The organism is Echinicola salinicaeni (assembly GCF_014280965.1).
Classification (GTDB): Bacteria; Bacteroidota; Bacteroidia; order Cytophagales; family Cyclobacteriaceae; genus Echinicola; species Echinicola salinicaeni.
Genome location: NZ_JACODZ010000001.1, coordinates 1 through 115,343 on the forward strand (window position 1 = coordinate 1; position 115,343 = coordinate 115,343).

The 115,343-nt window shown below is 39.2% G+C and carries 83 protein-coding genes and 1 tRNA gene; 42 read left to right on the forward strand and 42 right to left on the reverse strand.

From position 1 onward, the window contains the following. From H7U17_RS00005 to H7U17_RS00015, 3 genes are all read left to right on the forward strand, one after another. Positions 1–3,062, forward strand: a 3,062-nt coding sequence (locus H7U17_RS00005; protein WP_186753455.1) for a DUF7507 domain-containing protein, incomplete at its 5' end; no start/stop codon positions are given. Between the two features lie 14 nt (positions 3,063–3,076). Beyond that, complete coding sequence (locus H7U17_RS00010; protein ID WP_186753457.1) at positions 3,077–4,051, forward strand: PorP/SprF family type IX secretion system membrane protein; 975 nt, start codon at positions 3,077–3,079, stop codon at positions 4,049–4,051. Between the two features lie 2 nt (positions 4,052–4,053). Beyond that, positions 4,054–6,753, forward strand: a complete 2,700-nt coding sequence (locus H7U17_RS00015) for an OmpA family protein (protein ID WP_186753459.1) — start codon at positions 4,054–4,056, stop codon at positions 6,751–6,753. 184 nt (positions 6,754–6,937) lie between these two features. Here the strand turns inward: H7U17_RS00015 and H7U17_RS00020 are convergent, their stop codons facing one another. Continuing rightward, complete coding sequence (locus H7U17_RS00020; protein WP_186753461.1) at positions 6,938–8,224, reverse strand: M23 family metallopeptidase; 1,287 nt, start codon at positions 8,222–8,224, stop codon at positions 6,938–6,940. Positions 8,225–8,515: 291 nt separating this feature from the next. Between H7U17_RS00020 and aspS the strand changes: the two genes are divergently transcribed. Continuing rightward, complete coding sequence (gene aspS / locus H7U17_RS00025) at positions 8,516–10,270, forward strand: aspartate--tRNA ligase (RefSeq protein ID WP_186753463.1); 1,755 nt, start codon at positions 8,516–8,518, stop codon at positions 10,268–10,270. Positions 10,271–10,326: 56 nt separating this feature from the next. Here aspS and H7U17_RS00030 read toward each other — a convergent pair whose 3' ends face one another. Continuing rightward, the gene (locus H7U17_RS00030) at positions 10,327–11,034 is read right to left on the reverse strand and encodes a lysoplasmalogenase (RefSeq protein ID WP_186753465.1); all 708 of its coding nucleotides are present in this window, start codon (positions 11,032–11,034) and stop codon (positions 10,327–10,329) included. A gap of 458 nt (positions 11,035–11,492) precedes the next feature. Here H7U17_RS00030 and H7U17_RS00035 point away from each other — a divergent pair, with 458 nt between their 5' ends. The 3 genes from H7U17_RS00035 (at position 11,493) to H7U17_RS00045 (ending at position 16,030) form a co-directional block, all read left to right on the forward strand. Beyond that, on the forward strand, positions 11,493–14,678 hold the full coding sequence (locus H7U17_RS00035) for a TonB-dependent receptor (protein WP_186753467.1): 3,186 nt from the start codon (positions 11,493–11,495) through the stop codon (positions 14,676–14,678). A 106-nt stretch (positions 14,679–14,784) separates the two neighbouring features. Further along, entirely contained in the window at positions 14,785–15,270 is a 486-nt protein-coding gene (locus H7U17_RS00040) for a GNAT family N-acetyltransferase (RefSeq protein ID WP_186753469.1), read from the forward strand. 250 nt (positions 15,271–15,520) lie between these two features. Continuing rightward, entirely contained in the window at positions 15,521–16,030 is a 510-nt protein-coding gene (locus H7U17_RS00045; RefSeq protein ID WP_186753471.1) for a DUF1579 family protein, read from the forward strand. Between the two features lie 78 nt (positions 16,031–16,108). Here H7U17_RS00045 and galE read toward each other — a convergent pair whose 3' ends face one another. Next, entirely contained in the window at positions 16,109–17,122 is a 1,014-nt protein-coding gene (gene galE, locus H7U17_RS00050) for a UDP-glucose 4-epimerase GalE (protein ID WP_186753472.1), read from the reverse strand. Positions 17,123–17,339: 217 nt separating this feature from the next. On the opposite strand from galE, the gene H7U17_RS00055 reads away from it, so the two are divergent. The 4 genes from H7U17_RS00055 to hpf all read left to right on the forward strand — a co-directional run bounded on the left by H7U17_RS00055 (position 17,340) and on the right by hpf (position 20,054). Next, complete coding sequence (locus H7U17_RS00055; RefSeq protein WP_186754854.1) at positions 17,340–18,479, forward strand: acyl-CoA dehydrogenase family protein; 1,140 nt, start codon at positions 17,340–17,342, stop codon at positions 18,477–18,479. 100 nt (positions 18,480–18,579) lie between these two features. After that, the gene (rpsU, locus tag H7U17_RS00060; protein WP_186753475.1) at positions 18,580–18,774 is read left to right on the forward strand and encodes a 30S ribosomal protein S21; all 195 of its coding nucleotides are present in this window, start codon (positions 18,580–18,582) and stop codon (positions 18,772–18,774) included. Positions 18,775–18,832: 58 nt separating this feature from the next. Next, entirely contained in the window at positions 18,833–19,717 is an 885-nt protein-coding gene (locus tag H7U17_RS00065; RefSeq protein ID WP_186753477.1) for a tyrosine-type recombinase/integrase, read from the forward strand. 31 nt (positions 19,718–19,748) lie between these two features. Beyond that, positions 19,749–20,054: a ribosome hibernation-promoting factor, HPF/YfiA family gene (gene hpf / locus H7U17_RS00070; protein ID WP_186753479.1), complete on the forward strand. Its 306-nt coding sequence runs from the start codon at positions 19,749–19,751 to the stop codon at positions 20,052–20,054. Positions 20,055–20,124: 70 nt separating this feature from the next. Here the strand turns inward: hpf and H7U17_RS00075 are convergent, their stop codons facing one another. Beyond that, positions 20,125–21,798, reverse strand: a complete 1,674-nt coding sequence (locus tag H7U17_RS00075; RefSeq protein WP_186753481.1) for an ArnT family glycosyltransferase — start codon at positions 21,796–21,798, stop codon at positions 20,125–20,127. A 257-nt stretch (positions 21,799–22,055) separates the two neighbouring features. Here H7U17_RS00075 and H7U17_RS00080 point away from each other — a divergent pair, with 257 nt between their 5' ends. Together H7U17_RS00080 and H7U17_RS00085 are read left to right on the forward strand one after the other, a co-directional pair. Continuing rightward, positions 22,056–23,558, forward strand: coding sequence for an ArnT family glycosyltransferase (locus tag H7U17_RS00080; RefSeq protein ID WP_186753483.1), 1,503 nt, complete (start codon positions 22,056–22,058; stop codon positions 23,556–23,558). A 258-nt stretch (positions 23,559–23,816) separates the two neighbouring features. Continuing rightward, positions 23,817–24,509 carry a phosphatase PAP2 family protein gene (locus H7U17_RS00085; protein ID WP_230981215.1) on the forward strand — a complete coding sequence of 231 codons (693 nt, stop codon included), beginning with the start codon at positions 23,817–23,819 and terminating at the stop codon, positions 24,507–24,509. A 19-nt stretch (positions 24,510–24,528) separates the two neighbouring features. On the opposite strand, the gene H7U17_RS00090 is transcribed toward H7U17_RS00085, so the two are convergent. Next, a complete protein-coding gene (locus H7U17_RS00090; protein WP_186753485.1) occupies positions 24,529–26,115 on the reverse strand; it encodes an ArnT family glycosyltransferase in 1,587 nt (528 codons plus the stop codon). Between the two features lie 124 nt (positions 26,116–26,239). Between H7U17_RS00090 and H7U17_RS00095 the strand changes: the two genes are divergently transcribed. Continuing rightward, the gene (locus H7U17_RS00095) at positions 26,240–27,181 is read left to right on the forward strand and encodes a glycosyltransferase family 2 protein (protein WP_186753487.1); all 942 of its coding nucleotides are present in this window, start codon (positions 26,240–26,242) and stop codon (positions 27,179–27,181) included. Beyond that, positions 27,174–28,052 (forward strand): lysylphosphatidylglycerol synthase transmembrane domain-containing protein, encoded by an 879-nt coding sequence (locus H7U17_RS00100; protein ID WP_186753489.1) that lies wholly within the window; start codon positions 27,174–27,176, stop codon positions 28,050–28,052. The genes H7U17_RS00095 and H7U17_RS00100 overlap by 8 nt, the downstream gene beginning before the upstream one ends. Here the strand turns inward: H7U17_RS00100 and chrA are convergent. Both chrA and H7U17_RS00110 read right to left on the reverse strand, forming a co-directional pair. Further along, the gene (gene chrA / locus H7U17_RS00105; RefSeq protein WP_186753491.1) at positions 28,049–29,260 is read right to left on the reverse strand and encodes a chromate efflux transporter; all 1,212 of its coding nucleotides are present in this window, start codon (positions 29,258–29,260) and stop codon (positions 28,049–28,051) included. The two genes, H7U17_RS00100 and chrA, sit on opposite strands and share 4 nt — an antisense overlap. A 5-nt stretch (positions 29,261–29,265) precedes the next feature. After that, the gene (locus tag H7U17_RS00110; protein ID WP_186753493.1) at positions 29,266–30,246 is read right to left on the reverse strand and encodes an isopenicillin N synthase family dioxygenase; all 981 of its coding nucleotides are present in this window, start codon (positions 30,244–30,246) and stop codon (positions 29,266–29,268) included. Between the two features lie 77 nt (positions 30,247–30,323). Here H7U17_RS00110 and H7U17_RS00115 point away from each other — a divergent pair, with 77 nt between their 5' ends. Continuing rightward, positions 30,324–31,091 (forward strand): hypothetical protein, encoded by a 768-nt coding sequence (locus H7U17_RS00115; RefSeq protein ID WP_186753495.1) that lies wholly within the window; start codon positions 30,324–30,326, stop codon positions 31,089–31,091. A gap of 7 nt (positions 31,092–31,098) precedes the next feature. Here the strand turns inward: H7U17_RS00115 and recO are convergent, their stop codons facing one another. Genes recO through H7U17_RS00130 form a run of 3 tightly spaced genes read right to left on the reverse strand, consistent with a single transcriptional unit; the run spans position 31,099 to position 32,774 of the window. Then, positions 31,099–31,785, reverse strand: a complete 687-nt coding sequence (gene recO / locus H7U17_RS00120; protein ID WP_186753496.1) for a DNA repair protein RecO — start codon at positions 31,783–31,785, stop codon at positions 31,099–31,101. Positions 31,786–31,805: 20 nt separating this feature from the next. After that, positions 31,806–32,390 carry a thymidine kinase gene (locus tag H7U17_RS00125; RefSeq protein WP_186753498.1) on the reverse strand — a complete coding sequence of 195 codons (585 nt, stop codon included), beginning with the start codon at positions 32,388–32,390 and terminating at the stop codon, positions 31,806–31,808. A 57-nt stretch (positions 32,391–32,447) separates the two neighbouring features. Continuing rightward, positions 32,448–32,774 carry a 2Fe-2S iron-sulfur cluster-binding protein gene (locus H7U17_RS00130; RefSeq protein WP_186754858.1) on the reverse strand — a complete coding sequence of 109 codons (327 nt, stop codon included), beginning with the start codon at positions 32,772–32,774 and terminating at the stop codon, positions 32,448–32,450. Between the two features lie 34 nt (positions 32,775–32,808). On the opposite strand from H7U17_RS00130, the gene H7U17_RS00135 reads away from it, so the two are divergent. Together H7U17_RS00135 and H7U17_RS00140 are read left to right on the forward strand one after the other, a co-directional pair. Next, positions 32,809–33,894 (forward strand): hypothetical protein, encoded by a 1,086-nt coding sequence (locus H7U17_RS00135; protein WP_186753500.1) that lies wholly within the window; start codon positions 32,809–32,811, stop codon positions 33,892–33,894. Between the two features lie 96 nt (positions 33,895–33,990). After that, complete coding sequence (locus tag H7U17_RS00140) at positions 33,991–35,385, forward strand: sulfatase (RefSeq protein WP_186753502.1); 1,395 nt, start codon at positions 33,991–33,993, stop codon at positions 35,383–35,385. A 151-nt stretch (positions 35,386–35,536) separates the two neighbouring features. Here the strand turns inward: H7U17_RS00140 and rodA are convergent, their stop codons facing one another. The 15 genes from rodA to serS all read right to left on the reverse strand — a co-directional run bounded on the left by rodA (position 35,537) and on the right by serS (position 52,394). Beyond that, positions 35,537–36,811 carry a rod shape-determining protein RodA gene (rodA, locus tag H7U17_RS00145; protein ID WP_186754860.1) on the reverse strand — a complete coding sequence of 425 codons (1,275 nt, stop codon included), beginning with the start codon at positions 36,809–36,811 and terminating at the stop codon, positions 35,537–35,539. A gap of 1 nt (position 36,812) precedes the next feature. Then, positions 36,813–38,615, reverse strand: a complete 1,803-nt coding sequence (gene mrdA / locus H7U17_RS00150; RefSeq protein ID WP_186753504.1) for a penicillin-binding protein 2 — start codon at positions 38,613–38,615, stop codon at positions 36,813–36,815. Beyond that, on the reverse strand, positions 38,616–38,978 hold the full coding sequence (locus tag H7U17_RS00155; RefSeq protein ID WP_317172657.1) for a Rod shape-determining protein MreD: 363 nt from the start codon (positions 38,976–38,978) through the stop codon (positions 38,616–38,618). 148 nt (positions 38,979–39,126) lie between these two features. After that, positions 39,127–39,963, reverse strand: coding sequence for a rod shape-determining protein MreC (gene mreC, locus H7U17_RS00160; protein ID WP_186753508.1), 837 nt, complete (start codon positions 39,961–39,963; stop codon positions 39,127–39,129). 7 nt (positions 39,964–39,970) lie between these two features. After that, positions 39,971–40,999: a rod shape-determining protein gene (locus H7U17_RS00165; protein ID WP_186753510.1), complete on the reverse strand. Its 1,029-nt coding sequence runs from the start codon at positions 40,997–40,999 to the stop codon at positions 39,971–39,973. A gap of 905 nt (positions 41,000–41,904) precedes the next feature. Next, entirely contained in the window at positions 41,905–43,431 is a 1,527-nt protein-coding gene (purH, locus tag H7U17_RS00170; RefSeq protein ID WP_186753512.1) for a bifunctional phosphoribosylaminoimidazolecarboxamide formyltransferase/IMP cyclohydrolase, read from the reverse strand. A gap of 69 nt (positions 43,432–43,500) precedes the next feature. Beyond that, positions 43,501–44,058 carry a phosphoribosylglycinamide formyltransferase gene (gene purN, locus H7U17_RS00175; protein WP_186753514.1) on the reverse strand — a complete coding sequence of 186 codons (558 nt, stop codon included), beginning with the start codon at positions 44,056–44,058 and terminating at the stop codon, positions 43,501–43,503. Positions 44,059–44,337: 279 nt separating this feature from the next. Then, positions 44,338–45,210, reverse strand: coding sequence for a geranylgeranylglycerol-phosphate geranylgeranyltransferase (locus H7U17_RS00180; RefSeq protein WP_186753515.1), 873 nt, complete (start codon positions 45,208–45,210; stop codon positions 44,338–44,340). A 79-nt stretch (positions 45,211–45,289) separates the two neighbouring features. Further along, positions 45,290–46,069, reverse strand: a complete 780-nt coding sequence (locus H7U17_RS00185) for a Rossmann-like and DUF2520 domain-containing protein (protein WP_186753518.1) — start codon at positions 46,067–46,069, stop codon at positions 45,290–45,292. Between the two features lie 190 nt (positions 46,070–46,259). Continuing rightward, positions 46,260–48,788, reverse strand: coding sequence for a cytochrome c biogenesis protein CcsA (gene ccsA / locus H7U17_RS00190; protein ID WP_186753526.1), 2,529 nt, complete (start codon positions 48,786–48,788; stop codon positions 46,260–46,262). 40 nt (positions 48,789–48,828) lie between these two features. Then, the gene (locus tag H7U17_RS00195; RefSeq protein WP_186753528.1) at positions 48,829–49,245 is read right to left on the reverse strand and encodes a cytochrome c maturation protein CcmE domain-containing protein; all 417 of its coding nucleotides are present in this window, start codon (positions 49,243–49,245) and stop codon (positions 48,829–48,831) included. 49 nt (positions 49,246–49,294) lie between these two features. Continuing rightward, positions 49,295–49,537, reverse strand: a complete 243-nt coding sequence (locus tag H7U17_RS00200) for a CcmD family protein (protein ID WP_186753530.1) — start codon at positions 49,535–49,537, stop codon at positions 49,295–49,297. Continuing rightward, positions 49,538–50,242 (reverse strand): cytochrome c biogenesis protein, encoded by a 705-nt coding sequence (locus tag H7U17_RS00205; RefSeq protein WP_262891693.1) that lies wholly within the window; start codon positions 50,240–50,242, stop codon positions 49,538–49,540. It abuts the gene before it with no gap. Between the two features lie 80 nt (positions 50,243–50,322). Then, a complete protein-coding gene (locus tag H7U17_RS00210) occupies positions 50,323–50,988 on the reverse strand; it encodes a heme exporter protein CcmB (protein ID WP_186753534.1) in 666 nt (221 codons plus the stop codon). A gap of 131 nt (positions 50,989–51,119) precedes the next feature. After that, the gene (gene serS, locus H7U17_RS00215; RefSeq protein ID WP_186753536.1) at positions 51,120–52,394 is read right to left on the reverse strand and encodes a serine--tRNA ligase; all 1,275 of its coding nucleotides are present in this window, start codon (positions 52,392–52,394) and stop codon (positions 51,120–51,122) included. 432 nt (positions 52,395–52,826) lie between these two features. Here serS and rho point away from each other — a divergent pair, with 432 nt between their 5' ends. From rho to H7U17_RS00235, 4 genes are all read left to right on the forward strand, one after another. Next, positions 52,827–54,605, forward strand: a complete 1,779-nt coding sequence (rho, locus tag H7U17_RS00220; RefSeq protein ID WP_186753538.1) for a transcription termination factor Rho — start codon at positions 52,827–52,829, stop codon at positions 54,603–54,605. Between the two features lie 537 nt (positions 54,606–55,142). Beyond that, positions 55,143–56,591 (forward strand): hypothetical protein, encoded by a 1,449-nt coding sequence (locus H7U17_RS00225; RefSeq protein ID WP_186753540.1) that lies wholly within the window; start codon positions 55,143–55,145, stop codon positions 56,589–56,591. A 342-nt stretch (positions 56,592–56,933) separates the two neighbouring features. Next, positions 56,934–58,505, forward strand: a complete 1,572-nt coding sequence (locus H7U17_RS00230) for a hypothetical protein (RefSeq protein WP_186753542.1) — start codon at positions 56,934–56,936, stop codon at positions 58,503–58,505. 185 nt (positions 58,506–58,690) lie between these two features. After that, complete coding sequence (locus H7U17_RS00235; protein WP_186753544.1) at positions 58,691–60,226, forward strand: glycine-rich domain-containing protein; 1,536 nt, start codon at positions 58,691–58,693, stop codon at positions 60,224–60,226. Positions 60,227–60,277: 51 nt separating this feature from the next. On the opposite strand, the gene H7U17_RS00240 is transcribed toward H7U17_RS00235, so the two are convergent. The 4 genes from H7U17_RS00240 to era form a co-directional block, all read right to left on the reverse strand. Next, a complete protein-coding gene (locus H7U17_RS00240; RefSeq protein ID WP_186753546.1) occupies positions 60,278–60,925 on the reverse strand; it encodes a SprT-like domain-containing protein in 648 nt (215 codons plus the stop codon). A gap of 70 nt (positions 60,926–60,995) precedes the next feature. After that, positions 60,996–61,217, reverse strand: a complete 222-nt coding sequence (locus H7U17_RS00245) for a hypothetical protein (protein ID WP_186753548.1) — start codon at positions 61,215–61,217, stop codon at positions 60,996–60,998. A 78-nt stretch (positions 61,218–61,295) separates the two neighbouring features. Further along, a complete protein-coding gene (gene der / locus H7U17_RS00250; protein WP_186753550.1) occupies positions 61,296–62,609 on the reverse strand; it encodes a ribosome biogenesis GTPase Der in 1,314 nt (437 codons plus the stop codon). Positions 62,610–62,627: 18 nt separating this feature from the next. Then, complete coding sequence (gene era, locus H7U17_RS00255; protein WP_186753552.1) at positions 62,628–63,518, reverse strand: GTPase Era; 891 nt, start codon at positions 63,516–63,518, stop codon at positions 62,628–62,630. A gap of 137 nt (positions 63,519–63,655) precedes the next feature. Between era and H7U17_RS00260 the strand changes: the two genes are divergently transcribed. The 3 genes from H7U17_RS00260 to H7U17_RS00270 all read left to right on the forward strand — a co-directional run bounded on the left by H7U17_RS00260 (position 63,656) and on the right by H7U17_RS00270 (position 66,730). Continuing rightward, positions 63,656–63,728: transfer RNA gene (locus H7U17_RS00260), tRNA-Met, on the forward strand. An 844-nt stretch (positions 63,729–64,572) separates the two neighbouring features. After that, on the forward strand, positions 64,573–66,084 hold the full coding sequence (locus H7U17_RS00265) for a PAS domain-containing protein (protein ID WP_186753554.1): 1,512 nt from the start codon (positions 64,573–64,575) through the stop codon (positions 66,082–66,084). Between the two features lie 208 nt (positions 66,085–66,292). Beyond that, positions 66,293–66,730 carry a UPF0158 family protein gene (locus tag H7U17_RS00270; protein WP_186753557.1) on the forward strand — a complete coding sequence of 146 codons (438 nt, stop codon included), beginning with the start codon at positions 66,293–66,295 and terminating at the stop codon, positions 66,728–66,730. A gap of 21 nt (positions 66,731–66,751) precedes the next feature. Here the strand turns inward: H7U17_RS00270 and H7U17_RS00275 are convergent, their stop codons facing one another. The 3 genes from H7U17_RS00275 to H7U17_RS00285 are packed head-to-tail and all read right to left on the reverse strand — an operon-like array spanning position 66,752 to position 70,587. After that, positions 66,752–67,618, reverse strand: coding sequence for a universal stress protein (locus tag H7U17_RS00275; RefSeq protein ID WP_186753571.1), 867 nt, complete (start codon positions 67,616–67,618; stop codon positions 66,752–66,754). Continuing rightward, complete coding sequence (locus H7U17_RS00280) at positions 67,615–69,204, reverse strand: BCCT family transporter (RefSeq protein ID WP_186753573.1); 1,590 nt, start codon at positions 69,202–69,204, stop codon at positions 67,615–67,617. Before H7U17_RS00280 ends, H7U17_RS00275 begins: the two co-directional genes overlap by 4 nt. A 12-nt stretch (positions 69,205–69,216) precedes the next feature. Continuing rightward, a complete protein-coding gene (locus tag H7U17_RS00285) occupies positions 69,217–70,587 on the reverse strand; it encodes a porin (RefSeq protein ID WP_186753575.1) in 1,371 nt (456 codons plus the stop codon). Between the two features lie 316 nt (positions 70,588–70,903). Between H7U17_RS00285 and H7U17_RS00290 the strand changes: the two genes are divergently transcribed. Then, on the forward strand, positions 70,904–72,487 hold the full coding sequence (locus H7U17_RS00290) for a M1 family metallopeptidase (RefSeq protein ID WP_186753577.1): 1,584 nt from the start codon (positions 70,904–70,906) through the stop codon (positions 72,485–72,487). 44 nt (positions 72,488–72,531) lie between these two features. Here H7U17_RS00290 and H7U17_RS00295 read toward each other — a convergent pair whose 3' ends face one another. Beyond that, positions 72,532–73,776, reverse strand: a complete 1,245-nt coding sequence (locus tag H7U17_RS00295; RefSeq protein WP_186753579.1) for a dipeptidase — start codon at positions 73,774–73,776, stop codon at positions 72,532–72,534. A 388-nt stretch (positions 73,777–74,164) separates the two neighbouring features. On the opposite strand from H7U17_RS00295, the gene H7U17_RS00300 reads away from it, so the two are divergent. The 5 genes from H7U17_RS00300 to H7U17_RS00320 all read left to right on the forward strand — a co-directional run bounded on the left by H7U17_RS00300 (position 74,165) and on the right by H7U17_RS00320 (position 85,973). Next, complete coding sequence (locus H7U17_RS00300) at positions 74,165–75,052, forward strand: ATP-binding protein (protein WP_186753581.1); 888 nt, start codon at positions 74,165–74,167, stop codon at positions 75,050–75,052. 601 nt (positions 75,053–75,653) lie between these two features. Further along, the gene (locus H7U17_RS00305) at positions 75,654–78,923 is read left to right on the forward strand and encodes a SusC/RagA family TonB-linked outer membrane protein (RefSeq protein WP_186753583.1); all 3,270 of its coding nucleotides are present in this window, start codon (positions 75,654–75,656) and stop codon (positions 78,921–78,923) included. Positions 78,924–78,935: 12 nt separating this feature from the next. Then, on the forward strand, positions 78,936–80,501 hold the full coding sequence (locus tag H7U17_RS00310; RefSeq protein WP_186753585.1) for a SusD/RagB family nutrient-binding outer membrane lipoprotein: 1,566 nt from the start codon (positions 78,936–78,938) through the stop codon (positions 80,499–80,501). A 763-nt stretch (positions 80,502–81,264) separates the two neighbouring features. Continuing rightward, positions 81,265–84,513, forward strand: a complete 3,249-nt coding sequence (locus tag H7U17_RS00315; RefSeq protein WP_186753587.1) for a SusC/RagA family TonB-linked outer membrane protein — start codon at positions 81,265–81,267, stop codon at positions 84,511–84,513. Positions 84,514–84,524: 11 nt separating this feature from the next. Beyond that, positions 84,525–85,973 (forward strand): SusD/RagB family nutrient-binding outer membrane lipoprotein, encoded by a 1,449-nt coding sequence (locus tag H7U17_RS00320; protein WP_186753589.1) that lies wholly within the window; start codon positions 84,525–84,527, stop codon positions 85,971–85,973. 148 nt (positions 85,974–86,121) lie between these two features. On the opposite strand, the gene H7U17_RS00325 is transcribed toward H7U17_RS00320, so the two are convergent. After that, entirely contained in the window at positions 86,122–86,283 is a 162-nt protein-coding gene (locus tag H7U17_RS00325) for a hypothetical protein (protein ID WP_222439100.1), read from the reverse strand. Positions 86,284–86,492: 209 nt separating this feature from the next. On the opposite strand from H7U17_RS00325, the gene H7U17_RS00330 reads away from it, so the two are divergent. Then, positions 86,493–87,494: an acyl-ACP desaturase gene (locus H7U17_RS00330; protein ID WP_186753593.1), complete on the forward strand. Its 1,002-nt coding sequence runs from the start codon at positions 86,493–86,495 to the stop codon at positions 87,492–87,494. 354 nt (positions 87,495–87,848) lie between these two features. Here the strand turns inward: H7U17_RS00330 and recQ are convergent, their stop codons facing one another. From recQ to H7U17_RS00360, 6 genes are all read right to left on the reverse strand, one after another. After that, complete coding sequence (gene recQ / locus H7U17_RS00335; RefSeq protein WP_186753594.1) at positions 87,849–89,972, reverse strand: DNA helicase RecQ; 2,124 nt, start codon at positions 89,970–89,972, stop codon at positions 87,849–87,851. Positions 89,973–90,033: 61 nt separating this feature from the next. Beyond that, positions 90,034–91,563 (reverse strand): T9SS type A sorting domain-containing protein, encoded by a 1,530-nt coding sequence (locus H7U17_RS00340; protein WP_186753595.1) that lies wholly within the window; start codon positions 91,561–91,563, stop codon positions 90,034–90,036. Between the two features lie 201 nt (positions 91,564–91,764). After that, positions 91,765–92,679, reverse strand: a complete 915-nt coding sequence (locus H7U17_RS00345; protein WP_186753596.1) for a rhomboid family protein — start codon at positions 92,677–92,679, stop codon at positions 91,765–91,767. 2 nt (positions 92,680–92,681) lie between these two features. Continuing rightward, positions 92,682–93,473, reverse strand: a complete 792-nt coding sequence (locus H7U17_RS00350) for a rhomboid family intramembrane serine protease (RefSeq protein WP_186753597.1) — start codon at positions 93,471–93,473, stop codon at positions 92,682–92,684. 3 nt (positions 93,474–93,476) lie between these two features. Then, a complete protein-coding gene (gene mutL, locus H7U17_RS00355) occupies positions 93,477–95,351 on the reverse strand; it encodes a DNA mismatch repair endonuclease MutL (RefSeq protein ID WP_186753599.1) in 1,875 nt (624 codons plus the stop codon). Continuing rightward, positions 95,348–95,755, reverse strand: coding sequence for a hypothetical protein (locus tag H7U17_RS00360; RefSeq protein WP_186753601.1), 408 nt, complete (start codon positions 95,753–95,755; stop codon positions 95,348–95,350). The genes mutL and H7U17_RS00360 overlap by 4 nt, the downstream gene beginning before the upstream one ends. Before the next feature lie 181 nt (positions 95,756–95,936). Here H7U17_RS00360 and H7U17_RS00365 point away from each other — a divergent pair, with 181 nt between their 5' ends. The 10 genes from H7U17_RS00365 to H7U17_RS00410 all read left to right on the forward strand — a co-directional run bounded on the left by H7U17_RS00365 (position 95,937) and on the right by H7U17_RS00410 (position 112,809). After that, the gene (locus tag H7U17_RS00365; RefSeq protein ID WP_186753602.1) at positions 95,937–98,921 is read left to right on the forward strand and encodes a glycoside hydrolase family 3 N-terminal domain-containing protein; all 2,985 of its coding nucleotides are present in this window, start codon (positions 95,937–95,939) and stop codon (positions 98,919–98,921) included. A gap of 56 nt (positions 98,922–98,977) precedes the next feature. Then, a complete protein-coding gene (bshA, locus tag H7U17_RS00370) occupies positions 98,978–100,117 on the forward strand; it encodes an N-acetyl-alpha-D-glucosaminyl L-malate synthase BshA (protein ID WP_186753604.1) in 1,140 nt (379 codons plus the stop codon). A gap of 158 nt (positions 100,118–100,275) precedes the next feature. After that, positions 100,276–100,902, forward strand: a complete 627-nt coding sequence (locus H7U17_RS00375) for a sterol desaturase family protein (protein WP_186753611.1) — start codon at positions 100,276–100,278, stop codon at positions 100,900–100,902. A gap of 92 nt (positions 100,903–100,994) precedes the next feature. Next, positions 100,995–101,813: an NAD(P)-binding domain-containing protein gene (locus tag H7U17_RS00380; protein WP_186753613.1), complete on the forward strand. Its 819-nt coding sequence runs from the start codon at positions 100,995–100,997 to the stop codon at positions 101,811–101,813. Between the two features lie 247 nt (positions 101,814–102,060). Further along, the gene (locus H7U17_RS00385; RefSeq protein ID WP_186753615.1) at positions 102,061–104,856 is read left to right on the forward strand and encodes a 2-oxoglutarate dehydrogenase E1 component; all 2,796 of its coding nucleotides are present in this window, start codon (positions 102,061–102,063) and stop codon (positions 104,854–104,856) included. 107 nt (positions 104,857–104,963) lie between these two features. Further along, complete coding sequence (odhB, locus tag H7U17_RS00390) at positions 104,964–106,511, forward strand: 2-oxoglutarate dehydrogenase complex dihydrolipoyllysine-residue succinyltransferase (protein WP_186753617.1); 1,548 nt, start codon at positions 104,964–104,966, stop codon at positions 106,509–106,511. A gap of 166 nt (positions 106,512–106,677) precedes the next feature. Further along, positions 106,678–108,078 carry a dihydrolipoyl dehydrogenase gene (gene lpdA / locus H7U17_RS00395; RefSeq protein WP_186753619.1) on the forward strand — a complete coding sequence of 467 codons (1,401 nt, stop codon included), beginning with the start codon at positions 106,678–106,680 and terminating at the stop codon, positions 108,076–108,078. Positions 108,079–108,415: 337 nt separating this feature from the next. After that, the gene (gene carB / locus H7U17_RS00400; protein ID WP_186753627.1) at positions 108,416–111,235 is read left to right on the forward strand and encodes a carbamoyl-phosphate synthase large subunit; all 2,820 of its coding nucleotides are present in this window, start codon (positions 108,416–108,418) and stop codon (positions 111,233–111,235) included. 23 nt (positions 111,236–111,258) lie between these two features. After that, positions 111,259–111,513, forward strand: coding sequence for a DUF4834 family protein (locus H7U17_RS00405; protein ID WP_186753629.1), 255 nt, complete (start codon positions 111,259–111,261; stop codon positions 111,511–111,513). A gap of 180 nt (positions 111,514–111,693) precedes the next feature. Then, positions 111,694–112,809, forward strand: coding sequence for a transporter (locus tag H7U17_RS00410; RefSeq protein WP_186753631.1), 1,116 nt, complete (start codon positions 111,694–111,696; stop codon positions 112,807–112,809). Positions 112,810–112,847: 38 nt separating this feature from the next. Here H7U17_RS00410 and H7U17_RS00415 read toward each other — a convergent pair whose 3' ends face one another. Both H7U17_RS00415 and H7U17_RS00420 read right to left on the reverse strand, forming a co-directional pair. Continuing rightward, positions 112,848–113,624, reverse strand: a complete 777-nt coding sequence (locus tag H7U17_RS00415; RefSeq protein ID WP_222439101.1) for a zinc metalloprotease — start codon at positions 113,622–113,624, stop codon at positions 112,848–112,850. 73 nt (positions 113,625–113,697) lie between these two features. Further along, positions 113,698–115,341 (reverse strand): carbon starvation CstA family protein, encoded by a 1,644-nt coding sequence (locus H7U17_RS00420; protein WP_186753633.1) that lies wholly within the window; start codon positions 115,339–115,341, stop codon positions 113,698–113,700. Positions 115,342–115,343: the final 2 nt, after the last annotated feature.

Genomic DNA, 115,343 nt, shown 5'->3' on the forward strand with positions numbered 1-115,343 from the left:
TGAGCGGAGATGCAGACGATGATGGTCAGTTGGATTTGACAGAAACTTGGGTTTACAGCGCAAGTTATGCAGCTACTCAGGAAGATATCGATGCAGGTTTAGACTTAGTTAATACTGCAATAGTAAGTAGTAATGAGACAGCAGATGCTCAGGATGATGCGGTAACAACGATTACGCAGGCACCAGGCATTGCGATAGAAAAAACAGTAGATGCAACTGACATCAGTGCACCGACGACCTTGAACTATACGATCACTGTAACGAATACCGGTAATGTAAGCTTGACCGGAGTAAGTGTAGCAGATGCCTTTGCCGGCGGAGCAACACTTGAAAGTGGTGATATAGATACAGACGGAGAGTTGGATTTGACAGAAACTTGGGTATACAGCGCAAGTTATGCAGCTACTCAGGAAGATATCGATGCCGGCTCAGATTTGGTGAATGTGGCTGTTGTGAGCAGCAATGAGACTGCTGATATTCAGGATGATGCTGTTACCATGATTACTCAGTCAGCATCAATCGATTTGATCAAATCTGTAGATAAGGATTCCTACAGTGCTCTTGGCGAAGTGATTACTTATACCTTGACAGTGACCAACACAGGAAACGTGAGTCTTAGTGATGTGATTATTACAGACCCATTAACTGGCTTGGATGAGAATATAGGTAGTTTGATGCCAAATGAAGAAAGGCAGGTAATTACAACTTATGCGATCACGCAAGAAGATTTGGATGCAGGAATGCTGACAAATATCGCTTCTGTGTCTGGTGATTCACCAGGTGGAGAACAAGAAGGTGATAGTGATGAGGTGTCCATTGATGGAGATCAAACACCAGGTATCCATTTGGATAAGGTAGCGATTAGTGAAAGCTTTGATGCTGTGGGTGATGTATTGGATTACGAAATTAATGTAACCAACACGGGTAATGTTACCTTGTCCAATATATTCATTGTGGATCCTCTCACAGGTCTAGTGCATAAGGTAGAAAGTCTTGCCCCAGGTGAAGTAGAATCGGTTCTTACCAGTTATACAGTGACCCAGGAAGATCTAGATAGAGGTTTTGTTAATAACCAAGCTTCAGTAGTCGGTAAAGGTCCAAGGGATAATGATCACGAGTTTGGTGACGAGGAGGACGTTCCTGCTGAATTGAATGCGGGAATTAACCTAGAGAAGGTTGCGGATAAGGAAAGCTTCAGCGTAACCGGCGAAGTAATCACTTATACCTTGACAGTGACCAATACTGGAAATGTAACGCTGAACAATGTTATAGTTAGCGATCCATTGACAGGATTTGAAGAAACTGTGGCAAGCTTATCCCCAGGTCAAACAGCATCCTTCAATACGCCTTATACTGTAACTCAGAGTGATTTGGATAATGGAGGTGTTATCAATGTGGCAAATGCTTCTGCCAATGATCCACAAGGTAATGTGATTGAAGATGATGCAAGCGAAGAGTCTGGAGCTTCCTTCAACAGGATCATCGCTAACGATGATAACTTTGGGGCCTTCAATAGACCTAATTCTAGAACCTTTGGAAATATCCTATTGAACGATAGGCTGAACGGACAGCCTGTGAGTCCTGATGAAGTTGACTTTGAGTTTGTTGATTTGGATGGCATCATAGGATTGGAGATTGCAGCTGATGGAACATTGTCCATACTTCCAGGTGTAGAAGCCAGAGAATATACCTTGAGATATGAGCTGAGAGAAAAACTTAACCCAAGCAATATGGACGATGCATTAGTAACCTTCAGAATTGTTGCCAACGAAGTGTTGCCAATGGACGACGAAGTGACTACTAATCAGAACCAGGAAGTTAATATTGATGTCTTGGACAATGATGCTACTGATTTTGTTGAGCTGGATAACTCAAGTGTGTCAGTGGTCGATGGGCCGGCAAATGGTTCAGTAACCGTGAATTCAGATGGAACAGTTACTTATGTTCCTGATACGAACTTCAGTGGTACAGATACTTTCACTTACCAAGTGTGTGATGTAAGTATCCCTGATCCAATCTGCGGCACAGCAGAGGTAACCGTTGAGGTGAGACCATTGTCAATGAGCATTGAAAAAACAGTGGATGTAACCAGCGCAACAGTAGGTGAAATAGTAACCTATACTATCAGCTTAACTAATAATAGCATGTTTACAGTAGAGGACATCCTGTTGTCAGATCTGCTACCGGCTGAATTAATGATAGTGTCTTCTACAATGGAGCCAGCTGATGGAGAAACGACAGTATGGTCAGTGCCGAGCCTAGGGGTTGGCGAGTCCATCTCCTTTGACATCCAAGTGATGGCACTTACAGAAGGTACCGCTGTCAATGTGGCAACTGCAACTGCAGGAGATTATTCGGTAAGTGATGAAGCGGATCCTGTGGTGATCGAGTTGGCGGACATTGACTTGAGTATTACCAAGTCTTCCATGGATGCAGAGATTTACGAAGGTGACCAATTCGACTATCAGATCATCGTTCGTAATGAGGGAGTGGCTGATGCAAGCGATGTTCTAGTAACAGATCGACTACCATCAAATGTAAGCTTCGTGGATGCGACTTATGTGAGCAGTAGTGATGATATAGTTCCACAAATGGATGTGAACGGACAAAATGTAACTTGGAGCATACCATCCTTCCCAGTGGGAGGCGAGCTTACTATCACACTGACAGTAAGAGCTGAAGCAGCAGGAAATGTGATCAATGAAGTGACTGTAGATGCAGCTGAAAATGAAATTGATCCTGATGATAATACAGCAATAGATCAAAATGTTATCGAACCGTTCTTCATTCCTAATGTAATCACACCAGGAGATGTCGATAATAAAAATGATCAGTTTGTGATCAAAGGTCTGGATAAATTTGAGCAAAACGAGATTGTGATCTTCAACAGATGGGGAGACCACGTTTACGAAGCGAAAGATTACCAGCAAGATTGGACAGCAGAAGGCCTTAATGCAGGTTCCTACTTCTACGTACTGACAGTTACTGACAGACAAGGAGAGCAACATATCTTTAAAGGTTGGATCCAAGTGATTAAGGATGGAAGTGAATTCGATAACTAAAAGCTGATAAAAAGATGAAAAGTATTTTTAAAATTTTCATAATGTCCCTAGTGGTAGCCTTCATGGCTACCCAGGGTACTTTTGGCCAACAGCTTCCGCAGTTCAGCCAATACATATTCAATGGACTGCATGTGAACCCGGGTTATGCCGGTTATAAGGGAGTACCCTATATTCAATCAACCTATAGAAGCCAATGGGTGAATTTCCCAGGCGCTCCAAAAACCTTTACCATTACGGCAGATTTAAGTGCCAATGAAGGAAGAATGGGCTTTGGTGCTTCTATTATGTCTGATAAAATCGGTCCATCACAGACCTCTTCAGGAATGCTGACTTATGCTTACAGGATTCAGACAGGACATGAGTCTTTCCTTGGTCTGGGGGTAAGTGCCGGGGTTTCTGAGTATGTGATTGATGGTACCATGTTGGATCCTAATGATTTTGGAGATAATAATATTCCTGAAGGAAGGGTAAATGTCTTTACCCCGAATATCAATACAGGAATTTTCTTCAATACTGCAAGGTTTTATACTGGTATAAGTGTATATAATTTGGTAGGAAAGAAGGCATTGGAGAAGGAAGATATTGCCTTGGCTTATCATAATTTTCACTATTATTTTACCGCAGGAGCCATGCTTCCGATTTCAGAAGATGTGCAGTTCAAGCCTTCGATTTTAATCAAGGAAGAAAAAGGAAGTCCTACCAATTATGATATTAATGGTATGTTCCTATTCATGCAGACAGTATGGCTAGGTGGGTCTTTTCGTTCCAATATGGGCAATGGCAATGAGGCCTTGCAGGAAGGTTTATCCAAGAGGAATTCCATTGCGGCCATCATTGAGATTTTTGCAACAAATAATTTGAGAATAGGATATGCTTATGATCATAGTACCAATGTTTTGAGTAATTTGAGAAACAATTCACATGAGATTTCTGTGGGTTATTATATTACTCCTAAAAATATTAGAATGAAAAACCCAAGATGGTTCTAGATATGAAAAGGATTTTTATACTTCTGTTTGTGGGTGCATTTATAGGATTTAGCCAAGTACCGGCTTTTGGTCAAAATGCTCTCCTCCGTTATGCTGATAAACAGTATAAGTTGTTTAACTATGAGGAAGCCGCTCAAGTTTATGAAAAGGCTTTCGATAAAAAGGGTAAGTATGTCGCAGCACAGATGGCAGCAAAAAGCTACCAAAAGCTGAATGATTATGATAATGCTTATAAATGGTGGAAGACTACAGTTGGTTTTGAAGAGGCCAGCACCCAGGATTATGTGAGTTTTGCTGCTGCAGCCAACCAGCTTGGAAAGATGGATGAATTGGTTGTTGCAATGGATTCCTTGCCTAAGGATGGGAAGCTGGACAAGATCAACTTGGATTCCATGATGAGTTGGTACAATAAGCCTGTGGCTTTGGAAGCTGTGGGTATCGACTCTATGAATTCATCATCAGCAGATTTTGGAATGGTGATGGATACTAAGGGCAACAAATACTTTGCCTCTGACAGAGGTGCTGAAGGTGGTTCTGGAAAAGCGGCATTGAGATTTGATGTTTCCAATAAAATTGATGAAGACCATTACGCTTGGACAGGTCGAGATTTCTTGACGGTTTATAAAATCAATAAAGATGGACAGGTGGCCAGTTTGAATTCACCGGTTCCTGATAGTTACCATTTTGCGGATCCTTTCTTTTTGGAAGAACAGGCAGTTGCCTTTTATACGGTCACCCGTGAGGTGAAAAGAGTAGATGGTAAGAAGGTGAAAACCAGAAAAATGATCAATCCAGAAATGGATTATGGTCAGGAACAAGATGAGTTTGTCGATTTTCACCCAGAGATCTACTTCAGTAAAATAGGTGAGAATGGAGAGTTTGCTGACTATAGCGCCTTCCCTTTGAATGATGCTTTGAAGTATTCACTTATCAATCCATTCCTGGATGAGTCTAGCAATAAGCTTTATTTTGCTTCTGATATGGAAGGTGGTTATGGTGGATTTGATATCTATGTTGTTGAATATGACAAAGATTTTAATTTTGGTGAACCCCAAAATTTAGGTGAAGCCATCAATACAAGTGGAGATGAGAGAGACCCGTTCCTTTTTGGGAAGCATTTTTACTTTTCTTCCAATGGACATTTTGGGCTAGGAGGGCTGGATATTTTTACTGCAGATTATGAAAATGATAGTTTCTCCAATGTGAAAAATATGGGTATTCCATACAATTCACCACAGGATGATTTTGCCATGACCTTGTCTGAGGAAGGTAGTCAATATCTATCATCTAACCGAACTGGCGGGATGGGCTTTGATGATATTTATCTTATCAAGGATATGTATAGGAGGTTTTTGGCTAAGGTCGAAGACTGTAATGGAGACTTGATTACAGATGGGTTTGTTGCAGAGTTCATTGAAAAGGATTTAGATAAGGCTATTGATCTAGAAAGGGATGTAGAAGGGGAAATCAAAGCCAATATTGCTCCTGAAGCAGATTATGAATTGAAGATCAGTAAAAAAGGTTATTTCCCAGTTCATGATGAAAACATCAGTTCTGTTGGCATGGAAGGTACTTTGCTAGAAAGGGAATATACCATGATTCCAATACCTTATAAGACTACAGTATTTGTTGATTTGGTCTATTATGACCTAGATAAATCAATGATCAGAAATGATGCCCAGCCAGTATTGGATAAGTTAGCTTCTTTGATGAATGAGCACGCTTACCTTGATTTAATGGTAAGGTCACATACAGATGCACGCGCTTCGGACGAGTATAATGAGAAATTGAGTAATAGCAGAGCGGATGCAGTGGCTGCTTATTTGGGAGAAAAAGGTATTGCTTCCTCTAGAGTGCATGAAGAGTGGTTTGGAGAAAAAGAATTGGCCAATGATTGTGGAGATGGAGTGCCTTGTCCTGAGCGTTCTCACCAACTGAACCGAAGAAGTGAATTGGTATTGATGGCTTTTGCGGATGAGCAGAGAGAATATGAATTACCTGCGGACTTATTAGATCTGTGTTCTAAGCCTAATCTAGGTATTCAGATGAATGTGCCTACCGTTTATTTTGATTTTGACAAAGCAAACTTGAGAGCTGAGGGAGTGAAACAGTTGGAGCGTTTATTGCTTTTGATGAAAGAAAGAGAAGGCGTTCTATTGGCGCTGGAAGGACATACAGATGTAAGAGGCTCTGAAGCTTATAATGAAGGGCTTTCTGAAAGAAGAGCTGAGGTGGTAAGGGATTTCCTTACAAACAGGGGAATAGATGAAAGTAGAATTTCCTATAAGTGGTTTGGAAAGTCACGCCCTGTTCATGGCTGTGAAGATGGCAACTGTTCTGAAGCAGAACATCAGCTGAACAGAAGGACGGAAATCAAATTGATGCTAAATGAAAAGAACATCAACGCTTCCAATGAAGCAATTCAGGAAGAAAAGGTGGCTTATCTTAAAAAAAAAGGTTTGATCAGTGAAGTTAGTGGAACAGTAGTGGTGACTGGAGTATTTTCCTCCAGCACCAACGCCACTAATCATTCCTTGAATTCCAGATTGAATGGCTTTGCCGATGCGGGCTTTTTCATTGATGATGCAAGTGGATTATATTATTGCTATGCTATAAAAAGCAATAATGCCAATGAGGTTAGTAAGCAGTTGGCCCAAGTGAGAAAAGCGGGATATGAAGGAGCTTGGATCATGAATTTTTAATGAACAGATAATCAATCAAGATAAAAAAAGCAGGTGATCATAATTGATCACCTGCTTTTTTTATTGTCCAGAAATTAGTTGAATATCAAGGAATTTTAGAAAGATTCATTGATTGATTTCCAGACTGGGCTTCAAGGACTTAATTGATCTTGGATGCTAGATTGTTCCTATTGGCTGGTACTTATTATCTTTCAGTTAATAGTCTTTCTTCTTGACCTTCCTCATATGGGATGGAAGCAAGTAAGTCTAGTTTTTCCTGTTTTACTCTTTCAAAAGCCAATTTATTTTGTTCAGAGATAGGTTCGGATGGTGGAATGTCCTCTTTTAACCAATCCACTTGTTTACCATGTTTCCAAAACCTAAAGCAAAGGTGAGGACCTGTTGCTAAGCCTGTACTTCCTACATAGCCAATTACTTGTCCTTGCTTCACCCTAACACCATTTCTTATCCCACCTGCGATCTTTGACATGTGTAGATATTGGGTGGTATAGGTGCCATTGTGTTTAACCTTGACATAATTTCCATTGCCTCTGGTATAGCTTGCGGCAATGATGGTTCCATCTCCTACTGCTCGGATTTCTGTTCCTCTTGGGGCCGCATAATCCGTTCCCAAGTGGGCTTTGTATCTTTTTTGTACAGGGTGGTATCTTCTTAGGTTGTAACGAGAACTGATTCGGGTGAATTTAACAGGGTCTCTTAAGAATGCCTTTTTAAAGCTATTGCCCTTCTCGTCAAAAAAGGAAACCTGTCCATTTTGTTCAAAAGGGATGGCATGATAAGGCTGTCCCATGTGCTCAAAAAAGGCCGCTTGTATATCATCAACTCCTACTACCTCTCCTTCGACAACTCTTTCATTATAGACTACTTTGTATTTGTCACCCTTTTGCAGGCGTTGGAAATCTACGCTCCAACCATAAAGATCAGCAAATTGGTCAATTAAGTCTGGCGTGATGCCTTGTTGGGTCATGTTCACATAAAGAGAAGAGGTGATTTGTCCTGCCACTTCCCGTTTGCGAATTTCTACCGGTTTGGCCTCTTTATAAATGTCTTTACCATCTAGTTTGTATACCACAAATTCGGCAGCATTGGGCTCGTAGATGAAAAACTCTGCTGTGGAACTACTGTCTTTAGCAGTTAGTACTGTATATTTTTTATTGTAGGCGATTTTCCTCACATCAAAGATGTCCTTGGATTTTTTCGCTATTTGGTCAATAATTTGGTAAGGAACATCAAAAGGGGCCAGGATAGTTGAGAGTGTTTGATTTCTGCCCACTACACCTTCCACAACAGCTAGATCGTCCACGTCAATTCCATAAAGTAAGTTTTTTTCCTTTACGATTGCTGTTTCTACAGGTGTTTGAGTTTCTTCTACCACTACCTCACGTTCCGGCTCAAGGTTAAATTGGTAAAAACCAATTCCTGCTGCCGCCAGCAACATTGCTCCAGTTGCTGCGATCAATTTTTTCTTCATTCCCTAATTTTGATTTTGGCGATTAAATAATACGGTAATTAATTTATATTTAGGTCAAAATCCAAGTGTTTGGGCCTTTTTTTGAGCCACTTACCAGTAGCTTGGTACTCATTACTTAGATTAGTGGATTTTCTCTGATTTTGACCTTGGAATTTGAGTCGCAAAGCTCGTCATTTTTTGAACTTTGCCGAAAAAAAGATCATAAAAATATGTGATACTCTTTGTCATAATAGTAAACTGTGATTCGAATTATTATCTTTGGCGATCAATATTGAATAAAACAATAAAAATATGCTAAGAACACATACTTGTGGAGAGTTACGCTTAGAGGATGTGGGCAAGGAAGTGACACTTTCTGGTTGGGTACAACGGGTCCGAAATAAAGGTGGATTGGTATGGGTAGACTTGAGAGACCGATACGGAGTTACCCAATTGATTTTTGAAGAAGGGTCCAGTGATCAGGAGCTATTGGATAAAGCTGCTTCTTTGGGAAGAGAATTTGTTATTCAGGCCAAAGGAGAAGTGATTGAAAGAACTTCTAAAAACAATAAGATTCCTACCGGAGATATTGAATTGAAGGCCGTGACTTTGGAAGTATTGAATGCGGCCAAGGTGCCTCCTTTCGTCATCGAGGATGAGACTGATGGGGGAGAGGAATTGAGGATGAAATACCGTTACTTGGATTTGAGGAGAAGGGTGGTCCGTGAGAAACTTCAGCTGAGGCATCATATGATGCAGGAGACCAGGAAGTTCATGGATGCGGAAGATTTTATGGAAGTGGAAACTCCAGTTTTGATCAAATCTACGCCTGAGGGTGCAAGGGACTTTTTGGTGCCTAGCAGGATCAACCAAGGGGAGTTTTATGCCCTGCCACAATCACCTCAGACCTTTAAGCAATTGTTGATGGTCAGTGGATTTGACCGTTATTTCCAAATAGTAAAGTGTTTTAGAGATGAAGACCTAAGGGCGGACAGACAGCCTGAGTTTACTCAGATTGACTGCGAAATGTCCTTTGTGGATCAGGAAGATATCTTGCAGACCTTTGAAGGTTTGGTAAAACATTTGTTCTCCACAGTGAAAAAGGTAGAATTACCAGAAGTGGAAAGAATGACGTTTGCCGATGCCATGAAATATTATGGTAATGACAAGCCTGATTTGAGGTTTGATATGAAATTTGTTGAGCTAAATGAATTGGCTCAAAACAAAGGTTTCAATGTTTTTGATGCTGCGGAATTGGTAGTGGGTATTTGTGCTCCAGGTGCTGCCAGTTATACCAGAAAGCAGGTTGATGCATTGACTGAGTGGGTGAAGCGTCCACAGATCGGTGCCAAAGGTTTGGTATATGTGAAATGCAATGAAGATGGGTCTTTTAAGTCTTCCGTAGACAAATTCTACAGCCAAGAAGACCTTAAATCATGGGCCGATAAAATGGGTGCGCATCCTGGCGATTTGATGTTGATCCTATCTGGAGATAAGAATGCTACCAGAAAACAGCTTTCTGAATTGAGGCTGAAGATGGGGGCAGATCTTGGATTAAGGGATAAGAATGTGTTCAAGCCTCTTTGGGTATTGGACTTTCCATTATTGGAATGGGACGAAGAAACTGAAAGGTACCATGCCATGCACCATCCATTCACCTCTCCTAAAAAAGAGGATATTGGCTTATTGGAGTCAGATCCAGGCGCTGTGAGGGCAAATGCCTATGACTTGGTGATCAATGGCGTGGAGATCGGTGGCGGTTCTATCAGGATCCATGACCGTGAAACCCAGAAAACCATGTTTAAGCATTTGGGCTTTACTGATGAGGAAGCCCAAGAACAGTTTGGTTTCCTGATGGAGGCATTTGAATATGGAGCCCCACCGCATGGAGGGATAGCCTTTGGCTTTGATAGGCTTTGTGCCATATTTGGAGGCAGTGACTCCATAAGAGATTATATTGCCTTCCCGAAAAACAATTCTGGAAGGGATGTGATGATAGATTCACCAAGTGCTATCGCTGATGACCAATTAAAAGAATTGAGCATTCAATTGAACCTTAAGAAGTAATATCAAATAATTTTGAATATACATTTTGAGCAGGTGCCTTACAGGTGCCTGCTTTTTTATTGGTCTTTAGTTTTAAAAGGGCTAAAAACAAGGTGGCTTCTGATGCCCATGACAATCAATAGTTGGGCAAGGATATAAGTGCCCATTATTAGTACCCCACTATTTTTTATGGGCTGAAAGAACAGGTCCAGGGCTATTATGCTGTCTGAAATCAAAAAGAGTACAGCACCCAAGAATACCTGGACAAAGCTTTGTGTATTTGTTCTCTTGAATCGCTCTCTTGCTGTACTTACCATCATGACCATAGCCAGGATATATAAAACTACGGGAGTTTTAAGTTGTTGGAGGTTGTCATTGATGAGGAAGTAAACTATTGCTGCGGCAATATAAATGGGAAGGTTGTAAAAGAAGATTTTCAGAAAGTTGATCTGCCTAAGATTTATCTGATGGTTTTGGATAAGCTTGAAAGCAATGATATAGCATATTTGGGCAATAAAGAAGGCGCCCAGGCCGTACAAAAACATTTCCGGAAACAGCAAAAACACATCCCCGATTAAGGATAGAATCAGGGCTGCTCCTACCGATTTTCTTAGCAAACTATTCTTTATCAGAGTGGTAGCACTCAAAAAGTAGGCGGTTAAGGATATCATCAGCAAAGGTTTGGAAATAAACCTCATCTGTTCTTGCTGCTGGGTGATTAATGCTATATCAGCCAATCCTGAAAAGAGATAAAGATATAGCCAGCCAATTCCTTTAGTCTGCATAAATTCCTTTAGTTTTTAAAGCTATGGATAACAAGTGAATTGTTTTTTGATAATCATTCACTTGTTGATGAGAGTGCTTTTTACTTGGTTTGAACGGTGATTTTGAAAGAATTTTGAAGATAATAAAATTTTATTAGAGTGTTGAAAAGATAAAAAGTATCAATAAGTGAATGATAAATGTATTTAAATCATATTTAATGGGATATATTCGTTAGCTTGTTTTTTTATACTAAAGCTTTCGATAAATAGGTTTTGTGTATTGTTTGATTTTGAATTGAAGTATTTTAGTGATTATATTTAGAATATTATTTTAAATGGTGTTTTTTATATATTAAGTAGACTAAGTGTTTAGGTGTGTTTATTTAATGAATAATAAAAATAAAACGTTGAAAAGTGCTATTATTTTGTGCGTAATTAGTTCGGATTTTAAACAGTTTTTATTAATCACAAAGTTTGTTATGAAGCAATTGTTACAAGTAAATCTTTTGGTGGTATTCATGCTTTTTATTGGAGCAGGAACCTTGTATGGGCAAGGCATTACCACTGCTAGCATGAATGGTGTGGTGGAAGATGCTAATGGGGAAACCTTGCCTGGTGCCAATGTCGTAGCTGTGCACACCCCGTCGGGAACAAAGTATGGTGCCTCAACACGAATTGATGGACGTTTTACTATTCAAGGTATGCGTGTGGGGGGTCCGTATAAGGTAGAAGTAAGCTATATTGGTTTTGAAAAAGCAATAATCGAGAATATCAATTTGCAGCTTGGTCAATCATTCGGTTTGGATATTGTCTTACAGGAAGAGGGCCTTGAAATAGAAGGGATAGAGGTATTGGCTACCCGAAGTGCTGTTATCAATGATGAAAGGACTGGCGCGGCGACAAGCATCAGTAATGAGCAAATCAATTCATTGCCATCAATTTCTAGGTCTATTTCTGATTTTACCAGATTAACTCCGCAGGCATCAACTGCCGGGTCAGGAACTTCTTTTGCCGGTCAAAATAACCGATACAACCAATTTGCGATCGATGGTACGGTAAATAACGATGTGTTTGGCCTGTCCGCTTCTGGAACTAATGGAGGGCAGACTGGCGTGCAGCCCATTTCATTGGATGCTATTGAGCAGGTTCAAGTAGTGATAGCCCCTTATGATGTGCGTCAAGGTGGATTTACTGGTGGTGGAATCAATGCGATTACTCGTTCTGGTACCAATAACTATGAAGGGTCCGTTTATTATTACAGCAATAATCAAGATTTTGTAGGGAAGAGCCCGGATGAAGAAAGAACAAAGCTTGATAGCTATACGGATTATCAGACCGGTTTCAGGTTGGGCGGTCCTGTTATAAAGGATAAACTATTTTTCTTTGTAAATGGTGAAGTGACCAGCAGAACTCAACCATTACTTTACCAACCTGGTTCTGGAAGCTCTAATATCTCCATGGATGAAATGGATAGGGTGGCTGCTGTAGCTGAAAGGTTGGGGTATGATCCAGGTCCTTATGGTGCATACAGCAATGCTACCAGTTCAGAAAAAGTATTTGCTCGTTTGGACTGGAATATTAACCAGAATAATAAATTGACCTTGCGTCACTCTTATGTGTATGGAGAGAATATTGATGGCTCTAGGAGTCCAAACTCTGCTAACTTTTATAATAATGGAGAATTTTTCCCTTCCACTACCAACAGTTCTGTTTTGGAATGGACTAGTAATATCGGGGGCAATATTTCCAATGAGTTTAGGCTAGGTTATACTACTGTGAGGGATGACAGGGATTATTTAGGAGCGCCTTTCCCTGCGATAAATGTAAGACTTAGTGGGGGTAGAAGCATTAATCTGGGTTCAGAGCCTTTTTCTACTGCTAACCAATTAGATCAAGATGTATTGACCATCACGGATAATCTGACCATGTACAAGGGTAAGCATACCCTGACTTTTGGTACCCATAATGAATTCTATAGTACTTACAACCTATTTATCCGTCAAAATTTTGGTGCGTATTCCTATTATAGTCTAGAAGATTTTGAGACGGTGGGTACACCTGGTGAAGTGCTGCCAAGAAGTTATGATTATTCTTATTCCAGAACAGATAATCCTCAGCAAGGGGCTGAGTTCAATGCATTCCAGTTGGGATTCTATGCACAGGATGAATATCAGGCTACAAGAGACCTTAAAATCACTGCAGGCCTGAGATTGGATATCCCAACTTTCTCAGAAAAGCCTTCTGTCAACGAAGCATTTAACGAGGCCTTTGCTGAATATGATGTAGCTACAGAGCAAATGCCAGGGGCGCAATTGATGGTTTCTCCACGTGTGGGGCTTAATTGGGATGTAAATGGCAATGGCACCACCCAAGTTCGTGGTGGCGTAGGGCTATTTACAGGTCGTGTTCCTTTTGTCTGGTTATCTAATCAGTACACGAATACTGGGAATGAATTTGGACGAGTTTCTTTATTCAGGAATGAAGGAAGTGAAGGAGACTTTGAGGATGTGGGAGACTTTACCTTTGTGCCGGATCCTTATGGTCAGCCGGATGCGGGAGACTTAAATCAATCGCTTGGTTCGTCAGAAATTAATGTAACGGATAAAGATTTCAAGTTTCCGCAAATTTTCAGGGTAAATGGTGCTGTGGATCATCAGTTTCCAGGAGGTTTGATTGCAACTTTTGAAGCGATCTATACTAAAAACTTAAAAAATATCGATTATAGAAATCTCAATAAAGAAGAAGCAGGGACATTACAAGGAGGGCCTGATAATAGGGTCGTTTTTGAAAGAGCTTATATGAATAGCAATTTTAATGATGTTCTTCTGCTGACCAATACCAATAAAGGTTATGCTTATAATTTAACGGCACAGTTACAGAAGAATTTTGATGGTGGCTTGTCATTGAGTGCTGCTTATACTTATGGTGAATCCAAGGATGTGAACGGGGGCACTTCAAGTCAGGCTTTCTCTAACTGGAGGTATGTGGAAACAGTAAATGGTGGTAATAATACCGAATTGGGTTTTGCTGATAATAATATCCGCTCTAGGGTGGTAGCTGCTTTAAACTATAAGATCAGCTATAAGAATGGTTCTTCTACCAGTATTGGACTTTTCTATAATGGCCAATCTGGCGTACCGCTTTCTTATGTGTATGATGGTGATATCAATAACGACCGTACTTTTGGAAATGATTTGATTTATGTACCCGCTAGTGCAGGAGAGATCAATTTTGTGGGCTCTGCTGCTGAGCAAGCTTCCCAGTGGAGTAGGTTAAATGCCTTCATCGAAGGTAATGATTATCTAAGTTCTAGGCGAGGGCAATATGTGGAGCGAAATGGCGACAAGCTTCCTTGGACCAATCAAGTGGATCTCCGTTTTATGCATGAATTTAAGTTAGCTACTGTTGGTGAAACGAATCATAGACTGCAGCTTTCTTTTGATGTGTTTAATCTGGGGAACCTGATCAGCAAAGAGTGGGGTAGACAATATAGTGTAAGCAATAACTCTTTCTCATTAATTAATTTCGAAGGTTATGAAGATGGTGGTTATGTGCCTACTTATAGTTATGATGGCTCTGGTCTGAGTGATGGAAAGCCTTACTTTGTGAGCGACTTCCTCAGCAGATGGAGAGGCCAGATTGGAATTAGGTATATTTTTGATTGATAATTAATTAAATCCAAGCTAAGAAGTGTCCTGAGCAATTGGGGCACTTTTTTTTTGATTTGCTGGAATATTAGTGGCATTAAAGCATCTTTATATTTTTGCACGTATGAAAATAGAATACAGACTTATTCAAAAGGCGGATAATCAAACTGTAAAGGAATTGATCCAGAACGTTTTTGTTGAATTCGATGCACCTCGCGAAGGGACAGTCTTTGCAGACCCTGATATGGAGGATTTGCATGGACTTTTTGATAGGGTTCCTAAGGCAGAGTTTTGGTTGGCTGAGGCTGATGGGGCGGTTTTGGGCTGCTGTGGGATTTTTCCAACCGAGGGGCTACCTAAAAAGGTGGCCGAATTGGTGAAGTTTTATCTTTCACCCCAGTCAAGAGGTAAAGGGATAGGAAAGGAATTATTGAAAAAATGTACGCTGCGTGCGCTAGAGCTAGGTTATCAATCACTTTATATCGAAAGTATACCGGAATTTGAAAGTGCTATCGGCCTTTACGAAAAGCAAGGTTTTAAACGTTTAGAACAGCCAATCGGTGATTCAGGGCATTATACTTGCAGTATATGGATGCTAAAAGAATTATAGGATTGTAAATGACTGACTTTTGCGATGAATCATTACGATGGGTTTTGTTTGATCAATTTGAATTGGAAAAACTCTAAATGTTCTTCAGATGTGCTTGGTTCATAAGGAGTGAGGTAATATTGGCCTTTGAACCCGAAAAAACCTGAGTATAATTGATCTTTGTTTTATTGGATAGTATTCATTAAGCAATTCCATTTGTTTTATTATTTAAACTGCTTTAAGTTTAATATTCCTACAATTTAGATCAATTATGAGAAAAATATTTGCATTTGCACTGTTCTGGATCATGTCAGGTTTTGCCATGGGGCAGAACAAAGCGGATCAGGCTATGGAGAAATTGGCCTTCCTGGAAGGGGACTGGTCTGGGATAGCAAAAAGCCGACAGGGAGCTGGACAACTTATTGAGTTGAGGCAATATGAAGATGTGAGCTTTAGGCTAGATGGAAATATGCTTTTGATTGAGGGGAAAGGCTATGTGGAGGGAAGCTTGAAATTCAATGCCGTTGCTGTGATCACTTATAATCAGTGGCAGGAGAAATATGAAATGATGGCTTGGAGAGGGAATGGTCAGCGTGTAGATGCTTATTTTAAGGAGCTTGGCAAAGATAATTTTGAATGGGGTTTTGATATTCCACAGGGCGGAAAAATGAAATATGTGCTCAGTATTAATGATTCAGGCCAATGGCATGAGGTAGGTGAGTATTCCCCTAATGGTGAAAAGTGGTATCCAAGTTTTGAAATGACCTTGGATAAAAAATAGAGGGACAATAAAAAGGCCCTAATTAAATGATAACTAGGGCCTGAATGATCTTATTCTTTATGCTGCAATACTTCTGTGTTATTTAGCTAATGTCAATTGCCAGTTCCAGGCATCTTTTAAGGCATCTTCCAAATTGTATTCAGGCGTCCAGCCTAGCACTTTGCTCACTTTGTCCGTATTGGCCCATACTTTTTCAATATCTCCGGCTCTTCTTGCTCCCAGTTCATAATTAAGCGGTTTTCCACTCACTTTCTCAAAGGCCTTGATCACTTCCATTACCGTATTGCCATTTCCAGTACCTACATTGAACAGGTCAAAGAAGTTGTCCTTTTTGTCTGCGAGATATTGAATGGATTTTACGTGGGCATCTGCCAGGTCCATTACGTGGATATAGTCTCTGATACAGGTACCATCAGGTGTATTGTAATCGTCTCCAAAGACAGTGATTTTTTCTCTGATGCCAGCTCCGGTTTGAGTGACAAATGGTATTAAGTTGGCAGGAACACCGATAGGCAATTCACCGATTAGAGAACTAGGGTGAGCGCCGATAGGATTGAAATACCTTAGGGCTACAATTCTAGCTGCTGCACCACTTTTGACATGGTCCATGAGGATATCTTCGCAGATTTTTTTGGTGTTACCATAAGGGCTTTCTGCATCTTTTCTAGGGGTGGTTTCCTTTACAGGTAATTCATCCGGCTGGCCATAAACGGTACATGAAGAAGAGAAAACAATGTCTTTTACTTTGAATTCCTTCATGGTTTCCAATAATACAATCAGGGAATTGATATTATTGCTGTAGTACTTAAGGGGGATCTGAGTGCTCTCACCTACGGCTTTTGACGCGGCAAAATGGATCACACCGGAGATATTATTTTCCTTAAAAATAGTTCTGACCATTTCACTGTCATTACAATCCCCTTCATAACATTTGACAGGTCGATTGAGGATTTTTTCAAGGCCATTTAGTACTGTTTTTTCGGAATTGGAAAAGTTGTCAATGATAATAGGCTCGAATCCGGCATTTACCAAGGCTACGGCGGTATGGGATCCAATATACCCTGCTCCACCAGTGATTAAAATTTGTTGCATGAATTGTTTGTTTTAAATAGGTTTAATGGGGCTTCGTTTGATGTATGGGCAAATATAAAGTAATCCAATATGGCATAAAATTTTTAAGGCTTTTTAATCCTTGAAAACTAATTATTTGCGTGGAAGTTAATATCTTAGAAAGACGCGCTAAGTGACCGGTTTATACCTGTCCAGCAAATCCAAAAAAGAATATTACCCAATAAATAACAATGCCATGATGAATTTTGATCTGAATGAAAACCAAAGCATGATCGCTCAAATGATCAGGGATTTTGGTGCTAAGGAAATAAGCCCTTTCAGAAAGGAATGGGATGATGAACAGCAATTTCCTTTACAACTTTTTAAAAAACTAGGTGAACTGGGCTTGATGGGCGTCTTGATTCCTACTAAGTATGGAGGGAGTGGATTTAGTTATAATGAGTATGTTACTGCTATTTTGGAACTGGCAAAATTGGACCCAGGAATAGGATTGTCCATGGCTGCCCATAATTCACTTTGTTGTGGGCATATTATGCTCTTTGGTACAGATGAACAAAAGGAAAAATATTTGCCTAAGTTAGCTTCCTGCGAATACCTAGGGGCTTGGGGGCTTACAGAGCCTAATACGGGCTCTGATGCAGCCAATATGAAAACTACAGCCGTAAAAGATGGCGATTATTATATTATCAATGGTGCAAAAAACTTTATTACCCATGGGGTATCTGGGGATGTTGCGGTTGTCATCGTCCGCACAGGAAATATTGGCGACTCCCATGGAATGACTGCATTTATCCTTGAAAAAGGAATGGCAGGGTTCAGAGGCGGTCGTAAGGAAGACAAATTAGGGATGCGTACCTCTGAAACTGCAGAATTGATTTTTGAAGATTGTAAGGTGCACAAAAGCCAGATGTTGGGGGAGGAAGGAGAAGGCTTTATTCAGTCGATGAAGGTGTTGGATGGAGGGAGAATATCTATTGCAGCACTTTCGCTTGGGATTGCAGAGGGGGCTTTGGAAGCAGCTATTCAGTATTCAAAAGAGCGACATCAGTTTAACAAACCAATCAGTTCTTACCAGGGCATATCTTTTAAACTGGCAGATATGGCCACAAAATTGGAGGCCGCCAAGCTGTTGACATTTAAGGCTGCAGATTTGAAAAACAGGGGGGAGTATGTGACTTTGGCCAGTGCAAAGGCGAAGTATTACGCGTCAGAAGTAGCCGTGGAGCTAGCCAATGAAGCAGTGCAGATATTTGGCGGTTATGGTTTTACCAAGGATTATCCCGTAGAAAAATATTATAGGGATGCCAAGCTTTGTACGATAGGTGAGGGGACTTCAGAGATCCAGAAACTGGTGATTTCAAGAGAGATATTGAAATAAATTTCCGAATTATTGGATGAGAATTCAGTGGATTTAAAAGAATGTTTTGTTTTACTAAACTATCTTTCTACATTTGCAGTATGAAAGGGGGTGTAAAATTATGATCGTAGTAAACGTAAAAGAGAACGAATCTATCGAAAAAGCGCTTAAGCGTTTCAAAAAGAAGTTCGACAGAACTGGAGCAATCCGTGAGTTGAGATCTCGTCAACATTTCGAAAAACCATCTGTGAAAAGAAGAACAGAGGTAATTAAAGCCGCCTACAAACAAAGAATGCAGGACGAAGAAGGGAAATAATTTATTACTTCCATTCTAGAAAATAAATGAGCATATTAGTGTATTAAATTACGCTGATATGCTTTTTTCGTTTATAAACTATCTTGAACATGAGAAACGGGCCAGTACACATACTGTCCTGGCTTACCAAAAAGATTTAGAACAGTTCAAGGATTTTTTAAAATTGTCTTTCGGTATGGAGCGTTTGGAAGGAGCATCACACGCCGAAATCCGTGCCTGGGTAGTGGATTTGGTAGAGCAAGGATTGTCAGCTACTACCATCAACAGGAAAATAGCCACCCTGAGATCTTACTATAAATTTTTGCTACGCTCAGGAGAGTTGACTAAAGATCCCACCTATAAAATAAAAGTGCTGAAGACACCAAAAAGATTACCTGAATTTGTTCAGGAAAATGCCATGGAAAAGGTGTTGAATGAAATTGATTATGAGCAAGGTTTTGAGGGTCAGCGGGATAAGATGGTGATGGAGTTTCTGTACCTTACAGGAGTGAGGCTGTCCGAATTATTGACCATACAGTGGCAAGACATTGATATTCAAGATCAAACAGTTAAGGTGTTGGGGAAACGAAAGAAACAAAGAATAATACCACTGACAAATGATTTAGTTAAGAATATTATTTCGTATAAGAAAGTATTTAAAGAAACATTTTCAAATGTAAACGAGAGTGATTATTTTATCGTTATAAATACAAGAAAGCAAGCGTACCCAATGAAGATTTACCGAATAGTGAGGAAATATTTAGACCTTTTTGCGCAGACGTCCAAGCGTAGTCCTCACCTTTTGAGACATACATTTGCGACCCATTTGCTGAATAAGGGTGCCGACCTCAATGCGGTTAAAGACCTATTGGGACATGCAAATCTTGCGGCTACGCAAGTATACACTCACAATTCTATGGAAAAACTGAAGGCTGTGTTTGAGCAAGCACATCCTAAAGCTTAAATAAAAGTTTAACTTTTAAACTGTTAAAATTATGAAATTACAAATGCATTCAATCCATTTCGACGCAGATCAGAAATTGATCGACTTTATCCAAAGAAAGGCGGATAAACTAGACACTTTCTATGATAGGATTATAGACGGCGAGGTATTTATGAGGCTCGATAAGAACGAGAAAAACGAAAACAAGATCGTTGAAATTAAATTGAATGTGCCTGGGAAGCAGTTGTTTGCAAAGCATCAGAAGGATTCTTTTGAAGCGGCTGCTGATGAAGCAATCGAAGGCCTGAGAAGACAGATCAAGAAATTCAAAGAAAAGTTAGTTTTAGCACGACAATAAAAATATAACCCACAATTTAAATAATGCATCAACAAACCCGCTCAAGTGAGCGGGTTTTGTTTTATATGGGTTATTGCTTCTCTAACCAGTAATATTTTTTGACTCCCTTTTCCCTCCAAGTATCCTGTGAACCCTCCAATATGGATAAGAGGATGTCAGGGATATATTTTGCGTTCCAATTTGTAGAGGCTACTTCAACTTTATAGTCTTTGGTCTTCAGGTCTTGCTTAGTATTCTCATCACAGATAAGATAGTCGAATGCTGCTAATTGGTCTTGGTAAGCTACTTTTGACAGATTGACCAGTGAATAGCTTGTTCCCAAAGCTATCCTGATTTTGCTTGAGGTGTGGAGGTTTCCAATGAAAGCAATTTTGCTTCCTTCTGGAAGGCCTATACTTTGAATATGTTTAGCTGTTTGCACGCCTTGGTCAGGAAGGGAAATGACCTTGGTGAATAATGACAAGCTGAAAAATAGCAATAAAATGGCGGTAGTCAATACGGTGGCTGGTTGCCAAGATTTCTTGAATGAAATGTACAAGGCAATGAGTATTGCTGTGGAAATCATTACTCCCAAAGCTGTGAGGAAGGTAAAGGTTCCAAGTCCTAAATTGAGATATAATGCAGTAAGGATGACGATTAAGTTGAGGCACAGGAATACACAGGAAGTCCACTTTATTGTTTTGTTCTTCAGGCCTTTTGGGTTTTGAGCTATTAGCCAAGCCAATGCAGCCGCACTTAGCGGTAGGACAGGTAGCAAGTATCTTTCATAAAATACAGAGACCATGCTGGTCATTAATATCATGGAAATGCTCCAGGTGATCACAAAGCCAAAAAAGGCTGTGTTAATATTAGTCACCTTGGATAGTTGCTTTTTAATGGCCTGAATTCCCGGAACTATCCATGGAAAGAACATGGCAAAGTAAAGGACTACAGCTAAACCGAAGTTGGTTCCTATTAGCAACAGTTTACTTCCTACACGGATACCAACTTGGTCTTTTATAAAGGAATTAAGGTAGGTGGGGCCGAATTTGATGTACATAGCCCAAAACCAGAACAAACCAATGATCAGCATGGTAAGGATGGACGGAAGATGTGCCATTTTTTTCCAGGAGATTCTTTGCCAAGGGTTCACCAATAAATAAATAAGGGCAATGCCTCCCAAGGCAGCTGCAGGAAGACCCTTTACTTCAAATGCCAGCCCTATGCCAATATAGAACATCCATAAATATTTCTTGGCGGCTTCATTTCCGTATTTAATCAGGCCAGTTACTCCCAAAGCAGATACCGTCATAAAAAGTGCCAAAAGAATATCAGGAATGGATCTGGTACTGCTAAAAATGATCAAACCGTGACTTGCAGCTATACAAGTGGCGATTTGGCTAATGTTTTTTTGATTAAAGATCAAATGGGCGATACGATGGACCAAGAAGACTATGGCAGCTCCACTGAGCAGAAAGAAAATTCTAGATGAAAAGGCTGAAATCCCAAAAATTTTGAAGCCTGCCAAAGCAGTCCAATAGGTTAAAATGGGTTTCTTAAACCTTAATTCCCCGCTGCCTAAATAGGTCGTGAGGTAATCTCCATTTTGCATCATCTTGATGGCTGCATCCGTATAATACATTTCATCAGGGTAGTGCAAGTGGAATTGTAATGCAAAAGGTGCTACCAGAAGAATGAATAATGTAATTATTGGCCAGGCACGGTTTTGAAGAGTAGAGGAAAAGTTGTTTATCATTAATTTCATTCGTAAGAATAATCGGAACTGTCAAATAGGGATTCAATCCTTATTGATCGCGAAGTTACAATCTTTCAAAAAGAAGTTGTGATATCCGCATCTTAAATTTTACTAAATAAAGGTGGTGAGTTTTATGAAACCGTTTGATTATCAGGTGATAAAATATAAAATAATTGGTATATTAATACGGTAAAAGGTAATACATATTGATAAATATGTGTTTAAGAGTCTAGGGGTATTGTTTAGGACTGTTAAAGAATTTTTAGGTGAAGCCTTATTCATTTCGATTGATCTTGATCATTTTGGTGGTATCTGCTATTAAGATATTATTTACAGCCACCACTACTTTAAGCTTGTTTTCTGAAGAAACACAGCATTGGCTATGGTCTCAGAATTTAGACTGGAATTATTATTCAAAGCCATTGATGGTGGCGGTTTATAATTTTATTTTTACAGGTATTTTTGGTCATACTGATGTGGCGGTCAGGTTGAGTGCAGTCTTATTTTCTGCTGGGACTGCATGGCTTGTTTTTGAGTTGGGAAATAAGATGTTTAGGAATCCTGAAGTGGGTTTTTGGGCGGCGATTATGTTATTGGTAATGCCCTTTTTTAATTTGGCCTCATTCTTTCATACAACGGACTCCTCATTACTGTTCTTCTGGGCACTTAGTTATTATTGGCTTTGGAATGCTACAGAGACTCAGGAGACCAGGTATTGGGTTTATGCTGGGCTGGCAAGTGCTATTGGTATGCTGTCCAAAAATACCATGGTATTAGTGATTCCTCTGATTTTCATTTATTTGTTATTGGTGGATACCGGACAACTAAAGCAAAAGGGCTTTTATATCTTTTGTTTGGTTTTTTCCCTTTCCTTCATTCCGATAATAATATGGAATCTTCAAAATGATTTTGTCACTTTCAAACATGTGGGATCTCTTGGTGGAGTAGTTGGCGAAGGTAAACCTTTTGATCTCCGTGCCTCATTGAAATATATCTCTGAATATGCTGGGGGACAAATGGCTATCATTTCAGCATTTTTTATTCCGTTTTTAATTATGTCCTTCCGGAGGTTAATAAAATTTAGAGAAAGACAATTAGTATTTATAATGTTACCTGCAGTGTTAGTTTGGTGCTTGTTCTTTGGAATTTCCATTTCAAAAAGGGTGGAGGTCAACTGGCCTGTGTTTGCTTATGTCAACCTTAGTATAGCCATGGTTTTTGTGGTTTCACATGCAGCAGTTTATTGGAGAAAGTATTTGGTTTATTCTACCGCCGTTTCGGGTTTGTTTATCATTTTGATCATGAACCCAAGTACCTTGGATGCCTTTGGATATAAAAAGGTGCTAAAGCCGGAGAGGGATCCTCTCGGGAGGTTGGCAGGATATGATGAAATGGGAAAGAGGGTAGATGTTCTGATTGATTCTTTGGGTTTAAAAAGGTATTTCATTTTTAGTGATAGTTACCATTTGGCTTCTGAAATGGCTTTTTATGTTACTGGGAATCCTCAGACCTATACCATTAATCTGGGTAGAAGAAAAAATCAATTTGATCTTTGGCCAGGGGTAGAGCAATTTGAAAATAGGGGGTATGATGGCGTTTATCTACAGCGGGGAACAGCAGATCGTCAGGAATTGATTGAAGGATTTGAAGGTAGAATTTTGAAAGAGCATTTTTTTGTGGTGTATAGGGGAGATACGGTGAGGACATTTAGTATTGAGGTATACAGAAATCTTCACCATATACGGGAAAAAGAGATAGAGCGATATTGATTTTTAGCGAACTGTTCCGTGTCTCTTAATGCCTTGTTTACCTTTTTGTTATGTATAACTGAGCATTGAAAAATCTTTGTTAAATAGCTTCTGAATTTAGATTTGTTTTTTTAACCAATCCATGAATTTCTCTTAACTGCTAGTTGATTTATAGCTTCTATTTTTGGAATAAGCATATGGTAGACCTGTCAAGGGGATGAGCTAAAGTGCCTAGCCTTATTTAGCAGGAAAAGCCGATGTATTGTTGAACTCAGTATAATGAGAACAAGTATAATTTGTCTTATGAAGAGAAAGTCCATACCCTACACCTATATATTTTATTATTTTTTCATTGTTTTTTTGATAGGAGCATTTTTTTTGAGCAGGCCCAAGGGAGCGTTTGAACTCTTGATTAATCAAAACCACTTTTTATGGGCCGATTTATTTTTTTCAACTATTACCCACTTGGGAGATGGCCTGGTGTTTTTGGCTGTTTTCCCTGTATTATTGATGTTTAGGTACGGGCTTGCGATTTTATGTAGTTTTAATGCAGCCATTCATATGACGATGGCTGTTTTGATGAAAAAGTTGGTTTTTCCACATGCTCCCAGGCCTTTGGAATATTTTAAGGGGATTGATTTGGTTCAGATAGCAGGAGTGACCATGCACCATTGGCACTCTTTTCCATCTGGGCATACAGCGACGGTTTTTGCATTGACAAGTATGATTTCCATGGTTTTTCCCAAGAGACATTTCTTCCAATTTTTTATGCTGCTTTTGGCTGTTTTGGTAGGATTCAGTAGGGTGTATCTGATGCAGCATTTTATAGGCGATGTGCTGGTGGGTTCTTTTTTAGGTTTAGGATCGTCATTGCTTTCAAGGTATTTGGTCATCAAATACTTCAATTCCAAAGTGTTTAAAAGAGGATTACTGCCCAAGCGGAGAATTGCTTTGTCTAAGCTGGCTTCTTGAGGAACTAGGAAGTGATTGGTTATTCTTTGGAAGTAGGTATAAGCTTTAGGATGGTACATGTGGGGGATTCAAATAGATATTTTTTTGAATGAATCATCTCGTATTTCAATCCCAATTTATTAACGTCTTGTAAATGCTGATGCCGTGTAATCAAATAACCATTTGCTTGGTTAGGAGCTTTGACTGTGCGAAGATTTACCAGTGGTTTTTGTAAATAAAATGAAAAAGCAGGATTATAATTATTGAAATAATAGAGGTTTTCCTTACTCATCATTTCAATGGGGGCACCTGAAACAGGGCTTTGTCGATCAATTATTGGGAAGGCAAACCAAAAAAAGACCAAAGCAATAATCATAAAACTAGCTGCTACCCCATGGAGGATTGATGGGATATTTGACTTCCAATAGGCTAGGGGAATAATTAGTAGAAAAGGATAAACTATCATAAAAAGCCAAAGTATGTGCTTGGGGACCTTTAAATCTTGTTCCATGGATAGCCCAAAGTAAATGCCAAATGGAAGCATTAGTACCAGTATGCAGAGTAGTATGCAGGGAACCAATAAACTTTTGATTTTACCTTTTTGAATAATATGGTAAAGGTAATTGCCAATTATTATTGACAGAAATGGATAAGACGGGACGGTATAGTTGGGTAGTTTGGTGCCGGCAAGCATAAAGAAAATAATGATGGTTCCACTGCAGACCAAGGCAAAAGTGCTTGCTTTATTGGTTTTGTATTTTAGGGTGTGGACGATGGTTTGGGGTAGAAAAAAGGAAAAGGGTAAAATACCTGCAAGCACAAATATCCAAGTCATCCAAAAGCCTCCGCCATGGCCTTCCATAGGAGCAGAGAAGCGTCCAAGGTTATGTTTGAAGAAAAACTCTTCCAGCCATAGCCCGTTTGTCTGAATGGCTACCAAAATATACCAGGGCAATGCTATTAAGATGAAGAGCCCCAAGCCAAGGGGATGAAATATTCTTTTCAGCCTTTTACCATTTAATTGCTGCATGAGCACTGAATAAGCAAAAAGGGCTATGGAGGGCAAGACCAATCCTACTGGGCCTTTTGTCAGCACGGCTAGCGCAAGACAGGCATATGTTCCCAGCATGTGCCCTTTGGAGCGAAAACCAGATTTTGACCATTCAAAGAATAGCATCATTCCAGCCACCATAAAGAAAACTAAGAATGGATCTGGGACGGCCATGTGGAATTGTATATACCAATGCAGTGAGGAGCTTAGTACCAGTAAGCTGATGCATGCAATTTGATAGCCAAGATTTTTCTTTATAAAACGGTAGGTGATCCAAGTACTAAAAAAACCAAATAAGGCCGGGAAAAAACGGGCAGCAAATTCATTTATTCCAAATAGCTTATACGCTAGTATAAAGAAGTAATAATGCAGTGGGGGCTTGTCAAATCGGTGTTCTCCATTAAAGGTAGGTACGACCCACTCCTGGTTCTGCCACATTTCCAATGCGGCAGTGGCATTTTTTGCTTCGTCAAGGGCATAGATGCTGAGTCCTCCGAGATTGGAAAAATGGATAAATAAAGAAATTGACAATAATAATGTGCCGCTTAGTTTATTGGGCCCAAATACTTTTTCCATATTCCAAAAATAATCTTATTGCTAGATTGAAATAGGTAGAAAGGATTATCAAAAAGTTAGGTTTTGGAGAGGCTTCTTGGTGAGAGGTCAAAAAAGGTTTAATTTTGGCCAAATTTTATATGGTATGTCTAAATTACAGCTCTCTCTAGTCGTTACTGTTTTTAACGAAGAAGAGAATATTAAGCCGCTTTTGGAAGCAATTTATACCTCCCTGGAGGGAATTGAATATGAATTGATATTGGTGGATGATGGCTCTACAGATAAAACGGTGGCCGAATCCAAGCGATATGCGAACGAGCGCACCAGAGTATTGATTTTTAATAAGAACTATGGACAGACTACCGCTTTGGCTGCAGGGATAGATTATGCTGAAGGAGAGTATATTTCTACCATGGATGGGGATTTGCAAAATGATCCTTCGGATATTCCAATGATGTTACAAAAGGCCATTGATGAAGACTGGGATGTGGTAGCCGGAGTGAGGGCCAATCGCCAGGATGGTTTTGTGCTCAGGAAGATCCCAAGTAAAATGGCCAACTGGATGATCAGGAACACTACCGGGGTACATTTGAAAGATTATGGATGCAGTCTCCGTGTATATAAAGCCCATATAGCTCAAGACATGGGCCTCTATGGGGAGCTTCATCGTTTTATTCCTGTTTTGGCCAAGCAGGAAGGTGCGAGAATGACGGAAGTGGACGTTAAGCACCATCCACGGATTCACGGTACTTCAAAATATGGTTTGAACAGGACCTTTAAGGTAATGGCAGATTTGATTTTGATGCTGTTTTTTCAAAAATACCTGCAGCGACCGATTCACCTTTTTGGGACCATAGGTCTTTTGTCCTTTTTTATAGGGGTTTTTATCAATATTTATTTGTTGGCTTTAAAGATTTTGGGTGAAGATATCTGGGGTAGGCCTATTTTGTTAGTGGGATTGATTTTGGTTCTGGGAGGTTTGCAATTAATCACGACAGGGATAGTGGCAGAGATTATCATCAGGACCTATTTCGAATCACAAGGAAAAAGTACCTATAAAGTTAAAGAGGAATTTCGAGGTGAATAAAAAAACGATCAAGCTACTCCTAAAAGTACTCCTTACAGGAGTAGCGATTTACCTTGTCATTCGGAAAATTGATACCCAGGCCACTTGGCAAGTGCTCAAGGATATTAACCTAGGCTTATTGCTGCTGGCTATATTATTTTTTGCCCTTTCAAAAGCTATTTCCTCATTTAGACTTAATTTTTATTTCAGGGATTTGGAAGTGAGATTGTCTGAAAAAGCAAACCTGCAATTATACTGGAAAGGGATGTTTTATAATCTTTTCTTACCAGGAGGTATTGGAGGAGATGGGTATAAAGTTTACTTGCTCAATAAATATTTCAAAGGGCCAGTCAAGAAACTGTTGGCAGCAGTGCTTTTGGATAGGGTCAGTGGATTGGCAGCTTTGGTGTTTTTACTTTTGGGGATCTGGTTTTTCTTGGAGAAATCTGCTATTGACCTTCCTATATGGGAATTGAACCTACTTGCTGGAGTAGCTTTGGTTTTGACTCCGCTTGTTTTTGGAATAGTCTATTGGTGGTGGTTTAAGTCCTTCAGATCATCAATGCTTAAAACCTCGTTTTATTCTTTATTGGTGCAGTCTGCCCAGTTGGTAAGTGCTTATTTTATTCTAATGGCACTGGGGATACATGAGCAGCTATTGGATTATCAGTTTGTATTTTTGTTGTCTTCAATTGTGGCAGTTTTGCCTTTGACCATAGGTGGAGTAGGGGCAAGGGAGTTAGTGTTTATCTTTAGCCATAGTTATATGGGAATTGATAAAAATGCTGCTGTTGCTTTCAGCTTGATCTTTTTCTTAATTACAGCTTTGGTATCTCTTCTGGGGGCTTTTACTAAAGTGGATATTGAAGCTGAAGTTTCAGTGCCGGACTAGGCTAGGAAGTTGTTTGCGACTAGCTGGTAACCTAAGCCAAATATTATACCGCCAATGATGATAAGTGGAGAAGGGATTTTTGTGAATTGCAACAAAAGATAAGTGCCGACAATGGCTGAAATATTGAATGTGTTGGCCGGCATGGGTTCAAAAAGCAAGTAAGCCGCAGCAATCAGCATTCCGCAACTGACAGCGTTGATGCCCTCGAGAGCGGCCCTGACAGGTCTGTATTTTTTTAGTTCATCCCAGAATTTAATCACAAAGAATATCAAAAATGTACCTGGGAGAAAAATACCAGCTGCAGCAATCAATCCTCCTGTAATGGCACCAGTGATTCCCATGTCCCGCATGGATAATGCACCTATATAGGAACTGATGCTAAATGTGGGGCCAGGCACCCCTTGTGAAATCGCATAACCTGTAAGGAACTCTTCGGAGCTGAGGTAGGCCTTGAATTCTACAAATTCTGTATAAAGATAGGGGACCAATACCTGTCCACCTCCAAAGATCAGACTGCCATTACGATAGAAGTTCTCAAATAACCTGATGGGTAGGATGCGGGTAAAGTGCCCTAATAGTGCTGCTATAATTAATACCCCAGCCCATAGGAGGAAGTTGGCCCATTTTACCTTTATACCGTTTTTTTCTTCTATTTTGGGTTGCTTATGAAATTTTAAAGAAGTGAATACTCCACCTATTACCAGCATTACGGGGAAGACATAAGGGGAGTTATAGAAGAAGGCCACAAAGGCGGAAAGCATCATCAAAACAGTTGCTTCTGGTGTCCTGACCATTTTGCCTATGGTTTTCTGTGCGGCATAAATGATAAAGCCAATGGCCATGGGCTGGATAAATTTGGCAAAATTTAATGCGCCTGCAGTCTGCGTTTGAAGAAAGTCGACCAAAATGGCCGCAGAAGTCATGATAAGAGTGGCAGGTAGTATCCATACCAATAATGAAAGGTAGGCGAGGTTGGGGCCGCCCACCCTATAGGCAATTGCTGAGATAGTTTGCGTGGAGGTAGGACCGGGAAGGACTTGGCAAAGTGCATGTAATTCCCAAAGTTCTTCCTCTGAGATATATCGGCGTTTTTTAACCATGATGTCCAAGACCATTGCCAAGAAGGCCTGTGGTCCACCAAAGGCCGTTACTGACAATATAATGACATCTTTTAGGTAGAGGTAATATTTGACTTTTCTAATGGTCACCAGAACTATTTTCGTAAGCCCAGTTCTCTTAACCTTTCTTCTAGAAATTCTCCAGCAGTAGCATCAGCAAATGCTTTTGGGTTTTCTTCATCCACGCAGGAGGATAGGCAGGTCAAGTCCATATCAGCTCTTGGGTGCATGAAGAATGGAATGGAATACCTACTGCTGTTCATTTTTTCCCTAGGAGGGTTGACCACCCGGTGAATAGTGGATTTTAATTTTTTATTAGTGAGTCTTTCCAGCATATCCCCTACATTGACTACAAGCTGGTCAGGAAGTGCCGTAATTGGAATCCACTGTCCATCTTTTCTGAGTACCTGAAGTCCATCGGCACTGGCCCCCATCAAAAGAGTGATTAAATTGATGTCTCCATGTTCTGCCGCCCTAACGGCATCTGCTGGAACTTCTTCCGGATTTTGGATTGGAAAATAATGGATGGGCCTTAGGATGGAATTGCCATGAAGTACCTTGGATTCAAAATAATCTTCTGGGAGTTCAAGGTGTAGGGCAATGGCTCTCAGCATGGCCTTTCCAGCGTTTTCTATGGTTGAAAATACTTGGAGTGCCACTTCTTTGAATTCAGGGATTTCAGAGGGCCATACATTGGGTGGATAGTCTTTTTTGAGGGGATCGCTATCATCTATATTGGTCAAATCCTGTCCGACATGGTAAAACTCTTTTAAATCCCCGGTATTTCTTCCCTTGGCATGCTCCTTCCCTTTTCCTGTATAACCTCTTTGATACCCTATTTCAGGCCTTTCATATTGGTTTTTGGTCGTGTCATTTAGGGAAAAAAATTCCTTTATACTTTTGTAGAGCTTGCCTTGCAATTCATCAGTTAAGCCATGGTTTTTGATGGCAACAAAACCGATGTTTTGATAAGCATCACCAAGTTTTTTGACGAATTCAGCTTTTTTATTGGCATCGCCAGTGGTAAAATCGGCGAGGTCCAATGATGGGATTTCGTTATAAAGGATATCACTCATAGGTATTTTATTTATGTCGCAAGGTAAATATTTTATGGGAAATTTAAATATCTTTAGACAAACCCAAAGTTGTTCTTATGAAGAAAATCAGCCCAATTGCCTTTATAATTTTAATGATATTTATCATGGTATCATGTGAGACAAAGACCAACGAAGAAGTAGAAGAAGAGTCGATTGTGGAAGCTGAGGCCGAGCCAGAGGAAAATACTGTTAAATTTCAATATTTGATGCAGGAAGAAGCCTATCCTGATGCCATGCTAGAGTTGTATAGTCCTTTGGAAAATGAGGTGTTTAAAGAAGGGCGTATACCATTTGAATTCAATATTAAGAATTATCCTTTTGAAGATGGAATGAAAGGATTTCAACTAAAGATGATTATTAATGGTAATGATCCTATTGGATATAATATGCCCATTTTCAAAAAGGAGCTTGACCGGGGAACCTATAAGGTGCTGGCCTATTTGGTAGATGATGCAGGCCTTGCACTGAAGGAATATGGGAATTATGTAGACAGGGATTTTGTAGTTGGAGAATCCAATCCTTTTCCTGAAAATGATGATCCCGCAATAGGCTTAAACTTGCCCCATAATGGGCAGGAATTCAAAAAAGATGAGGCTGTATTGGTTGATTTTATTTTAGTAGGGGGTGATTTGAAGGAGGATGGAATGACTATTAAAATCAGCATAGATGACAAAGAATATATGGTTAAGGAGTTGGGGCAAGTTAAAGTCAGCGATCTTTCTGTTGGTAAGCATCAACTGGAAGTAGTTTTGGTTGACTCTGATGGCAATGAAATCCCAGGAATCTTTTCCAAAAGTATTAAGGAAATTGTGGTAAATGAATAAGGCTGTTTTACATTAAATTTCTCAGTACTTCCAAGGATTTGACTTCTGAAAATGTCTCCAGGTGAATACTATAGAATTTCAAAAGGTCATCCAGTAATTTCCTGCGAATGGAAGCCGGAATTCTAATTTCATGATTGAATGGAGCTTTTAGAAGCTGGGTGAAGTGTTGCTTTTCCTCTATAGCATAGGAGGAATCATTGACATCAGGATGGACTTGTTCAAAGAATTCAACGGCATTGTTGGGAGAAAATCCCAAAAATCTAGAAGTTTCTAATAAAAAAGCAATAGGGTAATTGCCCAGATTGATTCCCTCCTGATCCAATAAAACGACTACTTGATAGAGAAAGTCAAATAAATATTCATTATGATAGTTTTCATATATGGACTTTCCCAGTACCTCAGCAATAAACATAGCAGTACCTGAACGATAATAATCAAAAGGAATTTTATGAAAGGGGGTAGACAGTTTTACTTCTGAAATTCGATTGAGTGAAGCATTCTCCTTATCATATACCACCAGATCCAATAAACTAAGGGGCTGGTAAAAGGCCATTTTTGACTTAGACTTAGGGCTGCGTACGCCATTGACTATATAGCTTTTCAGCCCAAGGTCCCTAGTGAAGATCTTAACGATAATGGAAGTCTCCTTGTACTTTATATAATGGATGACAATACCTTTGGTTTTTTTAATCATGAACTAGGGGATGTGTAGGATTATTTTTTGTCTTCATAAAAACATTTCCTGCATCTCGCTTCATAGCTTTCTTTTTCTCCGAGCACCACTTTTTGTTTGGCATCTGAAAGTCTAAAGCTGTAGGAAGCCAAATCGCCACATTTCATACAGATGGCATGTACCTTGGTTACATATTCGGCCATAGCAAGCAGTTGCGGCATGGGTTCAAATGGCTTTCCCTCAAAATCCATGTCCAAGCCTGCTAGGATGACTCTTTTCCCTGCCAGAGCAAGCTTATTGGCTACATGTGTCAGGTTTTCATCAAAAAACTGGGCTTCGTCAATACCTACCACTTCACAATCCCCTGCTAAGAGCATAATGTCATCTGCAAACTGTACAGGCGTGGACCTGATTTCATTTTCATTATGGGAAACCACATTGGTGTCATGGTATCGGGTATCCATAGCTGGTTTGAAGATTTCCACCTTTTGCTTGGCAATGAGGGCCCTGTTTAGCCTTCTGATCAGCTCCTCTGTTTTTCCAGAGAACATGGAGCCACAAATAACCTCAATGTGACCTGTTTTATCTTTGGGGTGCTTGTTTCCTATAGAAGGCTCAATAAACATTTTATCTGTTGATCTTTGTCTAAATTTATCAGGCTTACCTTATGAATAATAGTGCAATTATTTGCTATAATCCATATGTGGGAATTTGTACCGTTCGTCTACCTTTATACGAATGCTGCCCTGATTTATCTTTGTCTGGCAAGTTAAGCGTTGATTTTCTTTTAGCCTTCCCAATTTTCGAAAATATTCTTCCCTATCCGTTAAGTCAGAAAGATTTTCCTGACCTTCAGTGACAATCATCAAGCAAGTAGTACAACGTCCCTTTTTACCACAAGCATGCATCCAATCTATAGCATTTTCATGGATTATTTCGATAACTTTGTTATTGGGTGCTTTTGTGTAAATCTCCTTGTTGTATAGGTTTTCAATTACTATTTTAGGCATCATTCTTCTACTTCAAATAAGAAAATCCTTACTAATGAACGATAAAATTAACCTCAATTATTTAGAAAACTATGCTCAAGCCTTTTCTGATAAGGTTTGTTCAGAATATTTCATCACCAAAAAGTACATGTCTGGGCAGGAAATTATCCAGCTTACACCCAATTCCCAGGTTAATTTCATGATCATTAAGACGCTCTTTGAGAAGTGGCAGGAGGAATTGGAAAAGCTGAAGAGCAATCCTTTTTTTGATTATAGGGATATGGCTGTGGCTTCGGCACTTAAAGAGTTTATGGATGTACTTTCAAGGGCCATAAAAGTCGAAAGAGCTCATTTTGAACCGATGATGGAAGTGGCGGTTATAGATGCTGTTTTATTGGCCTTGGATCCCATGGTCTATCTTTGGGGGGAGATTGAAAAAGCTGCTCCTAACAGTCCGGCAGACCATCTAAAGTCAAGTAGAAAGTATATCAAATGGCATGGGAAATTGCTTGCTGAACTATTGGAGAGGGGAGGACAAGGAGATGCAGATATTTATAAAAATGAATTGAGTAAAGCTTATGAAAAGCTGCAAGGTGAATTGGCTCCTGCGAAGGAATTGTTGGGGACTTTAGATCAAGTTTTGCCTATCAATTGGGATGAACTCTTACCGAGTGCTGAGGAACGTGAAGCAGATAGTGAGGCGGAGCCCAAATTTTCTGATGAGCCCATAGAGGAAAAAGAGAATAAAGAAAAAGAGAGAATTGTCCAAGAGGATGAAAAAGAGGAAGTGCCGGTTTTTGAGGAGGAAAAAGTGTCCATGGGGGCTTCAGAGGGAAATATAGACCCTGCATTGGCTTGGGCCAAATTTGAATCTGAACAAAGTGGCCTTTTGAAAGGGCCTATAGATAGTTTGGAAGATGGAGTGGCTATCAACCAAAGGTTTATGTTCACCAAAAAGTTGTTTGATGGCAACCCAGACCTGATGGGGCATGCCTTCAAATCCATTGATCAATGCGATAGTTTTGTGGAAGCTATTGATTTGATTAATACAAGATATTTGACTGAATTAAGCTGGGACAAAAACTCTGAAGAGGTTCATGAGTTTTTGCACCTGATTTATAGAAAGTTTGATGAGAAATAATACCCAACAGATCTGATCATCTCTTAATGAATTGATAACAAAAAATGGCGGGAGGCAGGGTGGAATGTTTTGCCCATTTGGAGACAAAGTAAATTTATGAAAAGATTGACAGTCGTGGTGCTCCTGCTTTTGGTGAGTACTTTTAGCCTTAGGGCCCAAAATGGAAATGGCTCAGAAAAGCCTAATTATATTTTGATTGTTGCCGATGATCTTGGTTATGGTGACTTGAGCTTTACAGGGAGTAGCCAAATTAAAACTCCCCATATCGATGCCCTGGCCAAGTCGGGTGTGTTTTTCCCTGAAGGATATGTTTCTTCAGCCGTATGTAGTCCATCACGTGCAGGTTTGCTGACGGGAAGGAACCAAGTGACATTTGGATATGACAATAATTTGGGAGGAGTACAACCCGGATTTGACCCAGCTTTCCATGGACTTCCTGTGGAAGTAGAAACAGTGGCCGATCATCTTGGTGATTTGGGCTATGTCAATGGGATTGTAGGAAAGTGGCATTTAGGTTATGAAGACCAGTTTTATCCTTTGAATAGAGGCTTTGACGAGTTTTGGGGATATAGAGGTGGAGGTCATGATTATTTTGAGGCTTCCAACAATACGCGGGGATATAAAGCCCAAATAGAATGTAATTATAAGACCCCTCAGGAGATTACTTATATAACTGATGATAAAGGGGATGAATGTATTGATTTTATCAACAGGCACAAGGATGATCCCTTCTTCCTTTATGCCTCATTTAATGCTCCACATACACCAATGCAGGCTACAGAAGCTGATTTGGACCTGTATAAACATATTAAGGATGAGAAAAGGAGGACCTATGCAGCTATGGTTCATAGGTTGGATATTAATGTGGGCCGAATTGTAGCGGCTTTGGAAGATGCCGGCCTAAGGGAAAACACCATGATTGTTTTTATTAGTGATAATGGAGGGCCAGCTGAAACAAATGCCTCTATCAATGCACCATATAACGGTAAGAAGGGGACCTTGATGGAAGGTGGAATCAGGGTGCCTTTTATCATCAATTGGCCATCACAGCTAACCGCTGGCAAGGTATACCAGGAGCAGGTTTCTTCCCTTGACCTTACTCCGACATTTATTGCCATGGCTGGTGGGGAATTAAGAGAAGAAAATAAATTTGACGGGGTAAACCTGATGCCTTATCTCAAAGGAGATAAGCTGGGTAAAGTACATGATGAAATCAAGTGGAGGTTTACCATTAGTGCAGCCATACGCGAAGGTAAATGGAAATTGATCAGGGTGCCTGATAGGTTACCTATGCTATTTGATCTTGAAAAGGATATTTCAGAGCAAAATGATGTGGCCTTGGAAAACCTTGACATCACCAAAAAGTTATTGAAAAAGCTGGGTACTTGGGATGTGCAATTGCCACATCCACTGTTTTTGGAAGGACCAATATGGAGAATCAATCAAGTACGACAGTATGATAAAAAATATCAGTTGACCCAACCTGAATAATAGAAGCATGCAAAAGAGGCTGTCTCATAAGTCGAGTTTTTTGTGTCATTCTGACGAAAGGAAGAATCTCATGGAGTTGATTTCCAGTAATAAACAGATCTAGAGATTTTTCCTAACGTCGAAATGACATATTTTGAGACAGCCTCTTTTTTTAATTCATTCTGCCCAATAATTGAATTCTGTGCGAATCCAATTTGATGAATATAAATAGCAATATCGTAAAAGACCAAAGTGAAGAACCTCCATAGCTAAAGAAAGGTAGCGGAATTCCTACTACAGGAAAAAGGCCAATGGTCATGGAGATATTGATAAAGAAGTGAAAGAGCAATATGGACACCACACAATAGCCATAAACCCTTGAAAACCGGGTCTTCTGCCGCTCTGCTAAGAATACAAGTCGTATCAATAGGGCCACAAATAGAAATACCACCACAAGGCTTCCTATCCAGCCAAATTCTTCCCCAAGGGTACAGAAAATAAAATCAGTATGCTGCTCAGGTACAAAGTCAAATTTGGTCTGTGTACCTTCCAGATAGCCTTTCCCCCAAAATCCTCCAGAGCCAATGGCGATTTTTGACTGGGTTACATTCCAGCCTACACCCAGTGGGTCAATGTCCGGATTGAAAAGTACCATGATTCTATTCTGTTGGTGAGTAGGTAGTTTGGAAACTACTAGGTCCAAACTGTAACTGTAAGCAATAATTGCCATACCAATCAAAGAAAAGGTAAGGACTCTTTTCCAAGTTTTTTTACCTGATAAGATCAGTAATAGGGTGATTCCGGTTACCGCAGCTACAATATAAAGATTGTTTTCTACTGCAAGAGAAAGCAATGAAATAGCAATAAAAACCAAGGCTAGGATATAATATTTCTGTGGCATTCCTTCTCTATATAGCATGATGAAAAAGGAAGTATACACCATAGCAGTTCCTGTATCTGGCTGCAACATGATCAAGCTTATAGGTAATAGGATGATCAAAATGGCCTGGAATTGATATTTGGGAAGACTTAGGTCAAAGGAAGGTTTTTCAATAAACTTCGCCAAGGCCAGTGCGGTCGCAAATTTGGCAAATTCTCCAGGCTGAAGTCTAAAGGGACCTAATTCAAACCAAGCTCTTTGTCCGTTGATTTCCTTGCCTATAAAGGGGGTAAGCAATAGTATGAGCAGGAAGAAGCCGAACAATATCAAACTAAGGTTGTCAAAAAGCCGATAATCAGCCACCATGATGATGGTGATCAGCAATATTGCTGTACCAATCCATACCAATTGTTTACCTGAATTGATACTAAAATCAAATATGCTTTTGGCCGCTTGTTCATCGTAAACGGCAGCATAGATATTGATCCAGCCAATCATCACCAGGGCTAAATAAATTAAGATGGTTAGCCAATCTATTTTGTTGATATATAAATCGTCTTGTCTCACTTTAGTCTCCAAAATCGCCGACCAAAACATAGTCTTCCAAGGTCGGTCTTTCTATATGTCCTCTTAAATATTTTTCAATCATCAAGCTGGCCGTACTCGCAGCAGCACGTCCGCCCCAGCCAGCATTTTCCACATATACAGCAATGGCAATTTGTGGATTTTCCTTGGGCGCAAAAGCAACGAATACGGAGTGGTCCTCCCCATGGGGGTTTTGGGCCGTGCCTGTTTTACCGGCTATGGTGATGTCACTAATGATTGCCCTCATGGCCGTTCCATAAAGCGCTTCAGCCATGGCGTCCTGAACCATATCAAAATGATGGGCAGAGACGCCTACATCATGTTTGATTTGGTATTCCTCGGGGATTTTCTTGGGATCTCCATCCACAGACTTGATCAAATGGGGTGTGTAGAAGTAGCCTTTGTTAGCAAAGATGGCAGCCAAGTTGGCCATCTGTATAGGGGTAACCAACATCTCTCCTTGGCCAATGGATAGGGAATATATGGTAGAGTATTTCCATCTGTTTTTACCATACATTCTATCATACAAAAGACTTGAAGGTACATCCCCACTTTTTTCAGAAGGTAAATCGATACCCAATCGGTTTCCCAATCCAAATTTTTCAACCGCTTCATGCCATTTGTCCAATCCTATTTGCGTATCGGTATAGGTATTAGAAGAAATATCTTGATTGATCATCAATCGGTAGGCCTGATAGTAATAAGGGTTGCAGGAATTCCTGATGGCACCAAACAAATTTACAGGACTGGAGTGATTATGACATGCCACTAAGGCCTTATTGCAGGCAAAAGTGGTATTAGGGGTGATGACACCCCATTGGAGTCCAATAAGGGATTGAACGATTTTGAAGATAGATCCTGGAGGATACATGGCCATAATGGGCCTGTTAAACAAAGGTCTCGTAGAATCATTCAACAATTTGCCATAATTCTTTCCATAGGCAGCTCCAGCTAATAGATTCGGATTATATACTGGTGCGGAAATGATGGAAAGTATTTCACCTGTTTTAGGTTCAATGGCTACTACTGAGCCTTTTTTGCCTTCCATTAGTTTCTCACCATACTTCTGTAATTCTAAGTCTATGGTCGATTGTAGGTTTTCACCAGGGATGGAGGCGGTATCTAGTTGGCCATTTTTAAAGGAGCCTTTGTCCACTCCTCTTACATTGACCATTTTGTATTTTGCTCCTTTTTTACCTCTTAGAATTTTCTCATAATAAGATTCGATTCCAGAATGTCCAATATAATCTCCCTGGTTATAATAGTCCGCAGAATCCCTTTCCAACTGTCTGGGTTGGATTTCTGCGATATAGCCCAAAGCACTTGCCCCTACAGAATCTGGATAGGCTCGAACCGACCGTGTCATGATAAATAGGCCGGGGTAATCGATGAGGTAATCCTGAATCTTGGCAAACTCTGTGTTGGAGATTTGTTTTATCAGCGGAGATGGTTTTACATAGGAATATTTCCTTGCCTTCTGATAACGCTCAATAAGCTGGTCCTTTTCGATCTGGAATAGTTTACAGAACTTGGCAGTGTCCTTTATACTAAACTCTTTGGGGATGACCATCAGGTCAAAGACAGGATTATTATAAACAAGTAGCTCCCCATGGCGGTCATATACCAAGCCTCTATAGGGGTAATCGACTATTCTTTGCACGGCATTTCTTTCTGCACGTCGCATGAAACTGTCATCCAATACTTGTATGACAAAAAGCTTAGTTAGTAAAACTATGCCGACAATAATAATGACCACAGTGATGACACTGTGCCTGTTCTCATTCATTTAAATGCTTCTACTTTTTTTATAAAACAAGACTTGAACAATAACACCTAATACAAAGGTAAATGCAGTGCTGGCCAAAGTCTTATATATCATTGGAATATACAAGTTAGTGCCGACATTATCAATGAAGAAGAATGTAAGATGATGAACCAATATAAGTGGCAGGGAATAAGTAAGGAACCATCCCATCCCCATATTCAATAGATTAGGAGGAGTATTGGAATCATAGCCTCCAGTTGGAGTGATTAACTGAATCCAAGGTCTTCTCAAAAAGGCCATCATCACTGCACTGCCTGTATGAAGCCCCATGCTGTCATAGAATATATCAATCCCAAACCCTAATAGGAATGCCAATAACATCATAGGGATAGTTTTGATTTCAATTGGTAGCAGGAGCAAATATATAACGTACAGAAAGCAAAAAGCCATGCCAAACAGCACCAGATTTTTCAACACCAGAATCTGTATCAAAAAGTATAGGACAAGTCCTATGATGGATGTGAATATAGTTTTACTGTTCATTGATATTTGTGGAAATTTCTTGGAGTGAATCCAACTCGGCCTCCATATTGTTTTCTACCAGGTATACATAGGTCAGTTTATTAAAACTGGTGGCCAACTTAATGGTAATGTCCAAATAATTGGTTTCAGTTCCCTTATTGACTTCTTCAATAGTTCCTACCAAAAGTCCCTCGGGGAATACAGCATTATATCCTGAAGTAACCACTGTGTCACCTTTTGCTACTTCGACGTGTCTAGGGACATATTTCAGTTTGGCCAACTGAGGATTTTTACCATCCCATTGGGTTGAACCAATTTCATTTTTGGTTTTGATTTTGGAAGATATCAGTAGGTCTGTGTGCAAAAGGGAGATGACAGATGCAAAGTTTTTGGATACACCTTTTACCCTACCCACAATTCCTTCACCATTAAATACCCCCATACCTTCTTTAATACCATCCTTCGCACCCTTGTTTAAGGTGATTTGGTTGGTCTGAAGATTGATGGAATTATTGATGACTTTTGCAGATCTGAATTCATAAGTGGCACTGAGTACACTGTCTAACTCCAAAGTAACACTATCCATCTCTGGGGTCTTACTGGCCAGCATGGTCATGAGTTCCGCGTTTTTCGCAGCTAGGTCTTCATTGGTACTTCCCAAGGTGAAATAGGACGTAAAACCATCCTTGGCATTAAGAAAACTTCCGGTAAAACTATTGGAGCTGTTGAAGAAAACAGCTCCTTGTGGTGAATTATAACTTACGATTAGCCAAATTGCTATTGCCTCTAAGATGATGAATAGCAAAAAGGCCCTTATACTATATAGGAATAATAATATGCGTTGCATTCAATCATCAGGTCATCAACACGGTTCTGAAACTATTTATATTTTTCAGGGCGGTACCTGTTCCTCTCACTACCGCTCTTAAAGGATCCTCGGCAATATGAATAGGGAGTTTGGTCTTCTGATGAAGTCTCTTGTCGAGTCCCTTTAACAATGCGCCACCACCCGTAAGGTGAATGCCATTATCATAAATGTCTGCAGAGAGTTCCGGAGGAGCGATCTCTAATGCTTTTAATACCGCTTCTTCAATCTTTGAAACCGACTTATCCAAAGCAAAGGCAATTTCCGAATAAGAAACTTTGATGACCTTTGGAATACCAGTCATTAGATCACGACCCCTGATTTCATAATCTTCAGGAGCATCATCCAATTCAGTTAGGGCAGAACCAATGGCTATCTTTACTTTTTCAGCAGACCTTTCACCTATTAGTAGGTTGTGCTGCCTTCTCATATAGTCCAAGATATCCTTGGTGAAGGTGTCACCGGCAACTCTTATGGACTGGTCAGCAACTATACCTGAAAGGGCTATCAAGGCAATTTCCGTAGTACCACCCCCGATATCAACAATCATGGAACCCATAGGTTTTTCTATGTCTATACCGATACCGATTGCTGCGGCGATTGGTTCGTATACCATATATACTTCCTTGGCACCAGCGTGTTCTGCAGAATCCCTTACAGCTCTTTTCTCCACCTCAGTGATTCCTGAAGGAATACAGATCACCATTCTATGAGACTGTGGGAACATGCCTTTTTTGTGTCCAGGAATCATTTTGATCAGGCCCCTGATCATTTGCTCTGCCGCGTAGAAATCCGCAATCACACCGTCTTTTAGGGGACGGATGGTTTTGATGTTTTCATGCGTTTTTTCATGCATGTTCATCGCTTCGCGGCCAACCGCCAAAATCCTGTTGCTGGATTTGTCGATGGCAATGATCGAGGGTTCGTCCACCACGATCTTTTCTTTATGTATAATAAGGGTATTGGCTGTACCTAAATCTATAGCTATATCACTTGAGAAAAAGTCGAATAATCCCATCCTGGTCTTTTCTTAATAAATTACGTTTGAGTTGATCGTTTAAAGTTAGCATTAACAACGCTTAAATAAAACGAGGGACAACAAAATTATTACCTTAATTTGGATTTATAATATCGAGCACAATTTTTTTTTAAATCACTTGCAATGAGAAAGAAATGAGTTTTGTAATAAAAGACATTTTCTGTACTCAAATGGGCTTTTTTAGGTGATTATTTGATTTCCCGTGCTTGGTTTGGGCTGATTAAGCAAAAAGTAGTCCAATTTGATTGCTATACGGAATATATTATCATTGCTACTCTTGATTTTTAATCCCAAATCTAAATGGCGAGGATTTTAAATCCTCCTTTATTGACCGTTTAGGATTTGAATTCCTGAACAGTAGGGTTAGCCCCCCTTGGTGATGTTCAGGCATTCTTAACTGTTTCCATCTACGATGTCTTTATTTTAACTTCAGTCTTATTTAAAGAAAAACAGAATAATATTCGGATCACTTAGGGATCACCCTCGGATCACCTTCGGATCAAGCCCGGAAATTACCGAGTTAATTCCAAAGATAATTTGGGAGAGATGTTTGTTTAAACCAAAGGAAAGTAAGCGGAGTAACCGATCTGTCCAAGGGAAGTTGCCGGGATGTTGAAGGGTGGATGTAGGGCGTTATTATTAAGATCAAACCTTTACCTTTGATAAGGTGAACATGAAAAGTTGTCAAGTGGACTTCCAGAGGGCGGTGATTATAGCTATTCGGGATTTGCAATCCCGAATCTAAATGTTGAGGATTTTAAATCCTCTTTATTTTTAGTTCAGGATTGCAAATCCTGAACAGCAACAACAGCAACAAATGAAATAAAAAACTCCCCGACTTTTCAGTTGGGGAGTTCTAAGATATATCAGAATTGATTTTCTGATTAGTGCTTGAAGTGTCTTACTCCTGTCATTACCATGGCCATTCCTGCTTGGTCACAGAAGTCGATACTGTCTTTGTCCTTAATAGATCCACCCGGCTGAACGACTGCAGCTACACCTTCTTTTGAGGCGATTTCCACACAGTCAGGGAAGGGGAAGAATGCGTCGGAAGCCATTACAGCACCTTTCAATTCAAAACCAAATGACTTGGCCTTTTCGATGGCTTGCTTCAATGCATCTACCCTTGAAGTCTGTCCAACGCCACTGGCGAACAACTGATCTTGGTTGCTCAATACGATCGTATTGGATTTGGTGTGCTTACAAACTTTGGCTGCAAATACCAATGCGTCTTTCTGTTCTTCAGTTGGTGCTAATTTGGTAGCTACTTTGAAGTCTTCCTTGGTTTCCATGAACAAGTCCTTGTCCTGCTCGATGACACCGTTTAGCAAGGTCTTGATTTGCTTGGTGCCACCTACATTGGTTTTCTGAAGTAGAAGGATCCTGTTTTTCTTGCCTTTCAATACCTCCAGTGCATCTTCATCAAATGCAGGGGCAATCAATACTTCAAAGAATAGGCTGTGCATTTCTTCAGCTGCTGCCTTGTCCACTGTTTGGTTGGTGATCAATACGCCACCAAATGCAGAAAGTGTATCCGCTTCAAATGCTTTAAGGTAAGCTTCCTTTACAGAGTTGCCTTTGGCCACACCACAGGCATTATTATGCTTAAGGATTGCGAAGGCCGTTTCTCCGTCAAATTCAGCCATCAATGCAACGGCCGCATCAATGTCCACCAAGTTATTATAAGAAAGTTCTTTTCCGTTCAATTGCTCGAAAAGATCTTCCAGCTTGCCATAAAAATGGGCTTTTTGGTGAGGGTTTTCACCGTATCTCAATGCCTTGGCAGTGGTTTCACTGATTTTCAAGGCTGGGATTTCTTCAGATTGGTTGAAGTAATTGAAGATATGGGTGTCATAGTTGGAAGATACCTGGAATGCCTGGGCCGCAAAGTATTTTCTGTCTTCGATGGTAGTACCACCTTCATTCTTTTTCAATCTTTCCTCCAACTCACTGTACTGATCGCGGGAAGCGATGATGGTTACATCTTTGAAGTTTTTGGCAGCTGCTCTGATCAAAGAAATGCCTCCAATATCAATTTTTTCAATGATGTCCTGCTCAGTAGCTCCTGAGGCTACAGTCTCCTCAAATGGATAAAGGTCCACAATTACCAAATCAATGGCTGGGATTTCAAATTCCTGTGCTTGGGAAAGGTCTCCCTCGTCTTCTCTTCTGTGAAGGATTCCACCAAATACTTTAGGGTGTAAGGTCTTTACCCTACCTCCAAAGATAGAAGGGTATCCAGTAAGATCTTCTACAGCAGTTACTTCTGCACCTTGCTCCTCAATGAACTTCTGTGTACCTCCGGTAGAGTATATTTTTACTCCCTGCTCTTTTAGTAGGGCGATGATAGGTTCAAGATTGTCTTTATAAAAGACAGAAATAAGGGCAGATTGAATTTTCTTAACAGCCATTTTTGAAAGGATTGTATGAAATAGGTTTGCGTAATTATTTTAAACTGCAAAGGTAGGAAAATCAGCTGATTAAAGCAGACTTTCGATTACTTTTGGGAAATATTTGTATTCTAATGCGTGTACTTTGTTGGCAATATCCTCTGGACTATCATTTGCTTCTACTGGTACTGTCTTTTGGAATATTACCCGACCTTCGTCATATTTTTCATTGACAAAGTGGATAGTTATGCCAGTTTCCTTATCACCATTTTCCTTTACTGCTTCATGTACGCGCATGCCATACATGCCTTTTCCTCCATGTTTTGGAAGCAGAGCAGGATGAATATTGATCATTCTATCAGGGAAGTTTTGGATAAGTCCGTCAGGGATTTTTAATAGGAATCCCGCCAATACGACAAAATCCACTTCCATTTCCTCAAAGGTTTTTTCCAAAATTCCAGCTTCCATTTCAGACTTGGTAAAAGAAAAACTAGGGATATCATGATTTTTTGCCCTTTCCAATACATAGGCATCTTTCTTATTAGAGGCGATGCAAATTACTTGGGCCAAGTCGGAGCCATTGAAATGCTTGATGATCTCCTCGGCATTGCTGCCATTTCCGGAGGCTAGGATGGCGATTTTTTTCAAGTGATTACCTGTTTAGATGATCCTAAATGATTGAGGGTACAAAAATAAGGATAAATTTTTAGCCCATAAGCATTTTTACTCCTAAGTACAGGGAAATCACCTTTAGGCCAATGTGATGATTTAATGTGGAATATGGGGTCAGCCTGAGTGAAGTCGAGATTCTACGTCTAGCCTTCGACTCCCTGTCGTCCGGAAGGCGGGCGCTCAGGCTGACATCTTTGCACTGATATCTTAAAGGCGATTTCCCTGCCCCTAAGAAAGGTTTTACAACAGTTTTCTCTACAGAAAAGCCATGCTGATGACCCCTGTGAGCATCAGTAATTTGGATAATCGACTTAACTGGGTGAAATGGCTTTTTCGGTCGGCATAGTAGATTTTGTACATAAAGAGGAAAAACAAAATTCCCAAGGCCCCAAAGTAGATGTATAATAGTGGGTTATTGACTTTATAGGCAACAATCAATATAGCAAGAACAAATATTGCCGCAATAATGAATATGATGTTTTTGGTGGCCCTGAAGCCGAGTACTATCGGCAATGTTTTGCAGCCATGCTTTCTATCACCTTCTCTGTCTTCAATATCTTTTATGATCTCTCGGATAAGGTTGATAAAAAATGCAAAGATGGCATAGGTCAGAACAAGTAACTCAGCACGCTGATAGTAAAAACCAATGACCCAAATGGCCAAGCCGGTCAATGAGGCCACAGCCAGGTTCCCTATAAAAGGCATTCGTTTGAGTGAATTGGAATAAAGCCATAGGATGAAGGCTGCTATAAAATGTATAAGACCAATTTTTAAACTGACGATGCTGGCAAGCCCTATTCCTATAAAATTTAAAACAGTATGGAGAAACATGACCATTCTTCTGCGCATACCCTTGCCTATGATGACTTCATCAGGTTTGTTGATATAGTCGATTTTTACATCATAATAATCATTGATAAGGTAACCGGCTGCAGCGATGGTAATGGTGGAAAGTATGAGTAAATAGAGCTTGTAATCCCCTATCACTGATTGCCCATTCATTTGTTTTTCGACCAAAAAGTAGGCGGTCATGATTTGGGCAAATCCCATCATCATCAAATTATCTGATCTGATAATTTTGAAAAAGGCAGAAAAAGAAAATGCTTTTGGTGATGATGACCTCTTCATGGTTCAAAAATAGACGAATCTTTGTTTATTGTGTTGTATTGCCTTGAAAATATTGGGGGTGCTCGGTTTTAATTCCTTTTTAATTGGCGTCAATAATATCTTGTGATACTCGCTTATATATTTCGGCCAATTGTTCATTATAATTTAAAAATTGATGGTGGAGGTCAAGTGTGTTCAAGTCTCCTCTTACTGCTGGACCTGTTTGGGCAGATTTAGCCCCTATTTGTAATGTTTTACTGATTTGCTCGATGATCAATGGTTGGAGCATTTCAAAATCAAGTCCTTGTCGGTTCATAATTTCCTCAGAGATCCTGATCATATGGTTGGTGAAGTTGCTTGCAAAAACAGCTGCCACATGCAAGGCCCTTCGGTCTTTGGATTTTATTTGGTAAAAGCTTGAATTCAAGCTTTTGGCCAATCTTTTGAGCATTTGGAGTGTTTCTTGGTCATCGGACTCCAAAAGGAAGGGTACATCTTCAAAGTCCAGGGGACGCGATTTGCTGAAACTCTGTAGTGGATAGAATATACCCGTATAGGATGCTGAGCTATAGCCCAGGATATTTAAATCCATACTGCCTGAAGTATGAATAAGGGTGCTGTTTTCTGGTAAAATAATAGCATCTGCTATTTGCTCTATAGCATAGTCGCTGATAGCCATTATGTAAATTTCTGCTTTGCTGTCAGAAAAGTCCAAATCCGTTTTGGCCTCAGCAGTATATAGGTTTTTGGTGATTTTCTCTGCACGGTGTAAGTCTCTACTATACACCTCAGTAATGGAATGGCCAGCATTTTCCAATGCTGGAGCCAAATGCCAGGCCACATTTCCTGTGCCTAAAATCGCAATAGAATATTTCTCCATGGGAGTTGATAGACGATTATTAAATGATTTGGTTACCCAAGATACGGCTTTCGTTGATTGAACAAAACGTTTTAGCCTCATTCAGGCCAATTCCATGGTTCCCAGTTTAATCGGGATCCTTATGTAATAAATACGGTATAAAAAAAGTCTGCATTTAAATGCAGACTTTTAAGTTTATCAATTGAAAGGCTTATTCAAGTCCTTTATCTCTCATTTTTACAAATTCATCATACCTTCTATAAATGGCGACACCAAAGCCAATTAACATGATGATGGTACCGATCCATAGTACATTGATATGAGGTTTAACCAATGCCTTCATCACTACATAATCCTTTTGGTAGGTATTGACCTTAAAGGAGAATTTATTGGTTTCAGGGGAAATATTGTCCACCTGTACTTTTAAGCCCAGATCGTTATTGATACTCGGTATTTTGCCCACTGAATTTCCACGGATTAGGAATATAGGATCCAATGGGATGTTCCTGTCATGGTCATGTACGGTAAGCTTAGCTTTTACTGCCACATCACCTTCTTGAAGCTCTACACCTTCTACTTCATTCAATACTTCACCACCTTCGAAAGTGGTTACATAATCTCCTAAATGGAATTGTTCTCCAGGAGAGGCCTCAAATGTCTCTCCATCACTCCATTCTGGATCATCATAACTATTGATGGCAGAAACGTGCGTGTAAAGATCCTTTTGAAGGAAATGCTTAGAATCTGGAGAGGAAATCAAACCCATGGTTGGGTTTGGCTGGGACATAGGAAATAAAGTGAACTGCAGTTCCTGATCTTGGTAATATTCAATTTCAAAATAGCTGTTTTCCTCCAGTACTATATTGACCTTGTCGCCTTTATTATAGTAGGTTTTTCCGTCTTTGGTAATATCCTCCAATGCAATTGCTTCATTGACATTACCAGTGGACTCCAGTTTATTGACACTTACATAGCCTGGTACACCTTCTAGTTTTTTGTTTCGGCCCCTATAGACCACTTCATAGTCCTTCATTTGAAGTGGCTTGTTGATCCAAAGCAGTACGTTTTCCTTATTCAGTTCGTCTTCCCAGTCTTTTTTATAGGTCAATCCGGACATATTGATGGAGATCACATCAGAATATCCAGAAGAGAACATTACTCCGATCAAGATTAAGCCCAAACCAATATGGGCCAAAGAGCCCCCGGCCAATTTGAAGGTGGACTTTTTGAGCAGTTTAGCCAAGATGGTGGAATTGGCAACTATGGTGAAAGTACCTGCCAAAACAATGACCATATAGGAGATATTGAATACTTTGGCTACTGTAATGATCACAGCTGCTATAAGCAGGGAAATGATATAGGGTGTTGCCAGTGCATTCTTAAGTTCCTTTTTGTCCATTTTCTTCCACCAGAAAAACTGACCCACGGCTGTTAGCAAGGCCAAGACGACACCAAACCACAATTGGAACTTGGTATAGAAGGTTACTGGGTCAGCAGGAGGAGCCATATTGGAAAGGCCTCCAAATGCTTCTACTATTGCATTAAATACAGGTATGGAAGTAGGCAAAATGATTTGGAAAGCCATTAAGCCAAGCGTAGTAGCTCCAATGAATATCCAAAATTCTCTAGAATAAACAGAGGCTTCTTTTTCAGATGTAGGAATTTTATTCCATGACCTTGCAGAGAAATAAATGGCCACAAACATGAAAAAGAAAAGGTAAATCAGTAGCTGTCCGGATAGTCCCAGATCGGTAAAGGAGTGCACAGAAGTGTCTCCCAATACACCTGATCTCACTAAGAAAGTAGCGTATAATACCAAGATGAACTGTAGAGTAACGAGGACTATAGAGGTTTTTAAGGCTGTGCTACTTTTCTTAAAGGTGATCATGGTGTGGATAGAGGCCACGATGATCAACCAAGGAACAAAAGAGGCATTTTCAACTGGATCCCAGTTCCAGTAGCCACCAAAGTTTAGCGTTACGTAAGCCCAGTAGGCGCCCATGATAATTCCCATACCCAGAATCAGCGCTGAGAATATGGTCCAAGGTAAGGCAGGTCTGATCCACTCTTTAAACCTTCCAGTCCAAAGGCCAGCCATCAAATAGGCAAAAGGAACTAATGTAGAGGCATAACCCAAAAATAGTGTTGGAGGGTGGATGACCATCCAAATGTTTTGTAATAAAGGATTCAGTCCTGTACCATCTTCCGGGACAAAATCGGGATTAATTTCAAATATTGGAGCGTTAGCTACTTCTCTGAGCAGAATAAATGGAGAACTGCCTATTTTTAAATCTCCGATCACTACACCTAAAATCATGGATACAAGGAATGCTTGTACCAAGGAGAAAACTACCATCACTGGGCCTTCCCAGGACTTGTTGGTATGGATTAAGACGAGGCCAAGGATTACATCCCAGAATATCCAAAGGATAAAAGAGCCCTCTTGGCCTTCCCAGAAACTGGAAATCATATAGTGAACGGGCAAGGACTTGGACGCATGCGAGTAGGCGTAAAAGTACTCAAACCTAAAAGTGTAAATAATATAGAAAAGTACAGCTGCAATGGAAACAGCGGAAACCGCATGGATATAAAAGAAAACCCTGCTGAATTTTCTCCAAGTGGCTTTTTCAATTTCGGAAACTACGGTATATTGATAATAGGAGTAGGCCGTGACAAGGGAGCTAACAAAAGCCAAAATCACCATGAAATGGCCGAGGTTACCTATAAAGGTATTGATCATAATTTTAGGAAAATCTGAGGTGCAAAATTTTGAAGAAGCATTACATAGAAGCAGTTTTGAGCTCCGTTTCCTGATATTTGGAAGGACACTTCATCAGTATTTTGTCTGCAACAAACATTTTGTCGGTTTTATAGGAACCTATTACCACGACTTGTTCAGAACGTACGAAGTCGGATGGTACGGGCTCATTATAATAGACTTGTTGGACGGTGCCGTCATTGTCTATCATAGAAAAGGTAAAAGAAGTTTTGTCTTCACTTACTTCCAAACCTGTTACAGTTCCCATACTGTCTTTGGTGAGTTGTCCCACAACATGTATTGGGTCGTCATCGCCATTATTGGCCATTTCTTTGGCTGTGGAAAAGCTTTCGTATGAACTGGCATCTCCGATGGAGGAGACAATGATCATGATTGCTACTGCAATAATACCCAGTCCTAGTATATGTCCCTTTTTCATGGTTATATTTTGTTAACTAAAAACCTTACGCAAATAGGCTAATAGAGGTTTAGCTATTGAATTCCTTTTCTAGACGTGATAGTTTTTTGTCGGTTCCTATTAAGTAAACCAAAATACCACCCATAACAATTCCAATTATACCGACCAAAACGTAAATTTTTCCATTTTCACGCATTTGGTCCGCCATGTCCACGCTGTAATTTTGGTAATCTTCAGTTTTGATTTCTGTTTTTTCCTGTCCCATCACCTGAAGGCTGATGAAAAGTAGGAAAACCACTAACCACTTTTGCATTTATTGTTGATTAATAATTTTATCTTCTAATTTTCTTTCTAGTCTTTTTGCTCTTATTCTAAGGTTGGAAAGCCAAACCCCCAGTAATGTCCAGGCAATTACTGCAGGGTAAAAAACCATGCGCAGTTTGCTGTCCATATCATAGGCGTTGAAGCCAGGGTTTCCCCCATTTCCCGGGTGAAGGCTGTCAGTGAGGCGCGGCAAAATAAAAATAAGCGGGATGAAGGCCGCAAAAGCAAAAATATTATAGACGGCGCCGATTCGGGCCCTTTGATGAACATCAGTAAGGGAATTCCTTAAGATCAGGTAGGCAAAATACATCAGTAGCCCAATGGCAGCTGCATTCTGCTTGGGGTCTCCACTCCAATAATCTCCCCACGTGAACTTGGCCCAAAGCATTCCGGTTACTATGCCCAGTACGCCAAATAATATGGCGGCATTGGTGAACTCCAGGGCTACATCGTCATCCTTTAGGTTTCCTGACCTCAGGTATTTGACACTATAGGCCACGGCCACCATCAGCATGAGGATCATACCAAACCACATGGTCACGTGAAAATAAAGTGCGCGGATTGTTTCGTTGAGAATGGGTAATCTAGGTACTTCAAATAGAAGACCGGCGACAATTGTGTATGCTAATAGTATGATCGCCAATACTTTCCACCAGTGTGCTCGCATTTTGATAAATTTGCTATACGAATGCAAAAGTAAGGTATAAGTTCCTCATTTTCGACCTTTTCCTAAAAAAGTTACATGGACGGGAGCTTGTTTGCTTTTAAATGGGCTTAGCTTCTCCAAAGGTAGGGGAAGAGTATATAGGCCGTTGCTCCTATTATAGCATTAATGGCCAAAAGGGTGAAAAGCTTGTCAAGGCTAATACCTCTATCAAGACCGTCTATTGCATTTTTCGAGATTCTAATGGCCATCAAAAGTATCGGGATGATAATAGGGAAGCTGAGTATAGCCATTAAGGTAGCATTATTGCTGGCTTTGGAAGCAATGCCTGAAACCATGGTAAGACAAGCAGAAAAACCAATGGCTCCTAATAGAAGATTCAAGATGAACATGGGCTGATCCTGGACCGGATTGCCCAAAATAATACTGAAGACAGTATAGCCTAGTAGAGCGAGTACTAGAGTTAGCAGTGTATTATAGATAATCTTGGAAAGTATAATCGATTCGGGGGAAGCAATCATATAATAATAAAGCTGTCTGCCTTGGTGTTCTTGAACAAAGCTTTTAGCGACTGCATTGACCGATGAAAATAAAATGATGATCCAGTAAAGAGCATTCCAAGTGGGAATGGATAAATTGCCTTGCTTGGCGCCAACACTCAGATAAGTGATGAATACGGCGCTGACCACATATAATAGGATGCCATTTAGAGCGTATTTTTGTCTCCACTCTAGGGTGATTTCCTTTTTGATCAATACAATTATTTCATTCCACATAGTGGCACAAATATAGAAAAGAATGGATTAGCTCTGTAAGGAAACAGAATAAGTTGTTTCAGTAGTAATAGAAGTAAAGTGCCTTTTCAGAAGGTACTGAAAAGGCACTTGAAATATCATGCAGAAATGGATTAGTCAATCCATTCAAATCCAAGGTAAGGAACCAATACTTCTGGCATTTTGATGCCTTTTTCAGTTTGGTTATTTTCAAGTATGGATGCTACAATTCTAGGCAATGCTAAAGCACTTCCATTTAAGGTGTGTGCCAATACCGTTTTTTTGTTTTCATCCTTGAACCGAAGTTTAAGTCTATTGGCTTGGTAGGTTTCAAAGTTACTTACAGAACTTACCTCAAGCCACATCCCTTGGGCAGCAGAGTATACTTCCATGTCATAAGTCAGGGCAGAAGTGAAGCCTGTGTCTCCGCCACAGAGTCTCAAGACCCTGTATTGTAAGCCTAATTTTTTTAACAGGCCTTGAACATATTGACTCATGTCTTCCAAGGCTTCATAAGATTTATCTGGATGACTGATTTGTACAATCTCTACTTTGTCAAATTGGTGAAGCCTGTTCAAGCCCCTTACATGGGCTCCCCAGCTTCCTGCCTCTCTTCTAAAGCATGGTGTGAAGGCGGTATTTTTTATGGGTAGATCTGCTTCCTTGATCATGACATCCCTGTACATATTGGTTACTGGTACTTCAGCAGTTGGGATGAGGAAGAGGTTGTCTGCCGTGGCATGGTACATTTGCCCTTCTTTGTCAGGTAATTGACCAGTGCCATAGCCACTGTCCTCATTGATTAGTATGGGCGGCTGAACTTCATTATATCCCTGTTTGATGGCTTCATCCAAGAAGAAGTTGACCAAAGCCCTTTGGAGTCTGGCCCCTTTTCCTTTGTAAACAGGGAATCCGGCACCAGTGATTTTATTGCCAAGTTCAAAATCTATGATATCATATTTTTTGATCAATTCCCAGTGGGCTTGATTGCCTTCATATAGGTTTGGGGTGTCACCATGTTCCAATACCACTTCATTGTCTTCTTCTGATTTTCCTGCAGGTACAGAGCTGTGAGGGATATTGGGGATATTATATAAAAGCGTACGTAGAGACTCTTCGGTTTCATTATAGCTTTCTTCTAAGGATTTTATTTGCCCTTTGATTTCAGCTGTTCTGGCCTTTACTTCATTGGCTTCTTCTTTTTTACCTTCTTTCATAAGCATTCCTATTTTTTTTGAAATGCTGTTGGATTCGGCCTGAAGCTGGTCTCTTTCCAGTTGAGTTTCTTTTCTTTTTTTATCTAAATCCAGGACATCTTGCAGTTTTTGAGCTGCATCAGGAAAAAAACGTTTGTTGAGTCCTTCTACTGCCTGGTCAAAATTGTCACGAATAAAATTTACTTGTAGCATGTGTGTCGCTTAGCTTTATTTAGAAAGGCAAAGATAATGATTTCATATGGAGCAAAAGGCTCTAGCATAGACAAAAAAAAGCCTGTCCTATATTTTCTTGATAGTTTTTTGTACCAAAAGGCAAATAAATTCCGTTCAATCTAAAAGAAATGGCTGAAATAATCCTTCAAAAGTTGTTGGGAATAAAATAATTAGGCCAGATAAATCGTGTAAAACAGCCTTGTAAGCAAGAAATAATCGCATTCGGAAATATACTAGAAGAAAAAGTTTGCGTATTAAAGTTGCTTACTGTAATATTGTGTTATCAAAAAGTTCAATGATCCACGCCCTGTGGATCCATCTAATTCACAGATATCTTTTTATACCAATCAATTTAAATAGTCAAAGTACTAATTTCAATTAATCACATCAAGTACATCTTATACGTTTTTTATGTATAATATTGAAGAACTAAAAATCAGATTGCTATCTGAATTAAAAGAGATAGCAGAAGAACTTGGAGTTAAGAACTTCAAGTCCCTAAAAAAGGATGATCTCATTTATGCCATCTTAGATCAGCAAGCTATCACCCCAGAGAAAGCCCTTCCAAAGAAAAAGCCTTCCAAAGCTGAAACTGAGAAAGTCCAAACTGAAGAAAAGAAAACTCCTGAAAAAGCTTCTGAAGTCGTAGAGAAAAAGGAAAGCAAGCCTAAGTTTAAGAGACAAAATGTCTCGGATGCCAAGGCAGAGACTGGAGGCACAGAAAAGCCAGAGAAAACTGCTCCTAAGAGAGAGAAAGTAGAAGAGAAAGCGGCGGATACAAATGTTCGTCCTAGGCAAAAGCCGAAAGCCAAGGAAGAAAAGAATACTCCAGAGCCTAAGCCTCAAGCCAAAAAAGAGGAAGTGGCAGCCAAGGCTGATGAAGAAAACAGGCCAAGAAGCTTTAGGCCGAGAAGGAAAGCGGTAGTAGATGAAGAAGCGCAGCGAGTGGCTGTAGAGCGTCCAGCAGATGCTGATTCAGATATTCCAAAAAGAAAAAATATAAAAAGCCATGATGAAGGTTCTTCTGTTCCTACAAATGGCAATAAGAAAAAATACTCAGTAGCCGTCAAGGAATTTGATGGGATAATTGAAAATGAAGGTGTTTTGGAGATCATGTCTGATGGATATGGATTCTTAAGGTCTTTGGATTATAATTATTTAGCTTCTCCTGATGATATTTATGTTTCTCCATCCCAAATCAAACTGTTTGGATTAAAGACAGGAGATAATATCAAAGGACAGATCAGACCTCCAAAAGAGGGTGAGAAATACTTCGCCTTATTGAAGGTGAGTTCTGTAAATGGTAAGACTACTGAAGAAATCAGAGATAGGATTCCATTTGAGTATTTGACGCCTTTATTCCCTGAGGAGAGGTTGAAATTGACCACAAGAGCAGATAATTTCTCTACTAGGATTGTAGATCTTTTTGCGCCTATTGGTAAGGGGCAAAGAGGGATGATCGTGGCACAACCTAAGACTGGTAAGACCGTCTTGCTACAAAAGATTGCCAATGCTATTGCAGAAAACCATCCAGAGTGTCATTTGATGATCCTTTTGATCGATGAACGTCCTGAAGAGGTGACGGATATGGCTAGATCAGTAAAGGCAGAAGTGATCTCTTCTACTTTTGATGAGCAAGCTGAGCGTCACGTTAAGGTTTCAGCCATGGTTTTGGAAAAGGCCAAAAGAATGGTAGAATGTGGTCATGATGTAGTAATTCTATTGGATTCCATTACCAGATTGGCCAGGGCATACAATACCGTTGTGCCATCATCAGGAAAGATCCTTTCCGGTGGTGTGGATGCCAACGCACTGCATAAGCCTAAGCGTTTCTTTGGTGCTGCCAGAAATGTGGAGAATGGTGGTTCTTTGACTATTATTGCTACAGCATTAGTAGAGACAGGATCTAAAATGGATGAGGTGATCTTTGAGGAATTCAAGGGTACTGGTAATATGGAATTAAGTTTGGACAGAAAACTTTCCAACAGAAGGATCTATCCAGCAATCGATGTTCCTGGTTCTGGTACAAGAAGGGAAGATCTGTTGATGGAAAAAGAAGAGATGCAAAGAGTTTGGATACTGAGAAAACTGATGTCAGATATGACTTCTCAAGAAGCCATGGAATTCTTGCTTCAGAGAATGAAAGGGACTCGAGACAATGCAGAGTTTTTGATCAGTATGAACGGATAAAATTCTTAAAATATAATTAGATGAAAGCCCTGATCTTTATGGTCAGGGCTTTTTTTATGTCCTCAATATTCAGTTGATCTATGCATCTATTAGAGGTCTGATATACTTATGTTCTTTTCAGCTAAATTATTAAGTGTTAGATTATTGTAGTTGTTATGTCTTTTTCTGGAATATGATTATCCGTTTTAACACCAGTAAACTTATTTCTCACAGCCTGTCCCGATTTATCGGGAGATTCCATGGATCTACACAGATTTAAATTAGTATTTCTGAGAGACATGTATTCTCTTAATAGGGAATGTTTTGAATGGTAAAACTTACTGGTGCAATTGCGGATATACATATTCTGGAATATCTAAAAGCCCTCATGCGTCATGTATGAGGGCTTTTTGTTTATGTTTTTATTTTGAACAGTAAAAAACAATATATGAAAAACAAAAAACTGTAAATATAAATTGATAAATATTTTTATTAATAATATTAAATACTAATATTTGTATAAGAAAAGCATAAAAGTGTAAATAAATATTTTTAGGTATGAATAAAAAATTGTCCATATTGATGCAAATAGTCTTTTTGCTAGCGCTGGGGGGCAATGTGTTCGGACAAACTTTTACTTATAGCCCAGGTAATACAGGTTGTGATGGTACCTGGGGGGATGCTGATTGTTGGAATGTAAGTGCAACTTCCGGTTGTACGCCTCATTCTGCTCCACCACCAACCAACGGAGCATCTGGTTGTGAAGTGAATATTGTGATCAATGATGATCTAACGTACACTGGCGATTTGGTTTTTGGCGGGAGTTTTACTTCTATGGCTTTGGGTGGAGGAGCAATTTTTGATGTAATAGGTAATGTGCAAATAGCATCCGATGAGAAGGCGACATTTTCATTAACTTCTTCGAGTGAATTAAATATTTCTAATGAATTGATAATTTCCCTAGGCTCAAGTAGCGATAGTACTGTCCTTAATATAGAAGGAGATGGTACTAGTTTTGTCAATACTGGCATGATTGATTTGAGAGGTAGGGCCATGATCGAGGTGAATGAGGGTGGATCTTTGATATCTTCTGGGCCGACAGAATATAATGGTAATAGTTCTAGAATAGATATTCACGGTTTTTTTAGGACTGCTACCATTGATATTCAAGGAGGGAGTAATCATCAATTGAATTCTTATGGAGCTGCCCAAATATTAGTTGAAGGTGATATTGTTTTAGGTGGATCATCTGGGATAACTTTTAACGGAGATAGTGAAGTTGATGTAGGGGGCAATATTGATAATTCAAATGGGGCTACCCTAATAGCATCAGATAATGCAAAGGTTTATTATTGTGGTGAAATAAAAAAGGAGCCAAAGGCTATAGAGGAACAACAAGGAGATTTTGTGTTTGGGTGTAGGATTCTTCCTGTGCAATCTTTAACTCTCTCTGGAGAATACCATAAAGAATCGAATCAGGTTGAATTGACATGGTCTACGGCAAAGGAGAATGATAACAGTCATTTTGAAGTGGAGTGTTCTTTTGATGGAATCGATGCTTTTGAAAAAGTCGGCACGATTCCGGGGATAGGTTGGTCTGATAAGATGACTTATTATAATTTTGAAGATGAAAATCTTTTAATGACCGCCAGTAAGGCCTATTATAGAATCAAGCAAGTGAGTTTAAATGGTAAAGAAACATTTAGTGATGTCATTGTTATTGATTTGCCAAGTGTTAAGACAACCAAAAATGTATGGCGGGCCTATCCTAATCCTAGTCGGGGTGAGCAGGTAAAAGTGGCTTTACTTAATCAGGATTTGTACCAAGGTGGTGAAGTAAGTTTCAGGGTGTTTGACAGTTTAAATTCATCTGACTTGGTTAAGGTAAGCAATGCCCAGTCTTTAAATCCAAAAGTGGCTGAGGTATTAGGGCAATTCTCTTCTGGTCTAGTGGTGGTGGAGATGATATGGGATAATCATGTAGAGTATATTAAGGTGATTTTATAAAAAGGTATCTCACGGATTCCACAGATTAGCACGGAAAATACTGTTAACTCTATGGAAAACAGGGTAATCTATGGGAAACCAACTTATTTTGTATCAAAGCATGTATTAAATATTACCTGCTATTCGAGTAAAAGAAAATTGAGAAATTATTTAGGTTAAAATTCAGGTTGCTTTTTATTGTTTTTAGTCCTCTTCAGGTGTGGTTCCCTGGAGAGGATTTTTTTTGAACAGCATTTTTTTAGGCTTGAACACTTTTTATTTACGTGTCAAAAGGCTAAATTATATATTTATAATACAAAAAAATAGATGTAAAAACACATTTCGGTTTTTAATACGTTGATCATGAAAAATCTGCATTTCATATTTTTAGTGATTTTTTTGGCACTTTTTGTTAGCAGGGAAGTGTATGGGCAGAGTTGTAGCTGTCATCCAGTTAATGACTTGACCATTACTATTTCAGGTAGTGATAATGGTAGTTATGATGCAACTGGATTTACAAACATTTGTATTGAAGGAGTCGGGACTTTTTCTGGAACAATTACCAATTTATCTGATGGTGCGATAATTTGTATTGATGAAGAGATTACTTATGAATTTAGTAGTGCAATTACAGATAATTTAGACCCAAACTGGGGCCGGATTTGGTCAGGAAATTGGACAATTAATAATTACGGAAAATTTATAGGTAGTACGGTTTTAACATTGCAAGATGGTCAGACATTTAATAATTATAGTTATGGTGATTATGAAGCATATGGCGATGTGGATGCAGATTTGTTAATAGAAGCTGGTTTTTATATCCGGCCGGGAGGGGAAGATCGAGAGGAGAATGACCAATTTAATATTGATGAAGGGGGTGAGTTCAATAATTTTGGATCGGTTAATATTTCAGGTGATTTAGTCAATAATGGGATTTTTAATTCAATTTCAGATGAGGCCATCGTAAATGTTGGAAATGAGTATCATAACGAATCTGGAACGTCTGATATTTTTTCATTAAGGGCTTACGGGGAAATTACCAATACAGGGGTTATTACTTTAAGGGGGATAGTTGAATCGGTGACAGATGGGTTTAGAAATGCTAGGGATGATGATAGTGGTCAAGTGATAGGCTTGGGGAGTCCTTGTGTTATGATCAAGACAGCTACTTTTATTGAAAACAATGGAGATGCTTCAATTTTGGATGGAGATGAAGGCTCGATTATACTGGATTCTGGAGATGAGAATTATGATAGAAGCGGAGATGAAGTTCCGGGAGTTTATGCTGTAGGGCAATCGGATGAAGTTAATATTTCAGAGGAATGTTTTAGCCGATTGTCAGCTATATTACCTGTTCTCTGGCAGGATTTCTCCTTAGAATATTTTTCTGAACCTGAACAAGAAATAAAAATCAATTGGTCTACTTCCAAGGAATGGGAAAACAGCCATTTTGAAATTGAACGTGCTGTAGATGGGGTGGAGGATTATCAGCTTGTTGGCAGAGTGGATGCTGTGGGTTGGTCAGATTTGATTTCCTATTATTCCTATAAGGATAGCGAATTCCCTATTAATGCGGAAAGGCTTTATTATAGGGTTAAACAAGTGGATTTGGATGGAAGTTATTCCTATAGTGAGACTTTGATGATAGCTCTTCCTGAAGTGCACTATACCTATGGGGTGTGGAAGTTCTATCCCAACCCTACAAGGGGTGAATCTTTAAGACTCGCTTTGGTCAAGAAGGAACAGTATAATGGAGGGCCAATCAACTTTAGGATTTTTAATGCCATAAATGCCATTCCTTATAAAAAAGTACATTCCTTAATTGAATTAGAACAAAATATAGCTGATATGGTCAGTGGTTTTTCTAATGGTTTGGTGGTGGTAGAACTGCGATGGGGGGAGCGTGTGGAATATATAAAAGTTATCAATGAGTAAATGAACGGTTTATATTTCGTAATAAATGGTGAAAATTGTGAAAAACTATTTTTTCTTGTTTTAGTTTTTCTTCTAATTTGCTATCGAATGGTTTTTAATTGACATCAAAGCCAAGAAATTCCATTTGTGTCAATTAGCAGGAGTCATGCCTGAAAGTTTTACCCTTAATTTGGATATTGTTCACTTTGAATAATTACGGCAGAATACATAATGCTAATGGGGCTTTTTTGATTGGCCTTTTGGTGGTGCTTAACCTTTTTGCTTCTAGCGTCTATGGCTTGGATACAGAAGATTTTTCTTTTACGCCGGTAAGCCCATGCATAGAGACACATTATTCTGCTGATGGGACATCTCTCTTATATATTTATTTCTGTGATGACGTATTTGCCATGCCTTTTGATTATGATGATGTGGAGGTTTTGATCGTTGCCGGAGGCGGAGGTGGTGGTTTTGGGCAAAGCGCTGGGGGAGGTGGAGGCGGAGAGGTGTATTATCAAGCCTCCATGATGCTCAATCCAGGTTCTAGTTATCAAGTCGCTGTTGGGAACGGGGGGAATGGAGCTCTTGTGTCATCGGAAGCAGGGGGTAATGGAGGAAATTCAAGTTTTAATAGTATTGTCGCCAAAGGTGGCGGTGGTGGTGGAACATCCTCGAATAATGCAAGCATTGCGAAGGGTAGAGCCGGCGGTAATGGTGGTGGTGGGGCTGCAGCTCCCGATTTAAGCTATAGTGGAGGGAGTGGAAATGGCAATGCTCCCAGTCATAGCCATGCAGGAGGGAATGGGCACCAGAGTGGTGCAAGTAACAATCGTGCCGGAGGTGGAGGTGCTGGTGCCGGAGGTGCAGGAAATAGTGGGGGAAATGGGCATAATCCCGGTGCAGGAGGGCCAGGAAGACAAGTGGATATGTTTTCTGATTTTCCGTCTGTTAGCATAGGTAATTTATTTGCAGCTGGTGGTGGGGCTACCGGAAGGCAGAATAATGGAAATAAAAAGGAAGCCGAGGGTGGTTCTGGCATTGGAGGAGATGGTAATGCATACGGTAGTGGTGGATCAGGAAAAGAAAATACAGGTTCTGGAGGTGGGGCAGGTGTTAGCAAGGGCGGCAAAGGAGCTGATGGAGTGGTAGTGATCAAGTTAGGGGCAAAGATTTTGCCTGTTGTTTGGGCTGAAGTAAATGCAGAATTATCAGTTGATCAAAGTGGTGTTCTGCTCAATTGGTCTTTGTTGCAAGAGGTAGATATTAGCCATTACATCATAGAGCGTTCTGTAAATGGTGTTCAGGATTTTAAGGTCATCGGAAATGTAGGTATTCAGCTAGATGGTGATTTGCAATATGAATTTTTGGACAATAAATTACCAGATACTGGAGGTAGAGTTTATTACAGGGTCAGGGAGGTCAGTATTTCTGGAAAATATAGCTATAGTAAAACGGTTTCGGTACAATTGCCTTTCCGAAGAGAAAAGGAATTATGGAAGGTCTTTCCCAATCCTTCCAATGGACATGAAGTGAGTATAGCTTATAGTGGAGAATTAAAAAAAGCTCATCCTATTCAATTAACTGCTTATAATTCCCTTTTTCGATCTCAAGAAATAACAGCAGATTCTATTGAGGAATTGAATAATAAGTTAAGGTCATTATTGGAAGGACAGCTGTCGGGATTGGTGATTTTGGAGATACATTGGGAGGGCAAAACAGCATATTTAAAGTTGGTGCTTTGAGGTGAGGGAATACACAAAAACAGCTGTTATATATTAGTGTAGAAGACTGGTTTAGTCTATTGATAGGACTTTATCGTTTATTTTGATCTCTGCATTTCCGGAAATTAGGTAGCGTTTTCCTGAAGGAATTTCCTCGCAGAGGATTCGGGTTCTTCTAGGTTGTACCTTTTTGAATTGACGGCCCTTAATCTCAAAGACAGTTCCAATGCTTACTTCGTTTAAGTAGGCATGATCCTCAGCTGTATTTTTCTCGTCATACTTTCTAAGTTCCTTGCTCAGCCAAAAGTCTGCTCCAGAACTAGCCTTGGGGTTGATCATATGTCTTTTGAGAGGGAGCAATATATCTTTTGGGAAAATCAAGTCAGAAAGTAAAGGGGTCAATAGAATTTGAAATTGCCTTTTCCACTCTAATCCATGAGGCTTTATTTTTATCCCAAAAAGCTTAAATGTCCTGTAGTGGGCGACTTCATGGATATAGGTTATTAAAAATTGATAAGGGTTAAGGTCGTGGTTGATGGTGATTTTTTGAATTTTTTGATCAGCCCTGTATCTAAAGTCTCCAAGTTTGGTTTGCCTGGATTTACTGATGGTGAATTGAAATGGATCCTCTGCCCAGAGATCCCAGCAATATTGCACAGCATTTTCAGGTACTTTTTCTTTGAAAATGGTTAAAATTTCTAGCTTTATTTTATTGTCCATCTAAAAGCTAATTAAATAAAAAAAGAGCACTGATTGCTCAGTGCTCCTCATAAAATTTCAATTAATCTAATTAGTTATTGATGTCTTCAAGAGGTTCTTCGATGATTCCCTCTAATGAATCAATAACTTCCTCCATGGATTCTTCTGATTCTTCAATCAAAGTTTCAATGGTTTCCTCAACCTCAACAGGTTGAACTTCGATGATCTCTTCAGTTTGTTGAGCATCTTTTTTGCCACATGATACGGTCAATACAAGACCTGAAATGGCAAACATCACGAATAGTTTTTTCATGTGTTGAATTGTCTTAAAATAAGTCCGCAAATGTACATCTGACAAAGCATATTTTGATCAATTCCATGAAAATTATTTTTACTTTTTCTTATAGGTGATTTTTATTGGAACTCCTTGGAAATCAAAGTTTTCTCTTAGTCTGTTTTCCAGATATCTGGTATAGGGTGCCTTCAAGTATTGCGGTAGGTTACAGAAGAAGGCAAATACCGGGTTCTTGGTAGGCAACTGAGTGATATATTTGATTTTTATATACTTTCCTTTGTATGCTGGAGGTGGATATCTTTCTATTTCAGGAAGGATTTTATCATTCAATTTCGAGGTAGATATTTTCCTGGTCTTATTGTCATATACTTCCACTGCCAATTCAATGGCTTGGAAAATTCTTTGTTTGGTAATCATGGAGGTAAAGATGATTGGTATCCACTTGTTCTCTCCCAGTTTCTCCATCATGTTTTCCTTGAACTTGTCCATGGTCTTATGGTCTTTTTCAATCAAGTCCCATTTATTGACCATGATCATGATTCCCTTATTGTTTTTGATTCCCAGGGAAATCAAATTGACATCTTGGGCTTCGAGGCCTCTTGTTGCGTCCACCATCACGATAATCACATCTGAATCCTCCAGGGTACGTAAGGAACGCATGACCGAATAAAATTCGATATCCTCCTTTACCCTGGATTTTTTACGGATTCCCGCAGTATCGGTAATGATAAAGTTCTTGCCATAAAGTGTGTAATGGGTGTGGATCGCGTCCCTGGTAGTTCCGGCTTCATTGGTAACAATGGATCTTTCAGACCCCAATAGTGCATTGAGGAAAGAAGACTTGCCCACGTTTGGTCTTCCTAAAATGGCTATTTTAGGAATGCCAAGGTCAGGATTTTCTTCGCCTTCATCTTCAAAATGAGTGATCAATTCATCCAGTAAATCACCTGTACCACTACCGCTGACAGCTGCGATGGGGAATATTTTTTCGTTACCAAGGCCTAATTCATAAAACTCATTGGCCATGAACATCCTTTCCTGGGTATCGGCTTTGTTGGCGACCAAGTAGATAGGCTTTTTGGCTGATCTGAGTTCGTTGGCAAATTCCTTATCCAAATCAGTAAGGCCGTCTATACAGTCTACTACAAATAAGATTACACTAGCTTCATCCAAAGCCAGGTTTACCTGCTTACGGATTTCTGCCTCATAAACATCGTCTGACCCAGTTACGTACCCGCCAGTGTCGATTACAGAGAAAAACTTTCCTCCCCACTGCGCATGACCATAATGTCGATCGCGTGTTACTCCGCTCACATTATCTTCGATGGCTTTTCGCTCTTCTACCAGTCGATTGAAAAAAGTAGATTTCCCTACGTTTGGTCTTCCTACTATTGCTACGATATTAGACATTTTTCTATTTCCTTTATTTTATTGGTCGTAACCAAATTTTCTTAATTTATTTTTATTTTTTCTCCAATCGTCCTCAACCTTCACATGTGTTTCTAGGAATACTTTCTTCTCAAAAAAATCCTCTAGGGCTTCTCTGGCCAAAGTGCCTACTCTTTTAAGCGCCTTTCCTTTTTCCCCGATGATAATACCCTTTTGACTGGATCTTTCCACAAAGATCAAAGCCCTGATTTTAATGATCTTGTCATTTTCTTTGAATTCGTCAATAACTACTTCAGTGCTGTAGGGTATTTCTTTTTTATAATTGGTAAATATCTTTTCCCTGATAATTTCAGAGGCAAAGAAACGTTCGGGCTTATCAGTTAGTTCCCCTTTGTCATAGTAGGGTGGATGAACAGGTAAGCGGTCCAGAATTTCTTGTAGAATTCTTTCAATATTAAAATTTTCGGTGGCTGAAATAGGAATAACAGTATCCGCTTTAATCCTTGAGGTCCAATACTCGGTTACTTCCTCCAATTTATTTTCTTTGGAGAGGTCTATTTTGTTGATCACCAATAATACTGGTACTCCTGAGGCATTGATCTTTTCAATTACCTCCTGGATTTCCTCTTCTGTTTCATACAGGTCTGTTACAAATACGATCACATCAGCATCCTCTAAAGAAAGGTTGACAAAGCTCATCATACTTTTGTGAAGTTCGTATTTGGGCTTGAGCATGCCTGGAGTGTCCGAAAAAACAATCTGGTAGTTTTCGTCATTCATTAATCCCAGTATACGGTGTCTGGTGGTTTGTGCTTTGGAAGAAATAATGGAAAGCCGCTCACCCACAAGGACATTCATTAATGTGGACTTGCCCACATTGGGTTTTCCAATGATATTTACGAAACCAGCTTTGTGTGTTTTTTCGGTCATATGAATAATTTTTTACAAAGGTACTTGATTTTTCATAATATCTACTTACCTTTGTATCACAATAAAGGAAACAGGGAGTCAGAAACGCTAACTTCACCTTTAAAATCTGAAAAAGATATAAAATATTTAAGATATATCGCGGGATGGAGCAGTTGGTAGCTCGTCGGGCTCATAACCCGAAGGTCACTGGTTCGAGTCCAGTTCCCGCTACTACGAAGGATACCAATTGGTATCCTTTTTTTGTTTAAAGCCAGGTGACGTTGCTTGCAATTTGATTTTTTTGCTATTCACTTTTATTGATAAAGTAAAGTTAAGGTTTACTGCGCGTGTGGGTATTAGTTCTGTGCGCTGAAAATTTTAGGTTGATTAGGGGGTAGCTAATATAAACGGGAAATAGTCAAAGTAAATCAATCCTTCTTTTCTACAGGCTTAGATAAAAGGAAAATAGCTGCCCTTCCTTAGAATTGTTCTAATAATGTCTAAAACTGAATTTACATGGATAAGTGTGCTTTTTGGCCTTCTTTTCTTACAAATTTAAATAGAAATAAGGTCAGCTATCTTAATTTGATTTGAGTGGAAGTTTTGCATTTGAAACCCGAAAAACTGAAATTTTTTTAAGGCTTTAATTTATATTTTTGTCAATAAAGTGTTAAAAAACGGGTGTGAAAATACGAATTATGTAAATGAAATTGTAAACCCAATTAAATTGAATTTTTAATTTACTTTTTGATTACAAAGAATCTGTTTTTGATGACATATTTACGTTCGTCATATAATGTAGAGAAATAAATAGCCAATTTTACACTTACCAGTTGTCGCTTGTGATCGAGTGTAATTGAAGTAAGTGCTCTTATTTTGCAAAATTATGGGACCGTATTTTTTTTTAGGCTTCGTATTGCTTCATCAGCTTCCTAAGCTGTTTAGTTTTTTTGGGGTGTTCCTTATAGGGATTAATGTTTTCTTGTTGTTTTTTTCTATAATCAAGTTTAGAAGCATTAGGAGAAAGAATGTATGTATTGGTTTAGCTTTCCTTTGCCTAATTGTTCAGGTTAATATGTTGCTTTCGAGTTTGGGCTTTTCCCAATTGCATTTGCTCAATAAATTTCTTGAGCTTTTGCTGGGAGCTGTGCTCTTGCATTTAATTATATGTGTTTACGATCAGCTGAGAAAATGCGCTGTGCTTATATACCTTAATTACGGGATTGTTGCGTTTTTGACTTTATATTCTTTAGCTCTAGGGGAAGGAATTAACACCGTAAGTTTTAATATTGGTTCTGAATACTTTGTTTTTGATGTGATAAATTTAGGGTTTTATATACAGGTTACGGTTGCCTTAATTTATTCCTTAATAGGGATATTGATGGGAGCAGAGAGCGGAGCCAGATGGAAAGTTTCAGTTGTTTTGAATTTGGGAGTAGGCTTGTTTCTTTGGTTTTACCTATTTGTAGATGCTTTGGCTGCTGAGATATCTTTTTTTTCGTTAAAAGCATTTTCCTTCGGAATTCTAGGGTTTACTGGTTTGTGGGCAATGCTTGAAAAAGGTCGAATGGAAAAGGATCAAAATTCAGAAAGCGATCTTTTTTTAGAAACTTTCAAAGTTCCCGTGTTTTTGCTGTCTAACTGTGGAAGGATTATCGGATTAAACTCAAAAGCCAAGCTGTTTTTTGGAATAAAGGATGAAGATACTATTCCTCAAGTGGTTGATATTGTCTCAAACTTTGAGGAAAAGATAAGATTTGAGCAGGAGTGTATGCAAATTTTATTAGGAATAGGAAGTCCCAATAAGCCTTTTTCATTTGTGGGAAAGAAGCCAGGTGGAGAGATGGTTAGGGTTTGGGCGCATGGGCAAGTGTTGGATTTAGGCCTTGGTAAGGAAGGGCAAATATTATTGTTTTTGGAGGATGAGTTGACTTTGTCCTATAATTCAAAAGTGGGAGATTTTGATGAGGTTTACCAGTCTGTCCTAAGTGTGTCTAGCGAAGCTATGTGGCAATATGATGTACAATTGGATAAGCTGTATTTTGGAAAGGGGTTTAAGGATCTTTTTGGTTTAGACTCACAGGAGAAGGTCAATAGGGAATATATCCTGTCCAGGATTCACCCAGAAGACTACGAAAGGGTCCGTGAAAAGCTTGATCAATTAGTGCTTGATTTGGACAAGACTGCATGGGAGAATGAGTATAGGTTTTTAAAAGAAGATGGAGAGTTTGCCCAGGTAAAAAGTAGAGGTTATATTCTCAGGGATTCAAATGGTAGGCCTGTTAAGTTTTTGGGGGCAATGAAGGATGTTAGCTTTGTATATGAATACTTAAAGAAAATCAAGACTCAAAATTCCTATTTTAGAGAAATTATACAAATGCAATCCCATGAAGTAAGAGAGCCGCTTACCAGAATTATGGCGGTGGCAAATTTTATTTTGGAACATGGTTATTCAGAACTGGAAGAAAAGGAGGCCTTAAGGATAATAGCAAATAGCTGTCAGGAATTGGATAAAGTGATTCATCAAGTAATTGAAAAAGTAGAGCGGGCTCAAATCGATACGGGCTTTATTGAATCTAACAAATAAAATGGTGCTGTGTAAATTAGTTTTAACCCTTCGAGATAATTCACAGGACAGGCTATTATGAATCCAATTGTATAATCCATGTTTAATTTTTAGTGAGTTGCTAATGGGTTAGGTTAGTTAGATTAATTTTTTTTAATAATATATGCTGTTTATTTGATTTTAGTTTAGGGTTATTTAATTTTCAAGCATCATACATATAAACAAAGCAATGCTCAGCTTATCTGAAAAAGAAATAGAAATTATTGCAAAATATTTGCTAAAAGGAAAGGTTTGTTATTATCAAGAAGACAAAAAACTGATTCACCACCTACCTGATGAGGAGGAAAACTTTAATGAAAATCTCACTGAAGAAGAGGAAGATTTATTGGATGAAATCGATGCTGATCCAATGAACTATGCCGAGTTTATAAAAATGGAGCCAGCACAAGAGTCTCTGATAATGGATCAGTTTACAGAGCAGTTTGTAGAGGATAGGACTTTTCAGGAGGATTTATATGATGCTTTGACGAAGAGCAAAGCAATGGAAAGGTTTACCTTTTTGATTGAGGAATCAAAAGCTTATAAGGAAAAATGGCTTGATTACCGTCGTGTGAAATATAAGGATTGGGTGATGGAGCAAATCGATAGTTATAATGTGCAAGAATGATAAAAAGGGCCTCTGAGCCCTTTATTTTTTTACTATCAAGACAGGAAGGTTTTTGTCATGAGAGATTAATTGTTCAGTGACACTTCCTATTAATAGATCTCCTTCATCATTTTTTCCTTTGTTACCCACAATGATGAGGTTGGATGAAGTATGAACGGCAAATGTGTAAATTAATTTGCCTATATTTTGTTCATTGTCCTTGATGATGGATAATGGGGGATTAAAGTCATGTTTTTTCTGCAGCTTTTTATATTTGTGTAGGGTATCTTTCTCCATGTCCTTACTGATTTGTTGGTAGTTTTTGATGTAGGGGAAGTATTGTCTACCAATCTTAAGAATACTCACTGGATGGATGTTGCTTTTGGCTGTTTCCTGAAATCTTTTAGCTATTGGGATGATCTTATCCGTGTAGGAGCTGAAGTCAATGGCTATGGTTACGTTTTCAAAAACCGGTAGCCCAATTTCAGGTACAAACAATGTGTTGCAGTTTGATAGTCTAACCAGTTTGGCACTCAAAATTCCTGAGCCCATATAACTGGTTTTCTTGCCATAAATGATTACGCTATAGTCTTGACTATCTATATATTCCGTAAAGTCCTCAACATCTGGGTTTGTGTGGATATGGCAATTTATATTTGGGCCATTTGCTTGAGGAAAATGCTCTTGGGCAGTTTCCAATAATTCATTTTCTATTATCTGGTCTAAGGATTTCCCTAATTTGGGAATTACTGTACTGATATCATCTGGAAGTTGTTCTAATTCCATTAGATGTAAAAGGGTCAGGTTTTGGAAGGGGATCAGATCATGCAGTCTTTTGAGGTAGGTAAGCAATATCCCGTCCATTTCGGTAAGGTCTAGGCAGACAGCTATATTTTTTATGTTTCTCATTGCTCTTGTCTTTTTTGAAGGTTTTTTTGGATAACTTGATTGAGGTTTTTCTCATAGGATTTTTTGTTTAACTCCTCTTTGAGTGCTTGGTTTCTGGCGTACTCTTTCTGTAGTCCCTTATGAAGGCTATACACCATGATAAGTAGCACTATCAGGAAAGGTAGGCCAGTGGTGATAGCGGCGGTTTGTAAGGCGGTAAGTCCACCGCCAACCAATAATACCGCAGCTACTCCTCCTTCTGAGAGGGCCCAGAATATCCTTTGCCCTACTGGTGCGTCGAGTTTTCCGCCTGCTGTAATGCTGTCAATTACCAATGATCCAGAATCGGATGATGTTACGAAAAAGCTGATGACCAAAAGGACACCCACCAGTGATCCAATAGTTTGAAAAGGGAATTCATTCAGGTAAACGAATAGCGCAGTGGCTTCATCAGCAATGATATTACTGGCCAATTCATGCCCTTCGTTCTGTAGATCCAGAAAAATGGCTCCTCCTCCCATGGCTGTTAACCAAAGAAAGGTTAGCAGGGCTGGCACCAGTAGAACACCAAAAATAAATTCCCGGATGGTCCTTCCTCTGGAAACCCTGGCAATAAACATGCCTACGAAAGGAGACCAGGAAACCCACCATGCCCAATAGAAAATGGTCCAGTCCCCCTGCCATCCGTTGTCTCTATATGCTTCTGTCCAAGTGGATACGTTGATTATTTCATTAATGTAGTTACCTAGGTTTTGAACCAATGATCTAAAAATAAATAGGCTTGGCCCCACTATTAATATGAAAATCAGTAAGATGCCAGCGATTCTTACATTCCATTCGCTAAGCAATTTTACACCTTTGTCAATACCTGAAAACACGCTGATAGTGGCAATTCCCGTAATTCCAGCTATTAAAAGTACTTGAGTTGAAGTGGAATTGGGGATATCGAATAAGAAAGATAGTCCGCCGTTGACCTGTTTTACACCTAGTCCCAAAGAAGTTGCAAGGCCAAACAAGGTGGCCAAGACAGCCATAACATCGATGACATCCCCGATCCAACTATGGATTCTGTCCCCAAGGATGGGGTAAAATACTGACCTAATTGTCAATGGCAGTTTTCTGTTATAGGTAAAGAAGGCAAGGGAAAGTGCAACAATGGCATAAATAGCCCAGGCATGAAAGCCCCAGTGGAGAAAAGTGAGGTTCATGGCCCTTGTTGCTGATTCAATAGTGTATCCTTCTCCATAAGGTGGGTTTGCATAATGGGAGACCGGTTCAGCTACTCCCCAGAATAATAGCCCTATGCCCATACCAGCACTGAATAGCATGGCAAACCATGAGGAGGTGGAGAACTCTGTTTCTGCATTTTTGCCCCCTAATTTTACACTGCCGTATTTGCTGAATCCCAAGTAAAAACAAAAAACAATGAAGGCATTGATCGAGATAATAAAAAGCCAGCCGGTTTTTTCCGTTATGAAACTTTGGATATTATTAAATATCTGTTCCATAGGTTTTCCCACTGCCAAGGTGATCACTATAAAAATGATGATCAGTATGGATGCGGGCCAAAATACGGGGGCATGGACGTCGAAATATTTTTTCTTCATAATACTTATAATTTAGAAATAATAACCCAAATTAATGTTAACCCGGGTATTCCAGCCAGGTTTAGGGTCGATAGGGTTTGATTCGGAAACGGGCATGTCATATTGCATTCCTCTTCCTGGGCCAAGTGCATTGCCGCCAAATGAATCGCTGATCCAAGGATGGTTATATCCAGAGGCAATGTCAACGTAGGTGTAGATTTTACCTGCTGTTATTAATGCTCCTAATACATTTTGTTGTGTCTTTTTAAAAGGAGCGATTTCATTGCCCAATTTAAGTTTTCCGGGTTTGTGTATATAGGTGTAGTCATTATAGATTTGGATGTTGGAAATTGGGCCCCAATTGGTGGGGATGTCATATGCCAAGCCAATTACGTATAAAGATGCTTCTGAAGCAACATCGTAGGTGCCAAATCCATATGCACCCATTTGTAAGCTTGACAAAACTGTTCCTGCATCATTTTTGACTTTATTGTACTTATAATATATCACTTCAGTTTTTAGGTTCCAACGGTTTTGTTGCCATTCGGCGTGGACAGCTGCTGCTATTTGCTTTCCCTTGTTGGTGGTGCTTTGATTGTATATTTCCATCCATTGTGCAGAAGCTCCAAGTTGTGTGCTTCCTAATTGGTAGGTGGTTCTGAGGTTCAGTTGATTTCTTTCAATATTATTTTCTCCTGGAGTGGGGACCACATCATACGAGTATCTTGCGCTTGGGTAGACGCCAAAATTTGGGTCATTAGTCCCCCTGGGTTCGGATAGTGGGAAATAAGCAAAATTGAAAGTCCACTTTTCAGGTGTATAGCTAAGGTTAAAGCCCATTTGGTGATCATCTTCCAGCCCTAAATAGTAAGGTGCTTGGAACCACCAGCTGTGAGAGGCATAAGTGAGTAAACCGAAAGGTACTTGTGTAATCCCCAGCTGCAAGTTCCATTTGGGATTAAACCGATATCCAATCCAGCCATATTTGATAAAGTTGGTGTTAAAGGTAGGGTAAAAACGGTACTCGAATGAAAACTGTAATCCGTCTGAATAGGAATCAACATTGATTCTCCAGGTATCCCAAGTCCATTCATTTCTGGAATCGGTTCCCAAGGGGAAGGTTTGTCCTTCGTAAAAGCTGTATATGGTATTTAGTCTTAGTGCTCCCCCGATTTTTAGCCAAGATGTATCTCTGTTGGTTTCACGTGATGCCCAGTTTCCTCTTTCTAGGCTTGCTTTGCTTGTCCCGTAATCCTTTTCGAAAATCAATTTAATGGGGTTGCTTTCTTTGGTGCTATCAGATTTATTGAGGTTAAACCCTAGTGATGGAGTGTAAATGAATATTAAAAATATTGCACAATGTTTTAATAGACTTTTAAAAATGATGACAGATTTCAGATTCATTTTTCAAGGTTTAGGAATTCCATAATGAAACAATTGAAGGGCCTGTTGTTTGATTATTAATCATATAAACCATTATAGTGACTATAAATTAGCTATTATGAAGCTGAAATAAAATTTTATTGGATAGCAATAATATGATTTGTACAATTTTTGGAAATTAAGTGTAAAAAATAATCTCTACTTTTCATGGCTGATATTTGGGCAATTTGCTGTCAAAATTTATAGAGGTACTTATTTTTGAATGGCATAATACTAAATTTGTGAAAGGAGACAAATCATTGTTTTGAGGATGCAAATAGTAAAGTAAACTGTATTGATGAGAAAGTTTTTAATAATATTCCAGGTACTTTTGATTTCATGTAATTTCCTTTTGGCACAAGGAAATGATAGATGGTCTTGGGGAGGGGAGATGGATCCGTTACAAGGCAAGTTTCAGGTCAAGCATTACTCTTTAGAAATAGAATTACTGCCTCGAATTAAGGGGATTAATGCAAGTATGGAGATGTTGTTTGAGGCAGATGAAGATATAGATACTTTACGATTGGATTTGGTGGATCATTTTGAGGTGCTCAAGGTGGAGTCAATGGGGGAAGAGCTTGGTTTTGTTCACCAAAATGACTTGCTTGATATTTTTCTGAATGCTCCCAGTAATCAAGTAAAGGTCTTTTATAGGGGAAGACCTCCGGTAGCGGCCAACCCTCCTTGGTCTGGAGGTTTTACCTGGAGCAAAGATGATCATGGGAATAGCTGGGTAGGGCTTTCCTGTCAAATGGAGGGGGCCAAGGTTTTTATGCCTTGCTTGGATCATCCATCTAGCAAGGCCAGCAATGGGGTGGATTTGTATTTTAAGGTCCCATTTCCCTATTTCGTTGCTTCTAATGGAATATTACTGAATCAGGAAACCAGTTTAGGTTATAATTATTTTCATTGGGCAACGGCCTATCCCATCAATAATTACGGGATCAATTTTACTATGGGGAGGTTTGTGGAAAGGTCAAAAAATTATTCGTCTGTTTATGGCAGAAGTATACCCATGAAAGTGTATTTATTGGAGGAAAATAGGGGGATGGCTGATGAGCTGATGGTGATTTTGGAAAGAAGTGCCCAGACCCAGGAGAAATATTTTGGGGAGTATCCATTTCCTGATGATAAAATTGCCGTGGTCGAAACGCCTTACCTAGGTATGGAACATCAGACAATCAATGCCTATGGGAATGATTTCAACTTTACTGAAGTTGGAGGGAAAGATTTCGATGCGCTCCTTCATCATGAACTGGGGCATGAATGGTGGGGTAATAAAATGTCCGTAAGTGATTGGGGAGATTTCTGGATTCAGGAAGGCTTTTGTTCCTATGGGGATTTGCTTTATTACTTGGATCATGAAGGAGAGGAAGCCTATTTGGAAAGAGCGCAAGCTTTAGCAGGCGGGATCAAGAATGAGCAGCCTGTTGTGTTGGGAGAAAATATTAATTCAGATGAAGCCTATCAGGGAGATATATATTCAAAAGGAGCGTTTGTGCTTCACAGTTTAAGGTTTGTGCTGGGGGATGAGATATTTTTCCCTCTGCTGCAAGCATTTATTGAGAGTGAAGAATTTACCTATCAAAATCAAGTGAACTCAAGGGATTTTATTGATTTTGTATCGAATTATTCTGGAAGAAATCTAGATAATTTTTTCGATATGTATTTGTACAGTACAGTATTGCCAAAGGTGAAAATCAAGAGAAAAGGCAGGAATAAATATGATGTGTCATTGTCCAATATCCAGTTTTCACTTCCAATGGAAATTAAAACTTCTGATGGGATCGAAAAGGTAGAGCTTTCTAATAATTCAATAAGGTTGAAAAGTGATAGCCCTATAGTAGTGGATCCAAATGGTTGGTATTTGTTGGATAAATAGAAAATGCCCCAGTGCAATATTGGCGCTGGGACATTTTTAGTGAATTAGCTTGCGGCTTCTTCAACTGCTCGCCATACTCTAAAGACATTTTTATAACAGATTTTTTCTATGTCCTCTCTGCTATATCCTCTCTTCAATAGTTCAGCAATCAAGTTAGGGTACATAGACACATCCTTAAGTCCATTGGGTAGAGAGTCACCTACACCATCAAAGTCAGAGCCAAAACCGACATGGTCAATTCCTGCTAAATTAACCACGTGGTCAATATGATCAGCAACTAGGTTTACATCCGGGAATACATTGTGATCGGCGACGTATTTTTCTATATAAGCTTGTGCTGCAGAATCACTCCTGCTGAGTTCATTTTGGGCAAGCCAATTGACGATATGTTCCCTGACAGCTGCAGTTCTTTCATTATAGTCTCCATCGATGAAGCTTCCTCCAAAATTGATCATGATGACACCGTTGTTTTTGCCTAATGCTTTGACCATTTCGTCATTCATATTCCTTTCAAAGCCAGGAGTGAATTTTCTGGAAGAACTATGTGAAGCAATAACAGGGACATCGGTCATTTCTAGGACATCATAAAAAGTGTCATCGGAAACATGCGAAATGTCTACCATGATGCCTACTTTGTTCATTTCCGTGACCACTTTTTTACCAAATTCAGAAAGTCCGCCATGTGTTCTGGTGGTGTCATAGGATGAATCTCCAATAAGGTTGTCCTTTCCATGGGTCAGTGTTATGTATCGAATACCTTTTTCATGAAAGTAGGCTACATTGGAAAGGTCGTCCTCTATGCCTGCTCCATTCTCCATTCCCATAGGTAGGGATATCTTTCCAGCTTTGAAATTGACTTCAATATCGTCAGGGCTATAGGCCATAGCAAATTTTTCTGGCCAAGTTTCTGCCAATCTTTTGGTCATCAAAATTAGAGAATCAGCCAGTACTTTTGCACCACCAGTTTGTTGGTATCTTGCTGGCAAATAGATAGACATGAAAGGTGCGTCTAATCCTCCTTCCTTTGCTCTAGGAAAGTCAAAGTTGCCGCCATCTGTTCTTTTGGATACATCTAATATTTCTCTTTGTAGGGTGAAACCGCCTACTTTCATTCTGTAGGGCAAGTCGACATGTCCATCTACCATAATGGTTTCGTGTGCAATGGTTTTTGCATATTCGAGTCGTTCCTCATCAGAGACTTGTGAATAATCCTTTTTTTCTTCCTTTGAATTACAAGATATCAAAGCAAGACTTAAAAAAAATGTACTAAGAGTAAGGGCGTTTTTCATATACGGTTTTTTAATAAATTTATGATGTTAATAGGCGGATAAACAATTATAAAGTTTTTGGTGATTTCCTGACATCAATTTCCTTTTGATTCGGTGTTCGGTTTATTGGAATTAGGAATTTTGGGTAGGTTCTGGGTCTAGAAAGTAATTCTTGCCCGATTTATTTACGTTCAATATGCTAAGTCATTTCGGATATAGCAAGGAATTGCCTATGATTGCTTTAGATTTTAAGAGAAAAAGAGGGGAATGATGAAAGACAGTGGCATTTCAGGGCTTGGATTAATCTATGGCTAAGTATTTTAAGCAATAAGCTTCTTGGTTGGCTATTATTTTCACTAAGTTTATTTTAGTACTTTTATTATTCAAACCATTAAAGCTTAAATTGACCATGAAAAAAACTAACAATTTTCTGATTATGATGATAGCTCCACTTCTGTTTTGGAACTGTGGAGGTGAAAGTAAAAAAGAGACAAAAGAGGAAAGTATGGTAGAAGTTGAAGAGGAGATGGTTGAACCTAGCCTGACCTTGTTATGGGAAACTTCTGAGGAGCTTATAACCTGTGAGTCTGTTTTGGTGGATAAGGATGGAGGAACCATTTATGTGTCCAATATTGCTGGAGATCCACGAGAAAAAGATGGGGAAGGTTTTATTTCTATTATCAATAAAGAGGGAGAGATAGTCGAAAAGACCTGGGTGGATGGAATTGATGCTCCTAAGGGTATGGGGATTTTAGATGGAAAACTTTATGTGACCAATATAGATGAGTTGGTGGAAATTGATATTGAAAAGGCTGAAATTGCACATCGTTATACTGTAGAAGGAGCTAGTTTCCTAAATGATGTTGATGTTCATGGTGGGAAAGTATATTTTTCAGATATGGAAACTGGTAAAATCCATTTCTTGGAAGGTGGTGAGATAAGTGAATATGCTTCAGGTCAAAACTCAGTTAATGGATTGAGGCTTAGTGATGAGGGGGTTTTGTATAGTCTGGATGGAGCTGGATTAAAAAAATATAGTGATGGAGGTATGGCAGAGGTGATCAATGATGAAGTTACTGGAGGTGATGGATTAATTATTTTGGGTGATAATGATTTTCTTGCTAGTAGATGGATAGGCGAAATATGGATTGTTCAGAATGGTGCAGCTAGCAAGTTGCTTGATACTAAGGATGCTGGGTCTAATACAGCGGATATTGGCTATCTTGAAGATGAGCAAGTCGTTTTAGTCCCTACATTTATGAAAAATAAAGTAGCGGCATATAAATTGGACTATTGAGAAATACTTTTGTTCAATAAAAGGGGAGTGGATTAGTTTTCACTCCCTTTTATTATTTGGTATCAATGATTATTGTAAGCAGAGATTTATTGGTAATTGTTGAAAGATTTTATACCTAATGAATCTCTGTCATGATTGCTTATATTCAGCGCTTTGGTTAGAGGTAAAAAAAAGTTTGAAAAAATATTTAAATAGTTATAAAAACGAAATAGATTTTTTTGATAAGTAATTGGTTTTAATAAAAACATGATTTTGATACACAATTTTTGTTAGTTGGTGTCATTAAATGGTCATTTGTATAATTTGGTCTGATTTTAAGGTGTTTAACGGTATTATCGTGAGTGTGGTCTAGAAGGATTATTCGGAATAAAATTTCAATAGAATCGTATATTCCATTTTTTATTCTTCTATGATTTGTTTTTTAGTGCTGTTGTAAAAGTCATAATTAATATTTGAATAGGTCAAATAGCTTTTTATAATGATTTTATTTTTTTAAATTGATGATAGCCAGTTAGTTAAGTGTTATTGCTGTGCTGATAGGGTTAGAGATTACTTTTCTCTAGAAATGAAATAGTAATAAACCAAAATAAAACAACCGCATATGAAAAAAAGTGTACTATTAGCCCTCTTGCTGGGTTTGTTTACGCAATTTGTTTTTGCACAAACAGCTTCAGTAAAAGGAACGGTTACTTCAGCTGAAAGCGGAGAGCCGATTCCCGGCGTAAGTATTCTGGTGAAAGGTACCTCAAAGGGTGCTATCACAGATTTGGATGGTATGTATTCTCTGGAAATACCATCTGGTGGAGAAGTGTTGATCTTCTCATTTATAGGTATGACCTCTCAAGAAGTTGTTATAGGTGACCAGACTGTAATTGATGTAGTTATGGAATCCGATGCAAGGGAGTTGTCTGAGGTTGTCGTAACTGCTATGGGGATCACTAGGGAAAAGGCATCCTTGGGTTACTCCGTTCAGCAGGTTGATTCTGAAGAACTCAATAAATCCCAGCAAACTGATGTTTTGAGTTCTCTTTCCGGGCGTGTTTCCGGTGTACAGCTTTCGTCTTCCACTAATATTGGTGGTTCAAAAAGAATAACCATTCGGGGAGCCAGCTCATTTTTTGGTGAAAATCAACCCTTAATCGTGATTGATGGTTTGCCTGTCAATAATTCCAATTTCAACGATGAGAATATGCAGGAAGGTAGTGGCGGTTACGATTATGGTAATATGCTTAATGACCTTAACCCGAATGACATTGAAAGTATTTCTGTCCTTAAGGGTACAGCTGCGGCACTATATGGTTCAAGGGCAGCCAACGGTGTGTTGGTGATTACGACTAAAAGAGGCGTGCCTGGTAAAGAGTCGTTTAATATTGACATAAGTTCATCGGTAAACTTTGAGAGTGTTTATTTGATGCCTGATCTTCAAAGAAAATATGGTGGTGGAGCTATAATAGGTGATGAAGATGGTGGTGAAGATGGCTTTGAAGTAGCGAATATCAATGGTACAGATTATAAGGTAGTTCAGTATGGTATAGACGAAAGTTGGGGGCCACGGTATAATCCAGATATTTCCGTATTGCACTGGGATGCCTTCAGTGAAGATTATCCTGAGGATTATTTGAATCCAAGGCCATGGGTTGCTCCAGAGAATGATGTTAGAGACTTTTTTGAAACTGGGGTTTCTTATGTTAATTCAGTAGCAATTTCGACTTCAAATGTGAATTCGGCTGTTCGGTTTGGTTATTCCAATACAAAAAGTACAGGTACGCTTCCAGGATCTGATTTGTTGAAAAATAACTTTTCTCTTAGTGGCAAGACCAAAATATTGGACAAGTTAAGTGCTTCATCCAGTATTAATTTTGTTAGAACTAGCACCAAAGGTAGGCCGCTTTTAGGTTATCCAGCTTCTAATCAGCCATATGGTAGTCCGTTAGGACAAATACTGTTTCAATGGACCCAGCGACAAATAGATTATGAAAGATCCAAGAAATATCTTAATAATGACGGTACGCAAAGGTCTTGGAACAGGAATTTTTGGTATGATCCTACTCCACATTATTCCGATAATCACCACTGGGCTGCATATGAGAATTTTGCAGATGATGAAAGGGATAGGTTTTACGGCAATATCGGTTTGACTTATGAAATACTCGAAGGTCTTAATTTGAGTGGTCGTGTTAGTGGGGACTTGTATTCCTTTTATAATAGGGAGAGGGTAGCTGTAGGTTCTCAGGCTCAGTCTTATTACTATGAAGCGGTTAGAAATAATTACGAATATAATTATGAGCTGACTTTGGGTTATGATAAACGAATCAATGAGAATTTTAATTTAAATGCATTGATAGGAGGAAATCAGATGAGGCAGCGACTCCATCTAAACAGGGGAGAATCTTCTGGTGGCTTGGTAGTAGCAAAACTTTATAATCTTCTTAATTCTGCAGGTGCAGTTTTGGTCAATGATCAAACTACCAAGAAAGGGATAAATAGTATTTTCGCTACGGCTAGTTTAGGTTTTATGGATATGTTGTATCTGGATTTGACGGCCAGGAATGACTGGTCTACAACGCTTCCAGAAGGCAATAATTCCTATTTCTATCCTTCAGGCTCCCTTAGTTTTTTGTTTTCGGAGAGATTGAGCTTACCATGGTTGAGTTATGGTAAGTTGCGTGTAGGGGCCGCCAGAGTGTCCAAGGATACCGATCCATATCGGGTGGTCAATACCTATCAATTTAATGAGGATGGTACTTTTCAAGGGTTACCGAGGGTGTTTACTCCAGAGGATTTGTTGAATAGTGAATTGAAACCGGAAAACACAGATACGTGGGAGATTGGTTTGGAGGCGAGTATGTTGAATGATCGAGTGGGATTTGATGTGACTTATTTTAAAAATGTTACCACTGATCAGATAATACCGCTGGAAGTTTCCAGGTCAACAGGTTATAAGGCCAAGTTTATTAATGCCGGTGAAATAGTCAATAAAGGTTTGGAGGTTATGTTGAGAGGCACTCCTTTTCGCACCAGTGACTTTAGTTGGGATATTACTGTGAATTATACCAAAATAGATAATGAGGTTAAGAGCATTATTGATGGTATCGAGGCCATGGATATTGGGGTCGCTCCTTTTAGTGGGGTGACTTTAAGGGCTTCAGTTGGTGAGCGGTATGGTCAGCTTTGGGGCTACGATTTCTTGTATGATGATCAGGGCAATAGGGTGGTTCAAGATAATGGCTATTGGGCTAGGACGCCGAATTTAGTTCCACTAGGTTCTGTCATGCCTGACTATAATATGGGTGTTCGTAATTATTTCACCTATAAAGGCTTCGACCTAAGTGTGTTATTTGATATTCAACAGGGAGGCAAGTTTTACTCAGTTTCGCATATGTGGGGACACTACGCAGGAACATGGGGCCCAACAGCAGGAGTGAATGACCAAGGTAATGAAATACGTTCACCAGTTGCAGATGGTGGAGGTATTAAGTTGGATGGTGTAACTGGTGATGTGGAATTCAACGAAGATGGTACTTATACTGTAAGTAATACCGCTCCTAATGAAACTTATGTTGAGGGTCAGGCTTGGGCAGCAAGGCATTATCATGGTTTTGGAATGCCAAGTGCTCAAAGTGTATTTGATGCCGATTATATTAAAGTTAGGGAATTGGCCGTAGGTTATAATTTTGATATGAGTTCTTTCCCTATGATCCGGTCATTAAGAGTTTCTGCTTATGGTAGAAACCTGTGGACATTTGGTTTGGATTATAAAGGTTTGGATCCAGAGATTGCTGTGAATGGTTCTGGTAATATTCAGGGGATTGAGGGAGCTTTTATGCCTACTTCTAGAACTTTTGGCTTTAAGTTGGATCTTGGACTATAAACACATAAAATAATGAAAAGCATAAAATCAATAATATATATACTTGGATTTATAATTCTATTCACCGGCTGTGAATTAGATTATGAAAACAATCCAAATGAGGTGAATTCACCACCTTCTTCCGGTTTGCTAAATGACGCCACCAAAAAGATGATGGATGATTTTTACGACGAGTGGTTTCAGGGAAGGTTTACCCTAGTGACTGTACAATATTGGACGCAGACAGCCTATGCGGATGAGGACAGGTATGTGTACAGGGAATCTCAAAGGGAGACATGGGAAGATTTCTATGCCAACTTAGAGGATCTCAGGCAAGTGATACAACTGAATACTGATGAGGAAACTAGGGTGGAAAATAGCCAGTATGGTTCCAATGCCAATCAAATAGCGGTGGCCAGGATTTTAATGTCTTGGACCTTTAATGTGATGGCGGATACCTGGGGAGATATTCCGTATTATTCCTATGGGGCTGAAGATCCAGATTTTCAGGCATTGCAAATGGCTGGTGCAGAAACAGAGATACTAGCGCCAGTTTATGCTACGCAGGATAAAATCTATGCTGATATTTTGAATGAGCTGGATGAGGCTGAGGCAATGATTGAAGAGGATGGCGATGGAGTGGTTGCTGATGTGATTTATGGTGGGGATATGGCAAAATGGAAGAAATTTGCTAACTCTCTAAGGCTTAGAGTCGCATTAAAGTTAAGAGGAGCAAATGCATCATTGGCAGATGCACATATAGCCGATGCAATTGCTAGAGGGGTTTTTACCTCTGTAGACGATAATGCCAATTTCGTTTATGAGTCAGCAGATGTAAATGCGGGGCCTTTTTATAGGGCGTTTAACGTGAGCAATAGGACTGACTTTGCTATTTCTCATCCCTTCTGCCAATTATTATTGGGTAATAATCTGTTTGATCATGATCTTAATGATATCACTGATAATCCGTTTTTTGGAGTACGGGATCCGCGTATAGAGATGTATGCAAACCCGAATAGAGACGGGGATTATGTGGGAATGCCTGTGAACGAAAATTCTACACAAGCTCAATTGTTTGTGTGGCAAAGTTTCCCCGGGGATAAAATTATCAATACGCCGGACTTTACTCAGTCCCTTATGGAGTTTGCTGAGGTTTCATTTATTCTCAGTGAATTAAATGGTTGGGACCAGACTCACTATGAAAATGGTGTAAGGGCCTCAATGGCGAAATGGGGGATTGCTCCTGCTCAGGTAGAAGCCTATATTTCAGCATTGCCTCCTGCGAATGAAGAGACTGTGTTGACGCAAAAGTATATTGCGTTATATATGGATGCACATACCGCTTGGCAAGAATATAGAAGAACGGGATTTCCTAAAACGTTGATTACCCCAGGTACTGAGTTTAGTGTGATACCTGAGCCAGGGACAAAATTGGATTATACATTCACTTCATTGGTGGAAGGACTTACTGATTTGCCTTTTAGGTTGCAATATCCAGATTTTGAGCGAACCTTAAATGGGGATAACAGAAGTCAAGCTGTAAGTAGGTTAAACAATGGTGATGCCTTGGATTCTAAATTATGGTGGGATGTAGATTGATTCATATTTTGGATTAGATAATTTGTTTGAAGCCGCTCTCTTTTTAGGGGGCGGCTTTATTGATGGGCTAAGTGTTAATGGTGTTGTAGTTTTCTTATTTGTGAGAGGTGGTATAGATAGTTTTGTGTTGGCACGTGAAAGGTTTGTCCGTAAGTGTCAATTACGGTCTTGTATTAAATATTGCATTTTAATACCGTGAATTTGAATTATTCTAAAATAATGGGATTTTATGAATTTCAATTAATTAATAGCTGGAGGTGTGAAAAACGTTAAAATAGCGCATTTTTGAGGCTGAATTGATAATTAAATGGCTTTCTTGTTTTTGAATTTGTAAGTGTTTTAGTGAAATGTGTAAATTTTATAAAATCAATAAAAACAAAATTTAATTTTGTTTTTATTGATGCTATTGCTGGTAATAAAATTAAACTTTTAATAGTTTAGTCAATACAAAATTATACAATGGAAACTTTGGAATTAAAATTCAGTTTTCTCGTGTGTTCTGTAATTAAATTGGGTTAAATCGAAAAAAGCCTTCTATATATATGGCTTTGAATCGACTTTTATTCATATTTAGTTTGTTATAATAATTATATGGTGTATTGAAATAGGTCAATTTTTTTTAAAAAATATTTATTGCTTGTAATTAACTGAAAACCAGAAAGTTGTGTTCTGGTTTTCTGATGTTATCATAATGTTAAAATTTCTTAAAGTTTTTTTTTTTGATGAGGCTGTATACTTTGCATCAAAATCAAATCAACCGCATATGAAGAAAAGTGTACAATTAGCCCTCTTGCTATGTATGTTTTTGCAATATTCTTTTGCACAGACATCATCAGTAAAAGGGACGGTTACTTCAGCAGATAATGGAGAGCCGATCCCAGGTGTAAGTATTCTCGTGAAAGGTACCTCAACAGGAACTATCACAGACTTGGATGGTAAATACGTATTGGATTTACCAGAAAATGGAGAAGTGTTGATCTTCTCTTTTATTGGAATGACTACTCAGAATGTTGCTATCGATGGTAGATCCATCATTGATGTGGCTATGGCTTCAGATGCTGAAGAACTTTCTGAAGTAGTGGTAACTGCCTTGGGTATCCAGAGAGAGGAAAGATCTCTTGGATATTCTGTACAGGAAGTAAAAGGTGATGAAATTGCCAAAGCTAAAGAATCAAGTTTTGTCAGTTCTCTTTCAGGAAAGGTTGCTGGTCTTAGCGTTAAGAAAAGTAACTCTATAGGAGGTTCTGTTAATGCCGTTATTAGAGGTTCTAATTCATTTACGGGAAATAACCAGGCGTTGTTCGTAGTGGATGGTGTGCCTATCAGTAACTCCAATATCAACACTACTGACCAAGCAACTGGTGGTGGAGGTTATGATTATGGTAATGCGGCTTCTGATATCGACCCTGAAACTATCGAATCAATCTCTGTACTGAAAGGTGCTACAGCAGCTGCACTTTATGGTTCAGATGCTGTAAATGGTGTAATCATGATTACCACCAAAAAAGGTGCTAAGAAGAAAAATGGTTTAGGTGTGTCTTTGAGCCACTCTACTAACTTCAGCATGGTGGATAAAAGCACCTTCCCTAAATACCAAAAGCAGTATGGTCAGGGATATGGTCCTTACTATGGTGAAACTGGCGGCTTCTATGATACTGATGTCAACGGTGATGGTGTTTTGGACCTTGAAGTTCCAGCAGGTGAAGATGCTTCTTTCGGAGCTGCTTTTGATGAAGATCTATTGGTTTACGGATGGGAATCTTTCTATCCTGAGCTAGATACTTATATGACTCCAACTCCTTGGGTGGCTGCACAAAACGGTCCTGATTATATTTTCCAAACTGGTGTAGGTAATATTACTAATGTAGGATTGTCTGGAAGCAATGAAAAAGGATCTGTTCGTTTCGGATATACCAATGACGATCGTTCTGGTATCCTTCCAAACAGTAATGTTAAAAGAAACGTGGTGGATATGCACGCTTCTTATAACTTGAGCGATCGACTTACTATTGATGGTAAAGCAACTTATACCAGAGTAGAAGGTAAAGGTCGTTATGGTACTGGTTATGATGGGAAAAATGTGGTTCAAGGTTTACGCCAGTGGTTCGGAACCAATGTTGATCTTAAGGCGCAGGAAATGGCCTATATGCAAACCGGTAAGAATATTACTTGGAACCCTAATGGTCCTGGAGACACTTCTCCTCACTATTTTGATAATCCTTATTGGACTTTATATGAAAACTATCAGAATGATAAGCGTAACAGGTTCTTTGGTAAGTTCCAAGCGACTTATGAAATTACTGATTGGTTGAAAGCTATGGGTAGAGTGGGTATTGACTCTTATTCTGACCTTCAAGAAGAGCGTATTGCAATGGGAAGTTTAGATCAGTCTGAATACTCTAAATTCCAGAGAACATTTGAGCAGTACAATAGTGACTTCATTTTATCTTTTGATAAGAACCTTAACGAGTCTTTGTCTTTGACAGGTTTATTAGGTTTTAACGTAAGAAATACTAAAGTTATATGGACTAGAGCAAGTACTAATGGTGGTTTGGTAAACCCAGGTATTTACTCTTTGGGTAACTCCGTTAATGCTCTTGAGCCACCAACAGAACATGATTCTCACCATAGAAAATATGGTTATTATGGTCAGGTGACCCTTGGGTACATGGATTATCTATATTTGGATGCAACAGGTAGAATTGATCAGTCATCTACCTTGCCTCAAGGAAACAATAGCTACTTCTATCCATCTGTAGCGGGTAGTTTCGTGTTCAGTGAATTGATCGATAGTTCTGTATTGAGCTTTGGTAAATTGAGAATGGGATATGCAAGTGTTCGTGGTGATGCAGCACCTTATAGTGTGTTGAATACTTTCAGCGCTGCTACTCCATTTGACGGTGTGCCATTATTCTATACGCCTGATACCTATAATAATCCGGCCTTATTGCCTGAGAAAACCAATGAAATGGAAATCGGTTTAGAAGTAAACTTCTTGAACAATAGAGTTGGTGCCGATCTTTCTTTTTATCAGAAAAATACCATTGACCAAATTGTGCCAGCTGAGATATCTTCTGCCACAGGCTTCAATTACAAATATGTAAATGCCGGTGAGATGGAAAATAAAGGTTTAGAGGCAAGTGTATTTGGTGTACCTGTTCAAACACAGGATTTCACCTGGAGAGTTAATGTAAACTGGGCAAGAAATAGAAACAAGGTTGTTTCTCTTTATGAAGGAGGAGAAAACCTATTGATTTACTCTGCTTGGTCAACTGCGATCAATGCCAGAAAAGGTCAGCCTTATGGTACAATTACCGGTACTGACTATGTTTATGATGAAGCAACTGGCCAAAAAGTAGTTGGTGCTGATGGTAAGTATTTAAGAACTGAATCCACTAATGAAATCATTGGAAATATCCAACCTGATTGGATTGGTGGTATCAATAATACATTTAGTTATAAAGGATTGTCTTTCAGTTTCTTGATTGATATGCAAAAAGGTGGAGATATCATAAGCTACGATATGGGCTTTGGTAACGCTACAGGACTTTATGCTGAAACTGCAGCCTTGAACGATTTGGGTAATCCAATGAGAGATCCTATTACCAATGATGCAACTTCTGGAGGTATTATCCTTCCAGGTGTTAAAGCTGATGGTACTCCAAACGATATCCGTGCAAATGCTGGAAACTACTTGACTCCACTTGGATACTATGGTGGTTCAAGCGAAACTGGAACCTACGCTCCTGATGCAGCATTGGTTTACGATGCTTCTTTTGTGAAGCTTAGAGAGCTTAGTTTGATGTATGATCTTCCTACTACTTTATTCAGCAACTTGTTCATCCAAAAAGTGTCAGTTGGTGGATTCGGTCGTAACCTATGGATCATCCATAAAAACCTACCTCACTCAGATCCTGAGGCTAGTGCAAGTTCCGGTAACTATCAAGGTATCCAAAACGGAGCTTTGCCGGCTACTAGAGAATTCGGTTTCAACGTAAATGTTCAATTCTAAACTGAATCACAATGAAAAAGTCATTATTAATATTAGGTATAGCAGCAGCGGGACTATTTTCTTCTTGTGATGAAAATCTCGCCGACCTTAATACAGATCCTAAGAATCCAATTGAGGTAAAACCAGAAGTTTTATTTACCAATGGCCAATATAATCTTGTTAAACAAATGGTTAACATAGATTATAACCAAAATTTGGATAGGCTTTGGGCAAACTATTTGACACAGACCACTTATATTCAGGAGTCTGCTTATGATGCAGCAAACAGAGATGTTGGAGGAAGTTTGTGGGATAATATTTACACCGAAACATTATTTGAATTAAAACAAGCCAAGGAGCTATTGCTAAGTGAGGAGGTTGCAGATCCAAATTTGGTTCCTGTAAGAAATAACCAATTGGCTATGGTTAGAGTACTAGAAGTTTATGCTTACCAATATTTGGTAGATAACTTTGGAAGTATTCCTTTTACAGAAGCACTAGACATTGATAATGTTACTCCCGTTTATGATGAAGGAGATTTTATCTATGGAGCTATTATCGATAGTTTGGATGTAGCGATCAATGATTTTGATGCAAGTGCTAATGGTTTCAGTAGGTCTTCAGATATTCTTTATGGTGGAGATGTTGCAGCTTGGGAAAAGTTTGCAAACTCTATCAAACTGAAAATTGGTCTTAGACTTGCTGATGCACAGCCGTCTGTAGCATCTAATCTGATTTCTGAGGCAGTTGCTGCAGGTGTTTTTGAATCAAACGATGATAACGCTGTATATAACTTCAGCAGCTCTCAGCCATATACTAATCCTATTTATGATTACTTTGAGGTGGATAGCAGAGCTTCTGACTTTGTTGTTACCCAATTCTTCATCGATATGCTAGAGGAAGTAAATGATCCTAGAATGGAAGCGTATTTTGATGATAATATCGAAGATGGTTATGTTGGGGGTGAATATGGGGCCTCAGGAAATGCTTATGCTAGTTTGACACATGTTAATCCAGCATTGGTTGAAACTACCTTCCCTGGTACTATTTTAGATTACTCTTTTGTTGAATTTAGTTTGGCAGAGGCAGTTGAAAGAGGTATAATTTCAGGAAGTGCTGCAGAGCATTATAATAATGGTATCCAAGCCTCTTTTGAAGCTTGGGGCTTATCTGAAGCTGCCGCTACTTTATATATTGCTCAGCCTTCAGTTAATTATTTGACTGCTGCCGGAGACTATAAAGAGAAAATCGGAAAGCAGAAGTACATTGCCTTGTTCAATCAAGGGCATGAGGCTTGGACTGAAGCGAGAAGATTGGATGCTCCTCAGTTATTGACAGCTGTTTCTAATGGAGTTGAAAATCCTAAAAGATTGATCTTCCCTACCAATGAACCATTGATCAACACTACCAACTATAACGCTGCTAGTGATGTTCTTGGAGGAGATGATACTACTTCACCCATTTTCTGGGATATGAATTAATGAGGATATTTTGATTAGTAATATCTTTTATAATATAATGCTGCATGGTTTCATGCAGCATTTTTTTTGTCCTTTATCAATATGGATGAAATCCAATCCGCTTTCTAGTATAACTTTCTTTATTCTTATAAATGGATGGTGTTGCTTTTTAATCCCTTAGTGCCTCAAATTTAGAAGTTATTAATAAGCCATATTTTTTATCTTTCATAGATGGTCTTTTATGTTTTTCCTTTTTCTTCTTGTTTACCATGATATTTGGTTTTCTTTTACCATTGATAATAGAAATTCTCATTGAAATTAGATTATTCATGGTAAATTTGTGTTAAGGATATTATTGCCTATTAATTTATGAGCAATTTGATTTAATGCCTAACTTGTGAGGTCATTGGGAACATCTTAGGTTTAAGTACGTTTTCAATAATATCCACCCATTGTATGATCTGTTTTGGTTGGAAAGAATGTAGAGACAGTTGAAATAATAGATCGTATTTGTTAAATATTACTCTTAAGCATTATTTTATGAAGGATAGAGAAGCGATAGACTACGAATTGGAGAAGAACATGGAAGTGATCAGCCAGCTGGATGCTATGGTTGGTGAGACCGTAGATACTGTATTGGTTAACCCAGATGAATGTTGGCAACCTACAGATTTTCTCCCTGATATGACTAAGCCAGATGCATTGGATCAGGTTAAGTTGTTACAAGAAAGAGCTGCTGGAATACCTGATACCATTATTACTTCTCTCATCGGTAATATGATTACTGAAGAAGCCCTTCCAAGTTACCAGACTTATTTTAATTTATTAGAAGGTATTAATCCGGAAGGAAGCTTATTAAGTGAAAGGGGCTGGGTTAGATGGTCAAAGGCATGGACTGCGGAAGAAAATAGACATGGTGATTTGCTGAACAAGTATCTTTATTTGTCTGGTAGAGCGGACATGAAAAAGGTAGAGCAGACTATTCATCGATTGATTTATAATGGTTTTGATCCGAAATCAGAGAAAGATCCTTATCAAGCGATGATTTATACTTCCTTTCAGGAGAGAGCGACTAAAGTGAGTCATGTTAACACAGGGAAGTTAGCTGAAAAGGCCGGGGACACTGTATTAGCTAAAATCTGTAAAACCATCGCAGGAGATGAGGCAAGGCATGAAAAGGCTTACAAAACTTTTATGGCTAGAATATTTGAGATAGATCCAAATGGAGCAATGCTAGCTTTCGAGAAAATGATGCGTAAGCAAATCGTAATGCCAGCGGTTTTAATGGGCAAGGGAGGTAATAATCCTACGTTATTTGATCAGTTTTCTGCCATTACTCAAAAGATAGGTGTTTATACTGGATGGGATTATGCCCGTATCATCGATCATTTGGTGAAACTATGGAAAATAGAGTCTGTTACCGGTTTGGAAGGTGCTGCTGCTAAGGCGCAGGAATACCTTTCTGGTTTGGGTGATAGGTATATGAGGTTGGCAGATAGGATGAAAGCCCCCGATGAAATTAGTTTAGCTTGGTTAAAGTAAGGTGGATAGATAAAGAAGAATATTTATTAGGGAGCGTTTTGCTCCCTTTTTTTTTTTGATTCAATTTTTTAAGGAGACCTATAGATTTTTAATAGACTAAGAACTGTAGTTTTTTTATAGGTAGAGGAAAAACAAGAGACCTTAAAAAGTAAAGATTAAAGTGGCCTCTTTAGATTTCGTTAAACACTTAAAATATAGTAGAAAAAGTTGCTTAATCACCCTTCTCAAATGTAGTACTTATACAGTTTCAAAAAAATACCCCATTTGGGGTATTTTTTGATAAATATTCCATAATTAGGTGAATTATAAAGTGTTGTAGGTGGTGTTTTTGGTATAACTATTAGAAAATGCCTATTATTTTTCTCCTATGAGCGCAATTTTTAGTTGAAAATAGGAATATCGTTCTCCAAAATGTTCTTTTAATGGTTTTAAGTAGGTGTTATCCTGTCTTCTGAATGCCAGTTTAATATTTAAAATATCGTCTTTGGAGATAAATTCCTCTGCCTCAATTTTGCCATGTTTCACCAAATTAGCCAAATGACTTTCGATGGTATTGTAGGTCATTTCTCTTTTTTGGGCAATCTGATATAAGTTAAGGCCTTCTTGGTGGTGTTTTAAAGTGATTTTTTCGGTCGTAGAAATTCCAAGGTTTGAGCTTGATCGGCTTTTTTTACTGGTGCTGAGTTTTTTTCTGGGTTTTAGCTGATTTTCTTGGACATATTTGAAAATCAATTCCAAGAAGTCATCTCCGTAATTGTCTGCTTTTTTCTGACCAACTCCGGAGATATTTAGAAAACTTTCAGTTTCAATTGGAAAATAAGTAGCCATTTCCACCAATGTCGCATCAGAGAAAATCACATATGGTGGGACATTTTCTTTTTGCGCTATCTTAAATCTAAGCGATTTTAATTCATCGTATAGATCTGTCTTATAGGATGTTTTAGTGGTCTTTCTTTTAAGCCCATCATCCATGTTGAGCAAAATTTTCTTCTTTGATTTGAGCTTTTCCCAAGCTTTGGTGGTGAGCTTTAAGGTAGGGAATTGTTGACCTGCTTCAGCGATATATCCTTCTTGAATGAGTTTTGCCCCTAGTTTTTTCCAGAAATCTTCAGCTTGTTCCTTTCCTATTCCATAGACGCTCAAATTTTTGTGTTCCTCTTGGATTTTGTTAGACTTGGAGCCTTTTAAGATCAATATGGCATAGCCCATACCAAAGGATTCTTTGAGCCTTACCAGGGTGGAAAGTAACATTTGGGCAGGGATGGTCATATCCTCTTGATTGCCTTTGTTGAAGCAAATATCACAATTCCCACAATCTTCTTTTTCTTCTTCCCCGAAGTAGGCCATTAAGTATTTTCTTCTACATGAGTTTAGTTGGCAGAAGGTTTTCATTCTGGTCAGTTTTCCCAAAATGATTTCAGAATAATCAGGATTTTCTGGGGTTTCGATCATTCTTTGCAAGGTCAGATAGTCTCCATAGCTATAGAACATCAGTGCCTCACTTGGCAAGCCATCCCTGCCTGCCCTACCGGTTTCTTGGTAGTAACCCTCAATATTTTGGGGCATATTCATATGGACTACGAATCGCACATTGGATTTGTCAATTCCCATCCCAAATGCAATCGTGGCTACGACAATCTTAACTTCGTCTTTAATAAATTTCTCTTGGTTGGCGGCTCTAATTTCTCTGTTTAAGCCTGCATGATAAGGCAGTACTGATAGTCCAGCTGCTTGTAGTTTGGCAGCAGTGTCTTCAACGCTTTTTCTGGATAGGCAGTAGATGATCCCTGAATTTTTCTGGTGGTATTCTAAAAATTCTAATAGTTTATCAAAGGAATTCCTTTTTGGGGCTACCCTATAAGTGATATTTGGACGGTCAAAACTTGAGATAAACCATTTTGGATGCTGGAGTCCTAGCTTGTCAGCAATATCCTTTCTGGTCTGTTTGTCTGCTGTTGCAGTAAGTGCAATAAATGGAATAGCAGGAAAGGATTGGCGAAACTGCCCGATTTGTAAATAATCAGGTCGGAAGTCATGGCCCCACTGAGAAACACAGTGGGCCTCATCCACCGCTACTAGTGATAGCTTGATATCTTTCAGTAACTCAGAAAGTGGAGCAGTTCCACCAAACAATCTTTCTGGTGCTACATAAAGTAGTTTAAGTTTACCGGACTGGATTTCTTGGGCAATATACCTTTGTTCGCTAGTGCTTTGCGTGGAATTAAGATAAGCAGATGGGATGCCGTTAGCATTCAAAGCGTCTACCTGGTCCTTCATTAGTGCAATTAAAGGTGATATGACCAAGGTTAGACCTTCTTTGACCATGGCGGGTACTTGGTAGCAAATGGATTTACCACCACCCGTTGGCATAAGAACAATGGTGTCTTGACTGCTTAAAATGCTATTAATAATGGCTTCTTGCTGTCCTCTAAAAGTGTCATAGCCATAAAAATTCTTTAGTACTTCTTGTGGACTCATTTTAATCTAGCTTTGGGGAAATAATAGGCTAAATTAATTAAGATTTTGCCCCTAAAAAATATTATTGCTTGAGCAATTTGATTTTTTGGGAGTTTCCCTGCCAGTTGATTTCGATAATATGCACTCCCTTGCCTAGCTTGTTTATCAGTTCGTCCAAATTGATATTTGAACTATAATTAAACTTCTGAGATAGGACTTGGCTGATATGGTTAGACGAATAGATTTTTACTTCTATAAGTGTGTCTTCTGGGATTTCTTGGTTGAGTGAAGCCAGGGAAAGTTGGGTCCCGTCACTTGGGTTCGGAAAGGCTCTCCAGCCGGTATGGTTGATATTCGATTGGGTTTTTATCGCAATAACAGGACTATAGGCAAAAGTACCATTAAGATTGACCTGTTTGATGCGGTAATAAAGAATAGGGCTATTGGTGAGTACTAGGGTTTCATTAAACTGGTAATTGCTGATTTTATCAGACCAACCAACAGCATTGATTTTTCCAATCAGTTTGAAGTCCTCAATGTTGTTAATGGACCGCTCTATTTCAAAGTGGCTGTTTTCCCATTCTTTTGCCGTGGACCATTGGATTTGGCTTTTATTGGCCAAGCTGTTCCAATGGCCTGAAATATCATTCCATACTACGGGGAGGAGTTTACAACCTGCTTCTTCAAATTTTCCTTCATGATCCACTTCTTTGGTTATCTTATCAGGAAATGTGTAGCAAGTAATTATGGTAGCATCATCAGCTTTAATTAATGCTCCACTTCCATTGGTGGTTATTTGTCCTCCAACTGTTGCATAACTTTCACCATCAGCATCCCCTCCTGTTTCATAAAAATCTCCTATGAAAGTTAGTGTTGAGTTTCCGTTCATTTCCAAAATTCCTTCTGGTTCTGAAGCAATGACTTCCGCTGTTTCAGTTAGGATAAATGCTAAATGAGAATTTCCTCTTATTTTGACAGAGGTGGAATAATAAATGCCATCCACATCAATCGTGGCTCTGTCCTCTGTACTATTTGATGGAGTATGGGCATCAGTTTCGTTGACAATGTCAATACCTGCATTTTCATCAATACTGAGCATTGATTTACCTCTCAAATATAAATCATTTGCTGTCAGGAAAGTTGTGATATCTTCTGATTCTAATAAGTCGGTTGGCCCATAAATATTAACAGTATCTGAATTATTTATTGTCATCATACCGCCTATATTCATAGAAGTGTTTCTTCCCTCTAAATTAATGTCAACATTGGCATTGTCAACAGTTAAATCTCCTGTAATTTCAAAAGTAGAATTATCCGCAATAGTTATGGATGAAAATGCCCCCCCTAGTGTTATATTACCGCTATAGGATATGTTTCCATTAATGACAATATTTGATTCGCATGTTTCAGAGATTATTGAATTCGGTGGATATGTAGCAGAAGTAGAGCAGTTAGTTGAAGTTACATCCCAACAATCTTCATCACTCCATTGTCCACTACAATTTGCATTTGATGCTGTATAAGTATAAGTCTGGGCATGAGCATTCACCGCATTGAAAAAAGTCAAGGCAAGGCTGATGGTGATCGTATAAAGAAGTGTGGCTTTATACATAATTTTATGTGGTGATTAACGCTTTAAAGGTAGTGGGAAAAATAATATTTTGCAAATTAAAGAAAAAACATGTTAATATTCTGTTTCAAATCAATTAATTTGAAATTGAAGCTGTAAAAAATGTATTTGGTAAAAAATGCAGTGCTTAATTAATTAGTAACCAAGTATATGTAATAAAAAAAGCAAGCTGATTAGCTTGCTTTACTTGTTGCTATATTCAAATAGTTTTCTCTTTTCTTCCTTGGATAGACTGTCGTATCCTTTTTCTGCAATCTTATCCAGTATCTTGTCTATTTCTTCTTGGGAGGTAGTGTTTTTAGACTTTGAATTATCCTTCTTCAAAGGTTCACTTTTATATGGTGGATGTTTTTTCCGGTAACTTACTTTGACATTTGGGCGATTGGAAAACAGGTTTCCGAAGAAACGACCTACGGTCTGAACTGGTTTGCCCAAATCTGTCCCTTTCCTCAATAAGGTAATATAGAAATAGCCTAAGGCGGCTCCTCCCAAGTGGGCCAATTCTCCACCTGCATTTGCTCCCGTACTATTGGCAAAAGCCACCACGACATAGAAAATGGCAATATACTTGATCCTAACAGGTCCTAATAGGATGAGGTGAAAGGTAGTGTCAGGGCTTAAGGTAGCCGCTCCAACTACAATGGCATAAACACCAGCACTTGCGCCCAGCATTAAAGCATGATTGGCTTGGGTGCTGAAATAAGGAGCGAAATTGTAAATGATTACATAAAGCAAAGCCCCAGCAATTCCTCCCAGTATATATAAATTGGCCAGTTTTCTACTGCCCAAATATTCATTGATCAAAAGTCCGAACCAATAAAGGAATAGCATATTGAAAAGGATATGGAATATCCCTTCATGCAAGAACATATAGGTAATGATGGACCAAGGCTGGGTGATGAATCTGCCCACATCTGCCGGCATCATCAGATAGGACAATATACTTCTGTAAAGTTCCTCTCCACCTCCAATGGTAAGGAATACCCTGAGTACCAGAAGAACTAAAAATACAAGGATATTAATGGCCAGTATTTTATAAAGGCTGTTATCCTTTTGGTTAAATGCGTTTTTTAAATAATACCAGAATCCTCCGTACATGATCAGTAAAAGCTAGTTCTGTTTTTTTTCCAGAAAGTTACCAAAATCGCTCCTATTATTAAACCACTTAAATGGGCAAAATGTGCCACATTGTCCATGGGATTATTGACAATAATATTATATACGGTATATAGTCCGTAAAAGAGTACCAAATATTTGGCTTTTATCGGCATTGGCGGAAATAATAGAAAAAGCTGCGTATTGGGAAACAGCATACCAAAAGCCACTAATATCCCAAAAAGGGCTCCAGAAGCTCCTACCATAGGTATATTGGCTTTGCTTTCCCTTACATAATCCATGTATTTCTCAGCTGTTGCGATGTATTCTTTATTTTCTGGATCCCGGCTGTAAGCATCAATGAAGTCATATACAGCGGGTTTGAACATATGTCTGTTTTCAGAAATGAACTTATTGAATATCTCTGGATCAGGATCATTATAAAATGACTCTATTTTACTGTCCACTTGATTCATTTGGTAAGCGGTGTAGCCCGAATATAATACACCTGAACCAATTCCGCAGACCATCCATAATATGATGATTTTCTTGGGACCAAGAAACTGTTCCAATAAAGGGCCAAATATAAACAGGCCGAACATATTGCTGAACAAATGCCAAAAATCAGCATGCATGAACATATAGCTCAAAAACTGAAATGGCATAAAACGATTGCTATTGATATAATATAGCGCAAATAGTGACTGCAGCTGGGGTAAAAAATAAGCAGCGACTATAAAAATGCCTATATTGATCAATAAGAGATTTTTGACTATTGGTGTGAGTGATCTAAACATAAATTATTTTTCGAAAAAACTACGTATCTTACTTAAATCAAGTTTGACAAAGGTTTTGTTCCCGGAAAGACCATAATTTGGGTTTTGACAGGCAAATAATTGTCCAACGATGGTTTCCATTTCTTGATGATTCAATTTCGTTCCTTTCTTTATAGATGACCTTTTGGCCAAGGATCGGGCCAGATTTTCCCTATTGTCCAAGGAAAGTTCCGATTTGAAATGTTTGAATTGTTCCAAAAGTCCTTCAAATAGCGCTTTCTCATTGTTGATGTGGATATCAGCAGGAACGCCTTTGATCAGCAAAGTTTGTTTGCCAAACTCTTCTACAATAAAGCCCAAGTTATTCATTTCTTCCTGTAGCTCCATCACCAAAGCAAAATCTGTAGGGCTTAGGGAAATACTCTGTGGAAAAAGACATTGTTGGGAAGCCCCGCTGTTATTTTGAAGTTGTTTTAGGTATCGTTCGTATAGGATCCTTTCATGGCTGGCCTGTTGGTCTAATAGTAGCAGTCCAGCTCCCAGTTGGGCGACAATATAGCTTAATTCTACCTGAAAGGTGGTTCCAGTATTGGTTTCAACGGGAGTAGGTACCGAGAAGTTTTCTTCTTTTTTCTCTTCTTCCTCGTCATTGGCCTTGCTTGAAAAGGTCATCAACTCTGTAGATGGAGTAGCGTCACTTTGTGCAAATGCTTCCTTTCTGATGTTATCTGTATGGTCTTTGTTTCCTTCAAATAACTTCTCCCATCCTGAAGTGTCTTGTTTTTTGAAAGATGGTGAACTGTAGGTTTTGTAACTATTTTCTCTACTGAGTTCTTCTTTCCTGACTTCGTCATGATTCCAGTTCTCAGTGAAGTTTACATCCATACTGAAATCCAAAGTGGGTACCACATTATGAGCACCCAATGCCTGCTTTACGCCAGCTTTGACGACAGAATAAATGGTTCTTTCATCATCAAATTTTATTTCTGTCTTGGTCGGATGGACATTGATGTCAATATGTGATGGATCTATCTCTAAGAACAATACATAAAATGGATGCTGGTCTGTGGCCATCAATCCTTCATAGGCATTGCTTACTGCATGGTTGAGGTAGTGGCTTTTGATATAGCGGTTATTGACAAAGAAAAATTGTTCTCCCCTGGATTTTTTGGCGTTTTCAGGTTTACCTACATAACCCTTGATTTTCACATGTGGTGTGTCTTCCTCACAGGCTACAAGCTGTCCTTGGTAGTTTTTGCCGAAGATACCAACAATCCTTTGACTGAGTTTTCCTGGACTTAACTTGAAAAGCTCTATATCATTATTGATCAGGCTAAAACTAATTTCTGGATAGGATAAGGCTACACGCTGAAATTCCTCTACAATATGTTTAAGTTCTACGGGGTTGGACTTTAGGAAATTTCTTCTTGCCGGAACATTAAAGAACAGGTTTTTTACGGCAATGGAAGTGCCTTTAGTGGTTACTACGGGTTCCTGTTTCTTTACTTCAGAGCCCTCTATGCAGATAAGGGATCCCAATTCATCTTCTTCGGTTTTTGTTTTTAACTCCACCTGTGCAACGGCCGCAATAGAGGCCATGGCTTCGCCTCGGAAGCCAAATGTTCGTATGGCAAATAGGTCTTCGGAATTCCTGATCTTGGAAGTAGCATGCCTTTCAAAGCTCATCCTTGCATCTGTAAGGCTCATGCCCTTGCCATTGTCAATTACCTGCATCAGGTTTTTCCCAGCTTCTTTGATAATTACCTTGATATCAGTGGCGCCAGCATCTATGGAATTTTCGAGCATCTCTTTTAGGGCAGATGAGGGCCTTTGTACCACTTCTCCAGCAGCTATTTGGTTGGCAATAGCGTCAGGGAGTAGTTGAATAATATCACTCATTTGCTTTTACTTTTTAATCTAAAAAAGAATACCAAGGCTGCAATTCCCAATCCAATATAAAGCAAAATATAAAGCATTTCAGAGCCGAAATATAGGTATCCCGTAATCGTTCCAACCAATACCAATAATATGATCATACGCAGCATGCCTGTGCTGGAAAAAATGGAGGCAGGTTTATTCCTGATAGGTCCACCCTGAGTAAAGGCTCCCCTGATGGAGCTCTCTCTATCTCTTTTATAAGCCTCTTCAATTTCCTTATCTGTCGGCAAGAGACCATCTGCTTCCAGTTGCCTTTTGATTCGGGAGGTCCGCTGCTCTATTTCTTCTTTCACAGGATCGTAATGTCGGGCCTTGATATCAAAGCGCATAGGCTGGGCTGTACGGAATATGGATGGAAATTTCATGGCGTCTAATGATTCGATTATACCTTTATTACGTTAATATATATAAGGTAAGTTCTGCTTATCACTATTTTGATAGACAGAAGCATGAATTTTATGTATGTTTGATGTTTACTCTGAAATGAATCAAAGTAGCACTTACAAAGTTATTTTAAATTTTAAGCAATAAAAATTAATCATCCGCATGAATCGAAAAGTTTGGGTCCTCATTTTACTTGTCTTTGCACAAGTTTCTTCAACCGGGGCATTTTCTGAAGAAGGGGCCGAAGATCCATTTGCAACTTTTGATATTCAATCCCAAACCAAATGGGTGGACAGTGTCTTTTATAGCCATACTTTTGAGGAAAGACTAGGGCAACTTTTTATGGTGGCAGCTTATTCCAATAAGGGTGAAGCACATAAGCAGGCCATAGCCAAATTGATCCAAGAGCAGCAGATCGGTGGGCTGATATTTTTTCAAGGTGGTCCAGTAAGACAGGCTAATTTGACCAATTATTATCAATCTATATCAAAGACACCTCTTTTTATTGCGATGGATGCTGAATGGGGCGTGAGCATGCGTTTGGACAGTGTTTTGCAGTTTCCCAAACAAATGACCCTGGGAGCCATTCAGGATGATAGGATGATTTACAAGATGGGGGAAGAAATAGCCCATCAGTTTAAAGAGTTGGGCATGCATATTAATTTTGCCCCTGTAGTGGATGTGAATGCCAACCCAGATAATCCTGTAATTGGCTATAGGGCTTTTGGAGAACAAAAGGAGAATGTTGCCAATAAATCTGTTGCCTATATGAAAGGGCTTCAAGAAAATGGTGTGATCGCCAATGCCAAGCATTTTCCTGGTCATGGTGATACCAATGCTGATTCCCACTATACCACACCTGTGATCAAAAACTCCAGTGAGTATATTAATGATATTGACCTTTATCCCTATAGAAAATTGATAGATGAGGATTTGATGAGTGTGATGGTGGCCCATCTTCATATTCCAAGTTTGGGGACCAAGTCTGGAATGCCCACTACTTTGAGCAAGAACGTGGTTTCTGGCCTTTTGAAGGAGGAAATGGGCTTTAAGGGATTGGTGTTTACGGATGCCTTGAATATGAAGGGGGTGAGTAATATGCACAAACCCGGTGAGGTTGATTTGTTGGCATTATTGGCGGGCAATGATATCTTGCTCTATGCCGAAGACGTGCCCAAGTCCAAGCGATTGATTTTACAGGCAGTGGAAGAGGGAAGAATAAGCCAAGAGGAGATAGATGCCCGGGTAAGAAAAATCCTAAGGGCAAAATATTGGGCAGGATTAAATAAATCCAATAAGATTGAGACCGGTCAATTAGTGGAAAGAATAAGTAATTATAAAAGTAATGCTTTAATTGAAGATTTGTATGCTGCTTCGATGACTCTTGCAAGGAATGAAGGTGATTTTCTTCCCATTAAAAATCAGGATTTATTAAAGATGGCCAGTATTACCTTGGGGAATGGTGGCCATACCTTTCAGAAGTATTTGGATAAGTACGGGGACTTTAAACATTTTAGACTACCAAGAAACAGTAGCTCGGCCTCTTATAATGCGCTTGAGCAAAATCTCAAGGATTTTAATACAGTTGTGGTTGGGGTGATGAATGTGACCAATAGTCCCAGAAGAAATTTTGGGATTAAGGAGAGTGATATGTTCTTCATCAAAAAACTGAGTGAAAAGTATAATGTGGTCACTGTATTGTTTGGGAATGCCTATGCTGCCAAGTATATGGATGATCTTCCCAATGTGTTGGTCGCCTATGAAGAAAATGATTATACTGAGAAACTAGCTCCGCAGATCATTTTTGGTGCCAGACCAGTGGACGGTGTCTTGCCTGCAACTGTTAGTGACAAATTGAGAGCCGGTACTTCTATATCTTATGATGCCATTGATAGATTAGGGTACAGCAGTCCTGAATCTGTAGGAATGGACAGCAAGGTCTTGAATAAAATCGATAATGTTGTTAATCGTGCAATTGCCAGGAAATCTACCCCTGGAGCTTGTGTATTGGTGGCAAAGAATGGAAAGGTGGTTTTTGAGAAGGCTTATGGACATTTGGATTATAATCATTCTGCGCAGGTGACAGATGAGACGATTTATGATTTAGCTTCTATTACAAAGGTCATGTCGACTACACAGTCCATCATGTTTTTGACCAGTCGCGGCTTGGTAGATTTAGAAAGACCTTTGGGCTTTTATCTACCAGAATTGGAAGGTACGAATAAGGCAGATTTGAAAATTCAGGATGTTCTGATGCATGAGGCGGGATTACAATCATGGATCCCTTTCTATACCAAAACGCTCACTGGAGGGAAATGGAGTTCAGATTTTTATCGAACTGAGAAGGAACCGGGATATACTATTAAAGTTGCAGAAGATATGTATGCTACAGATGCCATGCCTGACAGTTTATTCAAATGGGTGGTGGAGTCAGATTTAAGAAGGAAACCATATGGTAAGAATAAATATGACTATAAATATTCTGACTTAGGAATGTATCTGTTGCAAAGGATGATTGAAAAAATGATCCATCAGCCCGTTAATGAGTTTTTATCCCAAAACTTTTACCAGCCACTGGGCTTGAATACACTGACTTACTTGCCCTTGGAGAAATTTGATTCGGATAGAATAGCACCTACAGAAAACGATAGGATTTTCAGGAAACAGTTGGTCAGAGGTTATGTACATGATCCTGGGGCTGCCATGTTTGGAGGTGTGGCTGGACATGCTGGACTATTTGGGACTGCCCATGACTTAGCTGTTATGATGCAGATGATGTTACAGGGAGGGGAGTATGGCGGAGTGAACCTATTGGATGCCAAAACCGTTAAGGTTTTTACGCAGAGTCAGTCAGCCCAAAGCAGGCGGGCTTTGGGTTGGGATAGACCAGATCCAGAGCCTGGAAAAGGAGCCTCGGCAGGAAAAATGGCCTCCAAGGCTAGTTTTGGACATACTGGTTTTACAGGAACAGCAGTTTGGGCCGATCCGGAAGAAGACTTGATCTATGTATTTCTTTCCAATAGGGTTAATCCAAATGCCTCCAATAATTCTTTGCTGAAGTTTGATGTCAGGACTGATATACATGATATTATTTATCAATCGATGACATTTTCTGTAAAAAATTATGCACTAAATGAACAAAACTGAAAAGCTAAAGGTTATAGCTTTTGAAATTAAAAAAATGCTTTTTTAATCCAGAAATAATGAAAATTGGAATTGTCTGTTATCCTACCTTTGGTGGGAGTGGAGTTGTGGCCACAGAATTAGGAATCGCCCTTGCCAAAGAGGGGCATCAGGTACATTTTATTACCTATAGACAACCCACGAGACTGGATTTTTTTAGTGAGAACTTATTTTATCACGAAGTTGATATAAAAAGTTATCCCTTGTTTGAGCATGCTCCCTATGAACTTGCCTTGGCCAGTAAAATGGTAAATGTTGTGGAATTTGAAGGACTGGATCTCCTTCATGTTCATTATGCTATTCCCCATGCTTCTGCAGCTTATATGGCCAAGCAGATTTTGAAAAGCCAAGGGATAGAGATACCTGTAGTGACCACTTTGCATGGTACTGATATTACCTTGGTAGGTAAAGATCCCAGCTATGCTCCTGTTGTGACTTTCAGCATTAATGAGTCCGATGGGGTTACGGCCGTTTCAGAAGATCTTAAAAAATCAACCTACGAGCATTTCGATATCAAAAAGGAAATAGAAGTTATTCCAAACTTTATTGATTTGGATAGATTCAAAAAGCAGAAAAAGGAGCATTTCAAAAGGGCGATATGTCCGAATGATGAGAAGCTTTTGGTGCATACTTCCAACTTTAGAAAAGTCAAGAGAGTGGAAGATGTGATTAAGGTGTTTTATGAAGTAAGGAAGGTGGTGCCCTCTAAGCTATTATTGGTTGGTGATGGTCCAGAGCGGGATAGAATGGAAAGAATATGTAGAGAACTGGGTACTTGTGAAGATACTAGATTCTTGGGTAAGTTGGATGCGGTGGAAGAAGTATTATCCGTTGCTGATCTTTTCTTGATTCCTTCGGAAAAAGAAAGCTTTGGTCTAGCTGCCTTAGAGGCGATGGCATGTGAGGTGCCTGTACTTTCTTCAAATGCTGGAGGAATTCCAGAGTTAAATATTGATGGGGAAACTGGTTTTGCCTGTGAAGTAGGGGATATTGAAGATATGACAGCAAAGGCGCTTCATATACTGTCTGATGAAAATTTGGATGCTTTCAAAAAAAGGGCTTTGGCTCGAGCAAAAGAATTTGATGTTTCAAATATTCTCCCCCGATATGAAAATTTCTATAAAAAGACGATTGAGAAAACACTTACTGTTTCTAAATAATTGATTTATGTCATTATTTCTCTAGAACAATCGTTTCTTTTGAATTCAATCCATTAAATTTGCGAAGTATTTGCCTTGGATAATCAATGAGGGATGATTAATTTATTGTTTATGAGTGCGTTACAGGCTGTTTTTAAATTAAATAATTTGATATAAGGATGAAAAAAATTGGAAGACTGGATAAACCTGACAATAATGGGTCAGCTCAAATGTTCCAAAATCCTGTTTTGGAGAAATTGTCCAGGACGCATATTAGTATTCCGATTATCATGTTTATGGTGATTGGTTCTGTGTCATTCTATTATGGGGTGACAGCTACCTCAATACCTTTGCTTATTGGCTTGGGAATGTTGATTGTAGGTTTGCTTGCATTTACTTTGGTGGAGTATTTGATGCATAAATACTTTTTCCATATGGTGCCAAATACTAAGTTAAAAGATAAACTTCAATATTCCGTTCATGGTGTCCATCATGATTACCCAAAAGATAAAGACAGGTTGGCCATGCCGCCATTTATCAGTGGTTTATATGCCTGTATATTCTATTTTGTCTTTACTTTTCTTATGGGGGACTATGCTCTTTATTTTCTGCCAGGCTTTTTGATTGGCTATGCCCTGTATTTGGGTGTTCATTATATAGTGCATGCTTTTCAGCCACCAAAGAATTTCTTGAAGATATTGTGGGTAAACCATGCTATTCATCATTATAAAGACCCTGATGTTGCTTTTGGTGTAAGTTCTCCATTATGGGATATTATATTGGGAACTATGCCCAAAAAGGATTAATTATTTAAAACCTTCTTTTTATTTAAAGAGGGTTTTTTTATGTTGAAATCTTAGCTTTTGGGTTTGAATTAAGTATTAATTAAGGGAGTAAAATGAAGGTTAGTATAATAGGTTTAGGTTGGTTAGGAAAGCCTTTGGCCTTGTATCTTATAGATAAAGGTTTTGATGTTGTAGGGAGTGTGACTTCAGAAGATAAGTGTGCACAACTAAAAGGTGAAGGCTTGGATTGCTGTGTGATGAAAATGGCCCCGCATCCTGAGGGAAAAGATTTCAATCAACTTTTTGATACAGATATCTTAATTATCAATATTCCTCCAAAGCGAAGAACTCAGGCAGATTCTTTTCATCCGGAACAGGTAAAGTATTTAAAAGCTTTAATCAAGCAGGGGAATGTAAAGGCTGTTATATACACTAGTGCCACTTCGGTATATCCCGAGCTTAATAGGGAGGTAAGTGAAGAAGAGTTATTGACCAAGGAAACTACATCAAATCCTGCTCTCTTAGATGCGGAGCAGATATTGTGGAAAGATAAATGTTATGATCTCACTGTTGTCCGATTTGGAGGCTTACTTGGGATGGAAAGAATTCCTGGCAAGTATTTTTCCAATAAAGAAAATGTGGCAGGTGATCCCCCTGTAAATTACATCCATCAGACTGATGCTGTCAGGTTGATTGATTTTATTATTGAAAAAGGGATGTGGAATGAAACATTTAATGGGGTGAGTCCATTGCATCCAAGTAAAAAGGATGTGTATGAAAAGAATTTCCAAGATTTGGGAATAGCGCCTCCAAAAAGCTATAATGAGTTGCCTAGCAAGTTGTGGAAACAAGTGTCTTCAGCTAAGATTCAATCGAAGGGCTTTAAGTTTGTGTATAATGACCCATTATTTTTTGAATATTCACCATTATGAGAAATAATTTAAAAAATGTTAAATTATTTTATAAGCTTATGGTCTGATGGGCCAGACTTTTTGCCATAACTCCTTTTAAAAACAAACTAAATCCAAATTATAATTCATTGGGTTCTGGTTTTTGCCACAATAAATTTGGTTGTAGAAATTTGATAGTCCTGGTTTTCAGTTTGATTTGCATAACCGTATAAACGGTTTTATTAAAAAAACATAAGTATCTATATTTGTGCATCGAAATAAACAAAAAATGGACAAATTTTCATACATCTCCAATGCCCATGTAGCTTATATAGACGAGTTATATGAGGATTATAAAAAGGACCCAGAATCAATCGAACCAAGTTGGAAAACATTTTTTGATGGCTTTGATTTCGCCATTACCAAATTTGGAGAAGACGAAAATGGAGGCGCAGTAGCTTCTTCCTCAACCGGCAAAGCAGCCAGTGGTAGTTTGGCTACCAGAGGTACTATCATGGATATGGAGCAATTGCCAAAAGAAATTAAGGTAAGAGCATTGATCCATGCTTATCGTTCCAGGGCTCATCTTAGGTCAAAAACCAACCCTGTTCGAGAAAGAAGAGATAGGAAAGCCTTAATTGATCTAGAAGATTTTGGTTTAGGTGAATCAGATTTAAATACTGAATTCCAAGCCGGAAATGAAATCGGCATTGGAAGTGCAAAGCTTGGCAAGATCATAGAATCCCTTAAGACCATTTATGAAGGATCTATGGGATTTGAGTATCTGTCCATCAGGAATCCTGAAATGTTGGATTGGATAAAGCAAAAGATTGAAAAAGAAGCGCTTTCTTTTAATCCACCTTCAGAGGAGAAAAAAAGAATTTTATCCAAGCTCAACGAAGCAGTTGTCTTTGAAAATTTCCTTCATACCAAATATTTGGGGCAAAAAAGGTTTTCGCTTGAAGGAGGGGAGAGTACCATCCCTTTCCTTGATGCAGTGATCAACAAAGCCGCTGATTTAGGGGCTGAAGAGGTGATGATCGGTATGGCTCACAGGGGACGATTAAATGTTTTGGCCAATGTAATGGGCAAGACCTATGAGCAGATTTTCTCTGAATTCGAAGGAACAGCCAAGCCAGACCTTACCATGGGCGATGGTGATGTGAAATATCATATGGGATTTTCCAGTGAAGTCTTGACGCCATCAAATAAAAAGATGAACCTTAAGTTGGCTCCTAACCCATCTCACCTAGAAGCTGTTGATCCAGTAGTGGAAGGATTTGTAAGGGCCAAAATCGATCATCAATATGAAGGTAATAAGGATAAGGTAATTCCTATTTTGATTCATGGAGATGCGGCAGTAGCTGGCCAAGGGATTGTTTATGAAGTTACCCAAATGGCTAATCTTAAGGGGTATAATACCGGTGGTACCATTCATTTTGTTATCAATAACCAAGTAGGTTTTACTACTGATTTTGACGATGCCAGAAGTTCTATTTACTGTACTGATGTAGCCAAAATTATTGATGCCCCAGTTATTCACGTAAATGGTGATGATCCAGAGGCGGTGGTATTTGCTGCTAAGCTAGCTGCAGAATTTAGACAAAAATATAATCAGGATATATTCATCGATATGGTATGTTATAGAAGACATGGCCATAATGAGTCCGATGAGCCTAAGTTTACCCAGCCTGATCTTTATAATTTGATTTCCAAGCACCCTAACCCTAGGGAGATTTATAATAAAGAATTATTGGAAAGAGGGGATGTAGATGCCAAACTGGCCAAGCAGATGGATAAGGAGTTCCGTCAATTGCTTCAAGACAGGCTGAACATGGTCAAAGAAAAACCTCTTCCATATAATTTCTCACCATTTGAGCAGGCTTGGAAAGAGCTTAGAAAATCTACACCTGAGGATTTTGAAAAGTCACCAGAGACCAGTATTACAAGTGAGCAAGTCAAGACTGTAGCTGAAGCTTTGACTACATTGCCAAAGGGCTTTAAACCAATCAAGCAGATAGAGGCTCAGATGAAACAGCGAAAAGATATGTTCTTTAACTCCCAAAGCCTCAACTGGGCAGCTGCGGAGCTATTGGCATATGGCTCTTTGTTATTGGAAGGTAAAACAGTAAGGTTGACAGGTCAGGATTGTAGAAGAGGAACATTCTCCCATAGGCATGCGGTTTTGCATGACGCAACTACAAACAAATCTTTCAATTCTTTGAAAGAAATGAAGGAGAATAAGGGGCAGTTCCATATTTATAATTCGTTATTGTCTGAGTATGCTGTGCTCGGTTTTGAATATGGTTATGCCATGGCCAATCCTGATTCACTTACTATTTGGGAAGCCCAGTTTGGTGATTTTGCCAACGGTGCCCAAACGATGATTGATCAGTTTATCAGTTCTGGTGAGTCCAAATGGCAGAAGATGAATGGTATAGTGATGCTGCTTCCTCATGGTTATGAGGGGCAAGGTCCTGAGCATTCCAATGCACGTCCTGAAAGATTCTTGCAGCTTTCTGCGGAATATAATATGGTCGTGGCCAATATTACTGAGCCGTCTAATTTCTTCCATTTATTGAGGAGACAATTGGCTTGGGAATTCAGAAAGCCATGTGTGGTGATGTCCCCTAAATCTTTGCTGAGAAATCCGAAGGTAGTTTCTCCAATTGAGGAATTTACTAGTGGAGGATTCAGAGAGGTATTGAATGATACTACAGTGGATGCCAAAGATGTTACTAGGGTGGTATTGTGTTCTGGTAAAATCTATTATGATTTGATTGATGCCAGAGAAAAGGAAAAAGTAAAAGATGTGGCCATCGTAAGAGTAGAGCAATTGCATCCACTACCTAAAAACCAGATTCTTGATGCTGTGAAGTCATTCAGTAAGCAGAAAGAAGTTATTTGGGTACAAGAAGAACCTGAAAATATGGGGTATTGGACATATATTATGCGTGCTCTGTTTAGAGATTTCCCAATGGATGTCATCGCCAGAAAAGCCAGTGCTTCACCGGCAACAGGGTACCATAAAGTCCATGTGGAGGAGCAAACTAATATTGTAAATAAAGCATTAAGAATAAAATAAATCCCCCTGGCTGCAAAAGTGAAAGCTTTTGGAATGCTTAGGGCTTAATTTAATTATCAAAAATTAACCTTGAACCGAAAGGGGTTTGGGGGGTAAATAAAAAAGCCATGAGTTTAGAAATAAAAGTCCCTGCAGTTGGGGAGTCAATTACCGAAGTAACCATCGGTCAGTGGTTTAAAAATAGCGGAGAGTATGTGGAGATGGATGAGGTGATCTGCGAATTGGAATCAGATAAGGCCACTTTTGAATTAACTGCTGAACAATCTGGTATTTTGACCACCAGGGCAGAAGACGGTGATACTTTGGAAATTGGCGAAGTGATTTGCGAAATAGATACAAATGCCTCTGAAGGAGATGCGGCTCCTGCTGCTGCGGAAAGTCCTGCAAAGGAAAGTCCCGCGGCTGCTAGTGCAGGCAACGGTACTTCAGGAAAGACAGGTGAAATAAAAGAAATGGTAGTTCCTACTGTTGGCGAATCCATCACAGAAGTTACTTTGGCTTCTTGGCTGAAGGAAGATGGAGATTTTGTGGAATTGGACGAAATCATTGCCGAGGTGGACTCAGATAAGGCTACTTTTGAATTGCCGGCTGAAGCCCAAGGAATCCTAAGGCATGTTGCTGCAGAAGGCGATACTTTGGAAATCGGTGGATTGATCTGTAAGATCGAAGTAGTAGAAGGTGAAGCTCCATCAGAAGCATCTGCTTCTTCAAGCGAAGCTCCAGCTTCTTCGGGTGATGCGACTTATGCCACTGGGCACGCATCTCCTGCTGCAGCAAAGATTCTTGCTGAAAAAGGCATCGACCCTAAAGATGTGAAAGGTACAGGCAAAGATGGCAGGGTGACCAAAGAGGATGCTGAGAAAGCACAAAAGTCTGCTCCAAAACCAGCTGCTCCTCAAAAGCCAAAAGCTGAAGGAAAAGAAGCTGCTCCTGAAACACCAAAAGTAGCAGGTGAAAGAAATGTGAGAAGGGAGAAAATGACTTCCCTGAGAAAGACCATTTCTAAAAGATTGGTTGCAGCTAAAAATGAAACGGCCATGTTGACTACCTTCAATGAGGTAAACATGAAGCCTATCATGGATTTGAGAAAGCAGTATAAGGAAATGTTCAAGGAGAAGCATAATGTGAACCTTGGATTTATGTCTTTCTTTACCAAGGCTGTTTGTGTGGCCTTGAAGGAATGGCCTGCTGTGAATGCTCAGATCGATGGAAATGAAATCATCTATCATGATTTCTGTGATGTATCCATCGCAGTATCTGCACCAAAAGGATTGGTAGTTCCAGTGATCAGAGATGCTGAGCAACTTTCTTTTGACCAAGTAGAAAAAGAGGTAGTAAGGCTGGCGACAAAAGCTAGAGATGGTAAGTTGACCATAGAGGAGATGACAGGAGGTACCTTCACCATTACCAATGGTGGTATCTTTGGTTCAATGATGTCCACTCCGATTATTAACCAGCCTCAATCTGCTATTTTGGGGATGCACAATATTGTAGAAAGACCAATGGCCGTAAATGGCGAGGTGAAAATCCTTCCTATGATGTATATAGCGCTTTCTTATGACCACAGAATCATTGATGGTCGCGAGTCTGTAAGCTTCCTGGTAAGAGTAAAACAACTCCTTGAAGATCCAGCTAGATTATTGCTTGGAGTTTAATCAATATAGAGTACCAAGCGGCGAGTGTTTTTAACTTGTCTTTTGGTACTTTTTTTTGCTTGGTTATTTCTGGAGCATTGAAATTTTCCCAAGTCTTTAATTTAAATAAACCGTAGAGTTTTAATGCCAGTTTTCAAATGTTTGGCTGGCACAAAAAAATAAAATCATGAAATACGACTTAATCGTAATTGGATCAGGGCCTGGAGGATATGTGGCTGCTATCAGAGGAGCACAACTCGGCATGAAAACAGCTATTATTGAAAAATATCCTACATTGGGAGGTACCTGCTTGAATGTAGGTTGTATTCCTTCCAAGGCATTGCTGGATTCGAGTGAGCATTATCATAATGCTGCTCATACTTTCAAGACCCATGGTATTGACCTAAAGGACCTCAAGGTCAATTTGGGACAAATGATCGCCAGAAAGGATGATGTGGTCAAGCAAAATGTAGATGGTATCCAGTACTTGATGAAGAAAAATAAAATTGATGTTCATCAAGGTGTAGGGTCTTTTGTGGACAAGAATACCATTAAGGTGACCAAGGATGATGGGAAGTCAGAGGATATTACTGGTAAGAATATCATCATTGCCACTGGGTCTAAGCCTGCTTCTTTACCATTTATTGAAATTGATAAGAAGAGAATCATTACTTCTACTGAGGCTTTGAAGATGAAGGAAATCCCTAAACATCTCATCGTAATCGGTGGTGGAGTAATCGGGATGGAATTAGGTTCAGTTTATGCCCGTATGGGAGCGAAGGTGTCTGTGGTAGAATATATGGATTCCCTTATCCCTTCTATGGACAAAACCATGGGTAAAGAACTTCAGAAATCCTTGAAAAAACTAGGCTTCGAATTCTACTTGAAGCACAAGGTTACTGAGGTGAAAAATTCAGGTAAGGAAGTTACTGTAAAGGCTGAAAACAAGAAAGGAGAGATTGTAGAGGTAAAAGGGGACTATGTATTGGTGTCCATAGGTAGAAGACCTTATACAGATGGGTTGAATGCAGAAGCTGCAGGTGTGAAGCTCAATGACAGAGGGCAGGTTGAAGTAGATGAACATCTTAAAACCAATGTGGATAATATTTATGCTATTGGGGATGTGGTAAAAGGAGCTATGCTAGCGCACAAGGCTGAAGAAGAAGGTGTGTTGGTGGCAGAACAATTGGCCGGACAAAAGCCTCATATTAACTATAATTTGATACCAGGTGTGGTATATACTTGGCCTGAGGTGTCTTCTGTGGGATATACAGAAGAGCAATTGAAGGAAAAAGGTATCAAGTACAAAGCGGGTAAATTCCCTTTTATGGCTTCAGGTCGGGCAAGAGCATCTATGGATACTGATGGGCTTGTGAAAGTATTGGCTGATGCAAATACGGATGAAATCCTAGGCGTTCATATGATCGGACCAAGGACGGCAGATATGATTGCTGAGGCAGTAGTGGCCATGGAATACAGGGCTTCTGCAGAGGATATTGCTAGAATGTCCCATGCCCATCCTACATATACTGAAGCTTTTAAAGAAGCTTGTTTAGCAGCTACTGAGAACAGGGCACTACACGTCTAGCTATTTATTAAAACATATTTAAAAAGCAGTTCCTGTTAAGGAACTGCTTTTTTATTGTCTTTTTACAAGAAAGTATAAACCAAAGGCCTTTTGGATAGTTGTATTTTTTAATTGGTTAATGGTTTAATTTGTCTTTATTTAATTAGCTAATCCCTTGAGGGCAAGGTTTTAATACTCAGGATTGCTGAATACTAAGGGGCCTTGATCTGAAAGAATTAAGAATAAATTTAATTTACAGGAAAGGTTTTTTCCGATTAACCCTGCATCTTTCAATAATTTACTTAATTTTGCACCAATTTAGCCATAAGTAAAAAACTTATCCAAACCTCTCTATAGCATGCCTAAAGATAATAGCATTAAACATGTACTGATCATTGGAAGTGGTCCAATCATAATTGGCCAGGCCTGTGAGTTTGATTATTCAGGATCTCAAGCAGCGAGATCTTTAAGAGAAGAGGGCGTCACTGTGACCCTTATCAACTCCAATCCGGCAACCATTATGACTGATCCGGTTACTGCAGACAATGTTTACCTGCTTCCCTTGGAGAAAAAATCCATTGTAAAAATCCTGACTGATCATCCGGATATTGACTGTGTACTTCCTACCATGGGTGGTCAAACAGCATTAAACTTAGCCATTGAGGCCGATCAAGCCGGAATCTGGGAAAAGTTTAATGTGAGAATGATCGGTGTCGATATCGATGCCATCGAAACTGCAGAAAACCGTGAGAAGTTCAAGGCCTTAATGGAAGAGCTTAATGTAGGGGTTTGTGTTGGTAAAACAGCTACTTCCTTCCTCCAAGGTAAGGAAATTGCCCAGGAAATCGGTTTCCCATTAGTTATTAGACCTTCCTATACCCTAGGCGGTACCGGTGGTGGTTTCGTAGAAAAAGAAGAAGATTTTGAAAAAGCCCTTATGAGTGGGCTTAAGGCCTCTCCAACCCACGAGGTATTGATCGAACAAAGTATCCTAGGTTGGAAAGAATATGAGCTTGAAGTACTTCGTGATAGTATAGGCAATATGATTGTTGTTTGTTCTATTGAAAACTTCGACCCAATGGGGGTTCACACTGGTGACTCTATCACTGTTGCCCCAGCGATGACACTTCCAGATCCTGTTTACCAGGAAATGAGGAGTTTGGCCATCAAGATGATGAATGGTATTGGAAACTTTGCAGGTGGATGTAACGTGCAGTTCTCTGTTAGCCCTGACAACCAGACCATAATTGGTATTGAGATCAATCCTAGGGTATCTCGTTCATCAGCATTGGCTTCTAAAGCTACAGGTTACCCGATTGCAAAAGTAGCTGCCAAACTAGCTATGGGGTATAATTTGGATGAGCTGCCTAATTCAATTACCGGAACAACTTCCGCTTTCTTTGAGCCAGCCATTGACTATGTGATTGTTAAGATTCCTAGATGGAATTTTGATAAGTTCAAAGGGTCTGATCGTAAATTAGGTCTTTCCATGAAAGCAGTAGGTGAGGTAATGGGAATTGGTAGGAATTTCCAAGAGGCCTTGCAAAAAGCCTGTCAGTCACTGGAGATCAAGAGAAATGGTCTTGGTGCTGATGGTAAAGAGTTAAAGAACCAAGATCAGATTCTATATAGCTTGGAGCACCCGAGCTGGAATCGTCTTTTCCATATTTATGATGCCTTTAAATTAGGTATCTCTTTTAGAACTATCCAAGATTTAACCAAAATCGATAAGTGGTTCTTGAAGCAAATCGAGGAATTGGTACACTTAGACATTACCTTGGACAAGTACACTTTGGATACTATTCCTAAGGATTTGATGGTGATGGCAAAACACAAAGGTTATGCTGATCGTCAGATTGCCCATCTTTTGGGTTGCTTGGAGAGTGAGGTCTTCAAGAAGCGTAGAGACGAAATGGGTATCAAGCGTGTGTATAAACTGGTGGATACTTGTGCGGCTGAATTTGAAGCACAGACACCGTACTATTACTCTTCTTTTGGAGAGGAAAATGAATCTATCTCAAGTGATAAAAAGAAGGTCATTGTATTAGGTTCTGGTCCTAACCGAGTTGGTCAAGGTATTGAGTTTGATTATTCTTGCGTTCACGGTGTATTGGCGGCAAAAGAGTGCGGTTATGAAACCATCATGATCAACTGTAACCCTGAGACTGTTTCCACTGACTTTGATATTGCAGATAAGCTTTATTTTGAACCAGTATTCTGGGAGCATATCTATGAAATCATTCTTCATGAAAAGCCTGAGGGCGTAATTGTTCAGTTAGGTGGACAGACTGCTCTTAAGTTGGCTGAGAAATTGGAAAAATACGGTGTTAAGATCTTGGGTACAAGCTTTGAAGCTTTAGATCTTGCTGAAGACCGTGGAGAATTTTCTGCCTTATTGAAAGAAAACGAGGTTCCTTATCCAGAGTTTGGAACTATTCATAATACAGATGAAGCCCTTGAGCTTTGTAAAACTATCGGATTCCCCTTATTGGTGAGACCTTCTTATGTATTGGGTGGTCAGGGAATGAAGATTGTGATTAATGAGAAGGAGCTTGAGCAGCATGTAGTAGAAGTATTGAAGGATATTCCAGATAATGAGATTCTTCTGGATCATTTCCTTGAGGGGGCTATCGAGGCTGAAGCGGATGCGATCTGTGATGGTGAAAATGTATATATCATTGGTATCATGCAGCATATTGAGCCTGCAGGAATTCACTCAGGTGACTCATACGCAGTATTGCCTCCATATAACTTGGGTGACTTGGTAGTAAGACAAATTGAGACTTTTACAGAGAAAATAGCCTTGGCATTGAAAACTGTAGGTCTGATCAATATTCAGTTTGCGATCAAGGATGATAAAGTATATGTGATCGAGGCTAACCCAAGAGCATCTAGGACTGTGCCGTTTATTTGTAAGGCTTATCAAGAACCTTATGTGAATTATGCCGTAAAAGTGATGTTGGGTGCCAATAAAGTGACCGACTTTAAGTTCAATCCTACTAAGAAAGGATATGCAATCAAAGAGCCGGTGTTCTCTTTCCATAAGTTTCCTAACGTCAATAAAGAATTAGGTCCTGAGATGAAATCTACGGGAGAGGCCATCTATTTTATTGATGATTTAATGGATGATTACTTCTTAAAGATTTATGCTGAGAGGAACCTATATCTGAGTAGATAATTTGTAATTAAATTCAATTCGCTTTGAAGTATATCATATTAATTCTTTGTATCGGTTGGTTGTTTGGACAGCTTTTCCGATACTTTTTAAGATCCAAATTGGGGCAATTTGCTCAGCAGGTAAAAGCTGCTGCTAGAGAAGAGCAAAGGACTCAGCAGCGGGCGGAAAAGGATAATGGAGAAATCCATGTAGACTATGTGCCCAAGGAATATCAAAAGAGAAGTAAGAAAGATATTCGAGGCGGTGAATATGTCGATTATGAAGAGGTGAAGGATTGATTAATCCTCGCGCTTTAGATATAAAATTTTAAGTAATTTAGAAAGAGTCCCCTAAATAGGGGGCTCTTTTTTTTGAACTATAATGAATTGATGTTTGACTTTTGAAGGATATTTGGCAATTTGTGGAGTTAGCCGCATGTCAGTATTCAATCATTTTCTAATTTCTAAGGTCAATTATCAATGAAAAAAATCTACTTAATAACTTTATTATTCATCTTTATCATTACTGCTCAGGTTGCCTACTCTCAAGGATGTGTGGCTATTCGCGGTTTTTCAGCTTGTAATGGGCAAGTCGGGTCACAAGCATTCTTGCCAAAAGGGGAGTGGTTGATCAATGGGAATTTTAGGTATTTCCATTCCTTCAGACATTTTAGAGGTCATGAAGAAGAAACCAATAGGGTAGAGGAAGGGACAGAAGTGATCAATGATTCCTATTTCTTTGATGCATCCGTTTCCTATGGTTTTAGCGATAGGTTGTATGGTTCATTGATATTGCCAATAGTTTATCATGAGCGATCTTCCATGTATGAGCATGGGGGAAATCCTCCAAATGGCCTGGGTGACCGTCATAAAACTTATTCAAGTGGACTTGGTGATGTACGGTTGAGTGCTTCTTATTGGGTGTTGAACCCTGATAAGAATTCCAAAGGCAATTTTTCTGTGGGACTGGGACTAAAGTTACCCACTGGAGATTATGGCGCGACCAGTACTTTTTATAACCAGGGAGAAAATAGGGATGAAACTTTGGAGCTGACAGTGGACCAGTCCATTCAGCCTGGAGATGGTGGTTTTGGTGGAACTTTGGAGCTTCAGGGCTATAGAATGCTTTCGCACAGTTTTATGTTGAATGGAAGCTTTTTTTATCTGGCTAATCCCAGAGAAACCAATGGAGAATCTTCTAGAAATAGAGGGACTGAATTTTCTGTTCCTGATCAATATGCTGTTCGTTTGGGGGCTACCTACATTAGCGCAGTGCCAGGATTAAGTTTTTATTTGGGAGGGAGATATGAATGTATTCCTGTTTATGATTTAATTGGAGGAAGTGACGGGTTTAGAAGGCCTGGTTATGCTTTATCTGTAGAGCCAGGTATAAATTATGCCAAAAATAAGTTCTCGATTAATGTGAATGTGCCAATAGCCTTAGAAAGGAACAGGACAAGAAGTTATTTGGATATTCAGAATACCACACCCGATAGGTATAGACATGGCGATGCCGCCTTTGCAGATTACTTGATTAATATTGGTTTTGCTTGGAGGATTACTAAAAAGATATCTGAGCCTTTTCACAGCATGTAAGAATGCTTAATTGATTTCAGGAAAATGGGGGTAATTGTTTATTTGCCCCCATTTGCTATAAGGTCATTATGACAGTTTTGATCAAGGTTGGGTATACCATTGTTGACTGTGTTGTGAAGGATATTGGTTTCTACCGCCCAGTACATTAAACAGTCCTTATTGTTGCAATGGTGTTCATGCTCTTCATCTTCATGTTCTACTTGCATATTGGAGCCAAGGTTTACCAAGCCCATCAAGTGTCCAAGTTCATGCAGCAAAACCGTGCTCTCTAATTTCTCCTTACTTGGTTTACCCACACGTCCTGAGTTTTCTAATATTCTTTGTCCCATTAGTGCAAGAGAGGTATTTCTATGGGAGATTCCCAGGCTAAATTCAGTATCGGTATCCTGATCAAAATATCCATCTACTATTAAGATATACATTCCTAGCGCTGAGCCTGTATTATAACTGCTTCTATTATTGTCTTCTATTTCTCTTATTTCATCAAGCGTGTAGTTCTCTTGCCCCATGGCAGGAATGGACTTGATAATTATATTAATTCCTACAGGTTTATTTACCAGGCTCTCCATCCAATTTACAATCGTGCCTATTGATGTTTGGTTTGGAGGAAATCCTTCCATGTATTGGATTTCAAGGTCAATGCTGGAAAATTTATTTGCGGAAAGAATTTCATTGGAAGAAGCTCCTATACCTCTTTTGGCAGCTTTGATGCTTTCAATTCTTTCATCGACTTCCCTGTCTGTAAAGCAGGAGGTAAAGACAAAAGCAACAAAGATAAATAAGAAGAAATGAGTGCTAAGAAGGTTTCTGTTCACTATTTATTTTATAAGATGATCGATGTAAATATCAGTCTATTAATTGATTAAGCTGCAAATATACCTACTTTTTCTATTTAATAGAATTTCCTGTTTCGGGAATGGGAGATTTTTCTTCCAAACTTTTTTTGGCAAGGATAATCAAAACAATAGAAAGTACGAATAAAATTGCTGCAATAACCGAAAGCACATAAGCTTCTTCTTGGAAATTTTTCCACGCAAAAATCCCAAGTGATGTCAATGTCACTGTAAACATGAAAAACATAGGAATCAGAACGAAGGTAGCATTGACATTAATATTTATAAGCCAAACGGCGATGGCTAGCAAAGCCAGTGCAGCTAATAGTTGATTGGCTGAACCAAAAATTGGCCATAAGGTGGTAAAGCCTCCAGAACGTATCAATAATATTGAAAGAACGACCACTATGCCAGTGCTCAAAAATCTATTTTCAGATAATTGCTTGCCGACAGGGTTTTCTACCCCTTCGAAATATTCCTGTAGGGTAAACCTTGCCAATCTAGTACAGGTATCCAGTGTAGTTAGGGCAAATGCAGACACCGTGAGTGCGACGAAACTGACAGCCATTTGTTCTGGGATGCCCAAGGTGGCCATCATAGATCCCAAGCCATCGGAAAACATGGTGACAGGGCCTTTCAAACTTAAGTTACTTGCATATTCCTCTCTACTGAGAATAATGACTGCGGCCACTGAAATGATGGCCAAAAATGATTCAATCAACATTCCTCCAAAGCCAACTACTTTAGCATCTCCTTCTTTGTCAATTTGTTTGGAAGTTGTTCCTGAAGCTACTAAGGAGTGAAAGCCACTTATGGCTCCACAGGCTATAGTGACAAAAAGCACAGGAAATAAATAGCCCAGGTTTTCTGAAGTGATATTTACTTGGGTATCCATTTTGATTTCTGGATTGGCATATAAAATACCGATGGTAGCAAAAATGATCAATCCATACAGTAAGAAACTATTGAGGTAATCTCTTGGCTGCAGTAATAGAGAAACTGGTGTTACTGACGCTATAAAAGCATAGGCCAGCAAAATATAAAGCCAGAGCTCATAATTAAGCTCGAAGGGAATTTGCATGCCTAGGTAAACAAAATAATACATTAAGGATACGCCAATGAGCGATATAATGATAAATAGGCTTTTTTTATCTGCCACAAATTTGTTGACAATACCAAATACTACGGCTAATCCAATAAAGAGGATAGAGGCAGAAGCCACTCCCGGATTATTGATAAATGTTTTGGCAATGATATCTGCAAATACAGCTATAACCAGAATCAGGGTAGAAAAGCTAAAAATCATAAACAGCTGCTTTCCTTTATAGCCAATATTGTTCTTGATAATGGTCCCTATGGATTTACCCTGATTTCTCATGGAAGCGATCATACTTCCCAAATCGTGGACAGCACCGAAGAAAATCCCCCCAACCAAGATCCATATGATGGCAGGAATCCAACCAAAGGTTACGGCAATAATAGGACCTACTATAGGGCCTGCGCCTGCAATGGAGGCAAAATGGTGTCCTAATACAACAATGGGTTTGCTGGGGACATAATCTACTCCATCCCTATATTGGTGAGAAGGGGTTCGGTTTTTGTCATTGATATTAAATTTTTTGAAAACATATTTACCATAAAGTAAATATGCTCCTAAAAGTATAATCCCAGACAATAATAGGATAGCGGGTAGGGTCATAA

Coding starts and splice junctions, on each gene's coding strand:
- H7U17_RS00010 (WP_186753457.1), top strand. CDS start 3,077: ATGAAAAGTATTTTTAAAATTTTCATAATGTCCCTAGTGGTAGCCTTC.
- H7U17_RS00015 (WP_186753459.1), top strand. CDS start 4,054: ATGAAAAGGATTTTTATACTTCTGTTTGTGGGTGCATTTATAGGATTT.
- H7U17_RS00020 (WP_186753461.1), bottom strand. CDS start 8,224: ATGAAGAAAAAATTGATCGCAGCAACTGGAGCAATGTTGCTGGCGGCA.
- aspS (WP_186753463.1), top strand. CDS start 8,516: ATGCTAAGAACACATACTTGTGGAGAGTTACGCTTAGAGGATGTGGGC.
- H7U17_RS00030 (WP_186753465.1), bottom strand. CDS start 11,034: ATGCAGACTAAAGGAATTGGCTGGCTATATCTTTATCTCTTTTCAGGA.
- H7U17_RS00035 (WP_186753467.1), top strand. CDS start 11,493: ATGAAGCAATTGTTACAAGTAAATCTTTTGGTGGTATTCATGCTTTTT.
- H7U17_RS00040 (WP_186753469.1), top strand. CDS start 14,785: ATGAAAATAGAATACAGACTTATTCAAAAGGCGGATAATCAAACTGTA.
- H7U17_RS00045 (WP_186753471.1), top strand. CDS start 15,521: ATGAGAAAAATATTTGCATTTGCACTGTTCTGGATCATGTCAGGTTTT.
- galE (WP_186753472.1), bottom strand. CDS start 17,122: ATGCAACAAATTTTAATCACTGGTGGAGCAGGGTATATTGGATCCCAT.
- H7U17_RS00055 (WP_186754854.1), top strand. CDS start 17,340: ATGAATTTTGATCTGAATGAAAACCAAAGCATGATCGCTCAAATGATC.
- rpsU (WP_186753475.1), top strand. CDS start 18,580: ATGATCGTAGTAAACGTAAAAGAGAACGAATCTATCGAAAAAGCGCTT.
- H7U17_RS00065 (WP_186753477.1), top strand. CDS start 18,833: ATGCTTTTTTCGTTTATAAACTATCTTGAACATGAGAAACGGGCCAGT.
- hpf (WP_186753479.1), top strand. CDS start 19,749: ATGAAATTACAAATGCATTCAATCCATTTCGACGCAGATCAGAAATTG.
- H7U17_RS00075 (WP_186753481.1), bottom strand. CDS start 21,798: ATGAAATTAATGATAAACAACTTTTCCTCTACTCTTCAAAACCGTGCC.
- H7U17_RS00085 (WP_230981215.1), top strand. CDS start 23,817: ATGAGAACAAGTATAATTTGTCTTATGAAGAGAAAGTCCATACCCTAC.
- H7U17_RS00090 (WP_186753485.1), bottom strand. CDS start 26,115: ATGGAAAAAGTATTTGGGCCCAATAAACTAAGCGGCACATTATTATTG.
- H7U17_RS00095 (WP_186753487.1), top strand. CDS start 26,240: ATGTCTAAATTACAGCTCTCTCTAGTCGTTACTGTTTTTAACGAAGAA.
- H7U17_RS00110 (WP_186753493.1), bottom strand. CDS start 30,246: ATGAGTGATATCCTTTATAACGAAATCCCATCATTGGACCTCGCCGAT.
- H7U17_RS00115 (WP_186753495.1), top strand. CDS start 30,324: ATGAAGAAAATCAGCCCAATTGCCTTTATAATTTTAATGATATTTATC.
- recO (WP_186753496.1), bottom strand. CDS start 31,785: ATGATTAAAAAAACCAAAGGTATTGTCATCCATTATATAAAGTACAAG.
- H7U17_RS00125 (WP_186753498.1), bottom strand. CDS start 32,390: ATGTTTATTGAGCCTTCTATAGGAAACAAGCACCCCAAAGATAAAACA.
- H7U17_RS00130 (WP_186754858.1), bottom strand. CDS start 32,774: ATGCCTAAAATAGTAATTGAAAACCTATACAACAAGGAGATTTACACA.
- H7U17_RS00135 (WP_186753500.1), top strand. CDS start 32,809: ATGAACGATAAAATTAACCTCAATTATTTAGAAAACTATGCTCAAGCC.
- H7U17_RS00140 (WP_186753502.1), top strand. CDS start 33,991: ATGAAAAGATTGACAGTCGTGGTGCTCCTGCTTTTGGTGAGTACTTTT.
- mrdA (WP_186753504.1), bottom strand. CDS start 38,615: ATGAATGAGAACAGGCACAGTGTCATCACTGTGGTCATTATTATTGTC.
- H7U17_RS00155 (WP_317172657.1), bottom strand. CDS start 38,978: ATGATGTTATTGGCATTCCTATTAGGGTTTGGGATTGATATATTCTAT.
- mreC (WP_186753508.1), bottom strand. CDS start 39,963: ATGCAACGCATATTATTATTCCTATATAGTATAAGGGCCTTTTTGCTA.
- H7U17_RS00165 (WP_186753510.1), bottom strand. CDS start 40,999: ATGGGATTATTCGACTTTTTCTCAAGTGATATAGCTATAGATTTAGGT.
- purH (WP_186753512.1), bottom strand. CDS start 43,431: ATGGCTGTTAAGAAAATTCAATCTGCCCTTATTTCTGTCTTTTATAAA.
- H7U17_RS00180 (WP_186753515.1), bottom strand. CDS start 45,210: ATGAAGAGGTCATCATCACCAAAAGCATTTTCTTTTTCTGCCTTTTTC.
- H7U17_RS00185 (WP_186753518.1), bottom strand. CDS start 46,069: ATGGAGAAATATTCTATTGCGATTTTAGGCACAGGAAATGTGGCCTGG.
- ccsA (WP_186753526.1), bottom strand. CDS start 48,788: ATGATCAATACCTTTATAGGTAACCTCGGCCATTTCATGGTGATTTTG.
- H7U17_RS00195 (WP_186753528.1), bottom strand. CDS start 49,245: ATGAAAAAGGGACATATACTAGGACTGGGTATTATTGCAGTAGCAATC.
- H7U17_RS00200 (WP_186753530.1), bottom strand. CDS start 49,537: ATGCAAAAGTGGTTAGTGGTTTTCCTACTTTTCATCAGCCTTCAGGTG.
- H7U17_RS00210 (WP_186753534.1), bottom strand. CDS start 50,988: ATGTGGAATGAAATAATTGTATTGATCAAAAAGGAAATCACCCTAGAG.
- serS (WP_186753536.1), bottom strand. CDS start 52,394: ATGCTACAAGTAAATTTTATTCGTGACAATTTTGACCAGGCAGTAGAA.
- rho (WP_186753538.1), top strand. CDS start 52,827: ATGTATAATATTGAAGAACTAAAAATCAGATTGCTATCTGAATTAAAA.
- H7U17_RS00225 (WP_186753540.1), top strand. CDS start 55,143: ATGAATAAAAAATTGTCCATATTGATGCAAATAGTCTTTTTGCTAGCG.
- H7U17_RS00230 (WP_186753542.1), top strand. CDS start 56,934: ATGAAAAATCTGCATTTCATATTTTTAGTGATTTTTTTGGCACTTTTT.
- H7U17_RS00240 (WP_186753546.1), bottom strand. CDS start 60,925: ATGGACAATAAAATAAAGCTAGAAATTTTAACCATTTTCAAAGAAAAA.
- H7U17_RS00245 (WP_186753548.1), bottom strand. CDS start 61,217: ATGAAAAAACTATTCGTGATGTTTGCCATTTCAGGTCTTGTATTGACC.
- der (WP_186753550.1), bottom strand. CDS start 62,609: ATGTCTAATATCGTAGCAATAGTAGGAAGACCAAACGTAGGGAAATCT.
- era (WP_186753552.1), bottom strand. CDS start 63,518: ATGACCGAAAAAACACACAAAGCTGGTTTCGTAAATATCATTGGAAAA.
- H7U17_RS00265 (WP_186753554.1), top strand. CDS start 64,573: ATGTTGCTTTCGAGTTTGGGCTTTTCCCAATTGCATTTGCTCAATAAA.
- H7U17_RS00270 (WP_186753557.1), top strand. CDS start 66,293: ATGCTCAGCTTATCTGAAAAAGAAATAGAAATTATTGCAAAATATTTG.
- H7U17_RS00275 (WP_186753571.1), bottom strand. CDS start 67,618: ATGAGAAACATAAAAAATATAGCTGTCTGCCTAGACCTTACCGAAATG.
- H7U17_RS00280 (WP_186753573.1), bottom strand. CDS start 69,204: ATGAAGAAAAAATATTTCGACGTCCATGCCCCCGTATTTTGGCCCGCA.
- H7U17_RS00285 (WP_186753575.1), bottom strand. CDS start 70,587: ATGAATCTGAAATCTGTCATCATTTTTAAAAGTCTATTAAAACATTGT.
- H7U17_RS00290 (WP_186753577.1), top strand. CDS start 70,904: ATGAGAAAGTTTTTAATAATATTCCAGGTACTTTTGATTTCATGTAAT.
- H7U17_RS00295 (WP_186753579.1), bottom strand. CDS start 73,776: ATGAAAAACGCCCTTACTCTTAGTACATTTTTTTTAAGTCTTGCTTTG.
- H7U17_RS00300 (WP_186753581.1), top strand. CDS start 74,165: ATGAAAAAAACTAACAATTTTCTGATTATGATGATAGCTCCACTTCTG.
- H7U17_RS00305 (WP_186753583.1), top strand. CDS start 75,654: ATGAAAAAAAGTGTACTATTAGCCCTCTTGCTGGGTTTGTTTACGCAA.
- H7U17_RS00310 (WP_186753585.1), top strand. CDS start 78,936: ATGAAAAGCATAAAATCAATAATATATATACTTGGATTTATAATTCTA.
- H7U17_RS00315 (WP_186753587.1), top strand. CDS start 81,265: ATGAAGAAAAGTGTACAATTAGCCCTCTTGCTATGTATGTTTTTGCAA.
- H7U17_RS00320 (WP_186753589.1), top strand. CDS start 84,525: ATGAAAAAGTCATTATTAATATTAGGTATAGCAGCAGCGGGACTATTT.
- H7U17_RS00325 (WP_222439100.1), bottom strand. CDS start 86,283: ATGAATAATCTAATTTCAATGAGAATTTCTATTATCAATGGTAAAAGA.
- H7U17_RS00330 (WP_186753593.1), top strand. CDS start 86,493: ATGAAGGATAGAGAAGCGATAGACTACGAATTGGAGAAGAACATGGAA.
- recQ (WP_186753594.1), bottom strand. CDS start 89,972: ATGAGTCCACAAGAAGTACTAAAGAATTTTTATGGCTATGACACTTTT.
- H7U17_RS00340 (WP_186753595.1), bottom strand. CDS start 91,563: ATGTATAAAGCCACACTTCTTTATACGATCACCATCAGCCTTGCCTTG.
- H7U17_RS00345 (WP_186753596.1), bottom strand. CDS start 92,679: ATGTACGGAGGATTCTGGTATTATTTAAAAAACGCATTTAACCAAAAG.
- H7U17_RS00350 (WP_186753597.1), bottom strand. CDS start 93,473: ATGTTTAGATCACTCACACCAATAGTCAAAAATCTCTTATTGATCAAT.
- mutL (WP_186753599.1), bottom strand. CDS start 95,351: ATGAGTGATATTATTCAACTACTCCCTGACGCTATTGCCAACCAAATA.
- H7U17_RS00360 (WP_186753601.1), bottom strand. CDS start 95,755: ATGAAATTTCCATCCATATTCCGTACAGCCCAGCCTATGCGCTTTGAT.
- H7U17_RS00365 (WP_186753602.1), top strand. CDS start 95,937: ATGAATCGAAAAGTTTGGGTCCTCATTTTACTTGTCTTTGCACAAGTT.
- bshA (WP_186753604.1), top strand. CDS start 98,978: ATGAAAATTGGAATTGTCTGTTATCCTACCTTTGGTGGGAGTGGAGTT.
- H7U17_RS00375 (WP_186753611.1), top strand. CDS start 100,276: ATGAAAAAAATTGGAAGACTGGATAAACCTGACAATAATGGGTCAGCT.
- H7U17_RS00380 (WP_186753613.1), top strand. CDS start 100,995: ATGAAGGTTAGTATAATAGGTTTAGGTTGGTTAGGAAAGCCTTTGGCC.
- H7U17_RS00385 (WP_186753615.1), top strand. CDS start 102,061: ATGGACAAATTTTCATACATCTCCAATGCCCATGTAGCTTATATAGAC.
- odhB (WP_186753617.1), top strand. CDS start 104,964: ATGAGTTTAGAAATAAAAGTCCCTGCAGTTGGGGAGTCAATTACCGAA.
- lpdA (WP_186753619.1), top strand. CDS start 106,678: ATGAAATACGACTTAATCGTAATTGGATCAGGGCCTGGAGGATATGTG.
- carB (WP_186753627.1), top strand. CDS start 108,416: ATGCCTAAAGATAATAGCATTAAACATGTACTGATCATTGGAAGTGGT.
- H7U17_RS00410 (WP_186753631.1), top strand. CDS start 111,694: ATGAAAAAAATCTACTTAATAACTTTATTATTCATCTTTATCATTACT.
- H7U17_RS00420 (WP_186753633.1), bottom strand. CDS start 115,341: ATGACCCTACCCGCTATCCTATTATTGTCTGGGATTATACTTTTAGGA.